This window comes from Flavobacterium sp. AC267, from assembly GCF_979258715.1.
This window is the reverse complement of the sequence record NZ_OZ409875.1, coordinates 519,042-634,001: the sequence shown is the minus strand read 5'-3', so window position 1 is coordinate 634,001 and position 114,960 is coordinate 519,042. Positions and strand designations below refer to the sequence as shown.

Sequence of the window (114,960 nt, the reverse complement as noted above, 5' to 3'; positions counted from 1 at the left end):
CTGCTTTAATGCAAGGTTTAGCTGATGGATATTTTGTATTACCTTATACTATTGGAGATTACTTAGCTCCAGATATTAAAATGGGAGAAATTTCAACAGATTTACCAGAATTCGTTGAAGCTGAGAAAGCAGTTGTTGATCAAATTAATAAATTTATCAATAATAACGGTAAACATTCTGTAGATTATTTCCACAAAAAATTAGGAAAAATCATGTGGGATAAAGTAGGTATGGCTCGTAACGCTAAAGGTTTAAATGAAGCTATCGAAGAAATTGTCGCTTTACGTGAAGAGTTTTATAAAGATGTAAAAGTTCCTGGAAGCGCTTTCGAATTTAATCAGGAATTAGAAAAAGCGACTCGTGTTGCCGATTTCTTAGAATTAGGAGAATTGTTCGCGAAAGATGCTTTACACCGTAACGAATCTTGTGGTGGTCACTTCCGTGAGGAATACCAAACAGAAGAAGGAGAAGCACTTCGTGATGATGATAATTTTGCATACGTTGCGACTTGGGAATACAAAGGAAAACCAAGTGATGCCGTATTACACAAAGAACCTCTTAATTACGAAAACATTAAATTAGTTCAAAGAAGCTATAAATAAGAAATTGGTCGAAAGTCCAAAGTCTTAAAGTCAAAAGACAAATATGTCTCAAGCGACTTCCGACTTTCGACTCTATGACTTTCAAACTAAAACGGTATGAAACTTACATTAAAAATATGGCGTCAAAAAAACGCCCAAGATAAAGGAGGGATTGTAGAATATCCTATCGATGGAATCGAACCAGATATGTCTTTCCTTGAAATGCTTGACGTTCTTAACGAACAATTAATCAACAAAGGAGAAGAGCCTGTAGCATTTGACCACGATTGTCGTGAAGGAATCTGCGGAATGTGTTCTTTGTTTATTAACGGAGAAGCGCATGGACCAGACAGAGGTGTTACAACTTGTCAATTACACATGCGTATGTTTAAAGATGGTGATACGATTTTTATCGAGCCATTTAGAGCAAAAGCTTTCCCTGTAATTAAAGATTTAGTGGTTGACAGAAGTTCTTTTGATAGAATTCAACACGCTGGTGGATTTATCTCTGTAAACACTTCAGGAAATACAATCGATGCGAATACGATTCCAGTCAACAAACATGATGCAGATAAATCATTTGATGCTGCTGCTTGTATTGGTTGCGGAGCTTGTGTTGCAACTTGTAAAAACTCTTCGGCAATGTTATTCGTTTCTGCAAAAGTTTCTCAATATGCATTATTGCCACAAGGTAAAGTAGAAGCAGTTGACCGTGTATTAAACATGGTTCACCAAATGGATTTAGAAGGTTTCGGAAACTGTACAAATACAGGAGCTTGCGAAATCGAATGTCCAAAAGGAATTTCACTTGAGAATATCGCACGTATGAACCGTGAGTATTTAGCGACAAGTTTAAAAGGGTAATTTATCTTTTTTATATACAATCAAGGAGCTTTCTCAAAAGAATAGCTCCTTTTTTTTGGGGTAAGCTTCGGAGAAGCGAAATATTTATAGCTAAGAATAAAGTTTATAATATAAAGCTCCAGCGGAGCTGACATATTTTTTGCAATTTACAACATATGTCGCTCCGCTGGAGTTTTTTCTACATGTCTTATTATCTATAGATATTGTATCCCGCTGGGTTTTTGCAAAAAGAATAATATTATATAATACTCTGTCCAATCAAAAGAGTTATTCTTTTAATCAAACCCTTTATTATTTCTACTCATGATACAATTGCGAAGATGTGATTTCTTCTTTCTTTTGACCTTCTTTCTGAATAAAGCAGTTTAAAATTGTGCCCCCAGTCAAGTCAAAGTAGCTGATGTTGAGTTTATGAAAACCTTTCTCCAATTTAACAGCCCCATAAGCTTCATTCGCCCAATGAATGCCGTCATTATTTACAATTAGTTCGTCATCTATAAAAAGCTTTGATCCGTCGTCTGAAAGCGTTGAAAAAGTGTAATTTCCTGCTTCAGGTATAAAGATGCACCCACTAAATTTTAGACCGATATAGCGCTCTAATTTGGTTTTCCATTTTTTCAGCACTTATTTTACTTTCTAAAATTCCAGAAGCAACAGGTTTGGATAACTCTAAATCCTGAACCTGCTGAAATGTTCCAGTATAATATTCAAATTTTAAACCTTTTTTCTTGGGTTGAATTCCTAAAGCTGGCTTCAAATCTGGATTGCGAACAATGATTTTTGTTAATTGAACTTCTTTTCCGCTTTCGCTGATTTGAATCGTTTTGATGATTCTATATTCTCCTTTTGGAATATGTATCGTTACAGGTTTTTGGTATAATTCTGCCGTTTCATCTGGATTATAACCGTCAATCGTATAAAAAATCTTTCCGTTTTTTAAGGTTGTTTTTAAATATAAAATATATTTTGATGCAATTAATGCCGTTTCATCAGAACCAAAAGGTGTCGGAACTTTATACAATCGATTTTCCAATTCCAGTTTTTCTAGATGATATGGTAATTGATTTTGAATAAAATGGTTGTAATTTTTATTCGGAGTTTCGGTCCAAGCGATTTCTGCTAAAGCGAAAATTCTTGGATACAGCATATAATTTAATTTTGCAGGACTAGTCAAATATTCCGACCAAAGATTGGCCTGAACTCCAATAATATACTTTTGCTCCTCAAAACTTAAACTGTCAACGGGAGTTGCATTGTAATTGTAAATTTTATCTAAAGTGCTCAATCGTCCTACTGTAAGCGGTTCGTTTGGTGAATACCCTTGATTGTAATCAAAATATACGGTGCCTTCTGGAGTCATCACAACGGGATGTTTCAATTTTGCGGCGTGAATACCGCCCGATTCTCCACGCCAAGACATAACTGCTCGCATTTGGCGCAAGGTCGCCTTCCAGAATTTCGTCCCAACCAAAAATCTGTCTTCCATTGGCATTTAAGAATTTTTCAATTCTTTTAATGAAATAACTCTGCAATTCGTGTTCGTCTTTTAAGCCTAATCGTCGCAATTCGTTTTTGGCAATTCGGGCACATTTTCCATCTGGTTTTTGGGCATTCGTCTCCGCCGACATGAATATTTTTACTTGGAAACAATGCCATTACTTCCGTTAAAACGTCTTCTAAAAAAGTAAAAGTTTCCTCTTTTCCTGCGCAGAAAACATCTTCAAATACACCCCAAGATTCTACAACTTTATAATTTCGATCTGGAAAACAGGCCAGATTTGGGTAAGCTGTTATTGTCGCAGAAGCGTGTCCCGGCATTTCAATTTCCGGAATAATATTCACATAATTTTCTTCCGCAAATTTTACTACCTCTTTGATTTCTTCCTGAGTATAAAATCCTCCGTATGGATTTCCGTCAAAGAAAAATGGTGCTCTTTCGAATTTATTTCCCACTAATGTCTGTGCTCTTTTTGAACCGATTTCGGTAAGTTTTGGGTACTTTTTAATTTCAATTCTCCACCCTTGATCGTCTGTTAGATGCCAATGAAAGTTATTTAATTTATAGCTGGACATTTGTCTGATAAAATCTTTTATAACAGCAATAGAGAAAAAATTTCGGGAGACGTCTAAATGCAGGCCTCGGTAAGAATATCGGGGTTGATCTTCGATATTTATGCAAGGAAGTTTTATTTCGTCGCCTGAAATTTTATTTGGAAGAAGCTGTAGTAAAGTTTGTACCGCATAAAATAGTCCTTCTTCTTTTCCAGCAACAGTAATTTTGTTCGAAGTAATTTCAATTTTATACGCTTCTTTTGAATTGAAATTTACATTCGTATTAAATTCAACTTTGATATTTGATTTCTTTGAAGAGGTTTGAAAATTGAATGCCGATTCTAAAATTTTAGCCGATTTGGATTCCTTTTCGCTGTAATTTTTATTTGTAAAACTGACTTGAATTTTTCCATTTACGCGAATGCTGTCTCCTGTTAATTTATACGAATTTGGTGCTGGAATTATAGTTTTGTTTTCTGGAAGATTTTGAGCACTTCCGTTTAAAAAAGACAGCGTAAAAAGTAAAAGAAGAAATTTTTTCATAAGAGAAAAACTTTAGATTTTAATAAAAAGGAATTTTAAAGATAGATAAAAGGTCTTAAAACGTAATTATTTAGAATTTTTATTGTCAATAGAGCTTTTGGTTTCGATGAATTATTACTGAAATGTTTATTTTTGTAAATAGAAAAAAACAATCGGCATGAGCACAGAAAATGAAGTTTTAAATTACAGTAAAGAAGAACGTAAAAATCATATTCTAAAAGAGATCAATCTGCACACACGTGTAAGTTTTGAAACTCTTTCTGCTAAGCTTGGTGTTTCAGAAGATACTGTACGCCGTGATATTAATGAACTTGATGCTGATTTACTTTTAATTAAAGTAAAAGGCGGTGCGATGACTAAAGGTTATCACTATTCTTCATCTAACCAGACTTATGCTGTTGAAGCAAAGCAGGTTATTGCGCAAAAAGCAGTCGGCCTTCTTCATGACGGAATGGTTTTAATCGTTGATGGAGGAACTACCATTCGCGAATTCATTCGATTAATTCCAAACGATCTTAATTTGACCGTTTTTACGATTACTGCTTTAACAGCGGTACAACTTTTAGATAAACCAAATATCAAAACCATCATGATTGGCAGCGACATTTCTTCATACAGTCAAATGTGTGTGAGCGGAGAAGCTTTTCATCAATTGGCTAACATAAAAGCAGATCTTTTGGTTCTTGGAACAAATGCTTTAGATATAGATGGTGGTTATTCTGATTCTGACTGGGAAACCGTTCAGGTTAAAAAAGCAATGATTCAGGCGTCTAAAAAAACAGCGGTTTTAACGATTACAGAGAAATTAAATACGGTTCTTAAAATGAAAATCGCTAGTTTGTCTGAGATAAATTATGTTATTACCGAAGAAGAACCAAATGATAAAAAACTAAAATCATACAAAGAGAATTTTCTGAGTCTGACTGTCATTTAATCCCAATGTTTTACTAGAAAATCAATCCAATTTTGATGAAAGATCTTTTTTTAAATCTTCATCAGCATAACCATGATTTTTAAATAGCAATACTAATTTCTGCAAGTCAGCAATGGTGTCTAAATCGTACGGACATTGTTCAGTTCCAAAAGCGCCGTCAAGATCAGAACCAATTCCGATATGATTGGCATTTCCGGCAAGCTGGCAAATGTGATCCATGTGTCTAAAAGCGGTTTCCAGACTGCAGTTCATTTTCTTCGGATCAGAAATGCCTCTTTCCCAATTCGGAACCATCATCCAAGCGTCTAAAGCGCCTCCAATAACCGCTCCTCTCGAAACTAAAGCTTTAATCATTTCATCACTGTATTGACGGTTATGATTGACTAATGCCCTGCAATTGTTATGACTTGCCCAAACGGCGCCGTTAAAATGATCCAAAGCCTGCCAAAAAGCATCATCGCATAAATGGGTTGCATCGAGAATAATGTTCAAACGCTCCATTTCTTTTAATAAATCAATGCCGTTTTGCTTCATTTTTCCAGTTGCATCAGTTCCGTTTGCATATCTTCCAGGACCATAATGTGCTGGACCAACAGCTCTTAATCCGTAATTATAGGCTTTTTCCAAATAAGAAATATCAACAATTGAGTCGGCTCCTTCCAAACTCAAAATATATCCAATTGGTTTATTGTCATTTGGAGTTCCATTATTCCATAAATCAAAATGTTTTAAGAGTGATTTTTTGTCTGTAATTGAAGTCAGTTCTCCCGCTTCTTCCATCGCTTTGTACCAAGCGATTTGTCCTTGAGTCTGCGCCCAGGCTTGTTCTGGCGAATTCCATCCTGGAATTATACTATCTGGTTTTACAAATCGTGCAATTTGAGTAGCAACTACAATTCCGATATTGCCGCGACGAAGATCAGGAAAAGAGACCGTTGCATGCTCGCGGTCTGGTTTGTCTGTCATTCCTTTTTCTAACCGGCGTAAAGTAGTAACATTGTTTCTCAAATCCCGATTCCATTCCATCGCATTCATGCTGAGGTCTAAATGAGCGTCTAGTATAAACATAGCGTTTTAATTTAAATAGTATTTTTTCGACCTCGTGCACCCACAGGCCATTGGGTATAAAGTCTGCTGTTTTTTATTGACCACTTGAAGAGTATCATATAAGGCCACGGTCGGACAGACATGATACGGTTTTGCATAAATAATATCTCCAATTTCATATTCGTTTTCACCTTTATTTTCTACAATCAAATGTTCTTCAGAATGTGCGGTTGGAATTAAATTTTCATCATTTAAAATAACCAGTCTTTTATTAATCGGATTTTCTGATGAAACAGCTTTATAACCAATGTCTACACAAAATGTATTTTTTGTTGGTTTAGAAATAATGGTTCCAACAATTACTAAAGCAGCTTTAAAATCTTGTTCCGGAAGATGAATTTCATAATTAGAATCCCAAAAAACAAAAGTACCTGGACTGCATTCTACATTTTCCTGCGAGGCATAAAACGGAAAAGTATTAGAACCGCCGGCAACAATTTTCAAATCATAATCAAATTCATTTTGTGTCTTTTCAACTTTCCTTAAAATCTGTTCAAATGCTTTTGAAGCTTCTAAATTCCTTTCTTCAAGATTTCCTTTTAAATGGCCGTCATAAATATGAAAGCCTTTAAAATGCAGGTTTTCGAGTTTTGAAATAACATGAATTAACTCTGTCCAATCTTCTGAAATTGGAAAACCAGTTCGGTTCATTCCAGTATTCAAATCCAAATAAACAGATAAAACAAGATTATTTCTTTTGGCAGTTTCATTTAAAGCAAAAGCCGTTTTTTGATTGTCTATAATAGTTGAAAAATGAATTTCGGGAAATTTTTTAATTAGCAAAATCCATCTTTCTGCTTTTAATCCAACTGGCTGATACGCCAAAAGAATGTCTTCAATTTTTTGATTGGCGACAAGTTCGGCTTCAGAAATGGTAGCACATTTAATTTTCTTAACATTATAAATCTTAAAAAGCTCTAAAATCGCAGCATTTTTATGTGTCTTAATATGCGGACGTAATTTTTGAGTGTCGCCTTTAACGTAAGAAATCAGACGTTCAATATTAGTTCGCACACGATCTTCATAAACTGCTAAAAACGGTGTATCGATAAGCGTTTCGGAGTTAATTTCCCACCAGTTCTTTTGCATAATTCTTGGTTTTTAGCAATTTATAAATGTCATTTTTTTTAAACACATAGAGACATAGATTTTGGATGCTTTTGAAAGGCGTTTCACTTGTTTTAATAAACATAGTCTTTGTGTAATGATTTGTTATTTATTTTAATCTTTTAAATCAAAAACTATATTTCTACGTGTTTAAAAACTAAATTAATACAATTCAAAAAGGGCTTCAACTTCCACAGGAATATTATCAGGAAGCGATCCCATTCCGACAGCGCTTCTAACTCCGATTCCGTTTTCTTGTCCCCAAACTTCTGCAAATAATTCGTTGCGACCATTGATAACATAAGGATGTCTAAGGAAATCAGAAGTGCAATTGACCATTCCGAGCACTTTTATAACTCTTTTTACTTTGGATAAACTTCCAAAATTGGTTACAATGGTTGATAACATGGTAAGGCCGACTTGTCTCATGACTAATTTTCCGGCTTCGATATCCATATCGTCTCCAACACGGCCAATAATTAAAGATTTGTCCTCTTGAACAGGTCCGTGACCAGACAGATATAAATATTTTCCGTCTACTAAATAAGGTTTGTAAATTCCTAAAGGCTGTGGAGCAGGAGGTAAAGACAAACCAAGACTTTCGAATTTTTCTTGCGGATTTAAACTCATAATTTTAATGTATTAAAGCGTTCAAAATAAAAATAAATACAATTCCTAAAACAGAAACCATTGATTCCATTACTGTCCAGGATTTAAAAGTGTCTTTTAGGCTGATATTGAAATATTCTTTGAACATCCAGAAACTGGGGTCGTTAACATGAGAACACATTAAACTTCCAGCTCCTACAGATAGTACAAAGAGATTGGGGTCTAGATCGTTTGATTGTAGTAAAGGTAGTAAAACGCTGGCAGTCATTAAACCAGCCGCTGTTGCAGAACCTACGCAGATACGAATAATAGCCGCCATAATCCAAGCTAATAAGAAGGGGTGAATAGTAACTTGGTTTAAAGCGACAACTATCGTTTCGTTTACGCCGCTTACAATCATAACTTCTTTGAGACAGCCGGCGCCTCCAACTATTAAAACAATTAAAGCAACATCTTTTATGGCCTGCGTATAATCATCCATAACAGAAGACATGCTTCGATTCATTCTAATTCCTAAAGTATACGTGCACAAAAGCAGTGACAACAGCATAATAATACTTGGATCTCCAATAATTTTGCAGATAGCTATTAATTTTTCATTATCTGAAATAAGCGGAAGTAAAGACGTAACTGTTAATCCGAATACTGGAAATAGGGCAGAGAATAGGCTTATGCCAAAACCAGGCAGTTTTCCTTCATTTGTTATTTCTTCGACATTTAAGATTTCGTGATCCGATTCTGTTTTTATATTTTTAAAACGGGTAGAAAACCATAAACCCGCAATTAAGATAGTCGGAATGGCAATTATGATTCCGTATATCAAAACCAAACCAATATCTGCTTTTAAAATACTGCTCAATGCCATAGGAGAAGGATGCGGGGGAAGAAAACCATGCGCAACAGAAAGTGAAGCCAGCATTGGAATTCCCAAATAAACTTTTGATAATTTAAATTGATGTGCGACAGAGAAAATCAGCGGTACTAAAAGCACAAAACCAACGCTGTAAAAAAGCGGAATTCCGATAATAAATCCAGTAATCATTAATCCTAACCGAACATATTTTCTTCCAGTCCAATTCATAACCGTTTTAGCGATCACTTTTGCGGCTCCAGACGAAACGGCAAGTTTGCCAATACAAGTTCCAAAAACAATAATTAAAGTAATTGAACCCAGCATTTCGCCAAGTCCTTTTTGCAAAACGGGAGAAATAGTTTCTATTGGTAAACCGAGAAAAAGCGCCGCTAAAAGTGAGGTGATAATAAACGCGATAAAAGGATTTATTTTAAACCAGGCAATCTGTAAAATCAAGAAAACAATGCATGCTGTGAGAATAAGAATGCTCATGGTTTGTGGTTGGTTTTTAGTTACTTATAATTGTGGTTGGAATTCCAAATATATAAAATATTTTTACATATCGCATTTTTTTTGCAAAAACTGCGTTTTTTTTGCAATGTTAATGTTAAAATTACCGAATGGTACACAAAGAATACAGTGATGTTTTCTACCTTTATATAAAAATATACTGAAATGAAAATTGCTTTAATCCAAACGGAACTCTTCTGGGAAAATGCTTCTAAAAATCGAGAAAAATTTGATTTAAAAATAGCTGAAATTGTTTCAGAAGTAAATTTAATTGTACTTCCCGAAATGTTTTCGACTGGATTTACCATGAATCCTTCTGAAATTGCAGAAACCATGCAGGGAGAAACGATCGAATGGATGAAAATAAAAGCAAAGCAAAAAAATGCTGCGATAACAGGAAGTTTAGTTATTACAGAAAATGGAAACTATTACAATCGTATGGTTTTTGTTTTTCCTTCGGGCGAAATTCAATATTACGATAAAAGACATTCTTTTTCTTTAGCAGGAGAAGACAAGGTTTATAGCCGAGGGAACGAAAAGGTGATTGTGGAATATTTGGATTGGAAAATCTGTCTGCAGGTTTGTTACGATTTACGATTTCCTGTTTTTGTACGAAATGTAGAAAATTATGATCTGGTCCTATATGTTGCCAATTGGCCAAAAGTGCGAATTAATGCTTGGGATGCTTTGCTAAAAGCGCGTGCGATAGAAAATTTATCTTTTGTAATCGGGGTTAATAGAGTTGGATTAGATGCGAATGATTACGAACATAATGGCCATTCTCAGGCGATCGATTTTTTAGGGAATTATATCGTAGAACCACAAGAAAAAAATGGTGTTTTTATCTTGGAATTAGATAAAAACACCATGTATGAAACCCGCAGTAAATTGGATTTTTTAAGCGATAAAGATCAATTTGAAATTAAGCTTTAAAACGCTTTCCGTTTCTTCTCTGCGTCTTTTTTCTTTTTGTCGTCTATTTTTTTCTCGACCTCTGGGTTAAACGGAATGCTTAAATCAATTGTTTCATTTCGATCCCAGTTTGCGCGCACATCAAATTCTTCCTGATTATAATACACTTCTTCAGAATATCGTTTTTCTAGGAAACTACCCGTATCATAAAGCTTGTTTTTATTATCATCATAAATTATACGAACGGTAAAAATTTCAGGCTGTAATAAGTTGAATTCTAATGTTGTTGCTCCTTCAGAATATTCGCTGGCCAAAACAACATCTCCTTTTTTATTAGTTAATTCAACAATTATAGGAAAACGTTTTACATTCTTTAGATTCAGAATTATATTTCCGTAATCGGCTACTTCTTTGGTCGTTAATTTGATTGATAAAGTATCATTTGTCTTTTCGTAGAAATCAGTCAAAGCACCTGGTAAGAAGGTGAAATTGTATTTTTCTAAAGGTTCTTTTTTGAAATCAACATATAATTTTTGATCAAATTCATCGTATTCGGTTGTGTATTCCACAGCAGTAGAATCTTTGTTGACAAGCAGGATTTTAGATTTGTCAAATTTTACCAATGGAGTTTCTGTTTCCAAAGTAAAACGTTCTCTAAAATTAATTGTTCCGTTTTGCACTGGTTTAATGTTAAGAGTATCCTTTTTAAGATCTTTAATTTTAAAAGTGAATTTCTTATTGTATTTGTCTTTATCAACTTCCAGAGATAGAGAATCAACTTTTAAAGGTTTATACCAAACCTGAAGCGAGTCTTTCTTTGGAAATTGCGTAACAATAGTTTCTAAAACTTCAGTATTATTTCTTAGAACAATTTTTGGTTTGTTATTTTTAAAATTCTGCTTTCCTTCATACGGAAGTAATAATCTGTTTCCCGAAGCCTGAATTGGTTTAAATGTCTTTAAAGGAAGTGTTTCTTTAAATAATTCTACATCATAAACAGAATCTGTTGGAATAGTAATGTAGTTTTTTAAGAAACCAATTTTATCATCTTTCGGATTAAATTTATTGTTGTCGCCTTTGTCTTTTAAGGCAACCAAAAGATATTTTCCTTCTTTAAGATTTTCAAATTGGAAAGTTCTCATACTGTCCAAAGTATTGGTGATATAGCGAGGAAAATCTTTGTAAATAACAGAATCTTTAAATTTATCATTTACTTCATAAAGCATTACCGAAACAAAATTATCTACATGTTTTTCGTAAGAATCCTTGATACGCCCATTAAGTTTAAGCGAATCAATATGCGATCCAGTCGAGAAAACATACTTAAATTGATTCAAAGCATTTCCTTCGTTGTTGTCTTGAATTGCCTGCCCAAAATTTAAACTGTAAGTTGTGTTTGGCAGTAAAGTATCTCGAATCTCAATCTTTATAAATTTGCTTACGGTCTGAGGTGTAATTAAAGGCTCGTTTTTAAACGGCGACGAAATAATCAGCTGTTTATTAGTGTTTTTCAGTTTAATATATTCATCAAAATTTAAAGTGATAGTGTTTCCTTTAAAATTGGTGCTGTAATTTTCTGGAAAACTCGATACCAAAACTGGTGCTAAAGTATCTTTTAAACCGCCGGTAATACTGCCTCTTTTAGCGCAGACTTATCATTGAGATTAGAATTATAAAGGAAATATATTTTAGAGTGTTTTTCAACATAACGGTTTTCAAATTTGATTGCACAAAATAACGATTATATTTGCTTTAATTGAAATTTTTTATCCATTTATTAGGATTTACAACTTTTGCATTTCTTCTGTATTTTTTAGGGTTTTGAATATTTTAGACAGTCATAATTTCTTACTTTTGATTTCAAATGTAATTTTCTAAGTTTTGTTAAAGCGATTTTTTTCAATTTTATGCCTCTTTTTACTGCTTTCTTGCAGTAATAGCGAAAAGCCAGTTATATCCTTTTATTATTGGAAAACAATATTCAAGCTTTCAAAAACGGAGAAAGAAGTTTTGACTGAAAACAATGTTCAAAAGCTTTATATTAGATATTTTGATATCGGACTTCATCCAGAAACAAAATTCCCAATTCCGATTAGTCCAATACGTTTTGAAGAAAATCCGCAAAAATATACGATTGTCCCAATTGTCTTTATTCAGAATAAAGTAATGTCTGCGACTAAAATTAGATGTGAATGATTTAGCACAGAAAACATTTAATTTTATTGAACAGATCAACACGAAAAATAAAATTTCTTGTGATGAAATTCAAATTGACTGCGATTGGTCTTTGAATAGCAAAGACAATTATTTGAAATTTATAGAAGTTTTTAAAAAGCTTTCGAAAAAGAAACTTTCGGCAACAATTCGACTGCATCAGGTGAAATATTTTAAAAAGACAAAAATTCCAAATGTCGATTCTGGAGTTTTGATGTATTATAATATGGGATCGATTGCACCAGATTCTCTCAATTCTATTTACGATCAGAAAACGGCATCAAAATATCTGAAAAGTATAAAGAAATATCCGCTTCATCTGAATTTGGCATTTCCAATTTATTCGTGGGGAGTTCATATTAGAAATAATAAAGTAATTGGACTTCGCTCAAAAATAGATGTAAAAGAGCTGATGCAGGATTCAAATTTTGAAAAAACACAGTCCAATTTTTTCACAATAAAACAATCTAATTATAAAAATGGTGTTTTTTATGAAGAGAACGATCTGCTGAAAATAGAAGAAATTAAAAAAGACGATTTAAAACAAATGGCAGAAGATTTGGATGAAAATCTGCCTGAAAAACCAAACGAAATTATATTTTACGATTTAGACGAATTCAATTTAAACAATTATGAAAAGAATATTTTTGAACAAGTTATTTCTAAGTTTTAGCCTTGCTTTACTTTCCATATACGGAATTATTTATGCTTGTGCCGGCGGAGACGACTGGGATTTCTTTGGATACAATTCTAATTTTACGCCAGAAACTTTTGCCGACAAATCGTATTCGCCCCTTTTTCTTTCGGGCGGCATTTTTTACGGAATTGGTTTTGATACCCAGCACAATTCCCGTTTTAATGGAAACATAAAATCAGACTGGGCAGATTACCTAAAAGGAAAAGCGGATACCACAACGGTAAATTACTTTTTGATTGGAGATGAAAAACCTAGATATTATTCTGATGAGAAAGACAAGATTAAAAACAAAGAAGAAATAAGCGATCTTCATGTTTTTTATAAAAGTAAAAAGGAGAATAAAAGTTCTCAAAAATGGGGGAAGAAACTTAATTTGAAAGACGATAAGATTAAAAATTTTATAGAGTTTTTATATTTAGCCCAAAAAATTGAAACCGTTTCTATAGGCGAGGATTATTGGAGTTACGATCCCGTTGTAGCGAAAACTTTCAACGATGCGAAAATGATTCAGTCTATAGAAAATGTTTATAACACTTTGTCTGATCCTTTTTTGAAAAATAGATATTGGTTTTTGACTATGAAAGCTCGTTTTTATAGTAATGACAAACAAAAAGCAATTGACTTTTTTAATAAAACAGAAAGTTCTGCTCGCAAAAAATACGTTGTATTATCGCGCTTTGGCCTATGTTGCGGGAATCAATTACAAGCAGAAAAAATATGCCGTTTCTAATTATTTATATGCGCAGGTTTTTGATAAGTGCCCAGAATTACGTGTCGTAACGGCGTATAGTTTTCATCCAAAAAATGAATCGGACTGGAATAAATCTTTGGCAATGGCAAAAAACAACAGTGAAAAAGCGGCGCTTTGGGCAATTCACGGTTATTATAAAGATGAAAAACAAGCCATTGAAAAGATTTATGAACTGGATCCAAAAAGTGAACATTTAAATTATCTGGCAACCAGATTGGTGAATGCGCTGGAACAAAAAATCAATAATTCTTTTCAGCAGAATGCAGGAGAAAATCAGCCGATGAAACCGCAGACGATTGCCGAAAATAAAAGTGAAAACAAAGCAAAAATTGACAACAGTGCACTTGATTTAATTGCTAAAATAGCTGCATGACAGGAAATACAGAAAAACCATATTTATGGGATATTTCATTGGGATATCTTCAGACGCTGAAAGGCGATTATGCCAATGCAGATAAGAGTTATACTAAAGCAGTAAAAACACTGCCTAAAACACAATTAGCAACGTACCAAATTCGATTGTTGCGTTTTGTAAACAACTTGAGCAAAATCGATAAACTGGATGATACCAACGTAAAAACAGTTTTAGCCGATTTGAATTGGATTTATTTTGAGTTGCCAAAGACATATAAAGGAAGTGAGTTTCGTTATCAAAACGCTTTTCAGTGGAGTAAAAATTATTTGGCGACTTTGTACAAATCAAAATCAAATCCTGTAATGGCAGAATTGTTTAATGAATCTCGCTACAGTTATTGGAACGATGGAAATTCATTTTATGATAATGAAAAAGAACTGCTGGCAATGAAAGCTTTTTTAGAAAAGTCTAATAAAAATGAAATTGAGAAAATTGGTGCTGGAATTTATAGTTTGAAATTAAAAGACATTAATAATTTTCAGGCAGTTCAGGCGACTTTTAGAAATAAAATTCCAGAAGCAATTGAATTTTTGAAACAAGCAGATTCGGTTCAATATTTTAAGTTTTTAGGAAATCCGTTTAACGGAAGTATAAAAGACTGCCACGATTGTGATCATGTCGCTTATCAAAAAAGAAAATACACTTATATGGATTTCTTGACGACGATAAAATCAATGCAGGATAAATTGGCCCAAAAAGAAGATGTGTACACCAACAGCCTTTTGCTAGGAAATGCTTTTTATAATATTTCTCATTTCGGAAACGGAAGAACGTTCTACGAAATTAATATTGTAGGTTACGGATCAAGTCCGTATTCGTTTAGAAATGCAATGAAAGAAATGATTACGAATAATTCAGTGTCGAAAATGTATTATCAAAAGGCTTTCAAGCGGCTTCTAACAAAGAACAAAAAGCGAAATGTTTGTATTTGATTTCAAAATGCGAACGAAACGATTATTACAATAAAAAGTACAGCGCTATAAACAGTTATTGGGACATTCAAGACGATAAAGTTAATTTTATTGCCTGGAATTCTTTTAAAGCTTTGAGAAAAGACTATTCAGATACGAAGTATTATCAAGATGTAATTGCAGAATGCGGTTATTTTAATACTTATGTGAACCAATAAATTAGAAACAATGGTAAACAAAATAGAACATATCGGAATTGCGGTAAAAAATATGGGCGATGCCAATATTTTGTTTGAGAAAATGCTCGGCGTTCCGTCGTATAAAATGGAAGCTGTAGAAAGCGAAGGTGTTTTGACTTCTTTCTTTCAAACCGGAAATAATAAGATTGAACTTTTGGTGGCAACAAATCCAGAAAGTCCAATTGCAAAGTTTCTAGAGAAAAAAGGAGAAGGAATTCATCACATTGCATTTGACGTTGATAATATCGAAGCAGAAATTATCCGCCTGAAAAATGAAGGTTTTGTGTTGATAAATGAAATTCCGAAGAAAGGAGCCGACAATAAATTGGTCGTTTTTCTGCATCCGAAGAACACAAATGGTGTTTTGGTGGAGCTTTGTCAGGAAATTAAATAAAAAAATGTCATTTTAATTTTTAAATAAGATGTTGAAAATCAATTTCGTTTTTGAAATTCGGCAAAAGAATTAAAATTAAATACAAATGATGTCTTAAAATATTTGGAGTGAATGAAAAATAGTAGTAATATTGCATCCTCTAAACCGGTCCTATAGCTCAGCTGGTTAGAGCACCTGACTCATAATCAGGTGGTCCCTGGTTCGAGCCCAGGTGGGACCACAGAGAATACTTAAAAAGCCTTATAAACATTGTGTTTGTAAGGCTTTCTTTTTTTCTAGGGGACGAATTTTTTATAAAAAGTAAATTGAAGTGTTTATTGTTGAGAAAATCCTACTTTTGATTTAAAGATACTCAAAAACTAATATAAGTACTTATTCATGAACGATTTTCAGCCTAACTCTAACGTATTAACAAATGAGTTAATCGTAATAGCTAATAAATCTTGGCCTAAGCAATATTTTCGAGAAATTTCAGATATCGATGATATTAAAAATTTTTACAATTCTTCATATCAAAATTTTCAGTATGAAATTGAATTGATGTTAAATAAATATCATCCAGCATCATGGGTTAGAATTGCATATATACAATTGGAACTTTGGACGTTAAGGATGTTAGAAACAGATAGTCTAGATAAGGAATTGAAAGATAAAATACTTGTTTTTTCTCCGATTGGGAGGTATGGATGGAGATATGTTCTTGAAAAGTCATTAGAAAAAACTAATGATAGTATTGTTGAGTTATATGACGAACAACGCCCTAGTGATAATGATATAAGTAAAATGTTTACATTCTTACTAGGTTTAAGTTATTGTGCTGAAAATTCTAATTTTATGCATTATTTTAAAGAACAATTTAAAACAGCAAAGCTTATTTTTTCAGGAAATATTTATAAAAAATTTCCTGAAGTGGAAGAAAGCTCTAGGTTGTTTTTGGATGAATTAATTGATTATTATAAACACGAAAATATAGATTATAATCTAGTTCCGGAATTAAATTATATTGAGAATGAAGATTTGATGTCTCAGGTGGATTTACTATTAAATGATTATTTTGGTTTTTCTACAAATGAGGTAGAAATCGTAATTCAAGTTCTTAAAGAAAAAGTTGTTCCAGAAATTAGTGCTACAATTCTAGTAATGCCTACTGATGCATTAATATGTTTGCTTTCCGAATATACTTCTTTACCAGTAGAAAGAATTCTAAATTTAGTCAATTTTGTTTTTTTTGAGGTTAGTGATTTGAATTATGAAAAAAGAGACTACCTAAAAAAAAGCCAAAATAGTAGAATGCTAAATTTTGCAGGCTGTAAGTTTAATCTTGATGATAATTTTAAAACAATTTATGAAGATACTGCGTTAGAGGATGAAGGTATAAAATTATTTAAAAATCATTGTATTGTTTCTTTTGCTTTATTGTGGGAGTGGAAAATTAATTTTATTGAGAGATTAATTTTTGGAAAAAGAACAGATTTAAAAGAAATAAGTAATGATTTAAAAATTAGCATTACTAAAATTGAGGACTTCTTTCATCGCAATATATTTGAAAATAATATTAAGAATATTTTTTTAAATAGAGGACTTCCTTGTTTTTCTCTTGAGGAAGTTGAAAAGAAAAAATTGCCATGTGGTGAAATTGATGCTCTTTCGATTGATGACAAAAACAAAATAATATATGTGATAGAGGCAAAAAATATTGCTCCTGTTAAAGATGCTCGCGCTTCAGGTAAAACAATAAGCGACCATTATAAGCAAAAAAAATATCATGCTAAATTTTTGAAAAAGATTGATTGGGTAGAAGCGAATTATGATGCTCTGTCAAATTTTTTTAATATTCATATTTCTGAAGAATATAAAGTAGAAAAATATTTTGTTACGGGAGCTCCTAGTCCAATTAAATTTCTTGTCGCTGATTATACTGTGTTAACTTATTTTGAATTTTTGAATTTAATAAACAAAAAATATGAATCAAATTGATGTGGAAAAATATGATACAATTGTTGTTGTAACTACTAAAGAGGAAGTTGATAGTTCTGATTTTGGTAAAATTGTTGAATTCTATGATAGTATCTTGTTAGATGCAATAAATTTTGAGAATAAACTGTTTATTATGATTGAAGGTTATGATGATGATCCACGAGAGTTGTATGAAATTGAAGAGGTTCGAAATTATTTTTCTGTCTTAGATAGATTGTTTCCATACTGGTTTTATTTTTTAGCTAAGGATGTAGAAAAGTCAAAATCGCCTTTAGGTTTAGTTACATCTCTTTTAGTGCCTATTGTTTGTATACATAGTGAATCTCAAAGAAAGGATATAGAATTTGATATGGTGCAATTTTTGGAATTCTTAAAAAACCATTTTCATTATTTGAATGAATTAACAGATAAGTTGGGGCTTTCTGACGAGGAAAACATAAGGATAAGCATGTCAGTGAAAGAGCAGTTTAGTGATTTTTTATAATTAACTATAAAGGGAATATTGTTTTCTAATATTCCTTTTATTAGCATTATAATTAAATGCTCAATTGATAAAAAAAATATGAGCTATATTATTTTGTTCGAGAATTTTAGCAAATTCAGGATTAAGATTAATAAAATTTAAAACCATCTCAGTAATAATCTCCTGAACCTCTTCTCTTTCTTTTTTATCTTCAATTTCATCAGTTTTTTCTAAAATCTCATTAAATGATTGTCATTGTAAATCAAAATTGCTAATAAATATTCGCCAAGAATAATGTCTTCATTGTCTGAATTGAACGTCGCAAATTTTGTGTTTTCTGGCAATTCTTTTAGTTTCTTATTAAGGCTCATTTTTCTTTTATTTTATTAGTTATTGCTTTATTTTTATTATCCAATCTTTTATAAAGAGGTAATGTCTGTCGATTTAAGTTTATCATTTTTACATTTATCATAAGTCTATTGCTGTGGTCTTTTACTTCAAATTCTTTTAATGCGGCGTCCAGTTTTTTAAATTCTTCTACAAAACTAGAATCTGTGTAAAAATCGGTGTAGAGTTCTGAAACTTGGCGTGAACAGTTCCAGACCTGGAATTTAAATTTATCATTGTTCTTTGTGACATATTTTGTAGCGTAAGAAGCAATTGACCTAATGTTGTTTGAATTTAGTTCCCGAACATCAAAAGCGGAGGAGGGTTTGTAATTTTCATCTCTAGGAACTATACCGTTTTTATTTTGCAGATCAAGCCAGTAATTCCACCATTTTTTCAATTTTCCAATATTCGTTGGTAATCATGTGAAAGTGAATATTCGCTTTGAACATGTCGTTTTTTTGTTTGTCGTTCTGCAACCTACGGATTTTGTTTAATTTAAATTTTAGTATTTATAGGCTTTAACGGTAGTAAATACGGTAAAATACAATAAAAGTGATGAGGTTATTGGTGGTGCAGGTGGGACCACTACTTTAGAAATAGAAAGCCTTTACAGCAATGTAAAGGCTTTTTTATTGCTGTAAAATAAATTTGTAATATTATTCTATCAATTAAAAATGTATTTTTACTTTTTTGCAGAGAATAGTAAAACATGAAACTGAAACAAAAGGACAATAATTATTTCATTACTTCAAAAAAGACTTTTGAAGAAAATGCTGTTGATCCTGCTTTTGTAAAACAAGCTTTTGATTTTGCTTATGAAATGGTTTATGGAGAAGGATTTCATCGAATTTGCAGATCGGGCGGACAGTGGCACCGATCAGATAAAGAAATTTTTCAAAATACGTTTCAGGGCAAATTAGCAGAAATTATGCTGTATCAAAATTTGAAACTTCAAAATATAGATGTAGAAGCTCCAGATTTTAGTATTCATGGAAAAGGAATTTGGGATGAAACCGATTTAAAAGCAAACGGAAAATTTATCTGTGTAAAATCGGTCGCTTTCTTTTCTAATCTTTTTCTTCTGGAAACTAAAGATTGGGATTTTGAAGGAAGATATGTTCCGAATCATGATAATTTAAATATTGCTGTTTATGATTTTTTTGTTTTGGTGAGAATAAAGCCTGATATAAAATTTATTCTAAAAAAAAATCACCGAGAGTAAAGAAAATTTATGGCAGGAAATTGAAAAAACGGTTTGGTTTTATGATGTTCCTGGATGTTCTTCTATAGTAACAATTCGACATATTATTAAAAATCAATATGTTATTCCTAAAAATGCATTGCTGAATGCTAAAACCAAAATGGATGCGGCCAATTATTATATTCAGTCAGGCGATTTGCATCATTTGGAAAAATTGTATTCCGGTTTAAAAGAAAAATAGATTAAATTTATGTTTTAAAGACAAATTTAATCTTAACGAGTAATGGATAATTTAACTCCCGAACAGCGGAGAAAAAATATGCAGGCTATAAAAAGCACCGAGACAAAAGATGAAATAAGGCTTGCCAGGGCATTATGGAAACTGGGCTATCGATATCGAAAAAACAATAAAAAGATATTTGGAAAACCTGATCTAACTTTTGCAAAATACAAACTTGCTATTTTCGTCGACAGCGAATTTTTCCACGGAAAAGATTGGGAAGTGCAAGCAACTGCGTATAAAATCAAATCGAGAATATTGGATTCCTAAAATTGAAAGAAATATGAAGCGGGACGAAGAAGTAAATGCTTATCTGCTTTCTCAAAATTGGACTGTTATACGATTTTGGAGTAAACAGATTCAAAAAGAACTAGATCTTTGTCTTGCAAAAATTGAAGAGACAATTCTTCTTTTAAAGGATTGATTTTTTTTTGCTGTAAATCTGTACAATAATTTAGCTGTTTTGAAGTTAATACTTCATCTTTTGATCTTTCTTTATAATGTAAATATTTGTCAGTTTTTAGATAAAAAAGATAACTAAATATCTATTAGTTTCTTAAAATGAAAATTGTAAAAATCTAAACCTTGTTTTTTTACGTATTTTGGTAAATAGATGTTTTGCTTTGGTTTAAATGTTTCGTTTATTTTTTAAAATCAGGAAATTCCTATAAGGCTGTTTAGTAATTAAATAGTGATGAAAATGAGGTTTTTATGAGCTACAACGTTTTCTAAAAAGGTATTCGGCGGTTTAATAAAAAAAGTGTTAAAATTTGTTGTGTGTTTTTTGTTTTAAAAGTTGCTTTTCTTCAAAAAACTTATACTTTTGTCCCAAGATTTTGCAGATAAAACAGTATTTGTGCGAAATTTCTATTAAAGTAAATTTGTTAATAATTATAGCTTGCTGTTTACAACAGCTTGAATTTATGAAAAATCTAAAAGCCCCCTTTTTAGCAGTTGCGTTAATATTGTTTAATACTTCGTTTGTGTGTGCAGGTACGCGCCACCGCCGACTGCGCGTATGGCTAGTACCTCAGGTACAGATGATCCTGGCGATGATGGTATTGGAGGTGGGGCCGGTGAATTTCCAATAAATCAAAATATATTAATTCTATTAATAGGCGGTTTAGTTCTTGGATCGACTGTAATATATAAAAACACAAAAAAAGCTTCAAATTAATTTGAAGCTTTTTTTTTGAAATTCAAGAAACTATTTATTTATTGAATACAGTCTTGAAATATATTTTCCAACTACATCAAATTCTAGGTTGATTTTAGTCCCTACTTTGAAATCTCTAAAATTTGTGTGCTCGTAAGTATAAGGTATAATTGAGACACTAAATTCATTTTCCTTAGAATTTACAACGGTAAGACTTACGCCGTTTACTGTAATAGAACCCTTTTCTATTGTGATATTGTTTAGATTTTTGTCATATTCAAAAGTGTAATTCCAGCTTCCGTTGGCTTCTTCAATTTTAATACAAGTTCCGGTTTGGTCAACGTGCCCTTGTACAATATGCCCGTCCAGACGATCGCCAAGTTTCATTCCTCTTTTCTAAATTTACTACTTCACCCGCTTTCCAATCGCCGATATTGGTTTTTAAAATAGTTTCATCGATCGCTGTTACAGTATAAAGAGAATCTTTAATGGCTACGACTGTTAAGCATATTCCGTTATGCGAAACGCTTTGGTCTATTTTTAATTCGTTAGTGATCGAAGCGTCAACTGTTATGTGAAGATTATTTTGGTCTTTTTGAATTTCGTGAATCCTGCCGAGTGTTTCTATAATTCCTGTGAACATTGTAGTTTTATTTTACTAAATTTGCACATCAAAATTAGTAATAAATAAACTGAGCTCATGAATAAAAAAGCAGAAAATATAATTGTTGGAATTTCAGTAGGAGATTTAAACGGTATTGGAAGCGAAGTTATACTAAAAACATTCGAAGATTCTCGCATGTTAGAATTATGTACGCCGGTTATTTTTGCTAATGCTAAAATTCTTTCATTCGTTAAAAAAAGTTTTACATCGACAGTTCAATTTCACGGAGTTGATAAATTGGATCAAGTTATTCCCGGAAAAGTAAATGTTTTAAATCTTTGGAAAGAAGGAGTAGATATAAATTATGGAGCTAATGATCCTAAAATAGGAGAGTATGCTATAAAATCTTTCACCGCAGCAACAAAAGCCTTAAAAGATGAAGAAATAGATGTTTTAGTTACAGCGCCTATTAATAAGTATAATATACAATCTGAAGATTTTAAATTTCCAGGTCACACTGATTATTTAGATCAGCAATTAGAAGGCAATGCGCTGATGATGATGGTTCAGGATAATTTAAGAGTTGGTCTTATTACAGATCATGTACCATTGAATGAAGTTGCTTCTCATTTAACTGAGGAGTTAATCACTAAGAAAATAGAAACCATTAGAAAATCTTTGGTTCAGGATTTTAGTATTGTGAAACCGAAGATTGCAGTTTTAGGTCTGAATCCGCATGCTGGTGATGGCGGTGTAATTGGAAAAGAAGACGATTTGGTTTTAAAACCAACTTTGAAAAAAATATTCGAATCGGGAACAATGGTTTTTGGACCATTTCCTGCAGATGGTTTTTTTGGAAGCGGTCAATTTGAAAAATATGATGCTATTGTAGCAATGTATCACGACCAAGGATTGATTCCGTTTAAAACATTATCTTTTGGAAAGGGAGTTAATTATACAGCGGGTTTAGATAAGATTAGAACTTCTCCAGATCACGGTACAGCCTATGATATTGCTGGAAAAGATATGGCAGATTACAATTCATTTACAGAGGCAGTCTATCTTGCAATAGATATTTTTCGCTCTCGTAATCAGTATGAGGAGATTAGTCAAAAACCTCTTAAAATAAAAGAAAAACAGTTATAAACAAAAAAAGGTGAATAAGATTATTAGATTTATAATAATTTTATATCTTTGCACCCCAATTCAGACATCTAGTTTTAGAACTGAATTGATCAAATTGATGTTGAAATGAGCAAAACAAAAGAATTTTTAATTCCTTTCGTAGGATTAAAACTAGGAAAACACCATTTTGAGTATCAGATAAATAACACGTTCTTTAAGGACTTTGATTACGATGAGTTTCAAAGTTCAGATATTAAAGTGAGTTTGGTTTTCGAAAAGAAAAGCAACATGTTAGAGTTAGAATTCAAACACAAAGGAACTGTAAATGTACCTTGTGATCTAACAGGCGAAGATTTTGATCTTCCTATAAAAGGAAAAATGAAATTAATTGTTCGCTTTGGAGATGAATTCAATAATGATAATGAAGAATTGTTGATTTTGCCACACGGAGAACATGAATTAGATGTGTCACAATACATTTATGAAATGATTGCACTTTCGGTGCCTCTTAAAAGAATTCATCCAGGAGTTAAAGACGGAACTTTACAAACCGAAGCTTTAACAAAATTGAATGAATTAAGTGTAAAAGAACAAAAAGAAGAGAGTAATAAAGAAGAAGATATTGACCCGCGTTGGGAAAAATTAAAGAAACTATTAACGGATAAATAATATAGTAAAATGGCACATCCTAAGAGAAAAATCTCGAAAACAAGAAGAGATAAGAGAAGAACACATTATAAAGCTACTGTAGCTCAAATCGCTACATGTCCTATTACAGGTGAGGCGCATTTATACCACAGAGCTTACTGGCATGAAGGTAAAATGTACTACAGAGGGCAAGTTGTTATCGATAAATCTGAAGCGGTTGCTTAATACGTTTTTGTAAATTATACTAGAACTCTCACATAGTGAGAGTTTTTTTTGTTGGTTATAATTTTTGTTTTTTAAGAAAATATAGACAAATTCGCTTCGTTTTTTTTTGTAATTTTCAAGTCTTTTAAAAATTTTTCAAATTGCAGTATTTGAAAGGAAATAATAGAATATAATGAATAAAATCACAGTCGCTATTACCGCTGTTGGCGCTTACGTTCCTGACTTTGTACTTTCCAACAAAGTTTTAGAAACAATGGTTGATACCAATGACGAGTGGATTACTACTCGAACAGGAATTAAAGAAAGAAGAATTCTTAAAGATGCTGATAAAGGAACATCTTACCTTGCTATAAAAGCAACACAAGATTTAATTGCAAAAGCAAATATTGATCCTCTTGAGATTGATATGATTATAATGGCAACAGCAACACCAGATATGATGGTGGCTTCTACTGGAGTGTATGTTGCAACAGAAATTGGGGCTACTAATGCATTTGCATACGATTTGCAGGTCGCTTGTTCAAGTTTCTTATACGGAATGTCAACTGTCATGCAGCGTATGTTCAGTCAGGACGTTACAAAAAAGTACTTTTAATTGGTGCCGATAAAATGTCATCAATTGTAGATTATACAGACAGAGCTACTTGTATTATTTTTGGGGATGGAGCTGGTGCAGTTCTTTTTGAACCAAATTATGAAGGCTTAGGTTTACAGGATGAATATTTAAGAAGTGATGGTGTCGGTCGTGATTTCCTTAAAATTCCAGCCGGAGGTTCTTTGATTCCGCCTAGTGAAGAAACTGTAAAAAACAGACAGCACAATATTATGCAAGACGGGAAAACTGTTTTCAAATATGCTGTTACAAATATGGCCGATGCCAGCGAATTGATTTTGCAAAGAAATAATTTGACAAATGAAGATGTAGACTGGTTAGTGCCGCACCAAGCGAATAAACGTATTATTGATGCTACTGCCGGACGATTAGAATTAGATGAATCTAAGGTTTTAGTAAATATCGAAAGATATGGTAATACGACTTCTGGAACTTTACCATTAGTATTGGCTGATTTTGAAGATAAGCTTAAAAAAGGAGATAATGTTATCTTTGTCGCATTTGGTGGTGGATTCACATGGGGATCTATCTATTTAAAATGGGCTTACGATAAGAAATAAATTAAAACTAAAAACGAATCATTATGGATTTAAAAGAAATTCAAAACCTAATCAAATTTGTTGCAAATTCGGGCGTTGCAGAAGTGAAGTTAGAAATGGATGATGTAAAAATCACCATCAGAACAACTTTAGAAACAAATGTAACTGAAGCAACTTACGTGCAAGCAATTACCAACTCAGGCGACTTTACCACAGGCGTGCGCCACAAGTTACTGCTCCAACAGTTGTAAATGTAACTCCAGAAGCACCAGTCGCTAACGATTCTAAATATATTACTATAAAATCTCCAATCATTGGTACTTTTTATAGAAAACCATCTCCAGACAAACCTGTTTTTACAGAAGTAGGAAGCACAATTTCAAAAGGAGATGTTCTTTGTGTAATTGAAGCAATGAAATTATTCAACGAAATCGAATCTGAAGTTTCTGGTAAAATTGTAAAAATTCTTGTTGATGATATGTCTCCTGTAGAATTTGACCAACCTTTATTCTTAGTTGATCCATCATAATTTTTAAAAATTCCAATAGAGAAATCACAAAATCCAATTGTTGGAATTTGGAGATTGGAATTTGTAATTTTTAATATAAATAAGATGTTTAAAAAAATATTAATTGCGAATAGAGGAGAAATTGCACTTCGTGTAATTCGTACATGTAAGGAAATGGGAATCAAAACTGTTGCAGTTTACTCTACAGCCGATGCAGAAAGTTTACACGTTAAATTTGCTGACGAAGCGGTTTGTATTGGTCCTCCTCCGAGTAACTTATCGTATTTGAAAATGTCAAATATCATTGCAATGCAGAAATTACAAATGCAGATGCAATACACCCGGGATACGGTTTTCTTTCTGAGAATGCTAAATTCTCTAAAATTTGTCAAGAGCACGGAATTAAATTTATCGGTGCTTGCTCCAGAAATGATTGACAGAATGGGTGATAAAGCTTCTGCAAAAGCTACAATGAAAGCAACAGGAGTTCCATGTGTACCAGGTTCAGACGGATTATTAGATTCTTATGAGCATGCACTTAAAGTAGCTAAAGAAATTGGATACCCAGTTATGATGAAAGCTACTGCTGGTGGTGGTGGAAAAGGAATGCGTGCGATCTGGAAAGAAGATGAGCTTTTAAAAGCTTGGGAAAGTGCGCGTCAAGAAGTCTGCTGCGAAGCATTTGGAAATGACGGAATGTACATGGAGAAACTTATTGAAGAACCACGTCATATCGAAATTCAAGTTGTTGGAGATTCGTATGGAAAAGCATGTCACCTTTCTGAAAGAGACTGCTCAGTGCAACGTCGTCACCAAAAACTTACGGAAGAAACACCTTCACCTTTCATGACAGATGACTTACGTACAAGAATGGGAGAAGCCGCTGTAAAAGTCGCTGAATTCATTAAATACGAAGGAGCTGGAACTGTAGAATTTCTTGTAGACAAACACAGAAACTTCTATTTCATGGAAATGAATACTCGTATTCAGGTTGAACACCCGATCACAGAACAAGTTATTGATTATGATTTGATCCGTGAGCAGATTATGGTTGCTTGCTGGAATTCCGATTTCAGGTAAAAACTATCTTCCAGAATTACATGCTATCGAATGTCGTATTAATGCTGAGGATCCTTATAACGATTTTCGCCCTTCACCAGGAAAGATTACTACGCTTCATATGCCAGGAGGACACGGAGTTCGTTTAGATACTCACGTATATTCAGGTTATAGTATTCCGCCAAACTACGATTCTATGATTGCAAAGTTAATTACGACAGCGCAGTCTCGTGAAGAAGCTATCAGCAAAATGCGAAGAGCTTTGGATGAGTTCGTAATAGAAGGTGTAAAAACTACAATACCTTTCCATAGACAATTAATGGACGATCCAAAATATATTGCAGGAGATTATACAACTGCATTTATGGATACATTTAAAATGAATGCTCCAGAATAATTATAAAGGCTGTCAATTTTTTGACAGCCTTTTTTCTTTATAACCGTTTTTTAAAATTCCAAAATTTTAATTCCAAAATTTTAAATCCCAAATTCCACTGAAATTGAAACCTCATACCTTAAATTTTGGAATTTGGAATTTTTAAAAATTGAGATTTAAATTAAAAATTTCCTCAAGGTTACACTTTAAGTGTTTACTTATTACACACCTTTTTCGCCTTTTACACACTTTTTGAATTTTCTTATTTTTTGGCATATTTTAATAAAGCCTTTAAAGATAAGGGTTTACAGGGTTTGGCACGCATCTTTTTCATTACGGCATAATAATTTCATTATCTAAAGCGTAAACAACTATTAATATTAAAATATATACGTTATGAAAAATTTATTTTTATCAGTCGCAATTGTCTTAGGAAGTTTAACTTCATTCGCTTCAACTACACAAGTAACAAATACAATCGTAAAAACGATTTCTGTTGAAGAAGAATACACTGAAATCAAATTAGAAGAATTACCAGTCGCTATTACAGAATCTTTGAAAAAAGCTTATCCAGAAGCAGTAATTACAAAAGCATATAAAAACGAAAAAGCAGAGTACAAACTTGATGTTACTGTAGGTGACAAAGTTGGAAATCTTTTCGCTAATGCAGATGGAACTTGGATTAAAAAATAATCTAATATAGATTTTGTGAAAATCCAGATCAAGAATACTAAGATCAAATTAACAATATTAAAATACAATTATCATGAAAAATTTATTTTTATCAGTACGCAATCGTTTTGGGAGGTTTAACATCATTTGCTTCAACTTCGCCAATATCAAATACAATCGTTAAAACAATTTCTATTCAAGATGAATATACAGAAGTTAAATTAGAAGAAGTTCCAGTAGCTGTAACTGATGCTCTTAAAAAAGCATATCCAGATGCTGTGCTTACTAAAGCATTTAAAAACACAAAATCAGAATACAAGCTTGAAGTAACTGTTGGAGATAAAACAGGAAATCTTTTTGCTAACGCAGACGGAACTTGGATTAAAAAATAATCTAAAACTAACCCTTAAAAACTATTACTATGAAAAAGTTAATCTTATCGGCGCCGATTGTTTTAGGCAGTTTGTCGATGCACGCAGAAACCCCTGCTGTAACCAATTTAATGGTGCAGACAGTTAATGATCAGGATGAATATAAAGAAGTAGATGGAGTGCCAGCAACTGTAAAAAAAGGCTTAGACGAAGCTTATCCTGGTGTAGTGCTTGAAAAAGCATGGGTAAACGACAAAAAGGAGTACAAAATTGAGATAACAGTTCGAAAAGAAAAATCGATTGTTTATACAGATGCTTCGGGTAATATTCTTAAAAAATAATTTTAAAATACAATATTATGAAAAAGTTAGTCTTATCAGCGACGATTGTTTTAGGAAGTTTATCGGTAAATGCCGCTATTCTGCCCGCAATTTCGATCTCTCAATCAGTACTTATTCAAGATGAATTTACTGAAGTAGTCGCAGACGCCGTTCCGGCGAGCAGTGAAGTCAACAGTTGAAAAATCTTTCCCGAAAACTAAGCTTGAAAAAGCGTATAAAAACGAGAAAAACGAGTATAAACTTGAAATTTCAAATGGAGACAAGAAGTATACTATTTTTACAGATGCTTCTGGTAACATCATCAAAAAATAACTAAAATCAGCATCATGAAAAAATTAATCTTATCAGCAGTTATCCTTCTTGGAACAATGTCAATTCATGCAAACGTATCGCCAGTTTCAAGAGATATTAAAACTACTGTGATTCAATCAGAATACACAGAGGTTACTGCAGATGCTGTGCCTGCGGCTGTAAAAACAGCTTTGCAGACCGCTTATCCGGGAGCAAAACTGGAGAAAGCATTTGTTAACGAAAAAAAAGAGTATAAACTCGAAATATCAGTTGGAGACCAAAAGGCTACTGTGTATTCAGATGTCAATGGTAACTGGTTGAAAATATAATTAGGTGAATTTAGATTTATGTTTTTGGTGAAAAAGAGATTGTCGCTTGCAATCTCTTTTTTTTGCATAATTTTGTGAAAATCCAATTTTAATAGTCTTATTTTAGCAAAAAACTCCCTAAACACAAATGCCTAAGATATTATTGATAGAAGATGACATCGCGTTTTGTAAATTATTAGAAAAATTTCTAGTTAAAAAAGCGTACGATGTAACGATTGCTTTCTCTGCTGCAGAAGCACGTACAGCGGTTAAAAACGAATCTTTTGATTTGATTTTAACAGATCTTCGTCTGCCTGATTTTGACGGTATTGCGTTAATGTCAGAATTTAAAGATTCATACCCTGATATTCCAGTTATTCTAATGACAGGTTATTCTGATGTAAACACTGCAGTTAAGGCAATTAAAAATGGAGCAAGCAGATTATATATCTAAACCATTTAATCCAGATGAGGTTTTATTGGTTATTACTAATGCACTGCAAACTCCCAAAGAGGAAAAGGAAGAGTTAGTTGAAGTTCCAACGAAAAAGAAAACTGCAAAAAAAGCGACTTCAACTTCAACGGAAAATGAATTTGTTAGAGGAATTTCGATTGCTTCTAAAAAATTATTGGATCATATTGAATTAGTAAGTCCGACTGATATGTCTGTTTTGATTATCGGCGAAAGCGGAACTGGAAAAGAAATTATCGCAAAAAGTATTCATCAGCAAAGTCAGAGAAAAAACAACAATTTTATTGCGGTTGACTGTGGTGCTATTCCAAAAGAATTGGTCGCAAGTGAATTTTTTGGTCACTTAAAAGGATCTTTTACGGGAGCGATTAGTGATAAAATGGGTTATTTTGAAGCGGCAAATGGAGGAACTTTATTTTTGGACGAAATTGGAAACCTTTCCTATGAAAACCAAATTCAGTTATTAAGAGCGCTTCAAGAAAGAAAAATTAAACCCGTTGGAAGCAATAAAGAAATAAACGTCGATATCCGCATTATTACTGCTACAAATGAAGATTTACGTGAAGCAGTAAAAAACGGCGATTTCAGAGAAGATTTATACCATAGAATCAACGAATTCTCTATTCAGTCTCCATCTTTAAAAGATCGTGACGAAGATTTAATGGTTTTTGCAGATTATTTCCTTGAAAAAGCCAATCAGCAGTTAAATAAAGATATTATCGGATTCTCTCCAGAGGTAGTTTCTATTTTTCAAAACTACAACTGGCCGGGGAATTTACGTGAATTACAAAACTGTGTAAAACGTGCGACACTTTTATCTCGCGGTGATTTTATTGAAAGTGATGTGCTTCCGGCAGAATTTTTCCAGATTCAAAAACAGCGACCAGCTGAGAATGGAGTTTTTTCATTATCTGAAAATGAAAAAGAAACTATTATTCATGCTTTATCTAAAGCGCAGAATAATAAATCTGAAGCCGCAAAGCTTTTAAAAATTACCAGAAAAACACTTTACAACAAATTGAAACAATATAATATAGAGTAAAGCATTTTTAAAATGCTTTACTTTTTTTTAAACTTCTTGTTTTAATGCTTCAAAAAGAACATTCATTTTTTCTTTTAAATCGGCATACATACTGCCTAGATCTAAGGTATTCAAATCGTCTTTTTCTAACTTCTTTAAAATCTGACCAATTTCATTTGCCTGAATTTGTTTAAACATCGGTGCAATACGATGGGCAATCGATTTAATTTCTTCATGATTATTCTCTTGTATTGCCGTTTTCAAAAGTTCTATATTATCTGCACTGCTGTCAATAAAAGATTTTAAAACCTCTTTTAAAGCAGATTCATCATGACCTAGAAAATCTTTTAAAGTATCTAAAGAATACATTTGAGAAGATTGATCTTCTGTAACTTCAGAAAATTCTGTGGCAGGGATTTCTTCGTGATCTAATATCTGCTGAATGGTTTCCAATAAAATTTTTGGTGAATACGGTTTTTTAACAACAGTGGTAAAACCAGCATTTTTATAAACCGAAAGATCTAAATCTGTTCGTCCTGTAAGGGCAATCACTGGCTGATTTTTGAATATGTTTTGAGGAAGCTCACGAAGTTTTTCTAAAAACAAAAACCCATCGATCTCCGGCATTTGTATATCACTAATAACAAAATCAAAAGCAGTATGTCGCATTGTTTCCAAAGCTTTAGAAGCGTTTGTAAATGACAAAACCTGATGCTGTTCTTGTTTTAGAACGCCGCTTGTTAGATTCAAAAGATTGATGTCGTCATCAACAACAATAAAAGTCTGCTTTTTAGTGTTTTTTAAGGATTTGTTTTTTACTTCAGTTGAACTTGGCTGACTATTATCAAATAATAGTGGAAGTTGAATTTTAAAGGTGCTTCCTTTTCCAAAAATACTTTCTAAGCTTAAACTTCCGCCCAAAATAGAAATAATCTTCTGGCAGATTGATAAACCTAAACCAGTACCACCATATTCCTTTTCAATGTTCTCATTTGCTTGGGCAAACTCTTCAAAAACCAATTTTTGGTTTCCTTTTTCAATACCAATTCCAGTGTCTTGAACAGAAATGGTAAAAGTCTGGTCTTCATTCGCGTAAGCGGCAACTCTAATATGTCCTTCTTCGGTAAATTTATAGGCATTACCAATAATATTGGTTAGAATTTGTCTTAGTCTAAATGGATCGCCTACAATACGGTTTTGGAATTTCTCGTCGACATTAATAATAAGATCAATATTTTTTTGCTTGTAAACTGTTTGAATATTCTTTGCAACATCTTCAATAATTTCAGGAAGTAAAAAAGGAACTTTTTCGATTGCTATTTTTCCTGCCTCTATTTTAGAAAAATCCAATAAATCTTGAACAAGCTGTGTGATATACTCAGAAGAATTTTTAATGTTTTTAATGAAATAAGACTGCTTGGTATTAACGTCTGAATTTCCTAAAAGTTCAGAATAGCCGACAATAGTACTCAAAGGCGTTTTTAAATCGTGACTTACTGTTGAAATTAACTGTTCACGACTTTTAAGCAGATTTTTTGTTTTGAAATTGGCAATTTCCAGCTGTTTTTTATATGCTTTTGATTTTGAGTAATCGCTCACAATTAAAATAGAGAAAAACACAGTTAACAGTAAGCCAATAACGGCAGAAGCGGTTACAATTTCGTTAACTCTTTTTAATGATTTTTCTTTTAAGGAATTGTTTTTTATCGAATTGATGATGATTTCTCTCTCAATAATTCTAAGTACTTTTCGCAACTGATCTGAGATTGCCATTTCGTTTTGAAGCAGTTTGTTTTCTTCAAAATTCAACGATTCTTTCTTCTTTTCAGCTTTCATTTTTACGGTACTCAATAGCTTTTTAGAATTGGCTAAAATAGAATCCGAAGCTTTTTTACTCAATGTATTGGTGCTGTCGTCGGGAATATTTTGATTGAGATAATCTACATATCGCTGTAAAACACCACGCTGGTAACTTCCCAATTGATTTGGGTTTTTGGTAAAATCTTGAAGTTCAAGTTTTCGAAGGTTAAACTCCATTTTCGTGATTTCATCAATAGCATTATTTACAGAAGTTTCATCGTCTGCTTTATTTTTTATTTCTTTTAACTGCTTGATGTTTTTTGTCTTTTCAGACAAAAGATAAGTGACACTATCCAAAAGTACTTTTTGATATTCTGTAGTAACAATTTGTTTTAAAGTATCGATGCGAAGACGAAGCGAATCTGTTTCGATCAAATAATTATTGAAATCTTTTTCAGAGTTATTTTGAATGGTCTGCCTTGCTAAACTCTCGGTTTTATAAACATTGGAGAAAAGTTTACTAACCCTTAGAATTTTAGTTTTTTCGAAAGCAATCTTATCTTCCAGTTTGTTATAAACAACATTTTCAGAATATAGAAACCATCCAACGGTTACCACCAAAGCCAATAATGCAACATAGCTGAATAAAACTTTGACTGCGGTGTAACTTCTTTTGCTTTCCATATTTTGCTGAAGGATTTGTAAGTTGGGGATATTGTAAACTCCTGCAATTTATCTAAAAAAATCTGTTTACAGAAAAGTAAATTTAGTCAATATGTTACATAATTGTAAGGTGCAAAAACAAAAACAGCCGTAGATTATATAAAATCTACGACTGTAATTTTGTACTTTTTATGAATTATAAAGTCTCGTCTAACCATTTAAAAAATTCACCTTGCCAAACCTGAGCATTCTGAGGTTTTAAAACCCAGTGATTTTCGTCTGGAAAATACACAAATCGGCTTTTAATTCCTCTTAACTGTGCGACTTGAAAAGCCTCCTGTCCTTGTCCGATTGGCACACGGAAATCTTTTCCTCCTTGGAAAATCAAAATTGGTTTATTCCAGTTTTGAACCAATGTCGCAGGGTTAAAAGTCGTATACGCTTTTTGTGCTACGGCATTATCTTTTTCCCAATATGCGTCGCCAAAATCCCAGTTGTTAAAGAAAACTTCTTCCGTCGTTCCCAACATACTAACAGTGTTGAAAACACCATCGTGAGCGATAAAAGTTTTGAAACGGTTTTTGTGAATTCCAGCTAAATAAAACACAGAATACCCTCCGTAACTAGCACCAACGCATCCTAAACGGCTTTTGTCAACATAACTTTCTTTGGCAACATCATCAATAGCAGAAAGGTAATCGTCCATAACTTGTCCTCCCCAGTCTTTACTAATTTGTTCGTTCCATTCAACACCATGCCCTGGCATTCCGCGACGGTTTGGTGCTACAACTACATAACCTTTTGTCGCCATTAAAGAGAAATTCCAACGGAAAGAATACGATTGTGTCAATGCACTTTGCGGTCCGCCTTGACAGAATAGTAAAGTTGGGTATTTTTTTGAAGCATCAAAATTTGGAGGAAGAATTACCCAAACCAACATTTTTTTGCCATCAGTAGTAGTAACATAACGTTTTTCTGTTTTGCTTAATGTCAGAGATTTGTATGTTTCTGTGTTAACATTTGAAAGTTGTTTCCAAGTGTTTTTCTTCAAATTAAAAGAGAAAATTTCACCAGCATGATTCATATCACTTCTTGTAACAATAATGTCATCTCCAGAAAAACCTACTAAATCATTTACGTCAAAATCTCCATTTGTCAATTGACGTACATTAATAGCGATTTTTGTTAAACCTGGAAAATTAACAGAGAAAAGTTGTTTTGTTCCATCAATTGGCGCAACAAAGAAAACCGTTTTTCCATCTTTACTCCAGATAAAATTATCTACTGTCCCGTCCCAATTTGACGTTAAGTTCGTTTTGATTCCTTTAAACTCAACAATAATATCGTTTTTATCAGACTCGTAACCGTCACGTTTCATTTGCGACCAAGATAAATTTCCAGTTGGAGAAAACTGCGGTGCCGTATCGTAACCTAAATTACCATCTGTTTTGTTGGTCGTTTTTTGAGTTTCTAAATTGTACTCGTAAATATCTGTGTTGGTAGAAATCGCATAAGCAGTTCCTGCTTTTTCTTGCACACGTAGAAAATACTTTTGCTGTCTGGCGACCAGATATAATCTTCGTCTCCTCCAAAAGGTTTTTGAGGAGAATCAAAAGTTTCACCTTTTAAAATGTCAATCCCTTTTGCGCCGTCTTTGTTTTCTTTATAAAAAACATGGTTAAATTTTCCTTCGTTCCAAGTATCCCAATGACGGTAATCTAATCCGTCATAAATTTGAGCGTCAGATTTAGTTAGTTTTGGATAAAAATCTTTTCCTAAAACTTTATCGATTTTTACTTCTTCATTATACACGAGATATTTTCCGTCTGGAGAAATATTTTTGTCCGCCAAGATGTCTTTCGTGTCTTTAATTTCTGTGGCATTTCCTCCATGTACGGGAATTGTGTAAATTTTAGAAGTCGATTTATTTTCTTCTACAGAAGGTGTAGAAACTTTAAAAACAACATTTTTCGCATCTTTAGAAATACCAAGAGGTGTCACTCTTCCTAATTTCCATAATAATTCTGGCGACATAACATTCTGTCCGATAGCGTTTAAACTCATTACTATTAAGGTTGTTAATAATACTTTTTTCATAATTAAATTATTCTATTTTTTGTGGCGCTAAAAATACAACATTTAAAATCCAATAAATTGTTAAAATTCCAATGTGGAAAAATTCCAATTGTCACTCTGAGTGAAGTCAAAGGGCGCAACGTAAGAGGCTTCGACTCCGCTCAGCCTGACAGTGAGGTGAAATTCCAAATTCCAATGTTGTCAGTTTGAGCCTGACAGGTGAGTTGAAATTCTATTTCTTATAGTATAATTGTTTTGTCAGCCTGAGCGAAGTCGAAGGGCATAAAGCAATTGAGTTTGGCAACCGTTTCTAAAATTTGGAATCTGGAATTTTCATTATTGGAATTTTTTATTAGAATTTCTTTCAAATTTATTTCCTAAATTGGAATTTGGAATTTAAAAGTTTGGAATTTATATAAACAGAGAAATGGAATTAAGCTATTGGGAATTAAAAAACTGGTTCACGAATGTTGATTACACAATTGTGGGAAGTGGTATCGTTGGCCTGCATGTCGCATTACGCTTACGCGAAAGATTTCCGGATGCTAAAATTCTTGTTTTAGAAAGAGGAATGTTACCACAAGGGGCGAGTACGAAAAATGCTGGGTTTGCCTGTTTTGGAAGTCTCTCTGAAATTATGGAAGATTTAAAAACCCACTCAGAAGATGATGTTGTAAATCTGATTGAGAAACGCTGGAAAGGTTTGCAGTTACTTCGAAAAAGACTTGGAGATGCGACAATTGATTTTAAACCTCACGGCGGTTATGAATTGTTTTTGAAAGAAGATGAATTTGGGTTTGATGAATGTGTTTCTAAAATTCCTTTTATCAATGAAGTTTTAAAACCGCTTTTTAAGGCCGATGTTTTTTCTAAAGAAATAGACCGTTTCGGATTTAAGAATATTCGGGAATATTTAATTTTTAATCCGTTTGAAGCTCAGATTGATACCGGAAATATGATGCAGGAATTGTTGAAACAAGCGGTTTCTGAAAATATTTTAATTCTAAATCAGCAAACCGTAACATCTTACGCAGATGCGGGAAATCATGTTGAAGTTGTCCTGAATGATTTCAGTTTTAAAACCCATAAATTACTTTTTGCGACAAATGGTTTTGCAAGTGTTTTGACGAGTGGCGCTGTAAAACCTGCAAGGGCTCAAGTTTTAATTACAGCACCCATTGATAATTTAGATATAAAAGGAACGTTTCATTTAGATAAAGGGTATTATTATTTCAGAAATGTAAACAATCGTATTTTGTTAGGCGACGGAAGAAATCTGGATTTTGAAGGGGAAACTACAACTGAATTTGGACTGACGAAAATTATTCAAAATAAATTGGAAGATTTGCTGAAAAATGTAATTTTACCAAATCAGGATTTTCAGATTGCGCACCGATGGAGCGGTATTATGGGAATTGGAAATAGTAAAAACCCTGTTGTTTCTCAACTGTCTGAAAACGTGTTTTGTGGAGTGCGTTTAGGCGGAATGGGAATAGCAATTGGCAGTTTAATAGGAACAGAATTAGCAGATTTAATATAATGGCAAGACCCAAAAAACCAGCACCAAAAAAAACAACCGCGACTGAAACCAAAACCAAAATCGTCTCCTAAAAAAGGAAATCGATCTTTGGGAGAAAAAATAAAATGGTTTTTTATAAAAGTCGCTTTGTGGTTTTTCGGATTATCAATTGGTTCAGTTATATTTTTTAAATACGTTCCGGTTCCTTTTACACCTTTGATGATTATTCGCGCTATCGAAAATAAATTTGGTGGAAAAGAAGTGTATTTTGATCACGATTGGGAACCGATTGAAAAAATTTCCATGAATTTGCAAAAAGCAGTAATCGCGAGCGAAGATGGAACTTTTCTTATTCATAATGGTTTCGATTTTAAAGCACTTCAAAAAGCTTATAAAAGTAACGAGCGCGGAAGACGAATTCGCGGTGGAAGCACCATTTCACAGCAAACGGCTAAAAACGTCTTTTTGTGGCAGGGAAAAAGTTATTTCCGTAAAGGTCTTGAAGCTTATTTTACCGTTTTAATTGAATTAATCTGGGGCAAAGAACGCATCATGGAAGTTTATCTTAACAGCATCGAAATGGGTGACGGAGTTTACGGCGCTTATGCGGCAACAGAACATTGGTACCGTCGCGATGCTTCGAGTTTAACACCAATGCAGGCATGGGAATTGCGACGATTTTACCAAATCCGAGAAAATTTAAAGCTACAGGTTCGTCAAGTTATATTAACAGAAGAAAAAGAACGAATTGTTCGCGAGATGCGTTACGTTGGAAAAATCAATTATAAAGGCGATGGGAAAAAGTAAAAAAGCTTTTTTTGCTTTTCTGATTTTAACAACAACGTTGACTTTTGGACAAGGAAAAACTTCAGAATTAGGTTTTATATCGGATAATGATTTGTATACATCGTCTAAAAACGATATGTATTACACGAACGGCTTAGAAATTTTTTACCGATTTCTAAGCGAGAATAACAATGAAAAAATTAGTAAAGAAATAACCGAATTTCGAATTGGGCAATATCTCTACAATCCGCGATTTATTAATGAAGAAGCCGTTGATATAAACGACCGCCCTTTTGCCGGATATCTTTTTGCCGAAGCAGGGAAAAGTTTTTTTACAAAAGCGAATCCGTTTTAAAGACCGATTTTCAATTGGGTTTTGTTGGGCCAAATGCTCTTGGGCAAGAACTGCAGGAAGGGTTTCATAAAATTATTGGTTATAAAAAAGTATTTGGCTGGGAAAATCAAATTCATAATGCTTTAGGTTTACAGGCGCATGTGTTGTATTCTAAAAAAATGTTTCCTTCCAAACACAATGATTTTGTAGATCTGCATTTTCAGTCAGAAGCTAATTTGGGAACCATTTTTACAGGAGTTTCCACAGGATTTATGGCGAGATTTGGTTTTAAAAGATTAATTCCGATTTACGATTCTAATATGTATGATGCTTCTATAAGTGCAGAAGTACAGCCCAACATTCGAGAGTTTTATTTCTACATAGCGCCAAGCGTTAATTATCAGTTTTACGATGCCACAATCGAGGGCAGTATGTTTAACAATACCAGTCCGATTACTTTCGATTTAGTGCCGCTTCGGTTTAATGGAGAAGCAGGTTTAAAATACCGCTACAATAATTTCAATATTTCCTATTCTTTCCTGTACCGCGGAAGAGAATTAAAAGGCGATGTTAATGATACAAATCGCGGCTATTTTTATGGATCGATTCGAATGGGGTTTTTACTGCGATAAAATTTGCCGCAAAGGCGCTGAGGCACTAAGTTTTCGCGCTCAATAGCAATCTTATAGCGAGTGAATAATCAAAATTTTCGCAATATATGTAATTTCGACGAAGGAGAAATCTCCGCAAGAAGCTCTATAAAGAATTTCAATTCTAAATGAAATTTGTAAATAATTATACTTCGATTAAAACAGAATTTCAGAGAAGAAATTTTAATCCATTTCCATATTTTTAGACAAATCCTCCCATTTTTGATCCAGACAAACTATAGTGCTTTCCATTATTACCGCGTTCACGTCAGAAGTGCTTTTTACTTGCGGACTTAGTACGGCCTTTCCATTTTCAAAATAAATATAAGCATCAACATTGCTGTCTCCCCAAAAGTACGGATAAACAATTGCGCTGTTTTCGGTGCTTTCGCTAACGTATTTTTCCATGCTAACGATAAAGGCAAACATGGGTAACATTTCTACATAATTTTCGCTGAAAAACAGCATTCCCCATTGCCATTCTTCTTTCGCTTCATCGTAATCTGAAAAAGCCATAGCTTGTTTGTATTCCATCCATCCATCAAGAACTTCCTGATTGGTGTTGTCATTGTAAGCATGAAGATATTCTGGCGTTAAATCCATTTTAGAATACATTTCACGACTGTCCCACCATTTTTGCCAATTGTCATTTAACGTTGGTTTTTCGGGAGGGCTGTTTAAAAAAAACTCCAGTCTGCGGTTTTGTGATTTTTATTTTACAGAATAAAGAACTTAATTCAGACATGGTTTAAGATTTTAATGAAACATGATTAAAAACAATTGGGGATTTGTTTTAAATAATTTATTTTGAAATTGATATGAAGAAATAGATTGTAGCAATTACTAAGATAACCAATCCGATGAGTAGTAAGATATCATCTTCGTTTGTTGTAACACCTTTTTTTACGAGATAAAACCGATGAATTAATCCAATTTCATAGCAAACTAAAAATGCGATAATTGCTAATACGCCATATATTGTGGCTAATCCGTCGCCACTGCTAAATGCGCCTTCGTGCACAAACCAATCAATTATTAATACAAGCGGAAAAATTAGTAGTAACGATTTAATCAAGATGGGACTTCCTTTCCAAAATAATAATGCAATCAATCCAATTATTGGGAGTAAAAGCCAGCGTAGGAATACGGTCATATTATTTCGTTTTTATTCAGTTATTTTTTAGTTCGATACTATTTCCAGAATTTTTATTGAACGTAATAGTTTGGTTTGGACCTCCACAAAAGATTGTCAACGTTAATGTGCTGTCGGTTTCCTTTTTTAAAAAGAATATCTTTTGCATTTCTGATTTTGATATTCAAATTATCATTCCTGATTTGCGAGTCGGTACATTTAAAAATCCTTTTTTCGATTGGGCCATTTTTCTCCATTACTTCAAGCCACGGAGACGTCATTGCGCTGTAGCCCACAATTTGAGCCCGATATTTATCATTTAAATTTTTATCAATATACAAACCTAAAGATGTGGTCGAAAGTAAAAGCGCATAAAAAGGAATCATCATTGGGATAATACTTAATATCAAACTCAATACTAAGGTACGCCAGAAGAAGCTTTGCCATGATTTTTTTCCAAAATAATACAATGACTACAAAGCTTGTAAAGAGCCAAATCCAAAATAATACAATATCACTATAATAACCACGTAAACTTATTTCTTTAAAATAATACAAACAACAGTTTAATGTTAGAAATAGGCTGATAATGAGATAGAATCTCAATACTATTTTGTTATTTCGACTCATACTTTTTTAAGATATAATGTAAAGTGAATACTGTAATTATAGAAAGAATAGAAATCGGTAAAAAGGACAATGTAAGTGTGTAAAATAATTCTTCTTTAAAACGAAAAGTGCTCCAAGAAGATTCGCGATCAACAAAAATGCTGTAATTCCAGAAAAACCATATTGAAATTAAGAATAATAATTGAAGAAAAACTTTTAAATAGCTGTTTTTAATGAAAGAAAGAAACAGAAAAACGATTGACAATAAAATTGCAGAAATGAAAGACATTAAATACGCATCATAAGAAAAGGAACAGTCGAGGCATCCGCTTGAATTTCTTTCAGAAAGACTTCCCATTGCCCAATAAATTTGTAGAAAAGTAGTTATGAATAAGAGAAGTGCAATTGATAAAAATAATTTAACAAACAAGATTATTTTGTTTTTAGAGAAATGATTTATCGTCGCCATATTTTACGTACCAGTTTTAATAATTTTGGTGATTCTTCTTCAGTGTTTTGGTTCGAGTCTTCGAGTTCAGTCAATGTTATTTTAACGAGATTAGCTTTTTCCCATTCTTCATAAGATGGCTGTTTTAAATCAGCACCTCCTTTATGTGCGTGGTTTAAATATCCTTTTGGTGGTTCAAGAAGTTTTCCTTGACATTCCTGCGAACATACATTGGCAAGTAACGGTAAATTATCTGTCCCAACATGCAGAGTTATCCATAATTGATTGGTCTCTTCATAGGCTATTTCTTTCTTGCAGATGCTTGCATTTAAGTGAGTTACCATAATACCGTACAGGATTATGAGAAAGTAATGGAAATCTTTTTCTGTTTTTAAAATTACCATATAAAACTCTTGTGCTAACTCTGCTGTCTTTTAATTTTTTACAATTGATTATTTCATAAGGAAACCAATATAAATCATAGGAAGTGTATGGATCAAAATATTCAAGAGATTCCATTTCTCCAATTTCAGGTGGAATTCGTTTTAATTTACTCCCATACAACCAGACTTTTTTTACTTTTTTAAGCTTTGAAATACTTTCGGGTAAGGTATAAATTTGAGAATATAATTCATAGCCTAATGCTTCTAAAGGAGAAAATTCTTCGATATTTTCTTCATGAACTTTATCAATATATTGGCATAATTTGATCCATGCTTCAGAGTTTCTGTCTTGCACATCATTTTTTATTTTTGATATTCTTTCGTTCATGTTTTTTCTAATAAATAAATTATTTATCCGTTTTAACATTTTTAAATTCGCTGAAAAATACTTTATGATAGTTTTATAGAAAACTGCCCAGCAATATCTTTTAGAGGCATGGTTTAAATAGTTAATGATTTACACAAAAATACAAAACCTTTATTAAAGAAATATCTTTCAGGAATTGACATCTTTTAAATAAACTTGTAATAAAAAACGAAACGCTTAACCTTTTGATAATATGATGAATAGTTTAAATTTTTACTTTTAATAAAACTTAAATTATGGAAATTAACTGGGTTGTAATAGGAGTTGTAGTAGTATTGGTTATCATCTTGGTTGTTTTGACAATTAGAAAAAATCAAAAAGAAAAAAAGAAATTGACCGATTTGTTAAATGATGATTTTAAAAAGTCTCAAGAAGATGAACCGAATTTTGAGGATTCTGCTGATGAGAAATGAGAATAGTAAAACAAAAAAAAACCGTATTGCAGTTAAGTAATACGGTTTTTTTAAGGTCTTGTGTTTTACTATAAATTCTTTGAATGTGTTTTATCCAAACATAGTTGTGTAATCAAAATTTTCTCCATCAAATGATTGCGCAATTAAGGAGTGATTACCAAACATTCCATTTTCAGAATAAAAAAAGTCAATAGAGGAATCGGATAGAAATGAAATACTTGTTAACGTCAAATTATCGCCAAATTCTTTTTCACCTAGTTCCAATTCTCCTTCTTCTTCGTCTCTCCAATTTTCATTGTAATTCTCTAAATACTCTGATACAATTCTTTGCTTTGCACTGTTTTCATAAAATTCAAAATTTCCAATTATTTTATTTGCCAATTCAATGGTTTTTTCCATTTCCACGTCATCAGGATCAATAGAAATCTCTATATTTTTATCGTTAATTTTTAAAATGGTCTGATACGTATTATCTGTTCCTGCAATTAGCTTTAAATTTTCCTTTGTGATTTTTTTTATTAACATAATTATAAAAGTGATTTGCAAATAAATGCTTTGTGCATATAAGATTTATAAGATTCCAATAGAAATTTTATTTTTTAGTATAAATCCCTTTATAACTTCCTTTTGATTCTATTTGAGTATCTGAAATTTTAATAAACTTTAAATTCTTTCTAGAAGAAGCAGATTCATTAAATTGTAACGTATAAGTTGAGTCTGTTTGTATCTCAACAATTTCTGGATCTTCATCTTTTATAAGGTAGTAGGTAATTTCGCCATTTGCTGAATAACGGTTACCGTTAGGATCTACAATTATATCCGATTTTGTGAATTCGATTATTTTTCCTTTTTCTTCAATCCAAGTTCCCCTAATCCATGAAGGCGGGCTGATTGTTGTCTGATAATCATTACTTGTATCAAATAAATCATCAGATGAACATGAACAAATAAAAACAAGGCCTAGTAGTAATAGTAGCTTTTTCATCTTTTTGTTTTTTTGCAAAATTGGAAAGATTAATTGATGAGATTTACCTGTATAAGATTGAATTGTACTATTTTAAGACATTTTTTATGGATGAATAAAAGTAGAATTAAATAAAAAAAACCGTATCACAGTAATGTGATACGGTTTTTTAGTGGAGAATACCGGATTCGAACCGGTCACCCCTTGCCTGCCAGGCAAGTACTCTAGCCAAATGAGCTAATCCCCCAAAGTCTTAGCAAATAAAGTCAAATAATTCTCAAAAAACAAATTTAGAAATCAATCAGACAAAATATTTTGCAAAAGCGTAACTTTACGTTTAAATCTATTTTTATGAGTTCTGAAAATCTAAATGGAAGTTTAGAAACTTCTTTTCAAAATACAATTGCAACAGTACAATTTGGTCATCCTGCAAGTAATTCTTTTCCGCGTAAATTACTAGATGAGCTTACAGCCGAAATTAATTCGTTAAGCCGAAATGAAAATCTTTCGGTTATTATTTTAAAAAGTGAAGGAGCAAAAACTTTTTGTTCCGGCGCTTCTTTTGATGAACTTTTAAAAGTAGAAACCGAAGAACAAGGAACTGAATTCTTTTCTGGTTTCGCCCATCTGCTAAATGCCATGCGCAATTGCAGTAAAATAATTATTGGCCGTGTACAAGGAAAAGCAGTAGGAGGGGGTGTTGGAATTATTTCGGCCTGCGATTATGTTTTTGCAACACCTCAAAGTGATATTAAATTATCAGAATTGGCAATCGGAATCGGTCCTTTTGTTATCGAACCAGCGGTTTCTCGCAAAATTGGAAAAACAGCAATGACCGAAATGACGCTCGCAAGCACACGAATGGAAATCGGCAGATTGGGCTTTTGAGAAAGGACTTTATTCTGTTTTGACTGATGTTAATACTTTGGATAATGACGTTAAAGATTTTGCTCAAAAATTAAGCGCTTACAATCCCGAAGCTTTACAAGAAATGAAAAAGATTATTTGGGAAGGTACAGAACAATGGGAATCGCTTCTTTTTGAACGCGCCGCAATTACAGGTAAACTGGTTTTATCTGATTTTACCAGAAATGCGTTGTCTGCAGTTTAAAAAATAGATCAATGAAATTTCGAGTGTGGAAAGTCCAAATTCCAAATTCCAATTGCATTAAATTCCTATTGGAATCTGGAATTTTTCTTTATTTGGAATTTATTATTTAAACGGTTATTAATTCGTAAATTTGCCAGCTTAAAATTAAACATCGATGAGTAATATCAGAATTACAAAACAATTTAGTTTCGAAACCGGACACGCTTTGTACGGTTACGACGGAAAATGCAAGAACGTTCACGGACACAGTTATAAATTGTCGGTTACGGTTATTGGTTCGCCAATTACAGATCGATCGAATGTGAAATTCGGAATGGTGATTGATTTTTCGGATCTAAAGAAAATTGTAAAAGAAGAAATCGTCGATCAGTTTGATCACGCAACTGTTTTCAATCAGACTACACCGCACATCGAATTGGCAAATGAATTGAAAAATCGCGGTCATCACGTTATTTTGGTAGATTACCAGCCAACAAGCGAAAATATGGTGGTTGATTTTGCAGATAGAATTGTTGCACGCCTTCCAGAAGGAATTTCTCTTTTCTCTCTTAAACTTCAGGAAACAGAATCTTCTTTTGCAGAATGGTATGCGTCTGATAATTTGTAAAATTCCAAAAATTAAATTCCAAATTCCAAACTCTTCGACTTCGCTCAGAGAGACAAAAGTCTAAAATTTTAAAAATCTCAATGAAAAAAATATATTTTGCTTCAGATCAGCATTTTGGTGCGCCGACTCCAGAATTGAGTTTGCCGCGCGAAAAGAAATTCGTGGCTTGGCTGGATGAGGTTAAGGAAGATGCAGAAGCAATTTTTTTATTGGGTGATTTATTTGATTTTTGGTTCGAATATAAAACGGTTGTTCCAAAAGGTTTTGTGCGCATTTTAGGCAAACTGGCCGAAATTCGCGACAGCGACATCCCAATTTATTTTTTCGTAGGAAATCATGATTTATGGATGAATGATTATTTTGAAACCGAATTGAATATTCCGGTTTATCACGATAACAAAGAATTTACTTTTAACGGAAAAACTTTTTTAATTGGCCACGGCGACGGAAAAGGTCCCGGAGATAAAGGTTATAAAAGAATGAAAAAGGTATTTACAAATCCGTTTTCAAAATGGCTTTTTCGCTGGCTTCATCCAGATGTTGGGGTAAGTTTAGCGCAATATTTATCGGTTAAAAATAAATTGATTTCCGGCGATGAAGACATTAAGTTTTTAGGAGAAGAAAAAGAGTGGCTGATTTTATACGCTAAACGAAAGCTAGAAACCAAACATTATAATTATTTTATTTTTGGTCATCGTCATTTACCAATGATTCGTTCGGTAGGCGAAAATTCGGAGTATGTAAACTTAGGCGATTGGATTGGCTATTTTACCTATGGCGTTTTTGACGGTGAAAAATTCGAACTTTTAGAGTACAAGAAATAATTATTTTTTATTTGGATAAATTCCAATTTTGTGCGTTCTCAAAATGTAATTCGATAATTGTTTGCTGTTTGAAAGCTGAAAACTTATTGCATTTGAAGCTTTTTTCGGCATATGACATTCTACACAATTATCGGCCAATACTTTCTCAGGCATTGTTTGAAGCGTTTTTTCCTTATGTTTTAAACCTTGATGACAGCTCATACAGATCTTAGAGTAGGAAACCATGTTTTTTGAAGCATTTTCATGCGGATTATGACAAGTAATGCAATCCATTTTTTTCACTGTTTATAAAACACTTACTCTGCGCCATTAAACGAAATTGATTCCCGTGAACATCAAATTGCGCCGTGTCATTTATACTTCTCGTTTCACGAAAGAATTCGGAAAGATTATCTCCGGGTTTAAATTCAAAGCGCGATTTTAATTTCATTCCATCATTTCCAGCATGGCACAAAGCACAGGCATCCAATTTTTGCTGTCTGTTGAGGTTTTTAAAACTTGTAATGCTGTTGGCGATTTTAACGTTTGGATTTTTTAGATGAAATTCTGCATGCTTTTTTGCAGGTCCGTGACAGCGTTCGCAGTCAATTCCGTAAACAATAGTTTTTTTATTGATAATATCTTCCACATCCATCGACATGAAGTTTTTCTCTGCAGAACTTTGATCAGTCGTTCTGGAGCTGATATTTGAACTATGGCAGGCATAACAATCTTTAACAACCATGCGGTCAAAGTATGGTTTGTCGGCAGGAAAACCAGGGCTTGTTGCCCAGCTATTTACAGAATGATAAAAAGAAAGAGGTAGTTCGTAAGTATTGTTGTTTCTCCAATAAACAGAAGTTTGCGCATTCTTGGTTCCAAAAACAATTTCAAATTTATACTTAGCTGTTTCTTTACCGTTTTTGTATAGAACCTGATACAAACTGTCGCCATGTTTTTCCATGACCAATTTGGTGTTTTTATCATAAATGAAAGTATGATTTTTAGAATCAAAATCTCCAGAAATATTTTCGAGTATGGCTGGTGCAGTTGCTTTGAAGTGCGAACTATGAAATACCATTTCAGACTGTGTTTTGTGACATTGTACACAGCTTTCTGAACCCGCATAATCAGTACCGCGCGGATCTATATATTCTTCTGATTTATTGGTACAGCTAATCAGAAATAGTGAGATAATTAGAAAAACGGCTTTTTTCATTGCTGTAAATATACTTTTTTTTGAATTGAATCAAAATATATTTCAATAATGAAAAAATATTCTTAAAATATTTAAATGTTTCTTAATTCATGCCAACTCCGTAAACATATTCGTCGAGTTCAATTTTGAATAGAGAACCTTCAACCAAATCTTTAATCGATTTTAATTCGGTCATATTTACAGCTAAATCTATAGAATTACAGGGTGTTTTTAATAGAAATTTATGGCAGGAATATTTCATTTCACAAGCTTCGCAACAAGCATTTTCGATCATGCTGTCTTCAATCAAATCACAAAAAAGATTTAATTCCGGAATAGTAAAGTAAAAGCCGGTTTCTTTAAAAACCAATTGTACTTTATCTGAAATCGTACTATTATCATCTTTCCAGTAAAAAGCTATTCCAAAGTTATTGTGGTATATCTGTTCAATATCTCTCATTGTAAATCCTTTTAATTCAACAAATATAATTATTATTTATATTAATTCTAAATTAAAAGATCTTAAAAATGCGAATTTTTTTCACCATAGAAGATATATAAGTTCATATTAAAGATTCTTTTATTAGACTTATATAGTGAGATGCCATAAAATAGTCTTCAGTTTTGACTGAAGGCTATGAAATTCGTTTGTAATTAAATAAACTTATGTCACTAATATGGTTTAAAGAGCAAACATCCAATTTTTAACATTTGACAGAAACTCATTTTGCTGATCTACAAATAAATAGTGAGAACAGTTGTCTAAAAAAGCAAAGTGGTTTTTACCAGTAAGATTTTCAATTGATTTAATTTGTGCCGATGAAAAAATACCATCCTGTTTTCCGTAAATTCCGTAAATGGGAACACCGCTGGCCTTTATTTTCTTTAAGATTGGTCGAGTGTCAATATTATTTTGTTTTTCATTTTGATAAAAAAGCAAAGGTGCATTTTTGTTCCTAATATTGGTTTTGAAATACTCGCCCGCTTCGTATTGTGCATACAATTTTTTTGAAACAGAAGTTGGATTCGGCATTTTAAAAAAGTTGTTTTCACCAGCCAGTTCAAAACATTTTTTCCGATATTCGGCCGAATTTTTATCTAAATTTTCTGCAACATTTATTCTTTTTAATTGTTCAGAATTAATGCTGTATTTCTTTTTTAAAGTATCTAAAATATGGTCGTAAGTTTCCTGCTGAGAAAACAAAGCGCCAGCCAAAACTAAAGCGCTGACATTCTGAGGATATTTGTTTGTATAAAGAGTCGCGACTAAACCACCAAAACTGTGACCAAGCAAAACTGCTTTTTTTAAATGGTACTTTTTATAGATAGAATTTAAATCCTGAAAAGCTTCTTCATAAGTCAATTTTGCATTAGGATCTGCAGATCTTCCTTCGCCTCTTCGATCATAAGCAATAACATAAAAACCTTGATTGGCCAGATTTTGAGCTGTTGTTCCTTCAAATAAAGTGGAGTTGCCGCTTGGACCGCCGTGAATAAAAATTATAGGTTTGTCCTTTTCGTTTCCGTATGTTTTAATATAAAGATTCTGTCCGTTTGCGAAAAACGATAATGTCAAAATGAAAGTAAAAAATAGTGATTTCATTTATTTGTGTTTTATTTTAGATGGACATTTAGGTTTTTGTGTATTGTGATATATTCCTCTTTTTCATCATCATATTCTTTTAATAACAGATGTATTTGCAAAATATCATTTTGAATTTTCACATCGCTTTTTTTAAGATGCAGACTTTCTTCAACTTTAAATTCGGCGACCTTTCTTTCAAATAAGTAGTACTTTTTTTCAATCACTTCATATTTACAGCAAGCACCAAGTAATCCTTCAAACTTAGTTTTAATTTGAATTTGATCATTTTCAAATTTAGTATCACTCGGATTAAAGAATAAAATAAAAAATGATGATAAAAGAGCTCCCATAAGACCATCTGTAAGCCAGCTGAAAAAAATAAAAATGGGTGAAAATATATAAATTGAAAAGTATAAAGCTACTTTTTTAAACGGTTTTACATAATAAAAAAACAAAAAACCACCAGAAAAGTAAAATATAATTTTAATTGCAAAAAGTAAATTTGAAGCCAGGCTAATTTCGAAGATAGAATTGATCAGCAAATTGACTAAAAGTAGGCTTAAAGTTATCAGATGGATCTTGAGAAAGATCATTTTATATTTTATCATTTACTCCGATTTATTATGATCTTCCATATCTCTGTAAAGGTCTAAATTTCGAAACGTTGGCGATTTTAATGCCGTAACCACTACAGTCAGCAATGTAACGCTTCCTCCAAAAATAACAGAAGTTACAGCGCCCATTAATTTAGCAGTGGCACCGCTTTCAAAAGCTCCTAATTCGTTAGAAGATCCCACAAAAATAGAGTTCACAGCACCAACACGTCCACGCATATGATCTGGCGTTTTAAGCTGTAAAATCGTCTGGCGAATTACTACCGAAATTCCGTCTGCTAGTCCGCTCAAGAATAAAGCAAAAACAGAAAGCCAGAATGACGTAGAAAAACCAAATAAGATAATCGATAATCCGAAAACAAATATGGCAACTAAAAGTTTCTTTCCGGCATTTTTATACAAAGGCACATAAGCAGAAACAAGCATCGTGATAAACGCACCGACTGCTGGAGCGACTCTCAATATACCAAATCCTTCTGCACCAACTTTTAAGATATCTTGAGCAAAAACTGGTAACAATGCAACTGCGCCCCCAAAAAGTACAGCAATCATATCAAGAGATAAGGCTCCTAAAACAATTTGGTTTTTAAATACAAAAGTTAAACCTTCTGTAAGACTGTCTTTTATTGATTCACCAATCTTTGGATTTAGGATTGGTTTTGTACTAATTTGAGATAAAAAAATTAAGGAAAGTAGGGAGAATGCAAAAACCAAACACATCGGCCAGTGAACCCCCATCCAGTTAATTGAAAATCCGGCAAGCGCAGGGCCCATTACAGCGCCAACCTGCCAAACAGAACTGCTCCAAGTTGTCGCATTTGGATACGCTTTTTTAGGAATAATCAGTGATAGAAGTGAGAAAATAGTTGGTCCAAGAAATGCACGAACTAATCCGCCAAAAAAGACTAAAGTATAAATTGAATATAAAATAACATTGGAAGACCAGTCGCCAATAATTTTTGGCCACGTCAGTAAAAACAATCCAAAACTAATTACAGAAAATCCTAGAATACATTTTACCAACAAGCCTTTTTTCTCTCTTTGGTCAACAATATGACCGGCAAATAATGCCATTGAAACGGCAGGAACAACTTCCATTAAACCAATAATCCCAAGTGAAAGCGGATCTTTAGTTAAACTATACACTTCCCATTCGATTACAATAAACTGCATTGACCAAGCAAAAACCATGGCAAAACGTAATAATAAAAATACGTTGAATTCTCTATAACGCGCCGCCTGATACGGATCCGGTTTATTTGATTTAATCTCTTCCATTTGTTCTAATGTCTTTCAGCATAAGCTGTGTTGAAATAGTTCCGTTCCATTCATTTTCGGCAATACAATAAGCCAGTTGAAACAGATTTTGATTTTTTGCTATATTGAGTTTTTTTCCGAGTCCAAAGCCAATTGCGCCTATTCCGTCGGTTCCGGATTGCTTGACAAAAAGTCTTAAATGTTCTTCTTCAGAACCTAAAGTTTTGGCATATCCTGTATCTTTTACATCCGAAGTCATAAAAACCGGCGTCATATTCTGCGGGCCAAAAGGCTCGAATTGTTTTAAAATTCGGATAAGTTTTGGAGTAATATCTGAGAAGTTAATTTCGGCATCAATTTCTATTTCAGGAGTTCGCATTTCAGGCTGAATGGTTTCTTGTACACATTTTTCAAAAGCTTCTTTGAAAAGCGGATAATTTTCAGCTTTTAAAGTCATTCCTGCAGCTGTACATATGTCCTCCAAATTGCTCTAAATGTTCTGCACAGGCATCCAATGCATTGTAAACATCAAATCCTTTAACAGATCTTGCAGAAGCCGCATATTTATCACCGCTTTTTGTGAAAACCAAAGTAGGGCGGTAATAAGTTTCAATTAATCTCGAAGCGACAATCCCGATCACACCTTTGTGCCAGTCTTCCTGAAAAACAACCGTAGAAAAACGTTCTTCTTCTTTGTTTTCTAAAATCTGCTGAAAAGCTTCTTTTGTAATTTTTTTATCTAAATCTTTTCGGTCTGCATTGTATTGTTCAATTTCCGAAGCAAATTGCTGTGCCTGATCGAAGTCAAATTCAGTCAATAGTTCAACAGCATGATTTCCGTGTTTTATTCTTCCTGCCGCATTAATTCGGGGAGAAATGATAAAAACAACATCTGTAATATCTAGAACTTTCTTTTTTACCTGATGTACCAAAGCTTTAATTCCAGGTCGCGGATCGCTGTTTATTACTTTTAAACCAAAGTAAGCCAAAACTCTATTTTCACCTGTAATCGGCACAATATCTGCCGCGATTGCCGTAGCAACCAAATCCAGATACGGAACTAAATCTTCTATGGTTTCATTTCTATTTTGACCTAAAGCCTGAATCAGTTTAAAACCGACACCGCGACCACATAATTCATCATACGGATACGAACAGTCTTCTCTTTTTGGGTCTAAAATCGCAACCGCATCAGGAAGAATATTGCCAGGTCTGTGGTGGTCACAAATAATAAAATCAATGTTTTTTTCTTTCGCGTAGGCGATATGATCAATGGATTTTATGCCGCAATCGAGAGCGATAATTAATGAAAATCCGTTGTCATCGGCAAAGTCAATTCCTTTAAAAGAAATCCCGTAACCTTCGTCATAACGATCTGGAATGTAAGTGGCAATATTTGGATAATGTGATTTTAGGTAAGAAGAAACTAACGAAACCGCTGTCGTTCCATCAACATCATAATCTCCAAAAACCAAGATGTTTTCCTGATTTTCAATAGCCGATTCTATTCGGGTAACCGCTTTGTCCATATCTTTCATCAAATATGGATCATGCAAATGTTCTAATGAAGGGCGAAAGAAATTCTTGGCATCTTCAAAAGTTTCAATACCACGCTGAATCAAAAGTGTTGCTACAAAATCTTCTACATTTAAGGCCTGTGCCAAATGTTTGATTTTATCTTCAGAAGGTTTTGGTTTTAAAGTCCAACGCATGGTTGATTTTAGATTTTAGAGTGTAGATTTTAGATTTTTGATGTCTGAAATCGTTTAATTTGATTGGTAATTTTTTTTGCCACGAATTGCACGAATTTTCACTAATTCAATTTGTGTTAATTTGAGTAATTAGTGGCAATCTTTAATCTGTTTTAATCTGCGAAATTTGTGGCAGAAATACTTTTTAAATTTTGTCAAAGCTTTTTGGGTATATAATATAGAGTGTAAATTTCAGAAATCTAAAATCTACACTCTAAAATCTAAAATATTACTTCGCTTCCAAAGCATTTCCTTCAAACTTAATTCCGTCCCAGCCTAAGTTGATGAAATTTCTAATGTTTTGATGGTTAGTTCCGTTTGGATCTTTTAAAACTTCTTCGAAATAAAAAGCGCCAAAACAGGCTAAAGTTTCTTCTTTACTCAAATTTTGCAATTTGGCGAAAGAAAATAATTTGCAAGAACCTGAGTTTTCGCCGGCGACATTGTGCTGTGTTCCATTTTGAAAAGCGGTTGGAGTAAAGTTGTAATTTTCCTCAATTACTGCAATAGTTTCCGGGAATGTAATTTGAGTTGGAGTTTGTTTTACTTTTTCTAAAAAGGCTTGGATGCTCATGATATGTTATTCGTTTTTTTGCCACGAATTTCACGAATTAAATTCGTGATAATTGGTGTAATTCGTGGCAAACATTTTTTAATATATTTTAATTTGTGAATTCGTGGCAACTATTATTCTTCGTCATCATCCTTAGAAAACTTACTTTTCTTCGGTTCTTTTATTATTGTTTTTCCGGCAACCACAACTACGATTTCTCCGCGTGGAGCTGTTTTTTCAAAATGAGTTAAAACTTCTTTTGCCGTTCCGCGTACGTTTTCTTCGTGCAATTTTGATAATTCTCTCGAAACGCAGACTTGTCTGTCTTCTCCAAAATACTGAATAAATTCAGCTAAAGTTTTGACTAATTTATGTGGTGAAACATACAAAATCATCGTTCGGGTTTCTTCGGCTAAAGCCAAAAAACGAGTCTGACGTCCTTTTTTATCAGGCAGAAAACCTTCAAAAATAAACTTGTCATTTGGTAATCCGCTGTTTACCAAAGCAGGAACAAAAGCCGTTGCGCCAGGCAGACATTCTACTTCAATTTTATTTTCAACGCAGGCGCGCGTCAATAAAAAACCAGGATCTGAAATTGCCGGAGTTCCTGCATCTGAAATTAAAGCGATAGTTTCGCCGGCTTTTAAACGCGCAATTAAGTTTTCGGTTGTTTTGTGTTCGTTATGCATATGATGGCTGTGCATGTGTGTGCCAATTTCAAAATGCTTCAACAATTTTCCACTCGTTCTGGTGTCTTCGGCTAAAATCAAATCGACTTCTTTCAGAATGCGAATGGCACGAAAAGTCATGTCTTCAAGATTGCCAATAGGCGTTGGAACGATATATAATTTAGACATAATTTGTTATTAGTGAAATGTAAAAAGTGAAAAGGATTATGAGAATTTCTTCTCTACAATTCCCAAGAAACGTTCTGCGTAATCGTCTTTTCCTTCCCAATTATTATAATCAGGTTTAACCATGTTTTCAATAAATTCTTGTGCTTCACTATAAGAATCAAAGGTTAAAAGCTGATTTAAAACCCGGCTGTAATCTTCTGTACTGTTTCCAAAAAGATTTTTAGTAAAAGCAATTCTGTCATTCAAATCAATATGAAAACCTTTTGCCATTTTTTCATTTAAACTTACCGCTTTTGGCTGTGAAGGAGTTTCAAGAATGGCTATTTCTACTTTTTTCTCTTCTTTAAAATCAGTAATTGAAGGGGTTTTAGCCGGCGGAACTGCTTCAAAACTATCTACTTTTACAAACTGAGCGTCGGCATAATTTACTCCAAAATCTTCAAAAAGAATTGTTGGTATACTCGAAGTTTCGATTTTTGGTTCCTCTTTTATTTCTTCTTTTATCTCTTCCGTTTCTAATTCAAACGCAGGTTTAAAATCTGGAATTGGTTTTAAATCACTTACAGTCGTAAACGAAAGTTCTTCTGGATTATTCTTAGATTCTTCTACATCAATTTCTTTTTCTGCTTCCAGTTCAATAACTTCAGAAACAACTGGCTCTTCTGTTTTTTCTACAACAGGTTCAATAATTTCGGCAGTAATTGGTTCTGGTGTTTCTTCAATAATAGGTTCAGAGAATTCAGCGGCGATTGGTTCCTCTATTTCTTCTGCAATCGGTTCAGGAATTGCAGCAGTGATTTCTTCTGACACTTCTGGCTCGTAAGATTCCTCAAGTTCAATTACAGCAGAGAGGGCTTTCTGTCTCAGATGGAACAGGGATTATTTCCTCTTTATCAAAGATTGTTTCTAATTCTGAAGTAATATCGTGTTGCCCAATTGTTGGTTTTGCTGCGTCAAAATTCTCTTCTACAAATTTTAATACCGCTAATTTCTCATATAATTTCTGAGTTTCAAGATACAATTGATTGATATCGGATTTGTTTTTAAGTTTCAAAATTCGATGAGCAATGCTGATTAAATCGGCTTCCAATTTTTTTTTCATAACTGTTGAAATTATAGTGAATAAGGTATTTTAGTGTATTTAATGTCTGAATGTCTTTATTATGAAAGAAATCCAAAAGATATTTTTTTATTTCTGTTAATAAGCGTTCGCGAATCTCCGATTTGATAAAAATTTTCTACTTTTGAAAAAATGTAAAACAGCACATTTTTACGTCGATTTATTACCAGTACAAAGTAATAAAAACTATTCATTTTTAAAGGCAGAAAAATACAAAATGTTTCTCGAAAATACAGTAAATCACAAAGAACAATTTGGTTGGATTGAAGTTATTTGTGGATCAATGTTTTCGGGTAAAACCGAGGAATTAATCCGTAGATTAAAACGCGCTCAATTCGCCAAGCAAAAAGTCGAAATTTTCAAACCCGCAATCGATACCCGTTATCATGACGAAATGGTAGTGTCGCACGATGCTAATGAAATTCGTTCCACTCCAGTTCCCGCATTTGCCAATATTTTAATTTTGGCACAAGGCTGTGATGTGATTGGTATTGACGAAGCTCAGTTTTTTGATGATGAAATTATTACGGTTTGTAATGATTTGGCCAATCAGGGAATCCGCGTAATTGTTGCCGGGCTTGATATGGATTTTAAAGGAAACCCTTTCGGACCTATGCCGGGACTTATGGCAACGGCAGAATATGTAACCAAAGTACACGCCGTTTGCACGAGAACTGGAAATTTGGCTAATTACAGTTTTAGAAAAACGGATAATGATAAATTGGTGATGCTGGGTGAAACGGAAGAATACGAGCCACTTAGCCGTGCGACGTATTTTAATGCAATGAAGAAAATCCAAGAAAAATAAATTTTAACTTTATTAAGAAGTGAAAGTAAAATGAGAAAACAGAATATTTTATTATTAATTATAATTGGTGTTGCTTTAGCCTTAGCCGCTTTTTTTCAGTTTTATCTTTCTGAAAATGCAGATGAAGTAAATACTGAGGTAACCGAATTAGTTGCCAAATACAATAAAAATTGTCCGCTTAATATTCAGGAGGGCATTCGTTTAGACAGTGTGACTTTGCCTGAGGAAAGAACTGTTCAGTATAATTTGACGTTGTTGAATGTAGAAAAAGAAAAAGCAGAGATCAATGTAATACAAGACGAGATTCAAAAAAGTCTAATAAGTACCGCCAAATCAAATAAAGGACTTCAGGTTTTTAGAGATAACGATTATACTTTGATTTACAGTTACAGCGATAAAAAGAAAGCGTTTTTGTTTACTGTGAAAATATTGCCAGATCAATATAAATAATTAGAAGGTTCACATATAGCAAACCCTACAGGTTTTTAAAACCTGTAGGGTTTGTTGTTTTTAGATCTTTTAAAATAATATTCAGGATTTCAATTATATTCCATAGGAATATTTAATCGGTAGAACCATAAATGGTTTTGTGTTGTTTCCTGTAGGTACACCTGATTTAACGGTAATTTATTTGTTCGATTAATCAAACGTTCCTACGGAACCAATATTTAGCTATACATCAAATATTTTCTACCAATGAGACATTCCTGCGTAATGAATCCATATCTTGAAATAAATTAACTTCTATAATAAAAAAACCTAACAGGTTTTAAAACCTGTTAGGTTTGGTATTTTGATATAAAGGCAGAGAAAACCTAAATTTTCTTTCTCATTCTAGCAACTGGAATATCCAATTGTTCACGATATTTAGCAATAGTCCTTCTTGCAATTGGATATCCTTTTTCCTTCAGGATTTCAGCCAATTGATCGTCTGGAAGCGGTTTCTTTTTTATCTTCTTCTTCAATTGTATTTTTAAGAATCTTTTTGATTTCTAAAGTAGAAACATCTTCTCCCTGATCATTTTTCATGGCTTCAGAGAAAAATTCTTTAATCAGTTTCGTTCCGTATGGTGTTTCAACATATTTACTGTTGGCAACACGCGAAATTGTCGAAATATCTAAACCAACCATATCCGCAATGTCTTTTAAGATCATTGGTTTTAATTTGGTTTCGTCACCGTCTAAGAAAAATTCTTCCTGATAATGCATAATCGCATTCATGGTTACAAAAAGTGTTTCCTGACGTTGTCTAATTGCGTCAATAAACCATTTGGCCGAATCCAATTTTTGTTTGATAAACTGAACCGCATCTTTCTGTGCCGATGATTTATCACGAGAATCTTTATACGTCTGCATCATTTCCTGATAATCCTTAGAAACATGCAGGGAAGGAGCATTTCGTCCGTTTAAAGTCAATTCCAATTCGCCATCAACAATTCTGATTGCGAAATCGGGAACCACATTTTCCGTTACTTTATTGTTTCCTGTAAAAGAACCGCCCGGTTTTGGGTTTAATCTTTCAATTTCGTGAATCGCTTTTTTAAGCTGTTCGTTTGAAACACTGTATTTCTGTAATAATTTATCGTAATGTTTTTTCGTAAAAGCGTCAAACTGATTTTCGATAATATCAATCGCCAGATCAACATATTCTGTTGGCGTTTTATGTTTTAACTGCAATAACAAACATTCCTGCAAGTCACGCGCTCCAACTCCCGAAGGTTCTAGTTCGTGAATCACCTGAAGCATTTTTTCGACCATTTTCTCATCGGTGTAAATTCCCTGAGTAAAAGCCATGTCGTCTACAATATCCGGAACGCTTCTGCGGATGTAACCCATGTCGTCAATACTTCCAACAAGGAATTCGGCGATTTCTCGTTCTTCATCATTCAGAATAAAAGTATTCAACTGATTGATTAAATCCTGATGAAAACTAATTGGAGAAGCAAAAGGTGTTTCGCGTTCTTCGTCTTCACTGTAATTATTCACCTGAGTTTTGTAATCAGGCGTATCGTCGTCGCTTAAGTATTCGTCAATATTAATGTCGTCTGCTTCGATTCTGTCAGATTCTGCATCATCATAATCGTCGTAGTCTTCATTGGCGAATTCATCGGCTTCGTATTCGTCTTCTTTTCCAGCCTCAAGAGCGGGATTTTCGTTCATTTCTTCTAATAAACGTTGCTCAAAAGCTTGCGTAGGCAATTGAATTAACTTCATCAGCTGAATTTCTCTGCGGAGATAATTTTTGTGATAATTTTAAATTTAAAAATTGCTTTAGCATTTATAATGTTTAATCGTTTATTTGTTTAATCGTCAATTCGTTTCTTCGTGAAAATCGGTTAACCGAATGAACGATTAACCGATTAAACTTTTTTAGAATTCCGCACTTCCAGGAGTTCTTGGGAAAGGAATTACGTCTCTAATGTTTGTCATACCTGTTACAAACAATACCAAACGCTCAAATCCTAAACCGAAACCTGCATGAGTTGCAGAACCAAATCTTCTGGTGTCTAAATACCAGTATAATTCTTCTTCGTCGATATTTAAAGCTTTCATTTTTTCAACCAAAACATCGTAACGCTCTTCTCTTTCAGAACCTCCAACGATTTCTCCAATTCCAGGGAATAGGATATCCATTGCGCGAACTGTTTCTCTTCCTGGTTCTGTGTTGTCGTTCAAACGCATGTAAAACGCTTTAATGTTTGCTGGGTAATCGTATAAAATTACCGGACATTTAAAGTGTTTTTCAACCAAGTAACGCTCGTGTTCAGATTGTAAATCCGCTCCCCATTCTGTAATAAGGTATTGGAATTTCTTTTTCTTATTTGGAGTTGAATCTCTCAAAATGTCAATTGCTTCTGTATAAGAAACACGTTTGAAGTTGTTCTCCAAAACGAAATTCAATTTATCCAACAAAGCCATTTCGCTTCTTTCCGCCTGAGGTTTTGATTTTTCTTCTTCTAAAAGTCTTCCTTCCAGAAATTTCAAATCATCTCCACAATTGTCTAAAGCATATTTTATAACGTACTGAATAAAATCTTCAGCCAAATCCATGTTGTCGTCAAGGTCGTTGAAAGCAACTTCCGGCTCAATCATCCAGAATTCTGCCAGGTGACGAGAAGTGTTTGAATTCTCTGCTCTAAACGTTGGTCCAAAAGTATAGATCTGACCCAAAGCCATTGCAAAAGTTTCACCCTCTAATTGTCCAGAAACCGTTAAGTTCGTATGTTTTCCAAAGAAATCTTTTTTGAAATCAATATTTCCTTCTTCATTTTTTGGAAGATTATCCAATGGTAAAGAAGTTACCTGAAACATTTCTCCAGCACCTTCAGCATCAGCTCCCGTAATAATTGGCGTGTTTACATACACAAACCCTTTTTGTTGAAAATAGCTGTGAACAGCATAAGACAATACAGAACGCACACGCATAATGGCGCCAAAAGCATTAGTACGAACACGTAAATGTGCATTTTCACGTAAAAATTCTAAAGAGTGTTTTTTAGGTCGCATTGGGAATTTTTCCGCATCAGAATCTCCAAGAATTTCAAGTTTGTTCACCTGAATTTCATATTTCTGACCCGCGCCTTTACTTTCCACCAAAGTTCCAATTACAGAAACTGCGACTCCGGTAGTGATTCTTTTTAAAGTTTCTTCAGGTGTATTTTCAAAATCAACAACACATTGTATATTATTAATGGTAGAACCGTCATTTAGCGCGATGAACTGATTATTTCTAAAAGTTCTCACCCATCCTTTTGCATTCACTTCCTGTAGCGTCGTCGTACTGTTTAATAAGTCTTTAACCTTTGTGTGTCTCATTTTAATTTTAGATTTATAGATTGCTGATTTTACATTAAAATAAAACCAGTGTTTTTATATCGAATTGCAAATATAAACGATAATAATTAATTTTTGAAGCTGTTTCCTGCTCTTCGCTGTATCTTTCTATTTTTAAAGAAAAAATAGAAAGGATGTCGCTTCGATCGGGGCTAGGGCACTCGGTTTCAAAAGAAATAATTTTACTGAGATTTAGTATTTCTCTCATTTTTGTCATTTCGACGAAGGAGAAATCTCCGCAAGTAGCTCCGTCTAGTATTTCCTAGCTTTGGGGAATATGTTGCGGAGATTTCTCCTTCGTCGAAATGATAAAATGGTTTTATTCCTTATGCTAATTTTTGTATTTCTTAAGACTCTCATTTAATACTTTCATAAGTTCGGCATGATTTATTTGCATTGAAACTGCTGAAAGACAAAAAGGTGAACCGTAATTATTTAAATTAAATTGTATTAGTTTTTTTCTTATTTGATTAGTTTCAATTTCAATCCAATAATCAGGATTGTTAACTTTAATAAGCACCATTTTTTGACTTTGAATTTTTAGTTCAAAAAATCCTTCAATATTTTTCCAATTTATAAATTCTGTTGAATTCTTTTTCGGATTAACATTAATTCCATTTTTATCAATAATTAGAAAAAGTTTGTTTTTTACTAATTGCTTAATTGAAATATACGCTCCTAAACCGAAAAATAAAACGGAAATAATTCCAATCCCTTTTAAGAAAATTGGACTTCCTCTATAGCTTGCTAAATTTTCAGCATCCTTAAACATCCAAATTCCTCCAATGATAAATAGAAGAGAGCCAATTAATAATAAAAACGTATTTTTCTTACTTGAATAAATTTCGATTTTTTTCATTGCTTTTTAATTCGCGCCAATTCGTGTCAAATAAAAACCTTTATTTCTCCAAATTCTCCAGTTCCTCTTTTTTAGTTTTCTTTTTCTCAAAAGTCAGAACCAGCGAAGGCAGAACAACTAAATTAGCAAACATTGCAAACACCAAAGTACAAGAAATTAATCCTCCCAATGCGATTGTACCGCTGAAACTTGATAATGTAAAAGTTGCAAAACCTAAAATCAAAACAATAGAAGTATAAAAAGTACTGACTCCAGTTTCTCTTAAAGCGCTGAAAACCGATTTTTTGACTTTTCCACGGTTTTGAATCAGGTCATGTTTGTATTTTGCCATAAACTGAATCGCATTATCAACCGAAATTCCGAAAGCGATACTAAATACCAAAATCGTAGAAGGTTTTAACGGAATTCCAAAATAGCCCATTAATCCAGAAGTAATACAAAGCGGCAAAATATTCGTAATCAAAGAAGTCGCTACCATTTTAAAGGAACGGAATAAGTACAACATCAAAATAGCAATCGTTAAAATCGCAAAAAGCAATGATTCAATTAAATTATGCGCCAAATAAGTAGTTCCTTTCTGGAAAACTAACGCTTTTCCGGTAACGGTAACTTCAAAACGATCTTTCGGGAAAATTTCATCAATTTTTTTGTGAAGTTTTCCTTCTACTTTTGCCATTTCATCTGTTCCAATATCTTTCATGAAAGTTGTGATTCGAGCGTATTGTCCAGTCGAATCAACGTAGGCTTTCATTAAATTTTCTTTGCTGTTTTTGGTAGCGTTTTTAGCATAACTCAAAATAAAAGTCTGTTCCTGCGAAGTCGGTAATTGGTAATATTCTGGATTTCCGTTGTAGAAAGCCTGTTTAGAATATTTAACCAAATTCACAATCGAAACTGGTTTTGCCAATTCAGGAATTTCTTGAATTGTATTTTGCAATTCGTCCATTTTACGAATAGTCGACGCTTTCATAACACCTTTTTTCTTTTTGGTGTCAATCATGATTTCCAACGGCATTACTCCGTTAAATTCTTTTTCGTAAAATAAAATATCTTTAAAGAAAGAAGCACTTTTTGGCATTTCGCCAATCAAACTTCCCGAAACTTTCATTTGTCTTACACCATTGATACTAATAATAAAAAGGATTGCGTAAATCGTGTAAACAATTGATTTTTTGCTCTTAATTATATTGGCAACTACATTTAATAGAGTTGAAATATAAGTTTTATCTAAATGGTATAAATGTTTTGCTTTTGGCGTGGCATGAAACTGTAAATAATCGGCACAATAAAAAGTGTCAAAGTATAAACAGAAAGCACATTAATTGAAGTTACCAATCCGAATTCAAAAAGCAATTCGTTACCCGTAATCATAAGCGTTGCAAAACCAATGGCGACCGTAAGATTGGTCATTAAAGTCGAAGATCCGATTTTAGAAATAACACGCTGTAAAGCTTTTGCCTGATTATTGTGCAATTTGATTTCCTGCTGGTATTTATTGATCAGGAAAATACAGTTGGTAATACCGATTACGATAATCAGCGGTGGAATAATAGCCGTTAAAATCGTGATTTTATAACCAAATAATCCAAGTGTCCCAAAAGACCAAGTTACGCCGACAATCAAAATACAAATCGAAATAAACGTCGCTCTAAACGAACGGAAAAAGAAAAAGAAAATTAGAGAAACCGTAAATAAAGAAGCTCCAATAAACAATCCAATTTCGCCTTTCATATTATCCGCATTGATTGTTCGGATGTATGGCATTCCAGAAACTTTCAAATCAATTCCGGTTGTTTTTTCGAATTTATCGATTTTCGGAACTAAATTTTGAAGTATAAAAGTTTTTCTTTCAGCCGTATTTACTAGTTTTTTATTGATATAAACCGCAGAACGAACACTTCCGCTTTCTTTATTGAATAAAAGCCCTTCGTAAAAAGGCAGATTATGGAATAAATCGTACTGAATGTTTTTTAAATAAGCTGGATCAAGTGCTTTCTTTTGGTCGATAAACGGAGTTAAAACGAATTTTTCGTTAACCGTATCTTTTTCCAGTTTTTTCAAATCATTTAAGGAAACAACCAAATCGACTTCCTTTGATTTTTTTAAGCCAGTCATTAATTCATTCCAAGCCGCATAATTTTTTGGAGTAAAGAATTTAGGATCTTTAAAACCAATTACGACAAGGTTTCCTTCTTCACCAAATTTGTCTAGGAATTTCTGATATTCTTTATTTGCAATATGATCTTTAGGAAGCAGGTTTGCTTCAGTATAAGTCATAGAAAGGTTTCTCCACTGCAAAGCAAGGAAAACAGTTAAAACTGCTAATATTATTAAAATAGTTATTCTGTTTTTAAGTATGATACGGGCTAATTTTTCCCAAAATCCAACTTGAATCGCGTTTTTCATAAAATCTTTAAAAATGGTTGCAAATGTAGTGAAAAGTGCTCGAAATCATAATCAATCGCCTGTATTTTACTTAATGTTAACACAATATTTGAAAGTTTTTGGTTTGTGATATATTTCTTTCTTTTGACTGTTTAGTTAGCGACTTTTCTCATATTTGCAGTAATTTTATAATGAAGAAAAATAACCGCTTCATTCGCATCAAACCAAAAACTATTGCAAATGCAGGATAACAACACCATAACGTATATTTTTTTAGCGATTCTTTTATTGCTGGTTATCATAATTTGTTTTATGATTTATCAATTACTGCAAGCAAAAAAAGCAAAAGATGATGCCGAAAGGAGTTTTTATGCGCTTGAAGTTAAGGTCAATGATCTGCAGTTGGAAAACTTAGAATCTAAACTAAATCCGCATTTGTTTAAGAATATTTTAAATTCGATTCAGTCGCACGCTTATCAAACTTATTTTGCCTTAGATAAATTGGCCAATGTTCTGGATTATATTTTATATGAAAGCAAGAAGAAATTTGTAACGGCAAAAGAAGAAATTGATTTTGCGCTGAATTTAATCGAAATCAATAAAATTAAAATCAGTCCGCTTTTTGAATTAAAAATCAAAACCAATATTAACAAAGAAGACAAATTATACGATCAGCCGTTACTGGCACCGCTGATTTCGATTGATTTGATTGAAAATGCTTTTAAACACGCCGATCTTCAAAGTGCGGATGCTTTTATTTCGGTTGTTTTCGAGTTTAAAGACAATGCTTTTTTTATGACGGTTTCGAATAAAATCTCCGATAAAAAAGTGTTGAAAAAGGAGCGAAGCGGTTTTGGTCACGCGACTCTGGAACATCGTCTGAGAATCATTTATAAGAATAACTTCAAACTCGATAAGTTTATAGAAAACGACGTTTATATTGCTCATCTAAAAATTGATTTACTTGAATACAAAACTGAAATGCTTGCTTCTGGACGATGAACTTCCAGGATTAACCTACCTAAAAATGCTCTGCGAACAAATTCCGGAACTGGAAATTGTAAAAACATATAACAATCCAGAAAAACTTTTGAATGATATTTCGATTCTGGATTTCGATTTGTTGATTTCGGATATTGAAATGCCTGGAATTGACGGGCTTCATCTTGCTGAAAAACTTCAGGATAAAATGGTTATTTTTTGTACAGCTTATAAAGAATATGCCGCCGAAGCATTTAATATTGATGCCGTCGATTATATTACAAAACCTGTAAAACTGGAACGCTTGCAAAAAGCGGTTTCAAAAGCTTTTGAACGCTTTGAGAAAACAGATACAGCTAAAAAATTCATTCAGCTCAATACAGACAAAGGAAAAACATTGTTATATTTTAATAAAATTGAGTTGATAAAAACTGCCCCAAGTGACAGCCGTGATAAAACAGTCCTGCTTACTGATGGAAGTTTTTTGAATCTAAAAAACGTTAAATTTGATACGCTTTTAAACGAACTTCCAGAAGCCGATTTCTGCCGTATCAACAAAAAAGAAATTGTTGCCGTAAAAGCGATAAAGTTCTTTAATCATAACGAAATTGTGCTTGCATCATCTTGAGGAAAACAATAAAAATACGACTTTGATTCTAAGCGAAACCTATCGTTCGGACTTTTTGAAAAAGGTGAAATTATAACTTATTACAAAGTTTTTCGGACTTATTACATAGATTGAAAATTAGCTCCAAATTTACTTTTTCACTTGAACCTCAGTTCTGATATTTGCCGCAATAAATTAAAAGAACGAGTTATGAATAACATTAAAAACTCTTTATTCTACGTAACTATTATTGGAGGTTTTACCGCTCTGATATATTGGGTAATTTCAAAAGGCGCGACGACTTGAAGTGGGGCGAAATATCGTTAAGAAAAAAATCGAAAGTAACCACTGGAATGATTTCCTTCATTCTATGGTTGACAATTTACAGCATCCATTAGCAATTTTATTGGCTCAGATTGTTACTATTATTTTAGTAGCACGTTTGTTCGGATGGTTTTTTAGAAAAATCGGGCGACCATCTGTAATTGGCGAAATGATTGCCGGAATTGTTTTAGGACCATCTTTGGTCGGAATGTATTTCCCAGAATTTTCGGCGACCTTGTTTCCAAAAGAATCTTTAGGAAATTTACAATTTTTAAGCCAAATCGGTTTAATCCTTTTTATGTTTGTTATTGGGATGGAACTGGATTTAAAAGTACTGAAAAATAAAGCGCACGACGCTGTTGTTATCAGCCACGCCAGTATCGTTATTCCATTTGCTTTAGGATTAACTTTAGCTTATTTTATCTATCATACTTTTGCGCCAATTGGAGTTGAGTTTTCTTCTTTTGGCTTGTTTATGGGAATTGCCATGAGTATTACCGCATTTCCAGTCTTGGCAAGAATTGTTCAAGAACGCGGCTTACAGAAAACGAGATTAGGTACAATTGCAATAACTTGTCTGCCGCAGATGATATTACAGCTTGGTGTATTCTGGCGGTTGTAATTGCGATTGTAAAAGCGGGGTCATTTACAAGTTCCTTATACGTTATTGGTCTGGCAATTTTATATGTAATTATAATGTTGAAAATCGTTCGTCCGTTCCTAAAACGTGTCGGAGATTTAAATTCGACAAGAGAAAGTTTAAATAAGCCGGTTGTTGCGATCTTTTTTATCACACTTTTAATCTCAGCGTATGCTTGCAGAGTTAATCGGAATTCATGCTTTGTTTGGTGCTTTCTTAGCGGGAGCAATTATGCCGGAAAACAATAAATTCAGGAATATATTTATAGAAAAAGTAGAGGACGTTTCTATTATCGTTTTATTACCTTTATTCTTTGTCTTCACAGGTTTACGTACACAAATCGGATTGCTTAATGATCCTTATTTGTGGAAAATTACAGGTTTGATTATTGCAGTTGCCGTTGTTGGAAAATTCTTTGGAAGCGCATTGGCGACAAAGTTTGTCGGACAAAATTGGAAAGACAGTTTAGCAATTGGTGCTTTGATGAATACGCGTGGTTTAATGGAACTTGTTGTTTTAAATATTGGTTACGATCTTGGAGTTCTTTCTACAGAGATTTTTACCATGATGGTAATTATGGCTTTGGTTACAACATTTATGACTGGTCCGGCTTTAGATTTTATCGGATTTATTTTTAAAGATAAAATAACAAGTGTGCCGCAGGAAATTGGCAGTAAAAGTAAATACAAGATTCTGCTTTCGTTTGCAACTCCAGAAAGAGGGAAGAAGCTTTTGAAAATTGCAAACAGCTTGGTTAAAAAACAGCCCGATAATTCGATTGTAACAGCATTGCATTTGTCATTAAGTACAGAAATACACTCATTTGATGTTAAAGATCATGAACGTAAAATGCTTGTTCCAGTTGTAGAAGAATCAAACCGTTTAAATCAAAATATCGTGACTCTTTTTAAAGTTTCTAATGATATTGATACCGATATTATCGATTCTGCCAATCAAGGAGAATATGATTTATTATTGGTTGGTTTAGGACAATCCATTTTTGACGGAACGCTTCTTGGAAAAATTCTCGGTTTTACAACCCGAATCGTAAATCCAGATCGTTTGATTGATAAATTTACAGGAAAAGAAGGTTTGTTTGAAAATAATCCTTTCGATGAAAGAACGCGTCATATTATTGCCAAAACGAGAATGCCGGTTGGTATTTTTATCGATAAAGATTTAGAAGAAGTAAATCAGGTATTTATGCCTATTTTTAGTAAAGAAGATTCTTTTTTAATTGAATATGCTAAAAAGCTGATCAATAATAATGGTTCGCAGATTACGGTTCTTGATGCCAGCGGAGAAGTAAAAAATACTCGCGAAATGCAGGAAACGATTCGTTCAATTGAGCAGATTGCACCCAACCATATTATGATTATGAATGATCGAACACTCAAAAAAGAATTTTTAGACGGACAAAACTTAATGATTATTAGTTTAGACAGCTGGAAAAAATTAATTGAATCTCAAAGTATCTGGTTGAACAATACACCTTCAGTTTTGATTTTGAAACCATAAAAATTTTTAAATTCCAATATTTTTTAAATTCCAAATTCCAATTTTTATGATTGGGATTTGGGATTTTTTTTTACGATTAAACTGCGCACAGCTTCTTTGTCAAAGTTTAAAACTTTGACAAAGGTTTTCGTTCTGAATTCGCATGTTTTTTGTTTCCAATTCAGTATCGTAACCACAATTTTGTCTTTTCGATCCCGAGGCTTCGGGAGAGAAATCACAGTAGAAGTTCCTTTTAATAAAAAGATCAATCATTGTAGAATCCCGCGTGTGATCCTTCGTTTCTCAGGATTGACAAACATGACGTTGTAATTGGAATTTGGAACTTAGAGTTTGAAATTTAAACTTAATTAGTTTTGGAATTTGGAATTTAAAAAGCTGGGAATTTAATTTACAATCCCAAGTCAAGTACATAAGAAATCTTAACCGCTATATTATCCTCAAATTTCAATAATTGATTTGGGCCATAACGGTAGAATCCGCCAAGGCCGAAACCTTTGTAGATTTTATTCAATTCAATTCCTGATTCAAAGAAACCTTTATCGAGTGTTTTGTAAGCAGGTCCGACGTGCTGTTCGGGATTTTCCATATTTCCCCATGCCATTCTCGTTACTAAAACTAACGAAGGACGAACTTTTTTCATGATTCTAATACGGTCAAAACCATGTTTGATCTGAAACATTAAATATTGACTAGAGAAAAACTCATTAAAATACATGGTTTCAAAAGCATTTCTTCCCGCAAAAGTAATACGCTGAATAATAGTTTCTTTGGTCAAATTATTTGGAGAAGTATTATACAAATGCGTTATCGGAACATCTCCAATTGCATAACCCGCTTGTAAAAGTAAACTGGTCTTCTGACGGTTAAGATATTGTTTTTCGTATTCTGCTTTAAAATCTATTTTGCTAAAAGTAAAATCGTTGCCCAGAACATTTGGTAAAGACTGCGTGTATTGAAAAGTAAATCTCGGAAATCTTTTATCGCTTTCATTTCTTCCAGTTGGAGTTTGCATAAACTCGCTGAAAGGCGCCCATACAATAGAAAGCATGGCCGTGGTCATGACATAATTCGAATATAAATTTCCGTTTAAATTAAAAAGATAATCAAATTTTGGTTCAATATAATTTCGAGAAAATTCTAAAACAGCCTCAGTTTTTGGGATAAACTTGGTCTGGATATTACCTCTCCATCCTGAATATTCATAAAAAGTACTAATGTTAATTGGCCTTGGATCATAAATCTTAAATACGCGTTTGTCTACGCTGAAAACCGTACTTGCAATTTCGCGCACGTCATCTGCATAATAACCATTAAACCATGTATTGGTATATTTATCTAATAAAACGCCGGCGCCAAGACTGTATTTAAAAACACCGTCTTTTGTTCCGTAAGCGGTATAACTTTCAAGTCGGAAGTTTTTAGATAAACGGTCATTTGTAATACCGCCTAAACCGATGCGAAATCCCTCGTAATTATTAAAACTTATAATCTTCTTTAAGTCCAAATCAACAGGGCCGACAGGATAAAAGCCATTAATGATTTTTCGGCCAATTCCTAAACGCTTTTCAATTCTGTTGCTCACAGAAAGGCTGTCTAGTGATAAATAGGTTTTTTGGCTTCTTAAATCAAGATTTTCCTTTCGATAAGCTTCCCAGAAGTTTTCTGGTTTTTTTGTCGCATCGTCATTAATTTCGATATAAAGCGAAGGGTTTTTTATTTGATTATTTGTGTTGACACGAATATCAAAACTATTACTTTCTGAAAGTAAATAGGTAAAATCAGAAGCGACTTTTTTTCTTGGTTCAAAATTATCTTCAACATCACCGTCAAATTGAATGGTACCGCCTAGAATCCTAATGTCATCATCGTTTTTTCCTTTTACAATTTTAAATGTCGTATTGCTTTGAAACCAAATTTTTTCTTTCGGAATATATTCAAATTCGTGAATCCCGCTGATATCCAAAACACCTTTTATTCGCATTACCGCTTTGGCAACAGCAAAATTTTCTTTGTCAATATACAATACGCCCTCGAGGCCGGATGATTTTCGTTTTAGTTTATTTTTAAAATAAATCATATACGTATCACGTCCTTTAATGTTTACCGTATCTAACAGCTTATAATTATAACTCGAAGGAGCCTGATTCGAAATTGGGTTTTCGTATTTCGTTTCAAACAATTCGTATTTCGGATTATAAATGGAAATCGACTGAAGATTAAAAGCAAGGACTTCATAAATGGGCTGTTTGAAACCTGCGATTTTGGTACCAAGAACAGTCTCTTTTAATTTGTTATTTCCAAATTGATACTGCGAAACTTTCTCGGTCTGGAATAAATGCTGTTTGCTTACAATCTCTTTAAACTTATAATCAGAAGAATCAATATTGATGATTTTTTTATCAAGATTTTTATAAGTCGCAGAAGAATCAATACGACCTTCAATAGAGTCGGGATTGGCAGTTACAATAAGTTTGTTGTACGTTTTGTATTCAAAATTATTGAGCTTTTTCTGAGGATCATTTAATGATTTACTGGCAATAACTTTTCTAATTATCGTTAAAGCGGGGTTTTCGTTAGAAACAACAACTTCTTTTAAATCATCTGTCTGCTGTGCAAGCGAAACCGAATAAAAAGTTTTATTAGTGATTAACGCAATAGTTTTAGTTTGAAAACCAACATACGATACCGTCAAGGTTGTAGCCGATGTGCTGATTTTGAAAATAAATTTGCCATCAACATCTGTGATAGTGTTGTTGTTTTCTGAGGTAGTAATAGTGGCAAACGGCAGCGGTCTGTTGTTTGAATCGGTTACGATTCCGTTTATTTGAAATTGCGCTTGAATAGTAAGCGTAAAAAACAAAGTCAAAAAACAAAATAGCTTCATACAGAATGATATAGTTTCAAAAACGAAAAGAATTAAATTTTCGTATGCAAAAATAACAATAAAAAAATCCGTCTGGTACTATTAACCAAACGGATTTTTTATTTTATCTCGAATCTCTGATTACACTTTCATGATTTCAGCTTCTTTTTGAACTAATAATTCATCGATTTTTTTGATGAATGCGTTTGTTAAGTTCTGAACTTCTTCTTCAGCAGATTTACAAACATCTTCAGAAGTTCCTTCTTTTTCTAATTTTTTGATATCAGTATTAGCATCTTTACGAGAATTACGAATACCAATTTTAGCATCTTCAGCTTCAGATTTTGCTTGTTTAGCCAAATCACGACGACGCTCTTCTGTTAATGGCGGTACGCTGATAATAATCACATCTCCATTATTCATCGGGTTAAAACCGATGTTAGCAATCATGATTGCTTTTTCAATTGCTTGCGGCATATTTTTTTCAAATGGCTGTAATGTAATTGTTCTAGCATCTGGAACACTGATTTTAGATACTTGCGAAAGCGGCGTTGCAGATCCGTAATAATCTACAAAAACACCTCCAAGCATAGCTGGAGAAGCTTTTCCTGCACGAATATTAAGAAATTCTTTCTCTAAGTGTGCAATAGTACCATTCATTGATTCCTCAGTACTTTCTAAAATAAAATCTATTTCTTCCGTCATTGTTTTTTTTAGTTTTCAGTTTTCATTCTCAGTTTTCAGTTAAAGTCTTAATTGTGTGACTGTAAACTGTTACTGATGACTATATATTTACTACAGTTCCTATGTTTTCGCCTTCGCAGATTTTCAACAAGTTTCCAATTTTATTCATATCAAAAACTACGATTGGCAATTTGTTTTCCTGGCTTAAAGTAAATGCAGTAGTGTCCATTACATTTAATCCTTTTTTGATTACGTCGTCAAACGAAATAAAATCAAATTTAACTGCAGATGAATTTTTTTCAGGATCACAGTCATAAACTCCGTCAACGCGAGTTCCTTTTAAGATAACATCGGCATTGATTTCAATTCCTCTTAAAACGGCGACAGTATCTGTTGTAAAATATGGATTTCCAGTTCCGGCTCCAAAAATTACGATTCTTCCTTTTTCTAAGTGGCGGTCTGCTCTTCTTTTAATGTATGGTTCTGCAATAGATTCCATTTTTAAAGCAGTCTGCAAACGCGTTTTCATTCCTTTGTCTTCAAGAGCGCCTTGTAAAGCCATTCCGTTGATTACAGTTGCAAGCATTCCCATGTAATCACCTTGAACTCTATCCATTCCAGAACTTGCTCCAGCAACTCCTCTAAATATATTTCCTCCTCCAATAACAATTGCAATCTCTACTCCTTTACTGTGAATCTGCTTAATTTCATCAGCATATTCGGCTAATCTTTTTGGGTCTATACCGTATTGTAAATCACCCATTAGCGCTTCGCCGCTAAGTTTTAGAAGAATTCTTTTATATTTCATGTGTGTGTCGCGTTAATTTGTGCAAATATAGACATATTCTGATTTTTAAAAATAATGTTTGCAAAATAATTTTAGAGGAACTGTTTTAATTAAAATTTTTTAAATTTGTAAGAAATTACTTTTTTAAAGCCAAATGATTTAAAAATATTATAGATGAATTTTATAAATGAATATAATAAGATTAAAGAAAACAATTTCATTAATAGTCTTACGGAAGAAAGTTTATCTAATTTAATTAATGGATTATGTAAATATTGGTTTGAGAATAATAAAGAAAAAGGAGATTCAAAATTTGCAATTACAGCATGGTATTCTTTCGAATATCATATTTGGAGATTAGGAGAAGATTTGAGGCTTATTTTAAAGAAGAAAAAGAGCTTTAAAAAATCAATATTAATTCAAAATAAAATTATTGATATTCTGAAGAATGATAAATATGGCAAAGGAAGGCAAACCTTTGCATTATTGATTGGCGAATTAAAATGTGATTTAATGAAAGATGATATAAAAATGCTTTTGAATGATAGAGATGTTTATGGTCATTTAATCATCTCTTTAAGGAAATTAAAAATGAAAGGTTTTGAAGAAAAAATGAAAGAAATTATAAATTCTGAGAAAGGATGGATAAGAGCTGAAGCTAAAAAGTATTTGGATAAGTCTGCTTTTTGGTAAATTAATGTTTAAACAAGATGAAAGAACAAAATAATTCGGAAAACTTAAAAGAAATTCAAGATGCATATTTTGGTACAGCGTATCAATATCTAAAAAAAGAATCTCATAAAGATTTAAAAGAAAAATTAAACTCAATTGATTCAAGTTATATTCTTTTAGGATATTAGGGCCTTTTTATTATCAAGATATTAAGGAAGAAATTGATTTTCTTTTTGAGAAGATTGTTGAATTATCAATAGATGGAAATCCAACACAAATTATTTTAGCCAGAAAAATAATTTATTCAATTGATAGAAATGTTCTTAATGAAAAATTGAGAAAAGCTATTCATAATATAAATAATGAAATAAGTACAGAAGAAAACTCTTCTTATTTGTCTAGAAATATAGATGACTTGTTATTTCTCTAGGATTTATGACTTAATTGTTTAATTTAAAATATAATCAATGAAAATAACAGAGGCAATGAATACATATGACATTGCATTATTTACAATTAAAAATAAAGGATTCGAAGTGTCGTTGGAAATGAATGATTCAAAAGATAAAATACTTTTTTGGATAGCAAAAAATGATGATATATCTATTTCTGCTTTTACTCCATTATCTCTTCTAGGATTAGTTCAGATTACTGAGAAATATGGCGAGAATTGGAATTCTCTCGAAACAGGAAATATATATGATGAAATTTTAAATTCGGAACCATTAAAATGATGATTGATACAAAATTTGCTTTGGAGTTTTTGCAAAAGCACCAACCGATGCCTTCTGATGAAAATTTATCGGAAGAATTAATAGCAACTTATGATGAAGTGAGAAAATATTTTATGACAGTAAAAGACAAGAGATGTATAAAATTATTTTTGAATTCTTTTGGGTATATCAATGGTTTTGGCGTCTATCAATTAGTAGATGATGTAATACTTCAGTTTACAATTGAAGATGTTGTGAATGATTTGAAAGACGGATTAAAAAGCGAATATGTAAGTGTGCGTTATTGGTGTGCATTAATCTCAGCTAATTATCCTTGTTTGGAACTTATCTTTTCCTTAGAAAAATTATTATATGAAAGTAATTTGTCTTCTGAAGATGAATTTGATTTAAAATCCGCAAGACATTAATAAGTTTAAGTTTGTTTCAATTTCCTGAAACAATAAAAGTTTTTAAATCCTATATAGATAAAGAAAATAACGAAGAATTGTTGAGTGAAGCAAAAACTTTTCTTTGTGAACTGGAAAATTCAGAATTTCTTTGATATGACAAATGTCATTTTCTCCATCTTTCTAAATTTCGTATTTTTATATATCCTAAAAATTGAAAATATGAAAAGCATCGTAGCCAAAGCATTATTCAATACTCATTCTTATGCTGAATACCGAAAATTAGTAACCGATTTATTATCTGAAGGAAAGTCAACTGGAAACGAACAATCGGAGAGTTTGACGAATTATTCCAAATTAAATGAAGTCAGAATGAACAGGCTGGAAAAGACCATAAAAATTTCTGAACCTATTATCGAAAAACTTCAAAAATTAGACAATCATTACATTTGGCTGGTTTTGTCTGAAGGCTGGTGCGGCGATGCGACTCAGATTCTTCCAATTTTAGATAAAATGGCTTTGGCTTCGAATAAAAAAGTGGATCTGCGCATTGCGCTTAGAGATCAAAACGACGATTTAATGAATCAATATTTGACAAATGGCGGAAGAGCAATTCCCAAAGTAATTGTTATTTGTAAAGAAGCCGGAATTGTGCGTGCAGATTGGGGGCCAAGACCAAAAGGCGCTGACCGAATTAATGGCAAATCATAAAAGGGATGTTGGGCCAATTAATGAAAAAATAAAAACCGATTTACAATTATGGTATTTGGCCGATAAAGGAATCTCCGTTCAGGAAGAATTGCTTGAAATTATGGAGAATATAAAATATAATCGATTGTGATTTTGGTTAATCTGTTGATAAACAAATATTTTGGTTGATAAAATTATCTTAAAGTGTTTTTATTTTACTTCAAAAGTTGTAACTTAGTAAATATAATCCCACTTCTATTATAACTTTCTGATTTACTCTTTTTACTGGTGTCTATTTATTGTCTAACATTAAAAAATACACTATTATGAAAAAGTTATTTGAAAGATTCTATGATTTCTTTTCTCAATTTTTATTTGGAGGAAAAAATGTGCCTCACTATTAACTCAAAAAAATACGTATGAGATAATTGTACTATTTATTTAGGAGCCGGCACATTACTATTTTAAAAATTGTAATGTGCTTTTTTTATAGCATCAAACTCTCTTCAAACAAAGTAATGTCGATTGCATTTTGTACATCATAATTGCCAATTTTGGTACGACGTAAAACGGTTAAGTGAGAACCAGAATTCATTGCTTTTCCAAAATCATACGCCAGAGAACGGATATACGTTCCTTTACTGCAAACGACTCTAAAATCAACTTCAGGTAAAGCTATTCTAGTAATTTCAAATTCGTGAATAGTAGTTTTTCTGCTTGCAATTTCAACAGTTTCTCCAGCACGCGCATGTTCGTATAAACGAACACCGTCTTTTTTAATTGCCGAAAAAATAGGTGGTTTTTGGTCAATTTCGCCAAAAAATTGTTTCACTGTTTCGTGAATCAAAGCTTCATCAATATGTTCAGTTGGAAAAGTCTGGTCGATCTCGGTTTCTAAATCGTACGATGGAGTAGTGGCTCCGATATAAAAAGTACCCGTATATTCTTTTGCCTGACCTTGAAGTTCAGAAATTCTTTTTGTAAATTTTCCAGTGCAGATTAATAAAAGTCCCGTTGCCAGTGGATCTAAAGTTCCTGCGTGACCAATTTTGAATTTTTTTGGAAGTCCGACTTTATTAATCAAAAGGTGTTTTAATTTATTGACAGCTTGAAACGAACTCCATTTTAATGGTTTGTCAATCAATAAAACTTGTCCGTCTAAATATTCTTCAGGTGTCATTATATAATGGTAAGCGGGTGAATGAAAAAGTGAATCAATAATAAAATGATTCCAGCGATGATTCGGTAATAACCAAAAACTTTGAATCCGTTTTTAGTTAAAAATCCAATGAAGGTTTTAATAGCCAAAAGTGCTACAATAAAAGCAACTACATTCCCGATAACCAATAAATTGATTTGATCGTGAGATAATTCAAATCCTGCTTTGTAATAATCGTAACATTTTTTTGCTGTTGCACCTAACATTGTAGGAACTGCAAGGAAAAACGAAAATTCTGCTTGCAGTTGTTCTTGATAATTTTTGCGACATACCTCCAACAATACTTGCATGCTTCGCGAAACTCCAGGAATCATTGCCAAACATTGAAACAATCCAATTTTAAAAGCCTGTAAATATGTAATTTCTTGTGAAGTTTCGGCGACATTTGGGTTGTTAAACCATTCGTCTACTTTCAATAAAATAATTCCTCCAATTAAAAGCGAAATTGCAACTGTAACCGGATTTTCTAGTAAACCGTCGATAAAATCACTTAAAAGCAATCCTAAAACAACTGCAGGAATAAAAGCAACTAAAAGTTTAAAGTAGAAATCAAATGTTTGAAAGAAACGTTTGAAATATAAAATTACAACCGAAAGTATCGCGCCTAGCTGAATAACAATGGTAAAAAGTTTAGTGAAATCATCATGAGCGATTCCAAAAAAAGAAGAGGCAATAATCATGTGTCCAGTTGAAGAAACAGGTAAAAATTCTGTGATTCCTTCAATAATGGCAAGAACGATAGCTTGTAATGTATTCATTGAGAATTTTAGATTTTAGATCTCAGATTTCAGATTTGTCACCCTGTGCGAAGTCGAGGCTTCGGGAGAAGGGCATTCCAATTTGAAATCCAGAAAATCTAATTATTTAGATTTTTTGAAAATAGAATAAATCGTGATTCCGAAACCAATTAAAACAGTTGTCGGAGCTAAACGGATACGTCTAAAGCTAAAAATATCTTCGTTAAAAACATTCGGATTTGTACTTCCTCCTCCAGACATTAAAATAAATCCTAATGCAATTACAGCAATACCAATTAATAAAATTTTATAATTGATACCATCAAAAAGGAATTCCTGTTTTGGCTGTTGTTCTGCGTTACTGTTGTTTTTCATATTTCTTTTGTTATCCTAAATAAAGTCAAAGGTTTTTTTAAATGTCAGCCTGAGCGAAGTCGAAGGCATTCTTAAATCTTAAATCTAAAATCAGCAATCTAAAATTAATAAAGATCGTCAGTTCTTAAATTCAAGAAACGTTGTGTTGCAAAGTGTGTACTTACCCAGGTAATTAAAACACCTAATCCGAAAACACCAGCTAAAACCAACGCGATTAATACTTTATCTTCTAAAATTCCTAATCCAGGGAAATTAGTTTCTACGTATAATAACAGCGCAATTAAAGCAATGATTGCCAAACCAGCTCCTAACATTCCTAATTTTACGCTTCGCATTACAAATGGTTTACGAATAAACGCTTTGGTTGCTCCAACCATCTGCATGGTTTTAATAATAAAACGATTTGAATGTATCGATAAACGAAGTGAACTATTAATTAATAAAACAGCAATTACGGTTAAGAAACCACTGATTATTAAAATCCACATACTTACTTTTCTGATGTTATCATTTACCAGATTTACTAATTGTTTGTCGTAAACAATATCTGAAATCATAGCGTTTTTGCGAAAGCGATTTTCGATTTTAACAATGCTGTCTCTTTCAACATAATCTGCTTTTAAGTGAATATCGTACGAATTCAGCAAAGGATTTTCTCCCAAAAAGGTCAAGAAATCTTCTCCGATAATATCGGTATGCTCCTTTGCGGCTTTTTCTTTTGACACATATACATGCGAAAGTGCAAAAGGCGCTCGCTTTAATTCACTGTCAAAAGCTTTAATAATACTATCATTAGCTTCGTTTTTAAAGAAAACCGTCATTGCGATTTTTTCTTTAAAGTCATCTGCTAGATTTTTAGAATTAATAATGAATAATCCCAGTACTCCCAAAAGGAATAAAACCAAGAATACACTTAATACAACCGAAAAATAAGAGGAAATTAACCTGCGCTTTTGAAATTTATCAAAGTTAGAACTCATAGTCTGCTTAAATTATGTGGTAAAAATAATAAAGAATTTCTTTATTTAAAGTTATTAACGAACTTTTATACTATAAATGTACAATTTGATATTGAATAAAAGTTTTTTATTTAATCTAAAATAGTTCACATGTTCACAAATGAACGCGAAGTTTTTTAAAGTATTGCGATTTTGTGTATTGTGTGTTAATATAGCCCGTGGTTTCAACCACGGGTACACATTTAGGATCATAATCAGGGTACACAATAAGGTCGCAATCTGGAGCCTCGTGGTCTTAATCGCGGGCGCAAATTATATAAATACCTCTCCCGTGGTTGAAACCACGGGCTATTTTTGATAAAGAAATAAAACTATTTTGAAATTTATCTGCGTTTTGTAAACCTGTAGCTTGAATTAAACTTATCGGTTAAAAAAATTTAAGCATATAAAGCCTTTGAACCTTTGTCTCTTTGTCCCTTTGAACCTTAAAAAGTTTACTGAACCTTATAAACTTCAATACTTTTTAACCAATAAACGTGTCTTGGCCCAGTTACAATGTCATTTTTACAAATTAAAATCATTTCACCGTTTTTGATTGGTTTGCCATTTTCTTCAAAAAGAATATAAGCATTTTCTCCTGTCGGATTATTGAAAAGTTCTGCCCAAGAAAAAGTTGCCTTATAACCGTCTGAAGCTCTTGCAACAATATAAAAATTTCTGTCTTTATGATCTTCCTGTTTGATTTTTGCTTTTTCTAAAATATCTTTCAAAAGGACGCCTTTACAATTTTTAATTTCTTTTTTGACTGCACCGTTTTTGCCCATTACTTTGAAATTATCAATTTCCGCAACTTTCATTTTCTTTAATGAATCAACAGTTAATTGTAACGGAAATTCAACAGCGCCTTTTACTTCAATCTGGTGATTGGCCAATTTTAAACTGTCTGCTTGCAGAAAGCGTTTTGTGTTCGTGTTTTTCAGTTTTTGAAATTTGTTCTGGAGAAGTAGTTTCTTCTTTTTCTTTTTTAGAAGAATTACACATAGAACATGAAAATGCAATAAGGAGAATTAAAATGTAATTTTTAGTTTTCATAAATTTTAATATAAGTAGTAGACTCAATATTACGTATTTTTACTTAATTTGAATAGGTATTTCGATATTTTATTTGTTTGTCAATGAAATAGCTTTGGAACAAGAAACAATAAATGTAAATTTGCGCCTTAATTCATTAAAGTGGTAAAACCTTTGGACCTTTGTCACTTTGCAACTTTGAACCTTAAAAAATGAAATACAATCCAAACGAAATTGACGCCAAATGGCAAAAATATTGGGCAGAAAATCAAACTTTTGCAGCAAAAAACAACTCTGATAAACCTAAACATTATGTTCTCGATATGTTTCCTTATCCGTCAGGGGCAGGATTACACGTGGGACATCCGCTGGGATATATAGCTTCAGATGTTTATTCTCGTTTCAAAAGACACCAAGGTTTCAATGTTTTGCATCCAATGGGTTACGACAGTTTCGGATTGCCGGCAGAACAATATGCGATTCAGACGGGACAGCGTCCAGAAGATACAACGCGCGTTAATATTGACGGAGGAGTTGATAAAGAAGGAAAGCAAATTGCAGGATACAGAAAACAATTAGATAAAATTGGGTTTTCATTTGATTGGAGCCGTGAAGTACGAACTTCAAATCCAGATTATTACAAACATACACAATGGATTTTTATTCAATTGTTTAATTCTTGGTATTGTAAAAAACAAGGAAAAGCATTTGATATTTCAGAACTTATAACTGTTTTTGAAGAAAGCGGTAATGCATTGGTTGAAGCAGTTTGCGACGATAACGTTGCGATTTTTAGTGCTGAAGAATGGAATTCTTATTCTGAAGATCAAAAAGAAAAAATCTTCGTCGCAATACAGAATGACGTATTTGGCAGAAACTGAAGTAAACTGGTGCCCTGGTTTAGGAACTGTTTTGGCAAATGACGAAATTGTAAACGGAGTTTCGGAGCGTGGAGGTTTTCCTGTTATAAGAAAAAAAATGACACAATGGAGTATGCGAATTTCTGCTTATGCCGAACGCTTGCTTCAAGGTCTAAATGATATTGATTGGAGTGAATCTATAAAAGAATCTCAAAGAAACTGGATCGGGAAATCGGTTGGGGCTTTGGTTAAGTTTCAAGTCAAAAGTCAAAAGTCGAATGTCGAAAGTGAAGTCGCACTTTCAGACTTTGGATATTCGACTTTAAACTTTATTGAAGTATTCACAACTCGTCCTGATACAATCTTTGGAGTAACTTTTATGACTTTGGCACCAGAACATGATTTGGTAGCTAAAATTACAACTCCAGAACAAAAAGTCGCAGTTGAAGCGTATATCGAAAAAACAGCAAAACGTTCTGAACGTGAGCGTATGGCCGATGTAAAAACTATTTCTGGTGTATTTACTGGAGCTTATGCAGAACATCCTTTTACAAAAGAAGCCATTCCAGTTTGGATTGGCGATTACGTTTTGGCAGGTTACGGAACTGGTGCTGTAATGGCGGTTCCTTGCGGCGACGAAAGAGATTACGCTTTTGCTAATTTCTTTAAAGGAAATCTGGGTATGCAGGACATTAAAAATATCTTCGCAAATGTTGATATTTCTGAAGCGGCTTACGGATCAAAAGACAACGTAGAAATCGCTAATTCTGATTTCTTAAACGGATTAAATTATAAAGACGCGACTAAAAAAGCAATTGCTAAATTAGAAGAAATCGGTCAGGGAACAGGAAAAACAAATTACCGTTTGCGTGATGCTGTTTTCTCTCGTCAGCGTTATTGGGGTGAACCTTTCCCAGTTTATTACGTAAACGGACTGCCGAAAATGATCAGTGCAGAACATTTGCCAATTATTTTGCCTGAAGTAGAGAAATATTTACCAACCGAAGACGGTCTGCCTCCGTTAGGAAACGCAACAATTTGGGCTTGGGATACTAAAAATAATGAAGTTGTAAATACTGATTTAGTTGATAATTTCGAAATTTTTCCTCTTGAATTGAACACTATGCCAGGATGGGCGGGAAGTTCATGGTACTGGATGCGTTACATGGATGCGCACAATGAAAAAGAATTTGCAAGCAAAGAAGCTTTGGCTTATTGGGAAAGTGTTGATTTGTATATTGGAGGAAGTGAACACGCAACCGGACACTTATTGTATTCTCGTTTCTGGAACAAATTCTTAAAAGACAAAGGTTTCGCTCCAACCGAAGAACCATTCAAAAAACTGATCAATCAGGGAATGATTTTGGGTACAAGTGCTTTTGTTTATGAAGTTTCTGCATATTATTCAGTTGAAGGGGATAGACAATATGTTAAGTTGAAAAACCCGATTATCGTAGATAAAAACACTTTTAAAAAATCTTCAGAAAGTATTAAAAAGGATGTTTTTAAGTCAGAAACATTTGCTTATACAGAAACAGACGGTAAAATTTTATCTCTAATACAAAAGTATAATAAGGATGATTTTAAAGATGCGCCAGAATTTTCTCTAAATCAAATACATGTGGATGTATCGATGGTTAATTCTTCAGATGAATTAGATACGGAAAAATTTAAAAATTGGAGAGAAGAATATAGAGAAGTTGTTTTGGTAAAAGATGAAGACGAAGGATTCATTGTGTCTCGCGAAGTTGAAAAAATGTCAAAATCGAAATACAATGTTGTAACGCCAGATGATATTTGCGATGAATATGGTGCTGATACATTGCGTTTATACGAAATGTTTTTAGGTCCGTTAGAGCAGGCAAAACCTTGGAATACTGCTGGTATATCAGGAGTTTTTGGTTTCTTGAAAAAACTTTGGAGATTGTATTTTGATGAAAATAGCGGTTTAATCGTAAACAACGACGAACCAACAAAAGACAACTTAAAATCTTTACATAAAACCATCAAAAAAGTGGCTGACGATATTGAGAATTTCTCTTTCAATACTTCGGTTTCTCAGTTTATGATTTGTGTGAACGAATTGTCATCTCAAAATTGTCATTCAAGAGCGATCTTAGAGCCATTGGCTATTTTGGTTTCGCCATATGCACCGCATATTGCAGAAGAATTATGGTCGCAGTTAGGACATAAAACTTCAATTTCTGAAGTGGCGTTTCCAGTTTTTGATGCCAATCATTTAATTGAAACGAATAAAGAATATCCAGTTTCTTTCAACGGAAAAATGCGTTTCACAATCGAATTGCCTTTGGATTTAACCAAAGAACAAATCGAAGAAATCGTAATGAAAGACGAAAGAACACAAAAACAATTAGACGGAAGAACTCCAAATAAAGTGATAATCGTTCCAGGAAAGATCATTAATCTTGTAGGTTAATTTAAAATTCCAATCCCGAAGCCTCGGGATAAATTATAAATTCCAAATTCCAATTTTACGATTGGGGTTTGGGATTTTTTTTGTGCAGTTGTCGTCCTGAGCGAAGTCTAAGACTTTTGCATTATTAAAGGTCTTCGATTTCGCTCAGACGGACAAAAATGAGTCTAAATCCACTACTTCGAAGTGAAACTGCGTATAGTTTGTCATCCTGAGGAACGAAGGATCACACGCGTTACTCCGCAAAGTAATTCCTCAATCTTTGTCGAGCTTCTAGTGCGATCCTTCCTTCGTCAGGATAACAAGATTGCGGTATTTCTTTGACTTTTTCCGCCCCGAATTCAAATTGGAATTTGGATTTTTTTAATTGGAATTTTCCTCACCATAATTGGAATTTGGATTTTATCCCGAGGCTTCGGGATTGGAATTTCCCTCCACAATTGGAATTTGGATTTTTTTTACTTCCAGTTTGTCATCCTGAGGAACGAAGGATCACACTCGGGGATCGACAAGGATTGGCTGTTTTACTTTACGGAATTCCTTTATTGAGTTTCTAGTGTGATCCTTCGTTCCTCAGGATGACAAAACTATGGCTGTAGATTTTCTTTGTCGAGCTTCTAGTGCGATCCTTCCTCCGTCAGGATTGACGAGATTGCGTTATTTCTTTGACTTTTTCCGCCACGAATTCAAATTGGAATTTTCCTCACCATAATTGGAATTTGGAATTTATCCTGAGGCTTCGGGGTTGGAATTTCCCTCTCCATAATTGGAATTTGGATTTTTTTTTCTTCCAGTTTGTCATCCTGAGGGACGAAGGATCACACGCGTTACTCCGCAAAGTAATTCCTCAATCTTTGTCGAGCTTCTAGTGTGATCCTTCCTTCGTCAGGATGACAAGATTGCGGTATTTCTTTGACTTTTTCCGCCACGAATTCAAATTGGAATTTGGATTTTTTTATTGGAATTTCCCTCTCCATAATTGGAATTTGGATTTTATTCCGAGGCTTCGGGATTGAAATTTCCTTCCCTACAATTGGAATTTGGATTTTTTTTTACATCCAGTTTGTCATCCTGAGGAACGAAGGATCACACTCGGGGATCGACAAAGATTGGCTGTTTTACTTTACGGAATTACTTTATTGAGTTTCTAGTGTGATCCTTCGTTCCTCAGGATGACAAAACTATGGCTATAGATTTTCTTTGTCGAGCTTCTAGTGCGATCCTTCCTCCGTCAGGATTGACAAGATTGCGTTATTTCTTTGACTTTTTCCGCCCCGAATTCAAATTGGAATTTCCCTCTCCATAATTGGAATTTGGAATTTATCCCGAGGCTTCGAGATTGGAATTTCCCTCACCATAATTGGAATTCGGAATTTTTTCACTTCCAGTCTGTCATCCTGAGGAACGAAGGATCACACTCGGTGATCGACAAAGATTGGCTGTTTTACTTTACGGAATTACTTTATTGAATTTCTAGTGTGATCCTTCGTTCCTCAGGATGACAAAACTATGGCTGTAGATTTTCTTTGTCGAGCTTCTAGTGCGATCCTTCCTCCGTCAGGATTGACGAGATTGCGTTATTTCTTTGACTTTTTCCGCCACGAATTCAAATTGGAATTTGGATTTTTTTATTGGAATTTTCCTCGCCATAATTGGAATTTGGAATTTATCCCGAGGCTTCGGGATTGGAATTTCCCTCCCCATAATTGGGATTTTGAATTTTTTTTATTGAAATTTTCATTTCCGTTGTAACATTTTAATAGTTCTAGTATCCAAAGGGCGGATCCGATTAAATTAACAACTTAAAACTATTAAAAAATGAAAAAGTATATTTTAATTATCGCCCTTTTATTTTCTGCATTATGTATCAATGTTTTTGCACAAACAAAATCATATCCTTTCAAGTAATTAAAACAGGAAAAGGAAAACAATCTATTATATTCATTCCTGGATTTGCTTCTTCTGGAGAAGTTTGGAACGACACCAAAGCGGCATTCGAAAAAGATTTTACTTGTTATACGCTTACAATGGCTGGATTTGCCGGAGTAAAACCACAGCCAAATCCTTCTTTTGAAAATTGGAAAGCGGGAATCGCCAATTATATCAAAGACAATAAAATCGAAAAACCAATTCTGGTTGGTCACAGTATGGGCGGCGGACTTGCATTGGCAATCGCTTCAGATTATCCAGAATTAATTGGTAAAATAGTCGTTGTAGACGCGCTTCCGTGTTTGGCGACTTTGAGTGATCCTTCTTTTAAATCAAAAGAAAATAATGACTGTTCTCCGATGGTAACTCAAATGGCGGCGATGAACGAAACGCAGTTTTATGATATGCAGAAACAAACCATGCCAAGACTTTTGCAAGATACTTCAAAACTAGAAATGGTTGTGGACTGGAGTGTAAAATCTGATCGTAAAACTTTCTCAGAAGTATATTGTGATTTCTTTAATGTTGATTTAAGAGAAAGAATTGCGACTATAAAATGTCTGTCATTAATTTTATTAGAATCTTATTTTATAAATTTAAAACCGGCAATTGAAGGGCAGTATGAAAAGCTGAAAACAGCTAAATTTCAATATGCGGGTAAAGGTTTGCATTTTATAATGTATGACGATAAAGAATGGTATTTGGCACAATTAAATAATTTTATAAAATCTTAAAATGGAATTCGAAGATATCTATAAAACATATTGGGAACGGATTTTCAGGCTTTGCATGGGTTTTGTAAACGATTATGATGCGGCGCAGGATTTAACTCAGGAAACGTTTATAATTGTCTGGCAGAAGCTGGAAACTTTTAGAAATGAATCTTCTATTGGAACCTGGATTTTCAGAATTGCTTCTAACAATTGCTTGAAACAGATTGAAAAACAAAAACGGTTTCCGAAATCAGATCTGCCCGTTCACCTCTCAGAAGAAAAGCAAATTTCATTAGAACCTCAAATTCAGTTTTTATATAAATGTATTGCCGCATTACCAGAAACGGAACGTATCATTATTTCGCTGGAATTAGAAGATGTAAGACAGTCAGAAATTGCCAAAATCGTGGGACTTTCTGAAGCAAATGTAAGAGTGAAAATTCACAGAATTAAAGAAAAATTGACTCAAAAATTTAAAGAAAATGGACGACAATAATATAGACTTCAAAGATTTATGGAAAAAACAAACCGTAAGTCAGCCTAATATCGAAGATTTGATGGCGAGATTAAAACAGTTTAAAAAATCGGCAGTTCGAGGCTTATGGGTTACTAATATTCTGCTTTCAATAACCTCTGTATTTATTATTTTTATTTGGTGTTATTTTCAGCCTCAGTTTATTTCGACAAAAATCGGAATCGTTTTGGCAATCTTGTCCATGGCGTTTTATTTGTTTTTTTATAACAAATTAGTGAATAAATATAAAAACATAGATACCGATCAAACCAATCACGAATATTTACAGCAATTGATTGAGATTAAAAAGAAACAGAATTTTATGCAGTCCACAGTATTAAGCTGGTATTTTGTACTGCTGATGGTAGGAATCTGTCTGTACATGTATGAATATGCTTCCAGAATGACTGTTTTATATGCTTTGATTGCCTACGGCGTTACGTCGCTTTGGATTGGTTTTAACTGGTTTTATCTTCGTCCGAAACAAGTTAAAAAACAGCAGGAAAAAATAAACAGTCTGATTGCAAAGTTTGAAGAAATCAACAATCAGTTAGAGTTATAAAAAAGAAGCTTCGCAAAATTGCGAAGCTTTACTTTTACCAAAAACAAAAATTTAAATTCTAATACTAAGATTTATTGTGGGAAAACATAAGGTGTAAGCGATAATACGATAATTCCTTCACTGTTTGCTGTTGCAGTTAATTCATTTTCTAATTTTCCGCCAATGTAAATTTTTCCAGTTAGTGTTTGTCCTGCAGAACCTCCGTATCCACTAGCGCTTAATGTTGCTCCTAAAGATTTCGCCTCTGCAGTAAACTCTTTAGTCCAAGGAAGGCTGGTAACGTCTTCGTTTAATGCATTTCCGCCTTTTTCAAAATAAGTAGCAGATGTTTTTCCAGTATAATTTCCAGTTATTTCATATTTCACGTCTCTTGAACCGCTTCCTGATCCATTATCGTCGTTGTCGCTGCTTGCAAGAAACTGCTGTAAAAGCAAGAGTCAATACAATTGCTAAAGTTTTTAAAATCGATTTCATAATAAAATTCTTTAATTAAAATTCATAGTTACACAAAATTAGACCCTTACTAAATAGATATCAATACCTGATAAAATGTATTTTTTTTACCTGATATCAGGTAAAAAAGGTTATTTTTTTTTCGAAAGTCATTAAGCTTTAATAACTTTGAGTAAATGCCCCCCATTTATGAAGAAAATCTACGCCTTTTTGTTTTGTTTATCTTTTTCAATTGTTTCCTATTCTCAGGTCATTCTTTCGTTAGATGATGATACCGTTTACATTGACAGTATTGTTAAGTTGACAAAGAATGTAAAGTCGGATAGTATTAAAAGTTTGAATAGTTTTCGATTGTCCAAATTGTTTTTAATGGTTCAGGATGCGAAAAGTTCTAAGGAATATCTGGAACAAGCAAACCGATTAAAAGTAAAATTTCCATTCTTAAAAGATGCATCTCTTTACTATAATGCTTATAGTTTTGTTGAAAAAGGTGATTTAGATGGTTTCGAAAAAGCCTTACTTGAAGCTAATGAAAAACTTAAAAAATACCGTTACAAAGAAGCGTACAAACTTCGGGCAGTTATACTTCAGAATTACGGTATTATGCGGCAACGGAGAAATAATGAAAATGGGTATATGCGATTGCTGGTAAATGAAGCAATCCCTATTGCGAAACGAAGTGGCGATTTTGAATTAATCAGTGGTTTGAATAAAGCGGTTGCTATTATTTTTATGAATAATGGCGAAAGGGAAAAAGCAACAGAATATCTGGATCAAGCCCAGAAATATATCGAAAATACCACTAAAAAATCGGCAACGCTGGGAGAGTCCAAAATGGAAACTTATATTATTAATGCCGAGAATTTAGTAGAACTCAAGCATTTTTATGATGCAAAAAGTATTTTGGATAAAGCTTTTTTAATTTTAAAAAAATATCCAGAATCCAATTTAAATGATTCTTATTTCTATTCAGAAGGACTTTATTTTGCCAGACAGAATAAGCACAGCGAAGCGCTTATTAGTTTTGAAAAAGGAATCATTTCGGTCGCAAAACACAGTAATTTCATCGCATTAAACCGATTGAAATTTGCGGAATATGAAGTGCTTTTTAAACTCAAAAATTACGATAAAGCAAAAGCCAATTTGGAATATTTAGTAAAAAACACTCCATTTATTATCGACAAGAAGAATTACTACAAAGAATTGTCTAAAGTTTATAATGCGACAAAAGAATATTCCAAAGCCTATTTTTATTCGCATAAATACAATGTTATAAATGATAGTTTAAACGATGCCAATTTAAAAAACGAAATTGTAGAACTAGAAGCAAAATACAAGAAGGCGGAAAGCGAGAAAAAGATTTCCTTGTCGCAGTCCGAGAATGAGAAAGCAGTTTTACAAGTCAATAATAACCGATTAAATTCAATGCTTTTTGCGGTGCTTTCATTTCTATTATTTTTAACCGTTTTGTTTTTATGGCTTTACAGTAATTATCAGAAGAAATTAAGTTTTCAGAAAGAGGTAAATCTGCGGCAAGAATTAAATGCACTAGAAAATCAGCAGAAGCTTTCTATTTCAAATGCATTGATTCAAGGAGAAGAAATCGAAAGAAAAAGAATCGCAAGAGATCTCCATGACGGATTAGGAAGTATGCTTTCTGGTCTAAAAATGCATTTGAACCTTGCGGATCGCGAAAATCAGGAAAATAGACCCAATATTAATGAGATGCTCAACGATTCGATCAAAGAACTTCGTAATATCTCTCAAAATTTAATGCCCGAAAGTTTAATGAAACTGGGACTTGAACATGCATTAAAAGATTTGTGTGTCTCGCATTCCAATTCAGAAACTACGGTGGAGTTTCAGTATTTAATTAAAAAAGCAAAACTGCCTCAACATCTTGAAATAATGATTTACAGAATTATTCAGGAACTTTTAAATAACTCTTTGAAATATGCAAAAGCATCGCAGATTTTGGTTTCCTGTTCGCAGAATAAAGATGTTTTTTTTATCACTGTAGAAGATAACGGTGTTGGATTTAATGTAAAACATGCCGAAAAACGAGAAGGCATGGGACTCAGAAATATAAAAAACCGTGTTGCATTTCTAAATGGTAAATTAGAAATAGATTCGGTTATAAATAAAGGAACTTCAACTTATATTGAGTTGAAGATATAACTACAGACTATAAAATGACATATAAAACAGTAATTGTAGACGATCATCCAATTGTGATTTCGGGAATAGCGGGATTATTATCGGAATTGGATACTATAAAAATCGTAGAAAAATTTGAATCGGGTATAAAGCTTTTAGAATATATAGAAGATAATAAAGTCGATCTAATTTTAATGGATATTTTCCTGCCGGTAATAAATGGAGTTGATTTATGTAAAACGATTAAGCAAAAGCATCCTAAAATTGTAATTATCGGTATGAGCAGTCAATCTGAAAGGAGTTTGGTGATGCAGTTTATTCAGAATGGCGGAAATGGTTATATTTTAAAAAATGCTTCTTTTGATGAATTTAAAAACTGCATTTACAAAGCTATTGAGGGCGAAATTGTTTTTAGCGAAGAAGTAAAAACGATAATCAGTCAGCCCTTGTCTGAAGATTTGGAACGTATTCCAGCTTTAAGCAGGAGGGAACGTGATATTGCTTTATTGCTTTCACAAGGAAAATCGACTCAGGAAATTGCAGACGATTTGTTTTTGAGTTTTTTAACGGTACAAACACACCGACGCAATATCCTTCAGAAATATAAAATGAAAAATGTAGCAGAATTAATTGCTTTCCTGCTCAAGAACAATATGTTGAATTGAGACAAAATGGACATAAAAATGCCAAAATGACATTTTGTTAAATTGGTTCGTATTTTGCTGTTTGTTTTGTAACTTTAAATATTAAATCAAAAAAACACAAAAGAAATATGGGATCTGGATATCTAATTATTGCTGGAGCTATAATGTTGTTCAGCTGGCTGGTAAGCTCTCAATTGAAGAGTAAATTCGAATTATATTCAAAATTACAATTAAGAAACGGTATGAGCGGCGCCGAAATTGCCGAAAAAATGCTTGCCGATAACGGAATTACAGATGTACGTGTTATTTCGACACCAGGCCAGTTAACAGATCATTATAATCCTTCAGATAAAACAGTAAATTTAAGTGAAGCAGTTTACAACCACCGTAATGCGATACGCAATTGCGGTTGCCGCACACGAATGTGGTCACGCCGTGCAAGCATGCAATTGGTTACGAATGGCTGACAATGCGTTCGAAATTAGTGCCTATTGTAAGTGTAGCTTCGAATTATGTACAATGGATTTTAATTGCTGGAATTCTTATGATTAAAGTTTTCCCTCAATTATTATTGGTTGGAATTATCATTTTTGCGGCTACAACATTGTTTTCGGTTATAACCCTTCCAGTAGAGTATGATGCAAGTAATCGTGCTTTGGCTTGGTTGGAAAATAAACATATGCTCACACAAGAAGAGCAAGCGGGTGCAAAAGATGCTTTAAAATGGGCGACAAGAACGTATGTGGTTGCTCGCAATTGGTTCTATAGCAACGTTGTTGTACTATATCTCAATTTATTCTGGAAGCAGGAGGAACTAAAGATTTAGAAATTCCAATTTTTTAAACTCCAAATTCCAAAGCTGGAAAATTAAACAAACCCGACAGGTTAAAAAACTTGTCGGGTTTTTTATTGCTATTCATTTAATCTTAATAAAAGAAAAAGTAAGATCCAAAGTCCTGCAAGAGTATAAATGGAATTAAGGTATTGTTTGTCTTCAGATTTATATAATTTGTAAAAAAGAGCTAAAGTGTAAATTACGCTTATTGGGATGGCAAGAAAAAAAAGAAATGCTCCAGTTCCAGGTGCGCAAGGGCCTCCAGGGTCAATTTTGGCGTATATAAAAGTTACAATGAAATAGGTTATAAAAAAAGAATAACGTTTTGTATTCAGATCGAATGTTGAGCATGATTTATAGGTTCATTTTTAATTGGAATTTGGAATTTCTCCCGACGCTTCGGGATTGGGTTTTTCTTTTTCTAAAGCTGAATTTGTCTATCAATTTGCTGATCCAGCGAAATAAAAGTTTCCGTTCTTGAAACCCCTTCTATAGCTTGAATTTTTGTATTTAAAAGTCGCATCAAATGTTCGTTATCGCGACAGATGATTTTAATTAAAACGGACCAATTTCCTGTGGTATAATGACATTCTAAAACTTCGGGAATTTTTTTTAAATCTTTAACGGCTTCAGAATTTCGGGAAGCTTTGTCTAGGTACACACCGACAAATGCCATGGTGTTGTAACCCAAAACTTTTGGATTAACGGTAAATTTAGATCCTGAAATAACGCCGGATTGTTCTAGTTTTTTTAATCGCTGATGAATTGCGGCGCCAGAAATTCCGATTTTATTGGCAATCTGCAAAATTGGCTTTCGGGCATCTTCCATTAAGTAACGAAGGATTTCCTTGTCGATACCGTCAATTTCAATTAAGAGGGAGTTGATTTTCATAACTTATAATTTGAAACTATTTATTGTGATTTGGGTTTAGGATAGAAATCAAATGTAGTTAAAATGCTGTGAAAAAGAAAATTCCAAATTTTGAAAATTTAAATTCCAATCCCAAGGCTCGGGAGAAATTCCAAATTCCAATTTTATCCTGAAGTTTTGTATCAAATTCAAAATATAGCCCACGGCTTCAACCGTGGGAGGCTAGGGAAAAATAAAATTCCAATCCCGAAGCGTCGGGAGAAATTCCAAATTCCAATATTTATTCGGAAGCTTCGAATCCAGTTCTAAGAATATAGCCCGTGGTTTCAACCATGGGAGGCTAGTGAAAAATAAAATTCCAATCCAGAAGCGTCGGGGGAAATTCCAAATTCCAATTTTATCCTGAAACTTTGTATCAAATTCAAAATATAGCCCACGGTTTCAACCGTGGGAGGCTAGGGAAAAATAAAATTCCAATCCCAAAGCCTCGGGAGAAATTCCAAATTCCAATTTTTTCCTGAAGCTTTGTGTCAAATTCAAAATATAGCCCACGGTTTCAACCACGGGTACACAATTCAATTTCACAATTGGGATATTGTTAATCAGATACAATTCATTCCATAGGAATGTCTCGTCGGTAGAACTAAATTAGAATTATAAATTTACGTTCCGTAGGAACGTTTGATTAAAGAATGTGTATATTTTTGTACAAACAAGTGTCCCTACAGGACACGTACGAACATTTCCATTTTATTCTACCAATGAGATATTCCTATGGAATATAAATTGGATGTAGAATTTGGGTTGGGTTTTGGAAATCTAAAATTCCAAAAATATAGCCCGCGGTTTCAACCGTGGGAGGCTAGTGAAAATAAAATTCCAATCCCGAAGCCTCGGGAGAAATTCCAAATTCCAATTTTTTCCTGTGTCAAATTTAAAACATAGCCCGTGGTTTCAACCGTGGAAGGCTAATGAAAAAGAAAATTCCAATCCCGAAGCCTCGGGAGAAATTCCAAATTTCAATATTTATTCGGAAGCTTCGAATCCAGTTCTAAGAATATAGCCCGTGGTTTCAACCACGGGTATTAAAAAGAAAAAAATCCAAATCCCAAGTGATTAAGTTGGAATTTGGATTTTAAAAGATTGTATATTTTTGAAGGTTTTATTTTCCTTTGTTTGCTTCGGCAACGTATTTTTCTAAAGCCATTGTCATAGACGGAGTTTCAGGAGTTGGAGCAAGAATATCGATTCTTAAACCATGATCTAAAGCCTCTTTCTGAGTTGTGCTTCCAAATACCGCGATTCTGGTATCATTTTGTTTGAAATCTGGGAAATTCTTAAACAAAGATTTAATTCCGGTTGGGCTGAAAAAAGCTAGAACGTCATAATAAACATCAGCTAAATCAGATAAATCACTCATTACAGTTCTGTAAAAAATAGCTTGTGCCCAATCTACTTTAAGATTGTTTAGTGTTACAGGCGCATCTGCATTTAATTGATCAGATGCAGGAAGTAAGAATTTCTCGTCTTTGTACTTCTTAATAAGCGGAGATAAATCTGCAAAATCTTTTGCTCCAACGTAAATTTTACGTTTTCTGTACACAACATACTTTTGAAGGTAAAACGCAACAGCTTCAGATTGACAAAAATACTTCAATCCTTCAGGAACTTTGTAACGCATTTCATCAGCAACTCTAAAAAAATGATCTACAGCATTTCGACTTGTTAAAATGATCGCAGTGTAATGATTAAGATCGATTTTTTGCAATCGAATCTCTTTTGCGCTAACCCCTTCCACATGAATAAATGGTCTGAAATCAATTTTTATTTTGTGTTTTTGTTGGAGCTCAAAGTAAGGAGAATTCTCCACTTTAGGTTCAGGCTGTGACACCAAAATTGTTTTCACTTTCATATTATAAACATTTTCTAAGCACTCCCTTTTGTTATCCAATAATATAGAAAATAATAAGGGGCTATTTCAAGAGCGCAAAGATACAAAATAAAATAAAATAACTTACCGATAATTACGTTTTGATATGTTTTAATTGAAATAAAGTAAGAGTATACACTAATACACAGCGATATACCAATGATTACAAGCGGTATGATTTGTGGAATATTATTGTAATAGAACAAAATTGCATTGATTGGAAGGATCAAAACGCCTATATAGGTCCTATAAGTTACTTTTTGTAAGTTAAATAGTTCTACAAAATCGTCAATATTGAAAGAAGTCGCTACAATTTTCTCAATTAAATACTTTCCTAAAATGAAATAAAGAAGAAAAGTTGCAATCTGGATAAACAAAATCCAGTCGGTTTTAGACGCCTCTCCAAAAATGTTCATGGTAAGCAGAATAAAAAATGCATACGAAACAATTTGTACAAAAAATAAACCAACTGTAAAGTCGCTTTTTAGATGGTTGTTGTCGCGATAAATTTTAGCGTATTTGTCAGAAAAAATAAGTTTACTAAATTCACTGAATCTAGTTTCGTAAGCAGATTTTGTCATGGCAACAACAGCAAAGGTCAGCACAAACAAAAGTGTTGCCCAGTCTTTGTTTTCAAGAATTCGAGGATGAAGTTGTTCAATCATAGCGTTACAAAATTAGTAATTTTTTGATGCAATACTTTTATTATATATTTATTATGAATCAAATGCTATAAAAAGTTTACTTTTGCGGGGAAATTACCGAGAAAAAATGAATGATAGTATTGTCATAATTCCCACATATAACGAAATTGAGAATATAGAAAGTATAATAAGAGCAGTACTTTCACAGCATAAATCTTTTCATCTGCTGATTATTGATGACAATTCTCCTGACCATACTGCAAATAAAGTAATTGCATTACAGGAAGAATTTCCTGAGAGACTTTTTTTAGAACAAAGAACTAAAAAATCAGGTTTAGGAACAGCATATGTTCATGGCTTTAAATGGGCTTTGGAACGTGATTATCAATTTATTTTTGAAATGGATGCTGACTTTTCACACAATCCAAATGATCTTGAAAAATTGTATGATGCCTGCCATTTTGGTGGTGCAGATCTTGCAATTGGTTCTCGTTATGTAACTGGGGTAAATGTTGTCAACTGGCCTTTGAGCCGCGTTTTGATGTCGTATTTTGCTTCTGTTTATGTAAAATTTATTACCGGAATGAAGATTCATGATGCAACTGCAGGATTTGTTTGTTACAAAAGAGAAGTTCTGGAGAAAATCAATTTAAATAAAATCAAATTTGTGGGGTATGCATTTCAAATCGAAATGAAATACAGAACATACTGTGCAAAATTTCAAATTACAGAAGTTCCTATTATCTTTACAGATAGAACAAAAGGAGTTTCTAAAATGAGTAATGCTATTATTAAGGAAGCTATACTTGGAGTAATTTCGCTAAGATTAAGAAAATTAGTCAATTCATTATAAACCAGCCATCATGAACAGGATTTTAATAAAAAATGCCAAAATTGTAAACGAAGGGACAATTTTTGAAGGGGATGTTTTAATAGAAAATGATTTGATTGTTGAAATTGCAGACAGCATTTCATTAAAAACATCAGATTGTATTGTAATAGATGCTGAAGGCAGTTATTTAATGCCGGGAGCAATAGACGATCAGGTTCACTTTAGAGAGCCGGGATTAACGCATAAAGGAGATATTGAGTCTGAATCTCGCGCGACTGTTGCGGGAGGAATCACTTCTTTTATTGAGCGACCAAACACGGTTCCGAATGCAGTTACCCAAGAAATTTTAGAAGATAAATACCAAATTGCCGCTCAGAAATCATTTGCGAATTATTCGTTTATGATGGGTGCAACAAACGATAATTTGGAAGAAGTTTTAAAAACGAATCCAAAGAATGTTGCGGGAATTAAAATTTTCCTAGGTTCATCAACAGGAAATATGCTGGTGGATAATGAGGCTGTTTTAGAGAGAATTTTTTCAAGTACACCAATGTTAATTGCGGTGCACTGTGAAGACGAAACTACCATTAAAAATAATCTTGTCGCTTTTAAAGAGCAATACGGAGAAGATGTTCCAGTAACGGCTCACAATTTAATTAGAAGTGCCGAAGCGTGTTATATTTCCTCTTCAAAAGCGGTAGCTTTGGCGAAACGCACTGGAGCAAGACTTCATATTTTCCATCTTTCAACTGCGAAAGAAATGGAATTGTTTACGAATAAAATTCCGTTAGAAGATAAGAAAATTACCGCTGAGGTTTGTGTGCATCATTTGTGGTTTACAGATGAAGATTATAAAACAAAAGGTAATTTTATAAAATGGAATCCAGCAGTAAAAACTGCAGAAGATCGTGCTGAACTTTGGAAAGCTTTGAATGACGGACGAATTGATGTAATTGCTACAGATCACGCGCCTCATACCAAAGAAGAAAAAATGCAGTCGTATTTAAATGCGCCTTCTGGAGGGCCGCTTGTACAGCATGCTGTTGTGGCAATGTTTGAAGCACATCACCAAGGAAAAATAAGCGTAGAAAAGATAGTGGAAAAAATGTGCCACAATCCGGCTAAGATTTTCAAAATTGAAAAAAGAGGATTTATTAAAGAAGGATATCACGCCGATTTGGTTATTGTAAATCCAAGTTTGCCTTGGAGTGTAAAACAAGAAAACATTTTATACAAATGCGGCTGGTCGCCTTTTGAAAACTTTACTTTCAAATCTAGAATTACGCATACTTTTGTGAACGGGGAATTAGTATATAATAATTTCAAAGTAAAAGATACAAGAGCAGGTAAAAGATTATTGTTTGACAGATAAAAAACGACTATGAAGAATTTTATAGTAATACTACTGGTTTTGTTTCTTTCTATAAGCTGTAAAAAAGAGATCGTAAAACAACCTGCAAAGCTTATCGACAAAGAGAAGATGGTCGATATTATGTACGATTTGTCTCTTTTGGAAGCAATGAGATATCAAAAACCATTGTCTTTAGATTCTGTAGATAGTGATCCGACAAAGTTTATTTTGAAAAAATACAAAGTAGATAGTCTGCAGTTTGCACAGAACAATATGTATTATGCTTCCGATTATGAAAGTTATAAAGATATGTTTGATGCCGTAAACAAGAGATTGGCCGTGAATCAAAGAAGCGAGCAGATTCTCTGGCGAAAATCGATGAGAAAAAAGCGACAAAAGAAAAGAAAAATAAGCCTAAAGAATTGAAAGAAGTTCCGAAAGATTCAGTTAAAAAAATAATTCCAAAAATTAATATTGATTCTATAAAAAAGGCGCAAAGAATAAATAGAAGAAAGTTATAGTTTGGAACTTTCTTTAATATATTGATGAATATTTGTAAAAACCGTTCCTAGAGCGGTTTTTATTTTTTCATTACTGTAGAGATTTTTAGAGTACGAAGCTTTTGCAGTTGCTTTGGTAATGCTTCTTTGTCTGAAAAATAAAGTTGAAAATATTCCGTCAGTAATCCATAATAGGTTCATGAAAAAAGGTTTCGCATGAATATGGGCTCTTTTTAGTTTTAGAGTGTCTGCCACGGTATTCAAAATATCTCTGAAAACAATATTATCTGAGATTAATGTAAAACGCTCATTTTTGATGTCGCTTTTCATTAATTCAAGAGTAGTTTTTACAACATCCGCAACAGAAATAAAACCAGTGCTTCCGAGTGTGTAGAACGGGAGCCCTTTAGAAACTTTTTTATAGATTTCGACACTTCCTTCTTCAAAAATAGTCATCATTTGTATCGGCGGTAAAATAACTCCGGGGTTTACAATGATAACATTTAAACCTTCCTGAAGTCCGCGCCAAACTTCCATTTCTGCACCATATTTAGAAATGGCGTAATCGCTGTGCGGTTTTTCTGGATTCCAGTCTGTTTCTTCTGTGATATAAGTTTCGTGTGGTGCAATATCTCCTAAAGTCGCAATTGAACTGATGAAGCAAAACTTTTCTACTTCTTTGGCAATCGAAAAATTGACCATGTTTGCAGTTCCTTCAATATTTGTTTTTCTAAGCTTTTCTTCCTCTTTCGGATCAAATGAAATTAAAGCGGCACAGTGATAAACATGTGTAATATCAATAAAGGCATTTTCTAGAGAGGGAACGTCTAAAATATCGGCTTCAAGCCAATAGATTTTTTCGAATAAATGACTCTTTTTGTAAAAATCAAAAACCGATTTTGTTTTGTCGATTTTGTTTTGACTTCTATAAACAGCCCGAACATTTTCTCCATTTTCAATTAAATGAAGTAATAAATGTGCGCCGACTAAACCAGTTCCTCCAGTTACTAATACCATTTTGTAAAGATAAGTTTTTTGGTTTTTGTCGCAAAGGCACAAAGGTGCAAAGTTTTTTTGTTTTGCTGTAAAGATACATAGGCACGAAGTTATTGTTTTAATAATATTTGCGCCTTAGCGCCTTAGTGGCATAACTTTTTGTGATTGCGCCTGCCATTGTTTATATTTGCGCAAATTATTTTATAAAAAAATGAAGAATCTAGTTGAAGAATTAAAATGGCGCGGGTTATATCATGATAGTATGCCTGGAACGGAAGAACAATTACTAAAAGAGGTTACTACTGCGTATATTGGTTTTGATCCAACGGCAGATTCACTGCATATCGGAAGTATGGTTCAGATTATTTTATTGGTTCACCTAAAGAATTTCGGACATAAGCCGGTTGCTTTGGTTGGTGGAGCTACAGGAATGATTGGTGACCCATCTGGTAAATCTGATGAAAGAAATTTGCTTGATGAAGAGGCTTTGGCTAAAAACGTAGCAGGAATTAAAAGTGTTTTGTCTCGTTTCTTAGATTTTAATTCAACCGAAGCAAATGCACCAGTAATGGTAAATAACTACGATTGGATGAAAGAATTCTCTTTTATCGATTTTGCACGTGAAGTTGGAAAAAGAATCACTGTGAATTATATGATGGCTAAAGATTCTGTAAAAAAGAGATTTAGCGGCGAAGGAGAGGGAATGTCTTTTACAGAGTTTACATACCAATTAATTCAAGGTTACGATTTTTATCATTTATATAAAAACAACAACTGTATTCTGCAAATGGGAGGTTCTGACCAATGGGGTAATATTACCACTGGAACAGAATTAGTACGCAGAATGGGTGGCGAAAATGCAAAAGCTTATGCTTTGACAACGCCATTGATTACAAAAGCAGACGGTTCTAAATTCGGAAAATCGGAAGGTGGAAATGTTTGGTTAGATGCAGATAAAACTTCTGTATATAAATTTTACCAATTTTGGGTAAACACAACAGATGTTGATGCAGAGAAATATATCAAAATCTTTACTTTCTTAGATAAAGAAACAATTGATGCACTAATTGAAGAGCACAAAACGGCTCCGCATTTAAGAGTTTTACAAAAGAAATTAGCAGAAGAAATTACTGTTTTTGTTCATAATCGTGAAGAATTAGAAAAAGCAATCCAAGCTTCAAATATTTTATTTGGAAACTCAACTGCAGAGGATTTAAAGCAATTAGACGAAGCAACTTTTTTAGAAGTTTTTGATGGTGTCCCTCAAGCTGAAATTGCAAAAGCCGATTTAGAAAATGGTTTAGAGATCATCACTGTTTTAAATGAAAAGACAGGTTTCTTTAAATCAAACGGAGAAGCGAGACGTGCTTTGACTGCAAATTCTATTTCTGTGAACAGAGAGAAAATTAAAGAAGATTTTGTTTTGACAGCAAATGATTTAATCAACAATCATTTTGTGTTATTGCAAAGTGGTAAGAAGAATTACTTTGTGATTAGAGTTGTTTAACTGTTTATTTGTTTAATCGTTTATTTGGTTAAACGTGTAATTGTTTAATCGGAGTTTTTGCGATTAAAATTAGAAACATTTTATAATATCAAAAATCCCAATGACTCAAAAGTTGTTGGGATTTTTTTATTTAAAAAGAGCCATTCATTCGGTAGGAATGTTTCGTTGGCAGAACTAAAATTTGGATTGTGTTTAGACGTTCCGTAGGAACTTTTGGTTTACAGGAGAGATTATGTTGTGTAAACAGTTGATAGTTGTTCCTACAAGACACAATGTAAAATAATATTTTTTTAACCGATGATATATTCCATTTGTTCTATGAAAATGTAAATGTTTTTTTAGTAAGTTTATTTCCTTAAAATAGAATAAGATATGATTGGAATTTTACTCATTTATTGGATATGGAAAGCATATGCCAACTTGGCTATTGAATATGATAAAAATAAATGGACTTACTTTTTTATTGGAGTAATTGCTTACTATGGAAGTACAGCTATTGCTGGATTTGTGGTTGGTCTTTTTTCTGTTTTTATTAATGGTATAGATTCTACTGAAGGAGAGAGTTATATCAATCCAGGTTGGAATATATTTTTTGTTCTGTGTGGAGCATTAGGATGCTACGGTGTTTTCAAGCTTTTAGAAAATAAAGTTCAAAAGGAAAGAGCCATGACGAAAAAAGAGGGAATAGAAAGTATTGGTGTAAGTGATGAGAATTAGTTTCTTCGTTTTGTTTAATCGGAATTTTTACGATTAATCGTTTAATCAAAAAGTGAAAACACGATTAAACAATTAACCAAATCAACGATTAAACCATTCTAAAGAACCATCAAATTACAGCCGCGAATATCAGAATTATCAAAACGTCCTAATACTTCAAAAGAGTTATTGGGATTTTTTTGCCTAAATCCTGCGTTGCGATAAAGGAACAGGAATTTATATTGGCTAAATCAATTACGTTTATACCGCCTGTTTTTCCGTCTCTCACGTAAGTGAGCGCGTCTTCTGGATCGCGAACTAAAATGTTCATCCAAGAAGGACATTCGAAAACACCATCACCTAAAGAATATGCTTGTGCCAGAAGTTCGGTCATTCCGTATTCTGAATGAATTGACGAAACGCCAAAACCTTTGCAAAGTTGTTCGTGTAATTCTTCACGAATCATTTCTTTACGTTTTCCTTTCATTCCACCAGTTTCCATGATAATGGTATTTTGAAGATTGAAAGATTGTTTTTCGATCAAATCCAATAAAGCGTAAGTAACACCAATTAAAATTACATTTTGACCAGCATTGTCCAATTCAATTAGCTTTTGGGTAAGTTCTCCGTGGTTGTGTAAATAAAACCCACTTTCAGGCTGATTAGAGAGTTTTATTAAATCTTCGACCATGTAGATTAACGAAGAGCCTCCGCGTTCTAAATAAGACGGCAAAAGGGCTAAAATAACATAATCTTCTATATTGCCATAAAATTGAGAAAATCCTTTACGGTAACTCTCTTCATATAGTGTGACATCTGTTACCAAATGTCTGCTGGTGATCATTCCCGTAGTACCGCTGCTGGTAAAAGTTACCTGCGCGGGATCGCTATTGGAAACGACATCATGGCTTTTGAAAAACTGAATAGGTAAAAAAGGAATTTGCTGTAATGATTTTACCTGTTGTGGATTGACTTTTAAAAAATCACAGAAATCGCGATAAACTTTATTGTTCTCGTGCTGAAAACGAAACACTTTTAGTGCTATTTTCTCAAATTGTTTCTGATTCGAAATGGTGAATATATCGCTGGCTGTGATCAAAACTTTTTTTTGCAAAGATATTGTTTTTAGTTTTCAGTCGCAGTTTTCAGTCACAGTTTTCGATTCTGCTAACTGAAAACTGTGACTGAGTAGTGTAAACTAAAAAAAGCTCCTAAAAAGGAGCTTTTTTCTATGTTTTACCGAATAATAAGCTTTCGGGTTGCCGATGCGTTTTGTTCGCTTATTTTTATAATGTACACACCAGGAGGTAATTCTGAAACGTTTAATTCTCTTGATGTTAAATGTGCCTGAAGTACTTTTTTTCCTAAAATGTCAAATACAATAATTTCCTTCTCTAAATCGTTTTTAGATGATATATAAACTTTACCATTCGTTACGGGGTTAGGATACAAACTTAAACCCTCAATAGAAGTAGATTCCTGAGGTTTTGGTAATTGCCTGCTGTCTTGCGCCGAGACGCTTACAGAAAAGAAAAATGCCAATAAGAAAGTAATATAAAAGTAGTTTTTTGCCATCGCATGTATTTGATTATTGTAAATATACAAAAAAAATTACAAAAAGTACGCCAAAAAAAACATCCTAAATATTTAGGATGTTTTTAACATTTATATTCGAAGTTGTTGCAGATCAAGTATATCATTAGTATAAAATGATATAAAAAAAACACCCTAATTATATTAGAGTGTTTTTAAATATGTTTGTCTTTAGATTATAGACCTTTTGTCCATCCAGCAGTCCAAGTTGGAACTCCTGATCCGTTTCCTGCTCCAGTTGCAGTTGCAGATTCTGTGAAAACTTTAGATACATCAACAGCTTCTTTTGCTGTGTTTGTACCTTTTGATTTTGTAGGAACATCTTCGAATTTCACGTTAGTTGCTAATAAATCAGTTCCAACATATGAAATAGTTTCGTTGTGCTCAACATCAAAACCAGTTTTCCAACCTTTTAATACAACGTTATCAAATTTACCTTTTGTACCAACTCTTAATTTGAAAGCTTGAGATTCTGCACTTGTGTCAGTAGATCCGAAACCAATTAAAGTAAGGTTTTTGATTGTTGGGAAAGAAATTGGAGTAGCTAAGTTATTGTTAGCATTGTTATCAGCTTCGATACCTCTGTTACCAGCGTTTGTTCTGATTCCGTAGAAGTTTTCACCTGTTCCATTCCATCCTTCAGTCCAGTCAAATAAATCATCACCAACGTTTGCGAGCATCTTTGTTAGAAACAACTAAGTGAGTTGCGTTAACAGTTCCACCAAACCACTCGAATCCGTCATCAGAGCTTTCGAAAATTTGAACATAATCAACAACAGTTCCTTTTCCAACTCCAAAGAATGAAATACCATTGAATTCTTTACTTGTGTTGTAAGCGTAACCTGGGTATTCAATTCTTAAATATTTGATTGAACCTGAATTATCATTAGCGTCAGTTCCACCGTATGGTAAGTCAGAAACTTCAGCAGAAGCAGTAGCTCCAGAGTTGATAGGTGCTTTTCCACAAAGTACCAATCCTCCCCAAGATCCTGGTTTAGTAGCTGTAGATGTCATAACTACTGGGCTTGAAGCAGTACCTTGAACATCAATTTTTCCTCCTTGAGAAATTGCAATATATCTAATAGATTCTACTTTGTTTGGATCTAATGTTGTAGCTTCGATAACTACTCCAGGTTTAATTGTAAGTTTTGCATCAGCTTTAACAACTAATTTTCCTGTAAGTTTATAAGTTCCTGATTCTAAGATAACTTCTCCGTCATTAATTTCTCCTTGAAGATTGTCTCTGTTTAATACGAAAGTAGAGCCTCCTCCAGTTACTGGATCATTGTTGTCGCTTGAGCAAGATGTTGTAAGTGTTACAAGTGATAAAGTCGCTAAGCCTAAAATTGTTGAAATCGTTTTTTTCATTACTTTTTTAATTAGTTTGTGTTTATGCAAAGATTAGAACTTATGACCGAACGAATGTTAAGTCGCTGTAATGTATTTGTTATATGTTTTTTAATGGAATGTTAAGGAATTATGATCAAAAATTTCCAGCTGTTTAAAACTGATAATTCATTCCTAGTCCAAATGTTATTCCTTTTTTATAATTGAATACTAGAACGTCTCCACCAGCATTTTCCTGTACTCTTTTAAATTCTGGATTTAAAAGATTTCTTGCTCCAAAATCAATTCCAAGGCTTTTGTTTAGTTTAGTTTTTAAAACAAGATCCAAAGAACCCATAGATTTGTCTACTAAATTTCCTTTTCCTAAAGCTCCAATTGCATAAAGTTTATCAGAATAATGATTGTATGCGATTGTTGCTATAATTCCAGAATCATTTTTCCAGTTTTTAGTATAAGATAAATCAGCATTTAAAATCAAATCTGAAGCTCCTGTAAAACCTGAACTTGTATCTGTAAGACTAATGTTTAGCGTGCTGTTAGTTTCTCTTCGAACTTTATCTGAATCTATATCCTGATTTGTTTTCATTAAAGAAGCATTAAATCCAAAAGAAAGTTTGTTTGTGAATTCACTGTCGATTTCAAGGATGTTTTTTCTTGCTTCCAATTCAACTCCATAAGCATAACCTTTATCACCAATATTTACCCAAGAAATATCATTTGATGCAGAAGCGATTACCACTTCGTTAATAGGATCTAAAATATATTTTCCAAAAGCTGTTACAGAGAATAATTCGTCGCTTTTTGGGAACATTTCCCATTTTAAATCAAAGTTGTAGTTTTGAGAAGGATATAAGTAAGGATTACCAATTTTAGTTTCCATTACATCTTCATAAATAAATAAAGCACGTTCTTTAAATTGAGGTAATGTATATGTTTTACTTGTTGCTAAACGAAGGTTTTGTTTTTCGTTCAATTCATATTTTAATACAAGACTTGGCAGGAATTCATTTCTGTCAAATGTATTTTTACCTCCACTTGCATCAAGTCTGCGTTCTCCAAGTTACCATTTGAGATATTTTTTCATATCTAAAACCTAATACAGAACTTAGTTTGTCAGTTAATTTATATTCGACATTAGCAAATCCTGCATGAATATCTTGATCACCACTATAAGTTTGAGGCGTCATTCCTGCAAAGGCACTAATTCCAAATGTACCATTTTCATAATTTTGCTGATTAAAGAACGCATCTAAGTTATTTGGCATAACTGGAGTATTCTGTCCTTGTTCAGTTACATTGAAGTTAAACTGAATAGCTTCGAAATCACGTTTTTTAAATTTACCGTTATAACCCGCAACGATTTTTCCTTTAGAATCACCATTTTCATTATCACCTAATTTGTAAGTAAAAGCAAGATTTGCGCTGACTTCATCCTCTTTTAAGTTTTGGTAATATCTTTGATTATCAGTAATTGTTGTTTGAGCAATGTTGTAGATACCAGTTGCACGGTCTAGGAACATTTTGTTTTGAGTTCTGTCCGGCATATCTCCTTTAACAGTGTTGTATGAAACTCCCCAGTCAAAATCAATTTTATCCGTTATTTTGTGATTACCTAAAAGCTGATTGATGTAAACCGTATTTTGTGTAAACGTACCTCTTTGAACCAATAAATCAGCATCGTCATTATCAAAATCCCTGTCACTTCCAAAATAACTATCTCTAGTTTGTTCAGATGAATTAACAAACAAAAAGTTATAGCCAATTTTGTGGTTTTTGTTTAAGCGGTAATTAGCATTAAACATTCCTGTAGAATTGGTAGTGTACGTGTATTTTTGTTCTTGAAAAGATCTTAAACTTACACCTTGAGCATTTACACTCTGGCTTAATCCTTCTCTAAATTCGTAGCCATTACTAAAGCTTGCAGTTCCAAAAATGCTAAGTTTTCCTTCTTCACCAATGTTGAAAGTTTTCCCAGCTTTTAAATTAAAGTTTCCAGCGTAAGGAGCTTCTTTAGTTGGATTTAAGCTATTTTGGAAATTATATCCTGTTAAAGCATTTGAAGGAATTCCATAAGAAACAAAACCTGATTTAGTAGGTCCTTGTTGCAATAAAAAGTTATCAGATTGCTGTAATGCATTAGTGTTAACTTTAGATCCTAATGATATTTCAAACATACCTTTTCCACGGTAATCTTTAGAAACAATATCTACATTTCCTCCAGCAAAATCACCATACATTTTTGAAGTATAAGATTTGTCAATAGAAATGTATTCAACGATATCTGTTGAAAACAGATCAAGAGCCATATTTTTTCTCTCAGGATCATTTGATGGAATTGGCAGTCCGTTCATCGAAGTAGAATTGTAACGGTCGCCCAATCCTCTAACAAAAACGTTATTACTTCCTTCTTGTTTAGAAACTCCAGATGTTTTTACAACAGCTCGCAGCTACATCGCCCACACCTTTTCTAGAAAGTTCCTGCGCACCAATAGTTTGTTTGATGTCGACAGCATTTTTTTGCTCTAAAAGCAAAGCAGTTTCCTTTTGTTTGCTCACTGCTGTCGCTTGAACAACAACATCTTTAAGTGTATAACTTCCAGATGAAAGAGCTTGATTAACCACTACAGTTTCGTCTGCCTTTACAGCAACTGGAGCTTCTACAGATTCATATCCTAAAAAACTAAAAATAAGAGTATAATTTCCTGGATTTACGCTCAACGAATATTTTCCGTCAATGTCTGTGTTTGCGCTAATATTTGTACCTTTAATTAAAACATTAGCAAACGGTAAAACTTCATTGTTCATTTCTTTGTCGGTTAGAACTCCAGAAATTGTACCTTTGTTTTGCGCGATCGAAATCGTACAGATAAATAATGCAATAAATAGAAATTTTAAATTGAATTTCATTTGTTCAGTGTTGTGTTAATTTATTTTTGTGCAAAGAAATAACTGCACCGTGAAGTCGATGTTACCAACTTGTTATGTTTTTGTGTGCTAAAGATTATCAAATTGTTACCAGATTAAATTACCGTTAACACCAATTTTTAAAGGTTCTTTTGTTACTATATTTACCCTGTGAAATAAAAAACATCGGATAAATAATTAAAAAGATTTGATGTAAAAATCTCAATTTTTGCTATTTATGAAAAAAACACAAACTAAGATTTTATTAGTTGACGACGAACCGGATATCTTAGAAATCGTTGGCTATAACCTTGCTCAAGAGGGCTACCAGATTGTTACAGCTTCTAACGGAAAAGATGCTATAGCTAAAGCTCAGAAAGAATTGCCAGAATTAATTATTATGGATGTAATGATGGCAGAAATGGACGGAATGGAAGCTTGCGAGCATATTAGAAAAATTCCTGAATTAAATAATGTTATCATAACTTTCCTTACCGCAAGAAGTGAGGATTATTCGCAAGTAGCTGGTTTTGATGCTGGTGCTGATGATTATATTACAAAGCCAATTAAACCAAAATTATTGGTATCTAAAGTGAAGGCTTTGTTAAGAAGGTTAAAAGAACAAGAAGTTGTTTCGGATACTTTAAATGTTGGCGGAATCGAAATTAACCGCGAAGAATACAAAATCATTAAAGGCAATGTAGAAATTGCTTTGCCAAGAAAAGAATTCGAATTATTTTATCTGCTGGCTTCAAAACCTGGAAAAGTTTTCAAAAGAGACGAAATCCTTGATAAGGTTTGGGGCAACGAAGTGGTAGTTGGAGGACGAACTATTGATGTTCACATTAGAAAACTGCGCGAAAAAATAGGCGAAGACCTTTTTAAAACTATAAAAGGTGTTGGTTATAAATTTGAAGTCTAAACATTCTATTAAAATTGCACCATATAAGTGATATAAGTTCATTTAATTATAAGGTGTATATTTTGAAATCTAATTTATCTTTGTCAAAGTTCAGAACTTTGACAAAGATTTACTTTTTTACATTGTTTTGTAATTCATAAAAAGTAAGTTTGTTTAAATGAACTTATATCGCTTATATGGTGAAGAACAACCTTAATGGTTTATTATTTAAATAATATCAATGAAAATTAATTTTAAAAAAACATACAAGTTTGCTATAAAATCGGCATTGTATATCAGCATTTTTTCTACAGGATTTGTACTGATTTTGATGTCATTGTTTTATAAAAACCAACTGAAACATCAAATAGCTTTTGGAATAATTTTCATCATTGCGATCTATATATTCTCATTTTTGGTTTTGCAATATCGCGTAGAGCGTTTTATTTACCGAAGAGTAAAGAAAATCTACGATGAGGTTTCGTTGTTAGAATCTACAACCCTGATTAATCAGCCCATTAATACCGATATGGAAACGCTTTCACGTGAAGTGAAAAAGTTTGCAACAGATAAAAAACTCGAAATTGAAATGCTGGAAATTCGTGAGCAATACCGCAGAGAGTTTTTAGGAAATGTCTCGCACGAATTAAAAACACCATTATTTACCGTTCAAGGTTATGTATCAACTTTGCTTGATGGAGCGATGGATGACAAAAACATTCGTAAAAAATATTTAAAACGCGCCGAAAAAGGAGTAGAGCGCCTTATTTATATTGTAGAAGATCTGGATATGATTACCAAATTAGAATCGGGCGATTTAGATTTAAATATGACTGATTTTAATATTGTGGAGCTGATCCAGAATGTTTTTGATTTATTGGAAATGAAAGCCGATAAAAAGAAAATCAAATTAGCTTTTGAAAGTAAAAATGTACAGTCGGTTATCATTCGAGGTGATCAGGACAGAATCCAGCAGGTTTTAGAAAACTTAATTGTAAACTCCATAAAATACGGAAAAGAAGGCGGACTAACTGAAGTTGGTGTTGTAAACCTAACCAAGAAAAAAGTCTTAATTCGTATTAGTGATAATGGAGAAGGTGTTGAGAAACAAAACATTCCAAGACTTTTTGAACGTTTTTACCGAGTAGACAAAAGCGGAACGCGTTCTGAAGGCGGTTCTGGTTTAGGTTTAGCAATTGTAAAGCATATTATTGAAGCGCATAAAGAGAAAGTTTATGTAGAAAGTGAGTTCGGAATTGGTTCAGAATTCTCTTTTACGCTCGAAAAAGCATTCAAAAACACAAAATCTGACGTTAAAAAATCGTAAGGACATTTTTGCTGAAAGCCTTAAAATAAAGGTCTTTAACGATAAATAAACATTTGGATTTAGTCCATAACATTAAATTTTTATTATAGTAACATCTGGTTAATGATTTCTTAACATAGGTGCTCCATCTTTGCATCCTGAAATTAAGGGAATTAAAGAACTAATGATAAAAAGAAAAATATTAGCCGTCTTATTGCTGATTTCTTGCGCCGCAAATGCACAAGAAATAAATAAACAGGAAATAAATAAACAGGATGTAAAAAACGAAGTAATTCGTATTTTAGATTCAATCAATAAAGCTAAACTTCCAGATACCAAATCTGGAGTAAGCGGAGAAGAACATTGGTATGACAGAATCTCTTTAAGAGGTTATGCTCAAATTAGATACAATGGTTTATTCTCTACAAATGACAAAGTTTCCTGCGAACAGTGTGATAAATCTTGGGGAACAACTTCTACCGCTCCAGATGCAAAAGCAAACAACGGACTTTTTATTCGCCGTGCGCGTTTGGTTTTTTCTGGGCAGGTTCATCCAAATGTATTTTTCTACTTTCAGCCTGATTTTGCCAGTTCGCCAAGTACTGGAATTCAGAATTTCGTTCAAATTCGAGATTTGTATTTTGATCTTTCTTTTGATAAGAAAAAGGAATATAGAGTTCGTGTCGGGCAGAGTAAAATACCTTATGGTTTCGAAAATATGCAGTCAAGTTCACAGCGTCTGGCTTTAGACCGTAACGATGCTATGAATAGTGCAATATTAAATGAACGTGATTTAGGATTATTTTTTTACTGGGCGCCAGCCGAAATTAGAAAGCGTTTTGACATGCTGGTAAAAGATGGTTACAAAGGCTCAGGAGATTTTGGAGTATTTGCATTTGGAGTTTACAACGGACAAATTGCTAATAAACTAGACGGAAATAGAGATTTAAATGTTGTGGCAAGGGTAACTTATCCGTTTGTGATTGGAAGCCAGATTATCGAACCGGGAATTCAGGCTTACACTGGAAAATGGGCATTTACAGGAGAAATCTCATCAGGAGTTATTGTAAATGATCCGCAGTATGTAAAAGACCAAAGGGTAGGAGCAACATTTGTTTTATATCCAAGACCATTCGGAATCCAGACAGAATATAATATCGGAACAGGACCTCGTTATAATACGTTAACTAATACTGTAGACGAAACAGATCTAAACGGAGGTTACGTTCTATTTAATTATAAATTAGACATCAAAAAACAGCATATTTATCCTTTCGCTAAATTTCAATATTATGATGGAGGGAAAAAATACGAGAAAGATGCTAGAAGTTACGTTGTAAGAGATTATGAATTTGGTGTAGAATGGCGACCTTTTAAAGCTTTTGAACTTACAGCAGAATACGTAATTGCAGATAGAACTTTTGAAGACAGCGCGCTTCCAATAAACAGACAACAAGGAAATTTATTGCGATTGCAAGCGCAGTTTAACTTCTAAAAGTTAATCTTCAAAAACTTTAAATAACGAATCCCAGTCGATAGTATTTTCAAATTGGGACAATCCTTTAAACGACTTTACTTTTGATAAATCTTCAATCGTAAAGTCGTCTTGCATTGCATACGGTACTAAACTCTCTTCCTGAAGTTTTATCGCCAGATATTCTTGTTCGTATTGCCCGGGAGTTGGAATAAAAAAAGCTTTTTTACCCAATTTTGCCAAATCCATTACAGTAGTGTAACCAGAACGGCAAAGAACAAAATCACTTTCGTTAAAAGTTTGTTCCAGCTGTTTGGAATTCATGAAATTGTAATATGTAACATTTCCTGCCTGCCATTTTTCTTGTGCTTTTTGAACAATTCCCTGCACAAAAACTACTTTACCAGGATACTTTGTCGCTTCTTTCTGCAGTTTTTCGTCCAAGTAAGTACGCTGTGGTTCAGGTCCAGACAGTATAATCATAAGATCATATATTTTTGGCGTATCCTTCTTTTTCATGCGGCTCAGCGGACCAATATATTTTAAGTTTAGTTCATCGCTTTTAATATGACCTAAATCTCCAGTAAGATTTACTGCATTATTTGTGTCAGGAACCCAGCATTCCGTATATTTTTTAATGAAATATTGATGGCATTTGCTTGTAAACCAAGTGGTATTTCCCGTCATCACATTTAATTGATGCGTCATAAAAACAGAAGGAACTTTTCTGCTTAGAACTCCCAATCTATTGTCTGAGATGATTCCGTCAATACCGTGTTTTTTAATCCAGTTATTGACCATCTTTTTCTCATCCAAAATAGCAGTAATCATTTTAGGAAGATTTTTAATCAGCTTCCATTTAAAGTTTTTACCATTCTTTGCATATTCAATATGATAAGAAGGCGACTCTAGAGTTTGTATGTAAGGAAATTCTTTTCGCAATAAAGCGAGCGCGACTCCGTCTGAGGCAATGATCGGAATATAATTATTCTCCTGAAGCGCTTTTATAATAGGAATACAACGAGTTGCATGGCCAAGTCCCCAATTTAATGGAGCGACTAAAATAGTTTTGTTCGCAGAATAATCAATGCTCATTTTTAATGATTTTAAAAACGAAGATAAAGAAATATGTTTTCGCTGTTATTTCGAGGGTATTACTAAATGATTAATTTAAGGTTCTGAGTTACTGAGGACCTAAGGCTCTGAGGCTTATTGGTTCGAATAAAAAAGCCGAACATAAGTTCGGCTTCAAAGTCTTGTATTAAAACTTAGTCCCTCAGTTCCTTAGCACCTCAGACCCTTAGTCCCTCAGGCCCTTAGTCCTGAATATAAGTCTTATTTCCATTTTTATTAATATAGTATTTACCGCCTCTTGGTCCAGTATATACTTTTTTGCCATTGTATTCACCTGTAACTTTATCCGGAACAGCAGGAGCTTTTTCATTGGTTTCCTTTAAAGTTTTAGCGGCTGATTTTTTTGCAGTTGCGAGCATCTTTCTTAGCAAGCATCAGCTTTTGCAGTCGATTTTTTAGCATCAGCTTTAGCTTTGTCTGCGGCACTTTTAGCTTTGTCAGATTCAGTAGTTGCTTTTTTAGCATCGGCTTTTGCTTTTGAAGCTTCTTTGTCTGCCGTTTTCTTTGCATTGTCAGCAGACTTCTTTTTTGGCTTTTGCCGAAGCCTGTTTTGCATCATCTGCTCGCTTTTTTAGATTTTGCGGCTTCTTTTTTGGCATCAGCTGAAGCTTTGTCTGCGGTTGATTTTGCTTTTTTTGCTGAAGCTTCTGTTTTACTTTTTGCAGTTTTTGCAGTTGTTTCCTGAGCGTAGAAATTAGAAGAGAAAACAACTAATAAACAGATTAATACTAATTTTTTCATAGGGTTATATGTTTAAATTTCAATTAAAATTAAGCAATTTATTGTAATCTTTTTCGCGAGACATTAAAAATATGCGCGAAGCTGGACATTTCCTGTATGAATCGTATTTCCGGTTTCGCTTTTACGGCCTTGATAGTTTAAATTAATATCTAAAAATGACGTAATGTTCTTTTGCAGAAGCAGTTTCCAAACTAAATTTGATCCCGCTTGAAGTCCTTCGAGCATCTGGAAACCGACAGAGGAAAATTCATTTCCGTTAAATTTGTTTTCATAAAAAGAAAATTCTCCATTTACGGTTACTTTTTTTTCACCCGCATAAGAAAAAGAAGTTCCAATTCTATTTTGGTCTAAAGTTTCAAAATTTCCAATTTGGTTTTTCTTGTTTTGAAGTTCATAAAAGAAATCCAACTTAGTGTTTTTAGAAAACAAATAACTAATCTTTGGCGCAAGTCGCCAGCCTTTAATATCATAATTTTTCTCGTCAAAATCTTCAGAAACCAAATCTGTTTTTACGGTTTTGGTAAAGAGATTAAACAACCAGCTTTTTTGGTACAAATGCGTATATTGAATTTGATGCGAATAATTGCGGACGTTCTGCGAGCCGATAGAAAGTAAACTTTTGCCTTTATTGACCAGATAAGAATAGGTAACAGAATGCTTTTGACGGCCTCGGTTGTAAAATAAACTGTTTCTAAAACTCGAATTCAATCCTAAAATGTTTTCTTCTGAGGAATCAAACGGATTAAGTTCTAGTTTTTCGCCTTCGCTTCTCACCTTTCGATCCAATATAAAGGAAGTCTGATTGTAAAAATAAGATAAAAGCTTTTTAAAACCCTTTTCGTTCTGCCATTGCGGCGGATTCAATGTTAAAGACTGCGAAAACTTATTTTGATTGGTTTTAATATAAATCTGATTCGGTAAAAAGATTCGAACATATTTCGCTTGATCCTGAAAAACAGCAATTTCAAATTCTTGTAATTCTTGGATTCCGTTTCCATTATAATCATTCCAAGTGTAAACACCTTGCCCTGTTGGAACTTCTACATAGGTAAATTCCTGTTGTGCAATAGTTCCAGAACTGGTTTCGTAAGCCGTTCCAATCTGCATTAATTGGTTAAAAAAACGATCGTTATATAGTACTCTCGAATTTAAAGAAGGTTCATTTTTTCTGGTCTTATCTGTGAAATCTAAATTTCTGTAACTTGCATAAACCGCTAAATCTGTTTTTTTATTTTGAATCAATTTCGATTTTAAATAATACGTCTGCGAATTATTTACGTCTTGCAATAATCCGTTTTGCAAACTATCGTTTCGTCGTTGTAAAAAACCAACTTCAACAAAAACTTTGGTACTGTCGTCGCGCCCGGTAAATACGCCATATTCGGAGAATCTTTGGCTTAAAGCCGAAAACTGATCGGTAATTTTATCTTTTTCCTGATTGTCTTCTAACTGCACCGTTCCTCCAACCCAGTTTTTTCCAAAATGATATTTGGTTCTGGTTTGGTTTCGAATGAATTTGGAAGTTGAAGCCGTTGCATCAGAATTTAAGAAACTTCCATTGTTTTCAATTGTCCAATTTTTTATTTTGAAAAGAGCAGTTGTAGTATGTCTTACACCCGTATAACTTTCAGTGAAATCTAATTTCTCAAATTGATACGTTATCAATCCAATGTTAGACGTTTCTTTTTTAGAATATAAATCAAAATTTAAACCTGTAACCAAAAGACTTTGATTACCCAAAAGTGTTCCCGTTAAATTCCAGTCGCGGTTAAATTCTATATTATATAAACGTTCAACCGATTTGAAATTTTGCTGTACATATTGGTAATTTCCAAAGACATCCAGATTCCAGCTTCGAGAAAAAAGACGTTTTTTAAGATTGGTTTTAAAAGCGACTCCTTCATTATTGCCATCGTCAATTCCAGAAAATAAGTTTTGATCGTTGTTGCTCACAGCCAATTCAAAATCAACCAAAGTTTTTTCATTCGGATTGTATTTTCCTAAGAAAGTAGCAACCTGAAGTTTAATTGGTGCGACAAGCTGTACAATTGGTTCGTAATTTCCCTGTAAAATCCCATTAATCGGTTCCACATATTGGTAAATACGTTCGACGGAATTGTTGTTTTGAATGATGTAATTTCCAGCATTGGCGCCCACAAGGCTAAACCGTACATTATATAAAACATCAGCTGGATTATTAGAATATTCATAAACTTCAACCGAATTTACAAACGTTTTTTTATACAAAATTTTGTTATCTGCATAAGCGTCTTCGTAGGCAGAAGGCGCTTTCATTAAGTTAATATCATCGCCGGCTTCACTTAAAATCTGAACTTGGTCTGTAGAAAGATTTTGCTGTAAAGGCTGATTTTTTAAATCGTTTTCCGAATAAATGTAACCGCCAAAACTCCAATTTTTATTTTCATGCGTTGCGCCGGCATACGTTACAAGTCGGTTATAATTGCGTTCAGAATATTGGTATTCCACATTAATACGCATTTCTGAAGTAATGGTAAAAAGCGAAGTAAAAACAATTTCTCCCGCATTGTAGTCAATTACATAATCGTTATTTTCACCGCGTTTTAATAAAACACCGTTTACATAAACACGCTCAGAACCCGAAATCACGAGAACATATAATTCGCCGTTTTGACCTTTCAATTTATACGGACCTTGATTTCCTTCCTGCCCTGTAAAAGTACTCTTGGCATATTGTCCTTTTACAAATGCAACCGAAGCGAAAACATTGGTTTTGCTTTTTTCAGTATCAAGATCAAAACTGGCGGAAATTCCCTGTACTTTTTTATTGAAGCTTAAAAACTGGGTTTTCCGATTTTCTAAAAAGACATCGCCGGCGCGAATATTCCAATCGTCGCTGAAAAGTTCCATAAAAATATTATCAAACTGATCGAGTTTTTGCGAATAACCGCCATCTTGCGGCGGAATATTATTGTCTTGAAGAGAAGCCCGCAAGCTGACTTTTTCTGAAATTTTACCCGTAATCTGCAAATCTAAATTAGAGTTTAGAACCGTACTTTGATTATTTCCAATGGTAATGCCGCGCGTAATGCTTCCAGAAGTATTTAAGCCGTCAAAAGGCGTTACTTTTTTTGCATTTGCATTATTATCTATTCGATACAATTTATCGGTTCCAACGTCGCCGCTTACAATTTGTTCTGATTTGTAAAGACTGTATTCTTTCGTTAAAAAATCGGGATATTTAAGGTAATTGATAATTAAGGTATCTGAAGCCGATTGAAAATTTTCATGTAAAAGTAAAAATCCTTTTTGAAAATCAACTTTGTAAAAAGTCGAATCGATTGGCTCGTTTTTAGTATTTAAAATTTGAAAAAAACTCGAATTAATACTGACTTTTTCCAGTCGAATGGTGTCTTTTGAAGCTACTATTTTTTTGGTTTTGTACAGCGTTTGAGTTTCCTGAGCCTGAAGCGCAGAAAACCAGATCAAAACCGTCAAAAACAGTAATTTTTTCAACATAATACTTTAACTCTCAAAAGTCAAAAGTAGTATTTATAATTGGGAAAATTAGTTTCCGCTGTGCCTTGATAATTCAGAATAAATTCTAGAGAATATTTATTGAATAGTATGAATTGAAAGCTTGTGTGTTTTAATTTAAAATAAAGGCAGTATCATAAATCAATCTTTTTTTTAGCTTTGTCTGGATATAACGAATTTAAATTATGGAGACGGGTAAAGAACTTTTATTCTTTTTTAGTGCTTTAGGATCTTTCAACGGAATTATTCTTGGCGTGTATTTTTTCTTTTTTACCAAGAAAAAATACCTGACCAATTATTTCCTTGCAAGACTTTTTGTTTGCATTAAGTATCCGTATCGGAAAATCTGTATTTGTTTATTTTCATCCCGAACTTCCAAAAATGTATCTTCAGTTTGGGCTTACGGCTTGTTTCTTTATCGGGCCATTTTTGTACTATTTTATCAAATCTGCAGTTCAAGAAGTGCAGATAATGCCTAAATCATGGAAATTTATTCTAGTATTTTGGGGAACATTAATCGTTGCTGTTGGCATTTTATATCCATACGAAGTGTATCCGAAACTGTGGGGCGTCTATTTTATAAGAATTATTTATTGTCAATGGTTTGTTTATATTGCTTTTGCTGGTTTTGAACTTCGTGGCGTTTTGAAAAAAATCCTCAGCCGAAAAGAAAAAACAACTCCAGCTGAAATGTGGTTCGGAATGCTTTTTTTAGGTAATTTTCTTTTGTTTCTATTTTATTTTCTATCCATTTTGGGAGCACCAGGTGCTACCTATATAAGTGGAGCGGTTGTTTTTTCATTTATTTTATATTTAGGAATTTCGATTCTTTTGTACCGAAAAAAACAGACGATTTGTTTTTATTGAATGGAAAGACTTCGAATAAAAAAATAGAATCAGCAGATGCAATAATGTGGTCAGAAAAATTGGAGAACGCTATGTTTGAAAAAAGTTTATATAAAAATCCGAACCTGACTCTTCAAGATTTATCTCAAGAAATTAATATTTCAAGCCATCAATTATCGCAGTTTCTGAATACTAATTTAGGAAAGAATTTTACTAGTTATGTAAATGAATTCAGAATTAACGAAGCGTGTAAAATTATTACTTCTTCAGATAAATTAACTTTAGAAGCCGTTGGTTATGATGTTGGATTTAATTCAAAATCAACCTTTTTCGCAAAGATTCAAAAAACATAAAGGAACAACGCCGCTTAACTATCAGCTTCAGGCTTTACAATCTTAATTGGGTATCAATTTATAAATTCGTACTCCTGATTTCGCTTTTTGCAATCTCATTTATTTATTTTCAGATGACTTTTGTTTTAAATAAAAGTCAAACTGCTAATTGTTAAATTTATGAGATTTCTAAAATTGGTTATCCTTTATGTTTTTATTCTGATTTTTTCATCAATAGAAATAAAAGCGCAACGCATAAAAAAAGTCACAGATAAAAGTTATTATAGTGATGACGTGCTCTTTGGAAAATTATTAAAGTTTCCTCAAGACACTGTAATTAAAGAGAAAGAGCAAAATGAGTTAAACGAAGTAATTATTAAAAGGCAGTCATCATTACTAAAATATGGCGCAAACGGAACAATTGATGTCAATGTTACGGGAACTGTCCTAGCCACAAGCAGTTCTGTGAATGAATTATTGGGCCGAGTTCCAAATGTTGTGGTTGCCGACGGACAAATCAGCGTACTAGGAAAAGGCGAAGCCATTATCTACTTAAATGGAATATTGATTAATTACGAACGTTTTGCCGCAATTCCGGTGTCCCAAATTTCAAAAATTGAAGTCGTTTCAAATCCATCTTCAAAATATGATGCCGAGGGAAAGGCAGTTATCAATATTATCACCAAGCAAAATATCGAAAACGGAATATTGGGAACAGCAAGCCAGCAGGTTACAGTTTCAGAATTTGCTGGCACAAGCACCAATACACTTCTTGATTTTAATTATACAAAAGGTAAATTCTCTTTTATAACCAATTACGGACTGCAATTGGGCAAAGGCAGGGAATTGTTATATACGACCAGAACACGACCAAATCCTGATGAATATATGAGATCAGAACTTACAACAGACTGGAAACGTCAGTTTAATAATTATTCTAATTTCGGATTTGGACTGCAGTATACTTTTTCTGATAGAAATTATATTTCGCTGGCATACAGTGGTAATATCGAAGATTTAGGCGGCGTTGTAGAAAGCAGAAATGCAATAAAGAACAACTCTGAAAATAGTTTTTATGCTACAGATATTGCTAAGAATGATGTTTTATTAAATCAATTCTTTAATTTAAATTACAATGCCATAACCGATGCAAAAGGTTCTTCGTTATTTATGGGAACACAATTTTCAAATTATAACGGGAAAATAAAAGATTTTATAGACGAAAATGGTTTGGTTAATAAGATCAATTCACAAAAATATCTCAAGAATAATGTTGGAAATACTATCAATATAATTGTCGCCCAAGCTGATT

Annotated in this window: 112 protein-coding genes, 2 tRNA genes and 18 pseudogenes (2 of these 132 running past the window's edge); 68 read left to right on the top strand and 64 right to left on the bottom strand. The window is 33.2% G+C overall.

Translation table 11 applies throughout. From position 1 onward, the window contains the following. Both ACZZ95_RS03495 and ACZZ95_RS03490 read left to right on the top strand, forming a co-directional pair. A pseudogene (locus ACZZ95_RS03495) lies at positions 1-602 on the top strand (fumarate reductase/succinate dehydrogenase flavoprotein subunit) (it extends 1,399 nt beyond the left edge of the window). A gap of 96 nt (positions 603-698) precedes the next feature. Then, positions 699-1,445: a succinate dehydrogenase/fumarate reductase iron-sulfur subunit gene (locus ACZZ95_RS03490; protein ID WP_463468032.1), complete on the top strand. Its 747-nt coding sequence runs from the start codon at positions 699-701 to the stop codon at positions 1,443-1,445. A gap of 297 nt (positions 1,446-1,742) precedes the next feature. Here ACZZ95_RS03490 and ACZZ95_RS03485 read toward each other — a convergent pair whose 3' ends face one another. The 4 genes and pseudogenes from ACZZ95_RS03485 to ACZZ95_RS03470 form a co-directional block, all read right to left on the bottom strand. Beyond that, on the bottom strand, positions 1,743-2,069 hold the full coding sequence (locus tag ACZZ95_RS03485; RefSeq protein WP_463468031.1) for a PA14 domain-containing protein: 327 nt from the start codon (positions 2,067-2,069) through the stop codon (positions 1,743-1,745). Beyond that, entirely contained in the window at positions 2,017-2,592 is a 576-nt protein-coding gene (locus tag ACZZ95_RS03480; RefSeq protein ID WP_463471617.1) for an FN3 associated domain-containing protein, read from the bottom strand. The genes ACZZ95_RS03485 and ACZZ95_RS03480 overlap by 53 nt, the downstream gene beginning before the upstream one ends. Positions 2,593-2,604: 12 nt before the next feature. Further along, positions 2,605-3,073, bottom strand: a pseudogene (locus tag ACZZ95_RS03475) (family 20 glycosylhydrolase); the annotation flags it as partial. Beyond that, positions 2,958-4,040 (bottom strand): beta-N-acetylhexosaminidase, encoded by a 1,083-nt coding sequence (locus ACZZ95_RS03470; protein ID WP_463468030.1) that lies wholly within the window; start codon positions 4,038-4,040, stop codon positions 2,958-2,960. The pseudogene ACZZ95_RS03475 and the gene ACZZ95_RS03470, both read right to left, overlap by 116 nt. Before the next feature lie 157 nt (positions 4,041-4,197). On the opposite strand from ACZZ95_RS03470, the gene ACZZ95_RS03465 reads away from it, so the two are divergent. After that, positions 4,198-4,974, top strand: a complete 777-nt coding sequence (locus ACZZ95_RS03465) for a DeoR/GlpR family DNA-binding transcription regulator (protein WP_463468029.1) — start codon at positions 4,198-4,200, stop codon at positions 4,972-4,974. On the opposite strand, the pseudogene ACZZ95_RS03460 reads toward ACZZ95_RS03465, so the two are convergent. The 4 genes and pseudogenes from ACZZ95_RS03460 to ACZZ95_RS03445 all read right to left on the bottom strand — a co-directional run bounded on the left by ACZZ95_RS03460 (position 4,971) and on the right by ACZZ95_RS03445 (position 9,142). Further along, positions 4,971-6,042 (bottom strand): annotated as a pseudogene (locus ACZZ95_RS03460) (dipeptidase). The gene ACZZ95_RS03465 and the pseudogene ACZZ95_RS03460 sit on opposite strands and share 4 nt — an antisense overlap. Before the next feature lie 6 nt (positions 6,043-6,048). Beyond that, positions 6,049-7,170: a D-TA family PLP-dependent enzyme gene (locus ACZZ95_RS03455; RefSeq protein ID WP_463468028.1), complete on the bottom strand. Its 1,122-nt coding sequence runs from the start codon at positions 7,168-7,170 to the stop codon at positions 6,049-6,051. A 180-nt stretch (positions 7,171-7,350) separates the two neighbouring features. Continuing rightward, entirely contained in the window at positions 7,351-7,818 is a 468-nt protein-coding gene (locus ACZZ95_RS03450) for a RidA family protein (protein WP_463468027.1), read from the bottom strand. Positions 7,819-7,822: 4 nt separating this feature from the next. Next, the gene (locus ACZZ95_RS03445) at positions 7,823-9,142 is read right to left on the bottom strand and encodes a GntP family permease (RefSeq protein WP_463468026.1); all 1,320 of its coding nucleotides are present in this window, start codon (positions 9,140-9,142) and stop codon (positions 7,823-7,825) included. A gap of 183 nt (positions 9,143-9,325) precedes the next feature. Between ACZZ95_RS03445 and ACZZ95_RS03440 the strand changes: the two genes are divergently transcribed. Continuing rightward, positions 9,326-10,093: a nitrilase family protein gene (locus ACZZ95_RS03440; RefSeq protein ID WP_463468025.1), complete on the top strand. Its 768-nt coding sequence runs from the start codon at positions 9,326-9,328 to the stop codon at positions 10,091-10,093. Here ACZZ95_RS03440 and ACZZ95_RS03435 read toward each other — a convergent pair. Continuing rightward, on the bottom strand, positions 10,090-11,667 hold the full coding sequence (locus ACZZ95_RS03435) for an Ig-like domain-containing domain (protein WP_463468024.1): 1,578 nt from the start codon (positions 11,665-11,667) through the stop codon (positions 10,090-10,092). The genes ACZZ95_RS03440 and ACZZ95_RS03435 overlap by 4 nt on opposite strands. A gap of 415 nt (positions 11,668-12,082) precedes the next feature. Between ACZZ95_RS03435 and ACZZ95_RS03430 the strand changes: the two genes are divergently transcribed. The 10 genes from ACZZ95_RS03430 to ACZZ95_RS03385 all read left to right on the top strand — a co-directional run bounded on the left by ACZZ95_RS03430 (position 12,083) and on the right by ACZZ95_RS03385 (position 18,154). Next, positions 12,083-12,268, top strand: a complete 186-nt coding sequence (locus tag ACZZ95_RS03430; protein ID WP_463468023.1) for a hypothetical protein — start codon at positions 12,083-12,085, stop codon at positions 12,266-12,268. Next, positions 12,261-12,959 (top strand): hypothetical protein, encoded by a 699-nt coding sequence (locus ACZZ95_RS03425; protein ID WP_463468022.1) that lies wholly within the window; start codon positions 12,261-12,263, stop codon positions 12,957-12,959. The genes ACZZ95_RS03430 and ACZZ95_RS03425 overlap by 8 nt, the downstream gene beginning before the upstream one ends. Continuing rightward, positions 12,919-13,713: a hypothetical protein gene (locus ACZZ95_RS03420; protein WP_463468021.1), complete on the top strand. Its 795-nt coding sequence runs from the start codon at positions 12,919-12,921 to the stop codon at positions 13,711-13,713. The genes ACZZ95_RS03425 and ACZZ95_RS03420 overlap by 41 nt, the downstream gene beginning before the upstream one ends. Beyond that, a complete protein-coding gene (locus ACZZ95_RS03415; protein WP_463468020.1) occupies positions 13,646-14,107 on the top strand; it encodes a hypothetical protein in 462 nt (153 codons plus the stop codon). Before ACZZ95_RS03420 ends, ACZZ95_RS03415 begins: the two co-directional genes overlap by 68 nt. Next, positions 14,104-15,081, top strand: coding sequence for a hypothetical protein (locus ACZZ95_RS03410; protein ID WP_463468019.1), 978 nt, complete (start codon positions 14,104-14,106; stop codon positions 15,079-15,081). Before ACZZ95_RS03415 ends, ACZZ95_RS03410 begins: the two co-directional genes overlap by 4 nt. Beyond that, positions 15,078-15,278 carry a hypothetical protein gene (locus ACZZ95_RS03405; protein WP_463468018.1) on the top strand — a complete coding sequence of 67 codons (201 nt, stop codon included), beginning with the start codon at positions 15,078-15,080 and terminating at the stop codon, positions 15,276-15,278. The genes ACZZ95_RS03410 and ACZZ95_RS03405 overlap by 4 nt, the downstream gene beginning before the upstream one ends. A gap of 10 nt (positions 15,279-15,288) precedes the next feature. Next, complete coding sequence (mce, locus tag ACZZ95_RS03400) at positions 15,289-15,693, top strand: methylmalonyl-CoA epimerase (protein ID WP_463468017.1); 405 nt, start codon at positions 15,289-15,291, stop codon at positions 15,691-15,693. Between the two features lie 146 nt (positions 15,694-15,839). Next, positions 15,840-15,913 (top strand) — tRNA-Ile (locus tag ACZZ95_RS03395). Between the two features lie 158 nt (positions 15,914-16,071). Continuing rightward, positions 16,072-17,670, top strand: coding sequence for a hypothetical protein (locus ACZZ95_RS03390; RefSeq protein ID WP_463468016.1), 1,599 nt, complete (start codon positions 16,072-16,074; stop codon positions 17,668-17,670). Further along, complete coding sequence (locus ACZZ95_RS03385) at positions 17,657-18,154, top strand: chlororespiratory reduction 6 domain-containing protein (RefSeq protein WP_463468015.1); 498 nt, start codon at positions 17,657-17,659, stop codon at positions 18,152-18,154. Before ACZZ95_RS03390 ends, ACZZ95_RS03385 begins: the two co-directional genes overlap by 14 nt. A gap of 209 nt (positions 18,155-18,363) precedes the next feature. Here ACZZ95_RS03385 and ACZZ95_RS03380 read toward each other — a convergent pair whose 3' ends face one another. Together ACZZ95_RS03380 and ACZZ95_RS03375 are read right to left on the bottom strand one after the other, a co-directional pair. Beyond that, complete coding sequence (locus ACZZ95_RS03380) at positions 18,364-18,504, bottom strand: hypothetical protein (protein ID WP_463468014.1); 141 nt, start codon at positions 18,502-18,504, stop codon at positions 18,364-18,366. Beyond that, a complete protein-coding gene (locus ACZZ95_RS03375) occupies positions 18,501-18,920 on the bottom strand; it encodes a hypothetical protein (protein ID WP_463468013.1) in 420 nt (139 codons plus the stop codon). Before ACZZ95_RS03375 ends, ACZZ95_RS03380 begins: the two co-directional genes overlap by 4 nt. 312 nt (positions 18,921-19,232) lie before the next feature. On the opposite strand from ACZZ95_RS03375, the gene ACZZ95_RS03370 reads away from it, so the two are divergent. From ACZZ95_RS03370 to ACZZ95_RS03355, 4 genes are all read left to right on the top strand, one after another. After that, on the top strand, positions 19,233-19,745 hold the full coding sequence (locus ACZZ95_RS03370) for a hypothetical protein (RefSeq protein ID WP_463468012.1): 513 nt from the start codon (positions 19,233-19,235) through the stop codon (positions 19,743-19,745). Positions 19,746-20,007: 262 nt separating this feature from the next. Then, entirely contained in the window at positions 20,008-20,274 is a 267-nt protein-coding gene (locus tag ACZZ95_RS03365) for a hypothetical protein (protein WP_463468011.1), read from the top strand. Positions 20,275-20,287: 13 nt separating this feature from the next. Then, positions 20,288-20,428 (top strand): DUF559 domain-containing protein, encoded by a 141-nt coding sequence (locus tag ACZZ95_RS03360; RefSeq protein ID WP_463468010.1) that lies wholly within the window; start codon positions 20,288-20,290, stop codon positions 20,426-20,428. A 594-nt stretch (positions 20,429-21,022) separates the two neighbouring features. Beyond that, entirely contained in the window at positions 21,023-21,181 is a 159-nt protein-coding gene (locus tag ACZZ95_RS03355) for a hypothetical protein (protein WP_463468009.1), read from the top strand. A 30-nt stretch (positions 21,182-21,211) separates the two neighbouring features. Here ACZZ95_RS03355 and ACZZ95_RS03350 read toward each other — a convergent pair. Next, positions 21,212-21,803: pseudogene (locus ACZZ95_RS03350) on the bottom strand (riboflavin synthase). Between the two features lie 57 nt (positions 21,804-21,860). On the opposite strand from ACZZ95_RS03350, the gene pdxA reads away from it, so the two are divergent. The 13 genes and pseudogenes from pdxA to ACZZ95_RS03285 all read left to right on the top strand — a co-directional run bounded on the left by pdxA (position 21,861) and on the right by ACZZ95_RS03285 (position 30,354). Next, the gene (gene pdxA / locus ACZZ95_RS03345) at positions 21,861-22,910 is read left to right on the top strand and encodes a 4-hydroxythreonine-4-phosphate dehydrogenase PdxA (RefSeq protein ID WP_463468008.1); all 1,050 of its coding nucleotides are present in this window, start codon (positions 21,861-21,863) and stop codon (positions 22,908-22,910) included. A gap of 105 nt (positions 22,911-23,015) precedes the next feature. Beyond that, positions 23,016-23,558, top strand: coding sequence for a YceD family protein (locus tag ACZZ95_RS03340; RefSeq protein WP_463468007.1), 543 nt, complete (start codon positions 23,016-23,018; stop codon positions 23,556-23,558). A gap of 9 nt (positions 23,559-23,567) precedes the next feature. Continuing rightward, positions 23,568-23,762, top strand: a complete 195-nt coding sequence (rpmF, locus tag ACZZ95_RS03335; protein WP_031455170.1) for a 50S ribosomal protein L32 — start codon at positions 23,568-23,570, stop codon at positions 23,760-23,762. Between the two features lie 172 nt (positions 23,763-23,934). Further along, positions 23,935-24,935: pseudogene (locus ACZZ95_RS03330) on the top strand (beta-ketoacyl-ACP synthase III). 23 nt (positions 24,936-24,958) lie between these two features. Continuing rightward, positions 24,959-25,443, top strand: a pseudogene (accB, locus tag ACZZ95_RS03325) (acetyl-CoA carboxylase biotin carboxyl carrier protein). Positions 25,444-25,527: 84 nt separating this feature from the next. Continuing rightward, a pseudogene (gene accC, locus ACZZ95_RS03320) lies at positions 25,528-26,878 on the top strand (acetyl-CoA carboxylase biotin carboxylase subunit). A 375-nt stretch (positions 26,879-27,253) separates the two neighbouring features. Next, positions 27,254-27,550: a hypothetical protein gene (locus tag ACZZ95_RS03315; protein ID WP_463468006.1), complete on the top strand. Its 297-nt coding sequence runs from the start codon at positions 27,254-27,256 to the stop codon at positions 27,548-27,550. 73 nt (positions 27,551-27,623) lie between these two features. Continuing rightward, positions 27,624-27,921 (top strand): annotated as a pseudogene (locus tag ACZZ95_RS03310) (hypothetical protein). A 29-nt stretch (positions 27,922-27,950) separates the two neighbouring features. Further along, on the top strand, positions 27,951-28,241 hold the full coding sequence (locus ACZZ95_RS03305) for a hypothetical protein (protein WP_463468005.1): 291 nt from the start codon (positions 27,951-27,953) through the stop codon (positions 28,239-28,241). Next, entirely contained in the window at positions 28,213-28,365 is a 153-nt protein-coding gene (locus tag ACZZ95_RS03300) for a hypothetical protein (RefSeq protein ID WP_463468004.1), read from the top strand. Before ACZZ95_RS03305 ends, ACZZ95_RS03300 begins: the two co-directional genes overlap by 29 nt. A gap of 38 nt (positions 28,366-28,403) precedes the next feature. Then, the gene (locus ACZZ95_RS03295) at positions 28,404-28,553 is read left to right on the top strand and encodes a hypothetical protein (protein ID WP_463468003.1); all 150 of its coding nucleotides are present in this window, start codon (positions 28,404-28,406) and stop codon (positions 28,551-28,553) included. Between the two features lie 14 nt (positions 28,554-28,567). Then, positions 28,568-28,861 carry a PepSY-like domain-containing protein gene (locus tag ACZZ95_RS03290; protein WP_463468002.1) on the top strand — a complete coding sequence of 98 codons (294 nt, stop codon included), beginning with the start codon at positions 28,568-28,570 and terminating at the stop codon, positions 28,859-28,861. A gap of 127 nt (positions 28,862-28,988) precedes the next feature. Beyond that, positions 28,989-30,354: pseudogene (locus ACZZ95_RS03285) on the top strand (sigma-54-dependent transcriptional regulator). Positions 30,355-30,381: 27 nt separating this feature from the next. Here the strand turns inward: ACZZ95_RS03285 and ACZZ95_RS03280 are convergent. Together ACZZ95_RS03280 and ACZZ95_RS03275 are read right to left on the bottom strand one after the other, a co-directional pair. After that, a complete protein-coding gene (locus ACZZ95_RS03280; protein ID WP_463468001.1) occupies positions 30,382-32,817 on the bottom strand; it encodes an ATP-binding protein in 2,436 nt (811 codons plus the stop codon). Positions 32,818-32,992: 175 nt separating this feature from the next. Beyond that, positions 32,993-34,893: pseudogene (locus ACZZ95_RS03275) on the bottom strand (S9 family peptidase). A gap of 406 nt (positions 34,894-35,299) precedes the next feature. On the opposite strand from ACZZ95_RS03275, the gene ACZZ95_RS03270 reads away from it, so the two are divergent. The 4 genes from ACZZ95_RS03270 to ACZZ95_RS03255 all read left to right on the top strand — a co-directional run bounded on the left by ACZZ95_RS03270 (position 35,300) and on the right by ACZZ95_RS03255 (position 38,143). Further along, a complete protein-coding gene (locus tag ACZZ95_RS03270) occupies positions 35,300-36,412 on the top strand; it encodes an NAD(P)/FAD-dependent oxidoreductase (RefSeq protein ID WP_463468000.1) in 1,113 nt (370 codons plus the stop codon). Positions 36,413-36,499: 87 nt separating this feature from the next. Further along, positions 36,500-37,198, top strand: a complete 699-nt coding sequence (gene mtgA, locus ACZZ95_RS03265; protein WP_463467999.1) for a monofunctional biosynthetic peptidoglycan transglycosylase — start codon at positions 36,500-36,502, stop codon at positions 37,196-37,198. Further along, entirely contained in the window at positions 37,185-37,532 is a 348-nt protein-coding gene (locus ACZZ95_RS03260; protein ID WP_463467998.1) for a lipid A-modifier LpxR family protein, read from the top strand. Before mtgA ends, ACZZ95_RS03260 begins: the two co-directional genes overlap by 14 nt. A 14-nt stretch (positions 37,533-37,546) precedes the next feature. Beyond that, entirely contained in the window at positions 37,547-38,143 is a 597-nt protein-coding gene (locus tag ACZZ95_RS03255) for a lipid A-modifier LpxR family protein (protein ID WP_463467997.1), read from the top strand. Between the two features lie 201 nt (positions 38,144-38,344). Here ACZZ95_RS03255 and ACZZ95_RS03250 read toward each other — a convergent pair whose 3' ends face one another. From ACZZ95_RS03250 to ACZZ95_RS03225, 6 genes are all read right to left on the bottom strand, one after another. Next, positions 38,345-38,764 (bottom strand): hypothetical protein, encoded by a 420-nt coding sequence (locus ACZZ95_RS03250; RefSeq protein ID WP_463467996.1) that lies wholly within the window; start codon positions 38,762-38,764, stop codon positions 38,345-38,347. Between the two features lie 199 nt (positions 38,765-38,963). Beyond that, positions 38,964-39,314 carry a hypothetical protein gene (locus ACZZ95_RS03245; protein ID WP_463467995.1) on the bottom strand — a complete coding sequence of 117 codons (351 nt, stop codon included), beginning with the start codon at positions 39,312-39,314 and terminating at the stop codon, positions 38,964-38,966. Between the two features lie 53 nt (positions 39,315-39,367). Next, positions 39,368-39,682, bottom strand: a complete 315-nt coding sequence (locus ACZZ95_RS03240) for a hypothetical protein (protein WP_463467994.1) — start codon at positions 39,680-39,682, stop codon at positions 39,368-39,370. Between the two features lie 227 nt (positions 39,683-39,909). Next, entirely contained in the window at positions 39,910-40,371 is a 462-nt protein-coding gene (locus ACZZ95_RS03235) for a hypothetical protein (RefSeq protein WP_463467993.1), read from the bottom strand. After that, positions 40,359-40,694 (bottom strand): hypothetical protein, encoded by a 336-nt coding sequence (locus tag ACZZ95_RS03230; protein WP_463467992.1) that lies wholly within the window; start codon positions 40,692-40,694, stop codon positions 40,359-40,361. The genes ACZZ95_RS03235 and ACZZ95_RS03230 overlap by 13 nt, the downstream gene beginning before the upstream one ends. After that, on the bottom strand, positions 40,645-41,160 hold the full coding sequence (locus ACZZ95_RS03225; RefSeq protein ID WP_463467991.1) for a hypothetical protein: 516 nt from the start codon (positions 41,158-41,160) through the stop codon (positions 40,645-40,647). The genes ACZZ95_RS03230 and ACZZ95_RS03225 overlap by 50 nt, the downstream gene beginning before the upstream one ends. Positions 41,161-41,396: 236 nt before the next feature. Here ACZZ95_RS03225 and ACZZ95_RS03220 point away from each other — a divergent pair, with 236 nt between their 5' ends. Next, positions 41,397-41,573, top strand: a complete 177-nt coding sequence (locus ACZZ95_RS03220) for a hypothetical protein (protein WP_463467990.1) — start codon at positions 41,397-41,399, stop codon at positions 41,571-41,573. 90 nt (positions 41,574-41,663) lie between these two features. On the opposite strand, the gene ACZZ95_RS03215 is transcribed toward ACZZ95_RS03220, so the two are convergent. From ACZZ95_RS03215 to ACZZ95_RS03205, 3 genes are all read right to left on the bottom strand, one after another. After that, positions 41,664-42,098: a DUF2262 domain-containing protein gene (locus ACZZ95_RS03215; RefSeq protein WP_463467989.1), complete on the bottom strand. Its 435-nt coding sequence runs from the start codon at positions 42,096-42,098 to the stop codon at positions 41,664-41,666. Between the two features lie 67 nt (positions 42,099-42,165). Continuing rightward, a complete protein-coding gene (locus ACZZ95_RS03210) occupies positions 42,166-42,558 on the bottom strand; it encodes a hypothetical protein (protein WP_463467988.1) in 393 nt (130 codons plus the stop codon). Positions 42,559-42,710: 152 nt separating this feature from the next. Next, positions 42,711-42,784: transfer RNA gene (locus ACZZ95_RS03205), tRNA-Ala, on the bottom strand. Between the two features lie 104 nt (positions 42,785-42,888). Between ACZZ95_RS03205 and ACZZ95_RS03200 the strand changes: the two are divergent. From ACZZ95_RS03200 to ACZZ95_RS03190, 3 genes and pseudogenes are all read left to right on the top strand, one after another. Continuing rightward, a pseudogene (locus ACZZ95_RS03200) lies at positions 42,889-43,655 on the top strand (enoyl-CoA hydratase/isomerase family protein). 147 nt (positions 43,656-43,802) lie between these two features. Continuing rightward, positions 43,803-44,255 (top strand): 6-pyruvoyl trahydropterin synthase family protein, encoded by a 453-nt coding sequence (locus ACZZ95_RS03195; protein WP_095953962.1) that lies wholly within the window; start codon positions 43,803-43,805, stop codon positions 44,253-44,255. Between the two features lie 80 nt (positions 44,256-44,335). Continuing rightward, positions 44,336-45,079: a UDP-2,3-diacylglucosamine diphosphatase gene (locus tag ACZZ95_RS03190; RefSeq protein WP_463467987.1), complete on the top strand. Its 744-nt coding sequence runs from the start codon at positions 44,336-44,338 to the stop codon at positions 45,077-45,079. Here the strand turns inward: ACZZ95_RS03190 and ACZZ95_RS03185 are convergent, their stop codons facing one another. The 11 genes and pseudogenes from ACZZ95_RS03185 to ACZZ95_RS03135 form a co-directional block, all read right to left on the bottom strand. Next, positions 45,080-45,352: a cytochrome c3 family protein gene (locus tag ACZZ95_RS03185; RefSeq protein ID WP_463467986.1), complete on the bottom strand. Its 273-nt coding sequence runs from the start codon at positions 45,350-45,352 to the stop codon at positions 45,080-45,082. Continuing rightward, a complete protein-coding gene (locus ACZZ95_RS03180; RefSeq protein ID WP_463467985.1) occupies positions 45,330-46,277 on the bottom strand; it encodes a cytochrome c3 family protein in 948 nt (315 codons plus the stop codon). Before ACZZ95_RS03180 ends, ACZZ95_RS03185 begins: the two co-directional genes overlap by 23 nt. Before the next feature lie 82 nt (positions 46,278-46,359). Then, on the bottom strand, positions 46,360-46,716 hold the full coding sequence (locus ACZZ95_RS03175) for a hypothetical protein (RefSeq protein WP_095953965.1): 357 nt from the start codon (positions 46,714-46,716) through the stop codon (positions 46,360-46,362). A 222-nt stretch (positions 46,717-46,938) separates the two neighbouring features. Then, on the bottom strand, positions 46,939-47,859 hold the full coding sequence (locus tag ACZZ95_RS03170) for an alpha/beta fold hydrolase (protein WP_463467984.1): 921 nt from the start codon (positions 47,857-47,859) through the stop codon (positions 46,939-46,941). Positions 47,860-47,870: 11 nt separating this feature from the next. Continuing rightward, a complete protein-coding gene (locus ACZZ95_RS03165; protein ID WP_463467983.1) occupies positions 47,871-48,191 on the bottom strand; it encodes a hypothetical protein in 321 nt (106 codons plus the stop codon). 258 nt (positions 48,192-48,449) lie between these two features. After that, the gene (locus ACZZ95_RS03160) at positions 48,450-49,733 is read right to left on the bottom strand and encodes an MFS transporter (protein WP_463467982.1); all 1,284 of its coding nucleotides are present in this window, start codon (positions 49,731-49,733) and stop codon (positions 48,450-48,452) included. Then, a pseudogene (gene recJ, locus ACZZ95_RS03155) lies at positions 49,720-51,424 on the bottom strand (single-stranded-DNA-specific exonuclease RecJ). Before recJ ends, ACZZ95_RS03160 begins: the two are co-directional and overlap by 14 nt. Before the next feature lie 268 nt (positions 51,425-51,692). Beyond that, positions 51,693-52,037, bottom strand: a complete 345-nt coding sequence (locus ACZZ95_RS03150; protein WP_463467981.1) for a HopJ type III effector protein — start codon at positions 52,035-52,037, stop codon at positions 51,693-51,695. Between the two features lie 113 nt (positions 52,038-52,150). After that, the gene (gene rsmI / locus ACZZ95_RS03145; protein WP_463467980.1) at positions 52,151-52,873 is read right to left on the bottom strand and encodes a 16S rRNA (cytidine(1402)-2'-O)-methyltransferase; all 723 of its coding nucleotides are present in this window, start codon (positions 52,871-52,873) and stop codon (positions 52,151-52,153) included. 36 nt (positions 52,874-52,909) lie between these two features. After that, a complete protein-coding gene (locus ACZZ95_RS03140) occupies positions 52,910-53,683 on the bottom strand; it encodes a hypothetical protein (RefSeq protein WP_463467979.1) in 774 nt (257 codons plus the stop codon). A gap of 25 nt (positions 53,684-53,708) precedes the next feature. Beyond that, a complete protein-coding gene (locus tag ACZZ95_RS03135) occupies positions 53,709-53,975 on the bottom strand; it encodes a hypothetical protein (protein ID WP_463467978.1) in 267 nt (88 codons plus the stop codon). 235 nt (positions 53,976-54,210) lie between these two features. Here ACZZ95_RS03135 and ACZZ95_RS03130 point away from each other — a divergent pair, with 235 nt between their 5' ends. Next, the gene (locus tag ACZZ95_RS03130) at positions 54,211-54,801 is read left to right on the top strand and encodes a thymidine kinase (protein ID WP_463471616.1); all 591 of its coding nucleotides are present in this window, start codon (positions 54,211-54,213) and stop codon (positions 54,799-54,801) included. Between the two features lie 30 nt (positions 54,802-54,831). Continuing rightward, the gene (locus tag ACZZ95_RS03125) at positions 54,832-55,251 is read left to right on the top strand and encodes a hypothetical protein (protein WP_463467977.1); all 420 of its coding nucleotides are present in this window, start codon (positions 54,832-54,834) and stop codon (positions 55,249-55,251) included. 365 nt (positions 55,252-55,616) lie between these two features. Here ACZZ95_RS03125 and rpoN read toward each other — a convergent pair. The 4 genes and pseudogenes from rpoN to ACZZ95_RS03105 form a co-directional block, all read right to left on the bottom strand. After that, positions 55,617-57,079, bottom strand: a pseudogene (gene rpoN / locus ACZZ95_RS03120) (RNA polymerase factor sigma-54). Between the two features lie 92 nt (positions 57,080-57,171). Next, on the bottom strand, positions 57,172-58,617 hold the full coding sequence (gene asnS, locus ACZZ95_RS03115; protein WP_463467976.1) for an asparagine--tRNA ligase: 1,446 nt from the start codon (positions 58,615-58,617) through the stop codon (positions 57,172-57,174). Positions 58,618-58,966: 349 nt separating this feature from the next. Continuing rightward, positions 58,967-59,494, bottom strand: a complete 528-nt coding sequence (locus ACZZ95_RS03110; RefSeq protein WP_463467975.1) for an STM3941 family protein — start codon at positions 59,492-59,494, stop codon at positions 58,967-58,969. Positions 59,495-59,534: 40 nt separating this feature from the next. Beyond that, a pseudogene (locus ACZZ95_RS03105) lies at positions 59,535-61,900 on the bottom strand (efflux RND transporter permease subunit). 219 nt (positions 61,901-62,119) lie between these two features. Between ACZZ95_RS03105 and ACZZ95_RS03100 the strand changes: the two are divergent. From ACZZ95_RS03100 to ACZZ95_RS03090, 3 genes and pseudogenes are all read left to right on the top strand, one after another. After that, complete coding sequence (locus ACZZ95_RS03100) at positions 62,120-62,881, top strand: sensor histidine kinase (protein WP_463467974.1); 762 nt, start codon at positions 62,120-62,122, stop codon at positions 62,879-62,881. Continuing rightward, positions 62,865-63,488, top strand: a complete 624-nt coding sequence (locus ACZZ95_RS03095; protein WP_463467973.1) for a LytR/AlgR family response regulator transcription factor — start codon at positions 62,865-62,867, stop codon at positions 63,486-63,488. Before ACZZ95_RS03100 ends, ACZZ95_RS03095 begins: the two co-directional genes overlap by 17 nt. A 189-nt stretch (positions 63,489-63,677) precedes the next feature. After that, positions 63,678-65,949, top strand: a pseudogene (locus ACZZ95_RS03090) (cation:proton antiporter). 388 nt (positions 65,950-66,337) lie between these two features. Here the strand turns inward: ACZZ95_RS03090 and ACZZ95_RS03085 are convergent. From ACZZ95_RS03085 to pyrH, 3 genes are all read right to left on the bottom strand, one after another. After that, a complete protein-coding gene (locus ACZZ95_RS03085; protein WP_463467972.1) occupies positions 66,338-68,833 on the bottom strand; it encodes a DUF5686 family protein in 2,496 nt (831 codons plus the stop codon). 120 nt (positions 68,834-68,953) lie between these two features. Then, positions 68,954-69,517: a ribosome recycling factor gene (gene frr, locus ACZZ95_RS03080; RefSeq protein ID WP_463467971.1), complete on the bottom strand. Its 564-nt coding sequence runs from the start codon at positions 69,515-69,517 to the stop codon at positions 68,954-68,956. Positions 69,518-69,596: 79 nt separating this feature from the next. Next, positions 69,597-70,304 carry a UMP kinase gene (pyrH, locus tag ACZZ95_RS03075; RefSeq protein ID WP_463467970.1) on the bottom strand — a complete coding sequence of 236 codons (708 nt, stop codon included), beginning with the start codon at positions 70,302-70,304 and terminating at the stop codon, positions 69,597-69,599. A gap of 153 nt (positions 70,305-70,457) precedes the next feature. Between pyrH and ACZZ95_RS03070 the strand changes: the two genes are divergently transcribed. The 5 genes and pseudogenes from ACZZ95_RS03070 (at position 70,458) to ACZZ95_RS03050 (ending at position 72,916) form a co-directional block, all read left to right on the top strand. Next, positions 70,458-70,976, top strand: coding sequence for a hypothetical protein (locus ACZZ95_RS03070; protein WP_463467969.1), 519 nt, complete (start codon positions 70,458-70,460; stop codon positions 70,974-70,976). A gap of 17 nt (positions 70,977-70,993) precedes the next feature. Beyond that, the gene (locus ACZZ95_RS03065) at positions 70,994-71,143 is read left to right on the top strand and encodes a hypothetical protein (protein ID WP_463467968.1); all 150 of its coding nucleotides are present in this window, start codon (positions 70,994-70,996) and stop codon (positions 71,141-71,143) included. Positions 71,144-71,440: 297 nt separating this feature from the next. Further along, positions 71,441-71,689 (top strand): hypothetical protein, encoded by a 249-nt coding sequence (locus ACZZ95_RS03060; RefSeq protein ID WP_463467967.1) that lies wholly within the window; start codon positions 71,441-71,443, stop codon positions 71,687-71,689. After that, on the top strand, positions 71,686-72,096 hold the full coding sequence (locus ACZZ95_RS03055) for a hypothetical protein (RefSeq protein ID WP_463467966.1): 411 nt from the start codon (positions 71,686-71,688) through the stop codon (positions 72,094-72,096). The genes ACZZ95_RS03060 and ACZZ95_RS03055 overlap by 4 nt, the downstream gene beginning before the upstream one ends. Before the next feature lie 201 nt (positions 72,097-72,297). Then, positions 72,298-72,916: pseudogene (locus ACZZ95_RS03050) on the top strand (thioredoxin family protein). 336 nt (positions 72,917-73,252) lie between these two features. Here the strand turns inward: ACZZ95_RS03050 and truB are convergent. The 6 genes from truB to ACZZ95_RS03020 form a co-directional block, all read right to left on the bottom strand. Next, on the bottom strand, positions 73,253-73,945 hold the full coding sequence (truB, locus tag ACZZ95_RS03045; RefSeq protein WP_463467965.1) for a tRNA pseudouridine(55) synthase TruB: 693 nt from the start codon (positions 73,943-73,945) through the stop codon (positions 73,253-73,255). Next, entirely contained in the window at positions 73,945-74,742 is a 798-nt protein-coding gene (locus ACZZ95_RS03040; protein WP_463467964.1) for an undecaprenyl-diphosphate phosphatase, read from the bottom strand. Before ACZZ95_RS03040 ends, truB begins: the two co-directional genes overlap by 1 nt. 102 nt (positions 74,743-74,844) lie before the next feature. Then, positions 74,845-75,096, bottom strand: coding sequence for a DUF3098 domain-containing protein (locus tag ACZZ95_RS03035; RefSeq protein WP_463467963.1), 252 nt, complete (start codon positions 75,094-75,096; stop codon positions 74,845-74,847). A 104-nt stretch (positions 75,097-75,200) separates the two neighbouring features. Beyond that, entirely contained in the window at positions 75,201-76,076 is an 876-nt protein-coding gene (locus ACZZ95_RS03030; RefSeq protein ID WP_095953992.1) for a cell division protein FtsX, read from the bottom strand. Between the two features lie 473 nt (positions 76,077-76,549). After that, positions 76,550-76,987, bottom strand: a complete 438-nt coding sequence (locus ACZZ95_RS03025) for a molybdopterin-dependent oxidoreductase (protein ID WP_463467962.1) — start codon at positions 76,985-76,987, stop codon at positions 76,550-76,552. Continuing rightward, the gene (locus tag ACZZ95_RS03020) at positions 76,968-77,147 is read right to left on the bottom strand and encodes a hypothetical protein (protein ID WP_463467961.1); all 180 of its coding nucleotides are present in this window, start codon (positions 77,145-77,147) and stop codon (positions 76,968-76,970) included. Before ACZZ95_RS03020 ends, ACZZ95_RS03025 begins: the two co-directional genes overlap by 20 nt. Before the next feature lie 191 nt (positions 77,148-77,338). Between ACZZ95_RS03020 and ACZZ95_RS03015 the strand changes: the two genes are divergently transcribed. From ACZZ95_RS03015 to ACZZ95_RS02995, 5 genes are all read left to right on the top strand, one after another. Further along, entirely contained in the window at positions 77,339-78,007 is a 669-nt protein-coding gene (locus ACZZ95_RS03015; RefSeq protein ID WP_463467960.1) for a class I tRNA ligase family protein, read from the top strand. Next, entirely contained in the window at positions 77,985-80,423 is a 2,439-nt protein-coding gene (locus ACZZ95_RS03010) for a class I tRNA ligase family protein (RefSeq protein WP_463471615.1), read from the top strand. Before ACZZ95_RS03015 ends, ACZZ95_RS03010 begins: the two co-directional genes overlap by 23 nt. Positions 80,424-82,282: 1,859 nt before the next feature. Then, entirely contained in the window at positions 82,283-83,083 is an 801-nt protein-coding gene (locus ACZZ95_RS03005) for an alpha/beta fold hydrolase (protein WP_463467959.1), read from the top strand. 1 nt (position 83,084) lies between these two features. After that, on the top strand, positions 83,085-83,558 hold the full coding sequence (locus tag ACZZ95_RS03000; protein WP_463467958.1) for an RNA polymerase sigma factor: 474 nt from the start codon (positions 83,085-83,087) through the stop codon (positions 83,556-83,558). Next, positions 83,545-84,138 (top strand): hypothetical protein, encoded by a 594-nt coding sequence (locus ACZZ95_RS02995; protein WP_463467957.1) that lies wholly within the window; start codon positions 83,545-83,547, stop codon positions 84,136-84,138. The genes ACZZ95_RS03000 and ACZZ95_RS02995 overlap by 14 nt, the downstream gene beginning before the upstream one ends. A 71-nt stretch (positions 84,139-84,209) precedes the next feature. On the opposite strand, the gene ACZZ95_RS02990 is transcribed toward ACZZ95_RS02995, so the two are convergent. After that, positions 84,210-84,572, bottom strand: coding sequence for an MmpS family transport accessory protein (locus ACZZ95_RS02990; protein WP_463467956.1), 363 nt, complete (start codon positions 84,570-84,572; stop codon positions 84,210-84,212). A gap of 208 nt (positions 84,573-84,780) precedes the next feature. Here ACZZ95_RS02990 and ACZZ95_RS02985 point away from each other — a divergent pair, with 208 nt between their 5' ends. The 3 genes and pseudogenes from ACZZ95_RS02985 to ACZZ95_RS02975 all read left to right on the top strand — a co-directional run bounded on the left by ACZZ95_RS02985 (position 84,781) and on the right by ACZZ95_RS02975 (position 88,210). Next, entirely contained in the window at positions 84,781-86,769 is a 1,989-nt protein-coding gene (locus ACZZ95_RS02985) for an ATP-binding protein (RefSeq protein WP_463467955.1), read from the top strand. Positions 86,770-86,783: 14 nt separating this feature from the next. Beyond that, complete coding sequence (locus ACZZ95_RS02980; RefSeq protein ID WP_253251129.1) at positions 86,784-87,413, top strand: response regulator; 630 nt, start codon at positions 86,784-86,786, stop codon at positions 87,411-87,413. A 107-nt stretch (positions 87,414-87,520) separates the two neighbouring features. Next, a pseudogene (locus ACZZ95_RS02975) lies at positions 87,521-88,210 on the top strand (zinc metallopeptidase). A gap of 438 nt (positions 88,211-88,648) precedes the next feature. Here the strand turns inward: ACZZ95_RS02975 and ACZZ95_RS02970 are convergent. The 3 genes from ACZZ95_RS02970 to ACZZ95_RS02960 form a co-directional block, all read right to left on the bottom strand. Next, positions 88,649-89,119 carry an Lrp/AsnC family transcriptional regulator gene (locus ACZZ95_RS02970; RefSeq protein WP_463467954.1) on the bottom strand — a complete coding sequence of 157 codons (471 nt, stop codon included), beginning with the start codon at positions 89,117-89,119 and terminating at the stop codon, positions 88,649-88,651. 1,141 nt (positions 89,120-90,260) lie between these two features. Beyond that, a complete protein-coding gene (locus ACZZ95_RS02965; protein ID WP_095954946.1) occupies positions 90,261-91,010 on the bottom strand; it encodes a uroporphyrinogen-III synthase in 750 nt (249 codons plus the stop codon). 14 nt (positions 91,011-91,024) lie between these two features. Beyond that, on the bottom strand, positions 91,025-91,693 hold the full coding sequence (locus ACZZ95_RS02960) for a DUF4271 domain-containing protein (RefSeq protein WP_463467953.1): 669 nt from the start codon (positions 91,691-91,693) through the stop codon (positions 91,025-91,027). Positions 91,694-91,799: 106 nt separating this feature from the next. Here ACZZ95_RS02960 and ACZZ95_RS02955 point away from each other — a divergent pair, with 106 nt between their 5' ends. Genes ACZZ95_RS02955 through ACZZ95_RS02945 form a run of 3 tightly spaced genes read left to right on the top strand, consistent with a single transcriptional unit; the run spans position 91,800 to position 94,281 of the window. Further along, positions 91,800-92,525 carry a polyprenol monophosphomannose synthase gene (locus ACZZ95_RS02955; RefSeq protein WP_095954944.1) on the top strand — a complete coding sequence of 242 codons (726 nt, stop codon included), beginning with the start codon at positions 91,800-91,802 and terminating at the stop codon, positions 92,523-92,525. Positions 92,526-92,535: 10 nt separating this feature from the next. Next, positions 92,536-93,876: a dihydroorotase gene (locus tag ACZZ95_RS02950; protein ID WP_463467952.1), complete on the top strand. Its 1,341-nt coding sequence runs from the start codon at positions 92,536-92,538 to the stop codon at positions 93,874-93,876. Positions 93,877-93,885: 9 nt separating this feature from the next. After that, entirely contained in the window at positions 93,886-94,281 is a 396-nt protein-coding gene (locus tag ACZZ95_RS02945; RefSeq protein ID WP_463467951.1) for a DUF4296 domain-containing protein, read from the top strand. An 89-nt stretch (positions 94,282-94,370) separates the two neighbouring features. Here ACZZ95_RS02945 and ACZZ95_RS02940 read toward each other — a convergent pair whose 3' ends face one another. After that, positions 94,371-95,372, bottom strand: a complete 1,002-nt coding sequence (locus ACZZ95_RS02940) for an NAD-dependent epimerase/dehydratase family protein (RefSeq protein ID WP_463467950.1) — start codon at positions 95,370-95,372, stop codon at positions 94,371-94,373. A gap of 190 nt (positions 95,373-95,562) precedes the next feature. Between ACZZ95_RS02940 and tyrS the strand changes: the two genes are divergently transcribed. Both tyrS and ACZZ95_RS02930 read left to right on the top strand, forming a co-directional pair. Continuing rightward, positions 95,563-96,858, top strand: a complete 1,296-nt coding sequence (gene tyrS, locus ACZZ95_RS02935; RefSeq protein ID WP_463467949.1) for a tyrosine--tRNA ligase — start codon at positions 95,563-95,565, stop codon at positions 96,856-96,858. Positions 96,859-97,230: 372 nt separating this feature from the next. Next, positions 97,231-97,575, top strand: a complete 345-nt coding sequence (locus tag ACZZ95_RS02930) for a hypothetical protein (protein WP_463467948.1) — start codon at positions 97,231-97,233, stop codon at positions 97,573-97,575. A gap of 98 nt (positions 97,576-97,673) precedes the next feature. Here ACZZ95_RS02930 and ACZZ95_RS02925 read toward each other — a convergent pair. The 7 genes and pseudogenes from ACZZ95_RS02925 to ACZZ95_RS02895 form a co-directional block, all read right to left on the bottom strand. Then, positions 97,674-98,653, bottom strand: a pseudogene (locus ACZZ95_RS02925) (LuxE/PaaK family acyltransferase). Positions 98,654-98,790: 137 nt separating this feature from the next. Then, positions 98,791-99,129 carry a T9SS type A sorting domain-containing protein gene (locus tag ACZZ95_RS02920; RefSeq protein ID WP_095954937.1) on the bottom strand — a complete coding sequence of 113 codons (339 nt, stop codon included), beginning with the start codon at positions 99,127-99,129 and terminating at the stop codon, positions 98,791-98,793. A 194-nt stretch (positions 99,130-99,323) separates the two neighbouring features. Further along, a complete protein-coding gene (locus ACZZ95_RS02915) occupies positions 99,324-99,827 on the bottom strand; it encodes a hypothetical protein (protein WP_463467947.1) in 504 nt (167 codons plus the stop codon). Beyond that, positions 99,808-100,515: a hypothetical protein gene (locus ACZZ95_RS02910; RefSeq protein ID WP_463467946.1), complete on the bottom strand. Its 708-nt coding sequence runs from the start codon at positions 100,513-100,515 to the stop codon at positions 99,808-99,810. Before ACZZ95_RS02910 ends, ACZZ95_RS02915 begins: the two co-directional genes overlap by 20 nt. A 133-nt stretch (positions 100,516-100,648) precedes the next feature. Continuing rightward, complete coding sequence (locus tag ACZZ95_RS02905) at positions 100,649-101,467, bottom strand: TonB-dependent receptor domain-containing protein (RefSeq protein ID WP_463467945.1); 819 nt, start codon at positions 101,465-101,467, stop codon at positions 100,649-100,651. A 67-nt stretch (positions 101,468-101,534) separates the two neighbouring features. Beyond that, positions 101,535-102,872, bottom strand: a complete 1,338-nt coding sequence (locus ACZZ95_RS02900; RefSeq protein ID WP_463467944.1) for a TonB-dependent receptor — start codon at positions 102,870-102,872, stop codon at positions 101,535-101,537. Positions 102,873-102,906: 34 nt separating this feature from the next. After that, entirely contained in the window at positions 102,907-103,401 is a 495-nt protein-coding gene (locus ACZZ95_RS02895) for a carboxypeptidase-like regulatory domain-containing protein (RefSeq protein WP_463467943.1), read from the bottom strand. Between the two features lie 235 nt (positions 103,402-103,636). Here ACZZ95_RS02895 and ACZZ95_RS02890 point away from each other — a divergent pair, with 235 nt between their 5' ends. From ACZZ95_RS02890 to ACZZ95_RS02880, 3 genes are all read left to right on the top strand, one after another. Further along, positions 103,637-104,320, top strand: coding sequence for a response regulator transcription factor (locus tag ACZZ95_RS02890; protein ID WP_095954934.1), 684 nt, complete (start codon positions 103,637-103,639; stop codon positions 104,318-104,320). Between the two features lie 220 nt (positions 104,321-104,540). Beyond that, entirely contained in the window at positions 104,541-105,626 is a 1,086-nt protein-coding gene (locus ACZZ95_RS02885; protein ID WP_095954933.1) for a sensor histidine kinase, read from the top strand. 163 nt (positions 105,627-105,789) lie between these two features. Continuing rightward, a complete protein-coding gene (locus ACZZ95_RS02880; protein WP_463467942.1) occupies positions 105,790-107,100 on the top strand; it encodes a porin in 1,311 nt (436 codons plus the stop codon). Between the two features lie 3 nt (positions 107,101-107,103). Here ACZZ95_RS02880 and ACZZ95_RS02875 read toward each other — a convergent pair whose 3' ends face one another. The 5 genes from ACZZ95_RS02875 to ACZZ95_RS02855 all read right to left on the bottom strand — a co-directional run bounded on the left by ACZZ95_RS02875 (position 107,104) and on the right by ACZZ95_RS02855 (position 112,452). Further along, positions 107,104-108,174: a glycosyltransferase gene (locus tag ACZZ95_RS02875; RefSeq protein WP_463467941.1), complete on the bottom strand. Its 1,071-nt coding sequence runs from the start codon at positions 108,172-108,174 to the stop codon at positions 107,104-107,106. Positions 108,175-108,395: 221 nt separating this feature from the next. Beyond that, complete coding sequence (locus ACZZ95_RS02870; RefSeq protein WP_463467940.1) at positions 108,396-108,572, bottom strand: hypothetical protein; 177 nt, start codon at positions 108,570-108,572, stop codon at positions 108,396-108,398. Positions 108,573-108,577: 5 nt separating this feature from the next. After that, entirely contained in the window at positions 108,578-108,772 is a 195-nt protein-coding gene (locus ACZZ95_RS02865; RefSeq protein WP_463467939.1) for a hypothetical protein, read from the bottom strand. Continuing rightward, complete coding sequence (locus tag ACZZ95_RS02860) at positions 108,769-108,954, bottom strand: hypothetical protein (protein WP_463467938.1); 186 nt, start codon at positions 108,952-108,954, stop codon at positions 108,769-108,771. Before ACZZ95_RS02860 ends, ACZZ95_RS02865 begins: the two co-directional genes overlap by 4 nt. 63 nt (positions 108,955-109,017) lie before the next feature. Beyond that, positions 109,018-112,452, bottom strand: a complete 3,435-nt coding sequence (locus ACZZ95_RS02855; RefSeq protein WP_463467937.1) for a hypothetical protein — start codon at positions 112,450-112,452, stop codon at positions 109,018-109,020. A 333-nt stretch (positions 112,453-112,785) separates the two neighbouring features. On the opposite strand from ACZZ95_RS02855, the gene ACZZ95_RS02850 reads away from it, so the two are divergent. From ACZZ95_RS02850 to ACZZ95_RS02840, 3 genes are all read left to right on the top strand, one after another. Continuing rightward, the gene (locus ACZZ95_RS02850) at positions 112,786-113,337 is read left to right on the top strand and encodes a hypothetical protein (protein WP_463467936.1); all 552 of its coding nucleotides are present in this window, start codon (positions 112,786-112,788) and stop codon (positions 113,335-113,337) included. Between the two features lie 44 nt (positions 113,338-113,381). Then, positions 113,382-113,669 (top strand): helix-turn-helix domain-containing protein, encoded by a 288-nt coding sequence (locus tag ACZZ95_RS02845; RefSeq protein ID WP_463467935.1) that lies wholly within the window; start codon positions 113,382-113,384, stop codon positions 113,667-113,669. A 159-nt stretch (positions 113,670-113,828) separates the two neighbouring features. Further along, positions 113,829-114,960, top strand: the 5' portion of a protein-coding gene (locus ACZZ95_RS02840; RefSeq protein ID WP_463467934.1) for a TonB-dependent receptor domain-containing protein. 1,109 nt of this gene lie beyond the right edge of the window; only the first 1,132 of its 2,241 coding nucleotides appear in the window; it begins with the start codon at positions 113,829-113,831; its stop codon lies off the right edge, out of view.

What these genes read in the sequence shown, in the direction of transcription:
- ACZZ95_RS03490 (WP_463468032.1), top strand. Translation starts at nt 699, where the DNA reads ATGAAACTTACATTAAAAATATGGCGTCAAAAAAACGCCCAAGATAAA.
- ACZZ95_RS03480 (WP_463471617.1), bottom strand. Translation starts at nt 2,592, where the DNA reads ATGCTGTATCCAAGAATTTTCGCTTTAGCAGAAATCGCTTGGACCGAA.
- ACZZ95_RS03470 (WP_463468030.1), bottom strand. Translation starts at nt 4,040, where the DNA reads ATGAAAAAATTTCTTCTTTTACTTTTTACGCTGTCTTTTTTAAACGGA.
- ACZZ95_RS03465 (WP_463468029.1), top strand. Translation starts at nt 4,198, where the DNA reads ATGAGCACAGAAAATGAAGTTTTAAATTACAGTAAAGAAGAACGTAAA.
- ACZZ95_RS03455 (WP_463468028.1), bottom strand. Translation starts at nt 7,170, where the DNA reads ATGCAAAAGAACTGGTGGGAAATTAACTCCGAAACGCTTATCGATACA.
- ACZZ95_RS03450 (WP_463468027.1), bottom strand. Translation starts at nt 7,818, where the DNA reads ATGAGTTTAAATCCGCAAGAAAAATTCGAAAGTCTTGGTTTGTCTTTA.
- ACZZ95_RS03445 (WP_463468026.1), bottom strand. Translation starts at nt 9,142, where the DNA reads ATGAGCATTCTTATTCTCACAGCATGCATTGTTTTCTTGATTTTACAG.
- ACZZ95_RS03440 (WP_463468025.1), top strand. Translation starts at nt 9,326, where the DNA reads ATGAAAATTGCTTTAATCCAAACGGAACTCTTCTGGGAAAATGCTTCT.
- ACZZ95_RS03420 (WP_463468021.1), top strand. Translation starts at nt 12,919, where the DNA reads ATGAAAAGAATATTTTTGAACAAGTTATTTCTAAGTTTTAGCCTTGCT.
- ACZZ95_RS03410 (WP_463468019.1), top strand. Translation starts at nt 14,104, where the DNA reads ATGACAGGAAATACAGAAAAACCATATTTATGGGATATTTCATTGGGA.
- mce (WP_463468017.1), top strand. Translation starts at nt 15,289, where the DNA reads ATGGTAAACAAAATAGAACATATCGGAATTGCGGTAAAAAATATGGGC.
- ACZZ95_RS03390 (WP_463468016.1), top strand. Translation starts at nt 16,072, where the DNA reads ATGAACGATTTTCAGCCTAACTCTAACGTATTAACAAATGAGTTAATC.
- ACZZ95_RS03385 (WP_463468015.1), top strand. Translation starts at nt 17,657, where the DNA reads ATGAATCAAATTGATGTGGAAAAATATGATACAATTGTTGTTGTAACT.
- ACZZ95_RS03380 (WP_463468014.1), bottom strand. Translation starts at nt 18,504, where the DNA reads ATGAGCCTTAATAAGAAACTAAAAGAATTGCCAGAAAACACAAAATTT.
- ACZZ95_RS03370 (WP_463468012.1), top strand. Translation starts at nt 19,233, where the DNA reads ATGAAACTGAAACAAAAGGACAATAATTATTTCATTACTTCAAAAAAG.
- ACZZ95_RS03365 (WP_463468011.1), top strand. Translation starts at nt 20,008, where the DNA reads ATGGATAATTTAACTCCCGAACAGCGGAGAAAAAATATGCAGGCTATA.
- ACZZ95_RS03360 (WP_463468010.1), top strand. Translation starts at nt 20,288, where the DNA reads ATGAAGCGGGACGAAGAAGTAAATGCTTATCTGCTTTCTCAAAATTGG.
- ACZZ95_RS03355 (WP_463468009.1), top strand. Translation starts at nt 21,023, where the DNA reads ATGGCTAGTACCTCAGGTACAGATGATCCTGGCGATGATGGTATTGGA.
- pdxA (WP_463468008.1), top strand. Translation starts at nt 21,861, where the DNA reads ATGAATAAAAAAGCAGAAAATATAATTGTTGGAATTTCAGTAGGAGAT.
- ACZZ95_RS03340 (WP_463468007.1), top strand. Translation starts at nt 23,016, where the DNA reads ATGAGCAAAACAAAAGAATTTTTAATTCCTTTCGTAGGATTAAAACTA.
- rpmF (WP_031455170.1), top strand. Translation starts at nt 23,568, where the DNA reads ATGGCACATCCTAAGAGAAAAATCTCGAAAACAAGAAGAGATAAGAGA.
- ACZZ95_RS03315 (WP_463468006.1), top strand. Translation starts at nt 27,254, where the DNA reads ATGAAAAATTTATTTTTATCAGTCGCAATTGTCTTAGGAAGTTTAACT.
- ACZZ95_RS03305 (WP_463468005.1), top strand. Translation starts at nt 27,951, where the DNA reads ATGAAAAAGTTAATCTTATCGGCGCCGATTGTTTTAGGCAGTTTGTCG.
- ACZZ95_RS03300 (WP_463468004.1), top strand. Translation starts at nt 28,213, where the DNA reads ATGCTTCGGGTAATATTCTTAAAAAATAATTTTAAAATACAATATTAT.
- ACZZ95_RS03290 (WP_463468002.1), top strand. Translation starts at nt 28,568, where the DNA reads ATGAAAAAATTAATCTTATCAGCAGTTATCCTTCTTGGAACAATGTCA.
- ACZZ95_RS03280 (WP_463468001.1), bottom strand. Translation starts at nt 32,817, where the DNA reads ATGGAAAGCAAAAGAAGTTACACCGCAGTCAAAGTTTTATTCAGCTAT.
- ACZZ95_RS03270 (WP_463468000.1), top strand. Translation starts at nt 35,300, where the DNA reads ATGGAATTAAGCTATTGGGAATTAAAAAACTGGTTCACGAATGTTGAT.
- ACZZ95_RS03260 (WP_463467998.1), top strand. Translation starts at nt 37,185, where the DNA reads ATGGGAAAAAGTAAAAAAGCTTTTTTTGCTTTTCTGATTTTAACAACA.
- ACZZ95_RS03250 (WP_463467996.1), bottom strand. Translation starts at nt 38,764, where the DNA reads ATGGATTTAACGCCAGAATATCTTCATGCTTACAATGACAACACCAAT.
- ACZZ95_RS03245 (WP_463467995.1), bottom strand. Translation starts at nt 39,314, where the DNA reads ATGACCGTATTCCTACGCTGGCTTTTACTCCCAATAATTGGATTGATT.
- ACZZ95_RS03240 (WP_463467994.1), bottom strand. Translation starts at nt 39,682, where the DNA reads ATGATGATTCCTTTTTATGCGCTTTTACTTTCGACCACATCTTTAGGT.
- ACZZ95_RS03235 (WP_463467993.1), bottom strand. Translation starts at nt 40,371, where the DNA reads ATGGCGACGATAAATCATTTCTCTAAAAACAAAATAATCTTGTTTGTT.
- ACZZ95_RS03230 (WP_463467992.1), bottom strand. Translation starts at nt 40,694, where the DNA reads ATGGTAACTCACTTAAATGCAAGCATCTGCAAGAAAGAAATAGCCTAT.
- ACZZ95_RS03225 (WP_463467991.1), bottom strand. Translation starts at nt 41,160, where the DNA reads ATGTTAAAACGGATAAATAATTTATTTATTAGAAAAAACATGAACGAA.
- ACZZ95_RS03220 (WP_463467990.1), top strand. Translation starts at nt 41,397, where the DNA reads ATGGAAATTAACTGGGTTGTAATAGGAGTTGTAGTAGTATTGGTTATC.
- ACZZ95_RS03215 (WP_463467989.1), bottom strand. Translation starts at nt 42,098, where the DNA reads ATGTTAATAAAAAAAATCACAAAGGAAAATTTAAAGCTAATTGCAGGA.
- ACZZ95_RS03210 (WP_463467988.1), bottom strand. Translation starts at nt 42,558, where the DNA reads ATGAAAAAGCTACTATTACTACTAGGCCTTGTTTTTATTTGTTCATGT.
- ACZZ95_RS03195 (WP_095953962.1), top strand. Translation starts at nt 43,803, where the DNA reads ATGAGTAATATCAGAATTACAAAACAATTTAGTTTCGAAACCGGACAC.
- ACZZ95_RS03190 (WP_463467987.1), top strand. Translation starts at nt 44,336, where the DNA reads ATGAAAAAAATATATTTTGCTTCAGATCAGCATTTTGGTGCGCCGACT.
- ACZZ95_RS03185 (WP_463467986.1), bottom strand. Translation starts at nt 45,352, where the DNA reads ATGGATTGCATTACTTGTCATAATCCGCATGAAAATGCTTCAAAAAAC.
- ACZZ95_RS03180 (WP_463467985.1), bottom strand. Translation starts at nt 46,277, where the DNA reads ATGAAAAAAGCCGTTTTTCTAATTATCTCACTATTTCTGATTAGCTGT.
- ACZZ95_RS03175 (WP_095953965.1), bottom strand. Translation starts at nt 46,716, where the DNA reads ATGAGAGATATTGAACAGATATACCACAATAACTTTGGAATAGCTTTT.
- ACZZ95_RS03170 (WP_463467984.1), bottom strand. Translation starts at nt 47,859, where the DNA reads ATGAAATCACTATTTTTTACTTTCATTTTGACATTATCGTTTTTCGCA.
- ACZZ95_RS03165 (WP_463467983.1), bottom strand. Translation starts at nt 48,191, where the DNA reads ATGGGAGCTCTTTTATCATCATTTTTTATTTTATTCTTTAATCCGAGT.
- ACZZ95_RS03160 (WP_463467982.1), bottom strand. Translation starts at nt 49,733, where the DNA reads ATGGAAGAGATTAAATCAAATAAACCGGATCCGTATCAGGCGGCGCGT.
- ACZZ95_RS03150 (WP_463467981.1), bottom strand. Translation starts at nt 52,037, where the DNA reads ATGAGCATCCAAGCCTTTTTAGAAAAAGTAAAACAAACTCCAACTCAA.
- rsmI (WP_463467980.1), bottom strand. Translation starts at nt 52,873, where the DNA reads ATGTCTAAATTATATATCGTTCCAACGCCTATTGGCAATCTTGAAGAC.
- ACZZ95_RS03135 (WP_463467978.1), bottom strand. Translation starts at nt 53,975, where the DNA reads ATGAAAAAAAAATTGGAAGCCGATTTAATCAGCATTGCTCATCGAATT.
- ACZZ95_RS03130 (WP_463471616.1), top strand. Translation starts at nt 54,211, where the DNA reads ATGTTTCTCGAAAATACAGTAAATCACAAAGAACAATTTGGTTGGATT.
- ACZZ95_RS03125 (WP_463467977.1), top strand. Translation starts at nt 54,832, where the DNA reads ATGAGAAAACAGAATATTTTATTATTAATTATAATTGGTGTTGCTTTA.
- asnS (WP_463467976.1), bottom strand. Translation starts at nt 58,617, where the DNA reads ATGAGACACACAAAGGTTAAAGACTTATTAAACAGTACGACGACGCTA.
- ACZZ95_RS03110 (WP_463467975.1), bottom strand. Translation starts at nt 59,494, where the DNA reads ATGAAAAAAATCGAAATTTATTCAAGTAAGAAAAATACGTTTTTATTA.
- ACZZ95_RS03100 (WP_463467974.1), top strand. Translation starts at nt 62,120, where the DNA reads ATGCAGGATAACAACACCATAACGTATATTTTTTTAGCGATTCTTTTA.
- ACZZ95_RS03085 (WP_463467972.1), bottom strand. Translation starts at nt 68,833, where the DNA reads ATGAAGCTATTTTGTTTTTTGACTTTGTTTTTTACGCTTACTATTCAA.
- frr (WP_463467971.1), bottom strand. Translation starts at nt 69,517, where the DNA reads ATGACGGAAGAAATAGATTTTATTTTAGAAAGTACTGAGGAATCAATG.
- pyrH (WP_463467970.1), bottom strand. Translation starts at nt 70,304, where the DNA reads ATGAAATATAAAAGAATTCTTCTAAAACTTAGCGGCGAAGCGCTAATG.
- ACZZ95_RS03070 (WP_463467969.1), top strand. Translation starts at nt 70,458, where the DNA reads ATGAATTTTATAAATGAATATAATAAGATTAAAGAAAACAATTTCATT.
- ACZZ95_RS03065 (WP_463467968.1), top strand. Translation starts at nt 70,994, where the DNA reads ATGAAAGAACAAAATAATTCGGAAAACTTAAAAGAAATTCAAGATGCA.
- ACZZ95_RS03060 (WP_463467967.1), top strand. Translation starts at nt 71,441, where the DNA reads ATGAATACATATGACATTGCATTATTTACAATTAAAAATAAAGGATTC.
- ACZZ95_RS03055 (WP_463467966.1), top strand. Translation starts at nt 71,686, where the DNA reads ATGATGATTGATACAAAATTTGCTTTGGAGTTTTTGCAAAAGCACCAA.
- truB (WP_463467965.1), bottom strand. Translation starts at nt 73,945, where the DNA reads ATGACACCTGAAGAATATTTAGACGGACAAGTTTTATTGATTGACAAA.
- ACZZ95_RS03040 (WP_463467964.1), bottom strand. Translation starts at nt 74,742, where the DNA reads ATGAATACATTACAAGCTATCGTTCTTGCCATTATTGAAGGAATCACA.
- ACZZ95_RS03035 (WP_463467963.1), bottom strand. Translation starts at nt 75,096, where the DNA reads ATGAAAAACAACAGTAACGCAGAACAACAGCCAAAACAGGAATTCCTT.
- ACZZ95_RS03030 (WP_095953992.1), bottom strand. Translation starts at nt 76,076, where the DNA reads ATGAGTTCTAACTTTGATAAATTTCAAAAGCGCAGGTTAATTTCCTCT.
- ACZZ95_RS03020 (WP_463467961.1), bottom strand. Translation starts at nt 77,147, where the DNA reads ATGAAAACTAAAAATTACATTTTAATTCTCCTTATTGCATTTTCATGT.
- ACZZ95_RS03015 (WP_463467960.1), top strand. Translation starts at nt 77,339, where the DNA reads ATGAAATACAATCCAAACGAAATTGACGCCAAATGGCAAAAATATTGG.
- ACZZ95_RS03010 (WP_463471615.1), top strand. Translation starts at nt 77,985, where the DNA reads ATGACGTATTTGGCAGAAACTGAAGTAAACTGGTGCCCTGGTTTAGGA.
- ACZZ95_RS03005 (WP_463467959.1), top strand. Translation starts at nt 82,283, where the DNA reads ATGTATCAATGTTTTTGCACAAACAAAATCATATCCTTTCAAGTAATT.
- ACZZ95_RS03000 (WP_463467958.1), top strand. Translation starts at nt 83,085, where the DNA reads ATGGAATTCGAAGATATCTATAAAACATATTGGGAACGGATTTTCAGG.
- ACZZ95_RS02995 (WP_463467957.1), top strand. Translation starts at nt 83,545, where the DNA reads ATGGACGACAATAATATAGACTTCAAAGATTTATGGAAAAAACAAACC.
- ACZZ95_RS02985 (WP_463467955.1), top strand. Translation starts at nt 84,781, where the DNA reads ATGAAGAAAATCTACGCCTTTTTGTTTTGTTTATCTTTTTCAATTGTT.
- ACZZ95_RS02980 (WP_253251129.1), top strand. Translation starts at nt 86,784, where the DNA reads ATGACATATAAAACAGTAATTGTAGACGATCATCCAATTGTGATTTCG.
- ACZZ95_RS02970 (WP_463467954.1), bottom strand. Translation starts at nt 89,119, where the DNA reads ATGAAAATCAACTCCCTCTTAATTGAAATTGACGGTATCGACAAGGAA.
- ACZZ95_RS02965 (WP_095954946.1), bottom strand. Translation starts at nt 91,010, where the DNA reads ATGAAAGTGAAAACAATTTTGGTGTCACAGCCTGAACCTAAAGTGGAG.
- ACZZ95_RS02960 (WP_463467953.1), bottom strand. Translation starts at nt 91,693, where the DNA reads ATGATTGAACAACTTCATCCTCGAATTCTTGAAAACAAAGACTGGGCA.
- ACZZ95_RS02955 (WP_095954944.1), top strand. Translation starts at nt 91,800, where the DNA reads ATGAATGATAGTATTGTCATAATTCCCACATATAACGAAATTGAGAAT.
- ACZZ95_RS02950 (WP_463467952.1), top strand. Translation starts at nt 92,536, where the DNA reads ATGAACAGGATTTTAATAAAAAATGCCAAAATTGTAAACGAAGGGACA.
- ACZZ95_RS02945 (WP_463467951.1), top strand. Translation starts at nt 93,886, where the DNA reads ATGAAGAATTTTATAGTAATACTACTGGTTTTGTTTCTTTCTATAAGC.
- ACZZ95_RS02940 (WP_463467950.1), bottom strand. Translation starts at nt 95,372, where the DNA reads ATGGTATTAGTAACTGGAGGAACTGGTTTAGTCGGCGCACATTTATTA.
- tyrS (WP_463467949.1), top strand. Translation starts at nt 95,563, where the DNA reads ATGAAGAATCTAGTTGAAGAATTAAAATGGCGCGGGTTATATCATGAT.
- ACZZ95_RS02930 (WP_463467948.1), top strand. Translation starts at nt 97,231, where the DNA reads ATGATTGGAATTTTACTCATTTATTGGATATGGAAAGCATATGCCAAC.
- ACZZ95_RS02920 (WP_095954937.1), bottom strand. Translation starts at nt 99,129, where the DNA reads ATGGCAAAAAACTACTTTTATATTACTTTCTTATTGGCATTTTTCTTT.
- ACZZ95_RS02915 (WP_463467947.1), bottom strand. Translation starts at nt 99,827, where the DNA reads ATGCTCGCAAACGTTGGTGATGATTTATTTGACTGGACTGAAGGATGG.
- ACZZ95_RS02910 (WP_463467946.1), bottom strand. Translation starts at nt 100,515, where the DNA reads ATGAAAAAAACGATTTCAACAATTTTAGGCTTAGCGACTTTATCACTT.
- ACZZ95_RS02895 (WP_463467943.1), bottom strand. Translation starts at nt 103,401, where the DNA reads ATGAAATTCAATTTAAAATTTCTATTTATTGCATTATTTATCTGTACG.
- ACZZ95_RS02890 (WP_095954934.1), top strand. Translation starts at nt 103,637, where the DNA reads ATGAAAAAAACACAAACTAAGATTTTATTAGTTGACGACGAACCGGAT.
- ACZZ95_RS02885 (WP_095954933.1), top strand. Translation starts at nt 104,541, where the DNA reads ATGAAAATTAATTTTAAAAAAACATACAAGTTTGCTATAAAATCGGCA.
- ACZZ95_RS02880 (WP_463467942.1), top strand. Translation starts at nt 105,790, where the DNA reads ATGATAAAAAGAAAAATATTAGCCGTCTTATTGCTGATTTCTTGCGCC.
- ACZZ95_RS02875 (WP_463467941.1), bottom strand. Translation starts at nt 108,174, where the DNA reads ATGAGCATTGATTATTCTGCGAACAAAACTATTTTAGTCGCTCCATTA.
- ACZZ95_RS02870 (WP_463467940.1), bottom strand. Translation starts at nt 108,572, where the DNA reads ATGCTCGCAACTGCAAAAAAATCAGCCGCTAAAACTTTAAAGGAAACC.
- ACZZ95_RS02865 (WP_463467939.1), bottom strand. Translation starts at nt 108,772, where the DNA reads ATGATGCAAAACAGGCTTCGGCAAAAGCCAAAAAAGAAGTCTGCTGAC.
- ACZZ95_RS02860 (WP_463467938.1), bottom strand. Translation starts at nt 108,954, where the DNA reads ATGAAAAAATTAGTATTAATCTGTTTATTAGTTGTTTTCTCTTCTAAT.
- ACZZ95_RS02855 (WP_463467937.1), bottom strand. Translation starts at nt 112,452, where the DNA reads ATGTTGAAAAAATTACTGTTTTTGACGGTTTTGATCTGGTTTTCTGCG.
- ACZZ95_RS02845 (WP_463467935.1), top strand. Translation starts at nt 113,382, where the DNA reads ATGTGGTCAGAAAAATTGGAGAACGCTATGTTTGAAAAAAGTTTATAT.